This is a genomic window from Halomonas sp. KX33721, assembly GCF_001596805.1.
GTDB lineage: Bacteria > Pseudomonadota > Gammaproteobacteria > Pseudomonadales > Halomonadaceae > Vreelandella > Vreelandella aquamarina.
Window position 1 is genome coordinate 1 of sequence record NZ_LVIA01000012.1, and the last position, 112,980, is coordinate 112,980.

Consider the following 112,980-nt stretch of genomic DNA (forward strand, 5'->3'; position numbering starts at 1 on the left):
TAAAGAATCCGTTGGGGAGGAGGCTGATGCGCATTGGTCAGTTGGCGCAGTTGGTAGGGGTCGAAACACAGACGATCCGCTTCTATGAACAGCAGGGCTTGTTGCCGCCGCCTGATCGGCAGGACAACGGTTACCGTGTCTATACCGAGAAGCATGGTGAGGGGCTGGCCTTCATCCGTCGCTGCAGAATCCTGGGCCTGTCACTGGCTGAGATTCACGAACTACAGAGCTATCAGGACGACCCTCATCAGCCTTGTACCGCCGTCAACGCCTTGCTCGATGATCACATCTCTCATGTGCGGTCGCAGATAACCGCTCTGCAAGCGCTTGAGAAACAACTCGTTTCACTGAGAGCGAGTTGCAACGATGACCGGGAGGTTGAGGCGTGTGGGGTTCTTGCTGGAATTAGCGAAGGAAACATGCACCAGCAGTAGGTGAAGCATCAACCAGATAATCCGATGAGATGCCGGTCTGTCTCACTCTCATGCAAAGGTAAGATCAACCATTTAATCCGCTTACCCGATTTTTTATCACTCAGCGAGCCTGGCCCATGATGGAACTCAATCTTATTGATGCGCAGTTTATCCCTTTCGTTGTGGCAATTACGCTGCTATCGATAAGCCCAGGGGTAGACACGCTCTTGGTGATCCGTAATACAGCGCGAGGCGGGATTCGGGACGGGGTGGCCACTAGCGTAGCGATTTGCTGCGGCTTGTTTGTGCATGCCACCGTTTCTGCGTTAGGGATTTCATTCATTCTGCTGCAGTCGGCTTGGGCGTTTAATATGCTGAAGCTGGCAGGGGCGGCATATCTGATTTGGCTGGGTATCACTAGTCTGCTGGCAGCTCGCCAGGGAACACCGCTGCCGGTGAAAGGTGTTATGAAGGAGTCCATGCCAGTGCCGCTTTGGCAGCCGATCAAAGAGGGGCTTCTTTCGAATGTGCTGAATCCTAAAACCGTGATTTTCTATATGGCGTTTTTGCCGCAATTTATCGCACCCACCGACCCTGCGCTGCTGAAATCACTCTGGCTGGCAGGCGTACATTTTGTCATTGCTAATATCTGGCAGATCAGCGTGGTGCTGATGGTGGGAGGCGCCAGCAAATGGCTGGCCAGCGCGCGCTTTGCACAAACCCTGAATGCGGCCACGGGGGCGGTGCTGGTCATGTTCGGGCTGCGGCTGGCGCTGGAGCAGCGCCCGGTGTGACCGGGCGCGGGAGGGGAGCGGAGACAGGCTTAGCGTTGAACCAGCGCGCGGTCGTAGCGAACGCTCTGCTCGCTGTCGTTCAATAGCGAAACGCCTTCGCTGCTACCGCCGTTGGCCAGGCTCTCGAAGATGACCCGATAGCTCAGTACGGCCTGCACGTAATCGCGGGTTTCGCGGAAGGGGATGCTCTCCACGAACAGGTCGAACGACTCCATGCTATTAGTGCCTAACCATTGATCAACTCGGCCAGGGCCAGCGTTATAAGCGGCAGTCGCCGCTAAGCGGTTGCCCTGATAGCGTTCTAACTTGTCGCGAAGGTAAGTGCTACCCAGGCGAATATTCAGCTCAGGCTCCAGTACGCCATAAGGCCCGGGGTCGTTAAGCCCCAACTGGCGGCTCACCTGCGCGGCAGTGCCCGGCATTAACTGCATTAAGCCACGTGCACCTGCAGGAGAGAGGGCAACCGGGTTATAGGCGCTTTCTCGGCGAGTGATTGCCATCAGCAGATAAGGGTCAACGCCGGTTTGATGACCCCAAGCCAAAAAGTCATCGCGGTAAGCGGGTGGAAAGCGCCACTCCAACGCATCCCACATCTCGCCAGCAATAGTGGTTTGTACTAGCCGGGCGTGCCACTGCTGATGGGCAGCGTAGTCGGCGAGGGCACGAGCCTGGTAAGGCGATGCTTCGCGCACGGCATGCAGCCACTCGCTGTTGGCCAGGCCCTCTTCGCCAATACGCAGCAGCGCTTGCGTGCGCCGTACGGCGGGCAGTCGCGCGATATCCTCGCGGGTGGCTTCGTCGAAGTGGTGGCGCTCGTGGTTGAGTCGGTACGGCTGGCCGATTTTCTCAGCGGCGGCAAAGCCATAGAAACTACGGTCCTGGGCAGCCTGCTGGTAGCGCGCCTGAGCAGCTTCCTGATTACCCAGCTGTTCGTTGGCGCGTCCCAGCCAGTACTGCCAGCGGCTGCTCTCTTGCTGGCTGGAAGGCATTTCAGCAATCCAGTGCATCACCTCTGTCCACTGGCGGTCTGCCAAGCGCGACGTACGCGCAGCTCCAGCACGCGTTCGCTCTCTAGAGAGGGCAGCACACTATCGACCCAGCCCAGAGTGCCAGGTACATTGCGTACAAGGGCATAGAACGCCAGTTCCTCATCGATCACTTGGCGCTCTAGCGACGTTAAGTTCAAGCGCGGCGAGAGCTGCTGCCAAGCGGCGAAAGCAGTAGGCGTGTCGTCTCGGGTCAGGCGCTGCATGGCGGCTTGGTAGAAAGCCGCCGTGGCTCTGCACTCCGGGCCTAGGCAGGTGGGGGCGCTGGTGATAGCCCTGGCGTTATTGCTGACCGCGTCCACCGTGTCGAGGGCCGTTTGCCACTCGCTGCTCAGCAGTCCGCCTAGGTAGTTACTCAGGCGCGATTCGCCCGCTTGCCAAGCTAGCATCTTGCGTTCCCAGATGGCGGTCGCATCGATAGTGCCATCGGCCCGTAGGCGGTTGAAAAGGGGGTCACAGGCATCGGGCTGTGAGCTGCCTACTCGCCAAAGCGCCAAGCCCGCGCGGCGCGACTCTTCTGGGGCACGGTCGATGAGCGCCATGTAGTAGTAACACTGACGTGCCGTTCCAGCAGGCTCGCCATCGGCGACGGTGAGTAGATCGCCGTAACGTCCTGCATGACCATATTTGGCAATGGCTTGGCCGCGCATCCATTCCGATAGCGGAGAGTCGGCATGCTGTTCGATGAACTGCAGCACTTGACTGGCGGCCACGTTGGGCAACTGGTTGCGTAAGCGGTGATAGGTGACATAACCGCTGAGTATGTGTCCTTCGATGGCGCGCTCATCGATGTGTTGCCACTGCTGCTGGCGTGCGGCGTTGAGCGCATCACGCATAGCGTCATCAGTGGCTGCCCAACTCCCCGTCGGTAGGCCGATGATGGCTGCTGCGCATAGAGTGCGAAGGGTAGAACGTAATGGCGTAGCCGGCATGGCACTCCCTCTTGCTCGCTGGTAGGGTCAAAGGCGCAATAGTGAACTATACGGACAAGTGAACTATACGCACAGATAAGGTTCTGACAATCGTGACACTAAGAGGATTCGATAACGATGGCACGATTATCCGTTTGGGGATTGTTTCGTCGATTGAAAACACGCGTATGGGCCGTTAAACGTATCGCCCGTGCGCTCAAGCTATTTTTACCCATGACCCGCGATGTGCTGAAAGGAGATTTCAGGCCGATTCCCTGGTCTGCGTTTGGCACCATGGCGCTGGCGTTGGCCTACCTGGTCATGCCATTCGACCTGATCCCCGACTTTTTGGTGCTGCTAGGAGTGGTCGATGACGTATTGATCGTAGGCTGGTTACTAAACCGCGTCGATACGCAGTTGGCCGACTATCGCGCTTGGAAATCGGCTACTGAGGCAGCCACCGCTTCTTCACGCACACCTTCTTGAAATCCCTTCGCTTATCCCCATATTGAGTTCACTACCTTTTCCGCCTCTGCCTATGGGCAGAGGCGTCAAGCAACACGTGATCAATGAGGGCTAAGCGCATGACGACTGCGACCCATGAAGAAACTCTTGGCTTTCAGACGGAAGTCAAACAGCTCCTGAATCTAATGATCCACTCCCTGTACTCGAATCGGGAGATTTTTCTACGCGAGCTGATTTCCAACGCCGCTGATGCCTGTGACAAGTTACGCTATGCCGCACTCGATAACGACGCTCTATACGAAGGCGATAGCGAGCTGCGTATCGAGATCGAGCACGACCGCGACGCCAACACCATCACGCTGCGCGATAATGGTATCGGCATGAACCGCGAAGATGTGATTGCCAACTTGGGCACCATCGCGCGTTCCGGTACGGCAGAGTTTTTGAAGCAGCTCTCCGGCGAGCAGCAAAAAGACGCCAAGCTGATCGGTCAGTTCGGGGTTGGTTTCTATTCGGCCTTCATCGTGGCCGACGAAGTGGTCGTACGTACTCGTAAAGCGGGCACCGCCGCATCTGAAGGCGTCGAGTGGCGCTCCAAAGGCGAAGGCGAGTTTACTGTTGCCGACATCGAGCGTGACGCTCACGGCACGGAAATCACCCTGCATTTAAAAGACGATGCAAAAGAGTTCGCCGACGACTACCGCCTGCAAAGCTTGGTGCGCAAGTACTCTGACCACATCGAAGTGCCGGTGCGTATGCCCAAGGTCGAAACCGCCAAGGATGACGACGGTAACGAGATCGAAGGTAGCGAAGTGACGACGTGGGAAACCGTCAACGAAGCTACCGCGCTGTGGGTGCGCCCGAAGAGCGAGATCAGCGACGACGAGTATAAGGCGTTCTACAAGCACGTTGCCCACGACTTCAGTGATCCGCTTACCTGGAGTCACAACAAAGTCGAGGGTAAGCTCGAGTACACCAGCCTGCTCTACGTGCCGGGCCGCGCACCGTTCGACATGTTCGACCGTGATGGCTCGCGCGGTGTGAAGCTTTACGTGCAACGTGTCTTCATCATGGATGATGCCGAGCAGTTCCTGCCCCTCTACCTGCGTTTCATCAAGGGTGTGTTGGATACGCGCGATTTGTCGCTGAACGTCTCTCGTGAGCTGCTGCAGCAGGACCCCAAGGTCGACAAGATCAAGGGTGCCTTGACCAAGCGTGCCCTGGACATGCTCAAGAAACTGTCCAAAGATAGCGAGCAGTATCAAACGTTCTGGAACACCTTTGGCAGTGTGCTGAAAGAGGGCCCAGGTGAAGACTTCGCTAACCGCGAAAAAATCGCCGGTCTGCTGCGCTTTGCTTCCACGCATACCGACACGTCCGCCCAGGAGCATTCTCTGGCCGAATACGTCGAGCGCATGAAGGAAGGTCAGAAGAAGATCTACTACGTGGTGGCGGATAGCTTCAATGCCGCGAAGAACAGCCCGCACCTGGAGATTTTCCGCAAGAAAGGTATCGAGGTGCTGCTCCTCTCCGATCGTATCGATGAGTGGCTGATGAGCCACCTGACCGAGTTCGATGGCAAGCCTTTCGCCGACGTGGCCAAAGGCGAGCTGGACCTGGGCGATGTCGAAGACGAAGCGAGAAAAAAGCCCAGGAAGAGACTGCCAAGGCGAAAGAGGATCTCGTCAAGCGCGTCAAAGAGGCGCTGAGCGACGGTGTTCAAGAGGTGAAAATCACCCACCGCCTGACCGATTCACCCGCCTGTGTGGTACTGCCCGAGCACGAGATGGGCTACCAAATGCGCCGCATTATGGAAGCCGCAGGCCAGAAGCTGCCGGAGGTGAAGCCCATTCTGGAGCTCAACCCCAACCATGCCCTAGTGGCCCGTTTGGAAAATGCAGAGGGTGATCTATTTGGCCAGTTAGCCCACATCCTTCTGGATCAGGCGATCATTGCCGAGGGCGGCCATCTGGACGACCCGGCTGCCTACGTGAAGCGCCTCAATAGTGTGTTGACGGCTTAATGCCCTAAGCTCGCTAGTCGCGGCCCGCTTGGTTGACCAAGCGGGCCGCTTGTTTTGTTAAGATAGTGCTTATCAAAATGGGGGTTGAGGCCCACCGTTACGTAAAAGAACTCAGGACATGGCTATGGCAGAGCAGCAAAGTAACGTCGCGGTGCTGGGGGGCGGGAGTTTTGGTACCGCGCTGGCCAGTATCGCCGCCGACAATGGCGCTAACGTGCGTCAATGGTTGCGCGACGAGGCGCTGGTCGCGCAGATCAACCGAGAGCACCGCAACGGCCGCTATCTTCCCGACTATGCGATCAACCCTGCCGTCACCGCATTGACCGACTTGAAATCGGTGCTGACGGGTGCCGAACTGGTGCTGATTGCCATCCCGTCGAAAGCGTTTCGCAGCGTGGTGCAAGCGGCCAAGCCCTGGCTCTCGCCCGAACAAATCCTGGTCAGCACCACCAAAGGGATTGAGCAAGATGGCTTTTTACTGATGAGCCAAGTGCTGGAGCAGGAGACCGGCTTCCCCCATACTGGCGTCATTGCAGGGCCTAATTTGGCCTCCGAGATTGCTGACAAGCAGTTGACCGCCACGGTGATCGCCAGTGCGGATGCGCTAACGCGCACTCGAGTACAGCAAGTGCTGGGCTGTCGCTATTTCCGCGTATACGCCAGTAATGATCGTCACGGCGTGGAGCTGGGGGGCGCATTAAAGAATATTTACGCCATTGCAGCGGGCATGGCCGCGGCGCTGGGGATGGGGGAGAACACCCGCAGCATGCTGATGACCCGAGCGCTGGCCGAGATGAGCCGTTTCGCCGTTGCCCAGGGGGCCAACCCCATGACGTTTCTTGGTTTGGCAGGCGTGGGCGACCTGATCGTCACTTGCTCGTCTAACTTGTCGCGCAATTACCGCGTGGGCCATGCACTGGGTACGGGGCTGTCGTTAGAGGAAGCGGTGGCTGCGCTTGGCCAAGTGGCGGAAGGCGTCAATACCGTCAAGCTGGTCTGCGCAAAAGCGCGCGAGATGGGGGTTTATATGCCGTTGGCCGAAGGGTTGAATCGTGTGCTCTTCGATGGGGTGCCCGCACAAGAAATGGCGAGTACGCTCATGATGGGAGAGCAGAGCAGCGATGTGGAATTTATCCTGCCCCGGGAAGCGGTTCAGCAGGCGCATCGCGAGCAGGCCCACCAGGGCCAACACAACAGCGGAGGTTGCGATGAATAGCGGTATGAATAGCGTATTGATTATGCGCCATGGCGAAGCCGCCCCAGGTTTTCCAGACCACGCCCGACTGCTGACGCCCAGAGGGGAGCGCGAGGCCGAGACCATGGCCCGCTGGCTGGCATCGCGCGTTGAGCAGGGCGAGCTGACGCTGCCAATGCTCTACGCAAGCCCCTATGTGCGCGCTCAGCAAACCGCCCAGCGGATTAGCGATGCCTTGGGCGTGCCGCTTAACACGCTGTCATTTATTACCCCGGAAGACCCGCCGAGCGATGTGAGCGAGTGGTTGCTCACTCATCGTGATGACGCGCCGATTATGCTGGTCAGCCACATGCCCTTGGTGGGCGACTTGGCTGGGTTGTTGGTCGAAGGCACGCCAAGCCAGGGCGTTGGCTTCCCCACGGCGGCCATTGTCGAGCTAGAGGCTGACGTCTGGGCGGCGGGCTGCGCGCAGCTTAAGCGCTTTACCCAGCCTAGCCAGCTGTCCTAATCCTAAAACTGAGTCATAAAAATCAGCCATAAAAAAAAGCGGCTGCCGAAGCAGCCGCTTGTGGTCTATCACCGCACCTATGCGCGTTTTCTATAGCAGCGCATCCAGCTTCTCTTTCAGCAAGCCGTTGACCTGCTGCGGGTTAGCCGTGCCGCGTGATGCCTTCATCACCTGACCCACAAAGTAGCCAATCATCTTGCCACGCTTCTCGGGCTCGGAATCACGGTACTGCGCCACCTGCGCCGGACTTTCGGCAATGACTTGATCGATCATCGCTTCAATCGCGCCGGTGTCGGTCACCTGCTTTAAGCCTTTTGCCTCGATGACGGCATCCGCGCTCTCGCCCTGGCCATTCCATAGCGCTTGGAACACTTGCTTAGCGGCTTTACCGTTAATGGTGTCATCCAGCACACGTCTGATGAGTTCGCCAAGCTGTTGGGCTGACACTGGGCTATTTTGGATGCTCAGATTCTCGCGGTTCAGCGCGCCGGAAAGTTCGCCCTGTACCCAGTTGGCCGCCTGCTTGGCGTCGCCACATACCCGGTGTACTTCCTCGAAAAACTCCGCCATTTCACGACTGGCTGATAGCACGTTAGCGTCGTAAGCCGACAGGCCTAGCTCATTCTGGAAGCGGGCACGCTTATCGGCGGGCAGCTCCGGCAGTTGGTTGCGCAGGTGATCCAGGTAGGCTTGATCCAGCACCACCGGCAGCAGGTCGGGGCAGGGGAAGTAGCGGTAGTCGTTCGCCTCTTCCTTGGTGCGCATGCTGCGGGTTTCGTCGCGCTCTGGATCAAACAGGCGGGTCTCTTGCACTACTTTGCCGCCGTCTTCAATCAGTTCAATCTGACGTTCGACTTCAAACGCAATGGCGCGCTCCACAAAGCGGAACGAGTTGACGTTTTTAATTTCTGCACGAGTCCCAAACGCTTCTTGCCCTTTAGGGCGTACCGACACGTTGACGTCGCAACGCATCGAGCCTTCGGCCATGTTGCCGTCGGAAATGCCCAGATAGGTGACGATGGAGTGAATCGCTTTGAGATAGGCGGCCGCTTCTTTCGCACTGCGCATATCTGGCTCTGAAACGATCTCTAACAGCGGCGTGCCTGCCCGGTTCAAGTCGATGCCGGTCATACCGTGGAAGTCTTCGTGCAGCGACTTGCCGGCGTCCTCTTCCAGGTGGGCGTGGTGGATGCGAATCCGTTTGGTGGTGTTGTCATCCAGGGTAATCTCAACGTCGCCAGCACCCACAATGGGATGATACATCTGGCTGGTTTGGTAACCCTTGGGAAGATCCGGGTAGAAGTAGTTTTTGCGGTCAAACACCGAGACTTCAGGAATCTCAGCGTGGACGGCGAGGCCAAACTGCACGGCCATGGCGACGGCCTGCTCATTCAGTACTGGCAGGACGCCCGGCAGGCCCAAATCAACGGCGCAGGCTGGGTGTTCGGCTCGGCACCAAACGCGGTGGAGGCACCGGAAAAAATCTTAGAGCGCGTTGCGAGCTGAACGTGAACTTCCAGCCCAATCACGGTTTCCCATTGCATTAGGCGTTCTCCTCGGCAAAGGCGGGCAGTTGAAGGTGCCAGTCGGTCGCTTGTTGGAACTGGTGGGCCACGTTGAGCAGCTGCGCTTCGGCAAAGTGGGTGCCCAATATCTGTAAGCCTACCGGGCGACCGCCCGCAAAGCCTGCGGGAACGCTGATGCCAGGAATACCCGCCAGGTTAACGGCGATGGTGTAGATATCTTGCAGGTACATGGAGACCGGGTCTTTCTTCGCGCCCAGGTCGAAGGCAGGCGTGGGGGAGGCTGGGCCCATCAGTACATCGACATCTTCAAAGGCGTCGAGGAAGTCCTGGCGAATCAGGCGGCGAACCTTCTGCGCTTTGGTGTAGTAGGCGTCGAAGAAGCCTTCCGATAGCGTGTGGGTGCCGATCAGAATGCGGCGCTTCACCTCTTCACCGAAGCCTTCCGCCCGCGAGCGGGTATAGAGATCAATCAGGTCCGTAGGAGCATCGCAGCGATGGCCAAAACGCACGCCGTCAAAGCGCGACAGGTTCGAGGAAGCCTCGGCGGGGGCGATGACGTAATAAGCGGGAATCGCGTAGTGGGTATGCGGCAGGCTCACCTCGCGTACCGTGGCACCTAGCGACTCATATACTTTCACCGCTTCACGAACGGCTTTCTCTACCTCGGGGTCCAAGCCGTCGCCAAAGTACTCTTTAGGTAGGCCGATTTTGAGGCCAGAGAGCGGAGCATTCAGGGTCTCGGTGTAGTCCGGTACGCCACGGGCGACGCTGGTGGAGTCGCGCACATCATGACCGGCAATCACGTTCAGCAGGTGCGCGCAGTCTTCAGCGGTGCGCGCCATGGGGCCTGCCTGGTCGAGACTGGAGGCGTAGGCGATCATGCCGTAACGGGAAACCCGCCCGTAGGTGGGCTTCAGGCCGGTAATGCCGCAGAACGCCGCTGGCTGGCGAATAGAGCCACCGGTATCGGTACCCATGGCTGCAGGCACAAGCCCTGCTGCCACTGCCGCTGCGCTGCCGCCGGAGCTGCCGCCGGGAACGGCAGCGAGGTCCCACGGGTTTTTGACCGCGCCGTAGTGGCTGTTTTCGTTGGAGGAGCCCATGGCGAACTCGTCCATATTGGTTTTACCCAGGCTAATGGTGCCCGCAGCGCTGAGTTTCTCTACCACGGTGGCGTCGTAAGGCGCGAGAAAGTTATCGAGCATTTTGGAGCCGCAGCTGGTTTTGACGCCTTGCGTACAAAAAATATCTTTTAGCGCTAGCGGAATGCCAGTGAGTTTGCCTGCTTTGCCGTCAGCACGCGCTTTATCGGCGGCTTCGGCCTGGCTTAGCGCCTGTTCGGCGGTCACGGTAATAAAGCTATTGAGCTGACCGTCGGCTTTCTCAATGCGCTGCAAAAAGTGGGAAGTCAGCTCTCGGCTGGAGAGTTCGCCGCTGGCTAGGGCGGCGGCGAGCTGCGTTACGGTTTTATCATGCATGACCCGGAAGCTCCGTTCAGGGGCGAATAGAATAAGCGGAAACGAGCGGTGGGCGTGGGTTACTCGACCACACGCGGCACCAGATAAAGACCGTTTTCCACTGCCGGGGCACAGCGCTGGAACGTGTCGCGCTGGTTGGTTTCCGTGACTTCATCGGCGCGCAGGCGCTGGGTAGCGTCTAGCGGATGCGACAGCGGCGCGACGCCTTCGGTATCCAGGCTCTGGAGCTGGTCGACCATGTCCAGAATGCGGCTGAGATCGTCGACAAAGCCACTGGCTTGGTCATCGCTAACGGCGAGTCGGGCCAAGTGTGCGGCCCGGCGCACATGAGATTCTTCAAGCGCCATGATCGAGGTTTCCTCGCAATCGTGATGGAACATATTTCGCTTTAAGCGGTATACATACGGTCATCTTAAATTCGTCTGACGGAGCAGACGTGGAAAATAGCCGCAAAAGGTACCACATAATGGCCCTGACGGGCAGTGTTCGGCACGACTCGTGCTTGCTGCCAAGGGGTTGCGGTGATACCGTTTGCATCCGCACAGGGTTCCCGGTCTGCACTAGGTAACAACATCCATGTTCAAACGTTTGAGGGGGCTGTTTTCCAGCGATCTATCGATCGACTTGGGTACGGCCAACACACTGATTTATGTACGCGGTCGTGGCATCGTGCTCGATGAACCGTCCGTAGTCGCCATCCGCCAGTCTGGCAATATGCGCAGCGTAGCCTCGGTAGGTGCTGACGCTAAACGCATGCTCGGCCGCACGCCTGGCAACATTACGGCTATTCGCCCGATGAAAGACGGCGTTATCGCCGATTTCACCGTTACCGAGCAGATGCTTCAGCACTTTATTCGTAAAGTGCACCAGAGCACTTTCCTCACGCCAAGCCCTAGGGTTCTGGTGTGCGTACCCTGTATGTCGACTCAGGTCGAGCGTCGGGCAATTCGCGAGTCAGCAGAAGGCGCGGGTGCCCGAGAAGTATTCCTGATCGAAGAGCCGATGGCAGCCGCGATTGGTGCTGGGCTACCGGTAGAAGAAGCGCAGGGCTCGATGGTCGTGGATATCGGTGGTGGTACTACTGAAATTGCGATTATTTCGCTGAATGGCGTAGTGTACTCAGAATCGATTCGCGTAGGCGGTGACCGTTTTGATGAGGCGATCACCGCGTACGTGCGCCGCCATTACGGTAGCCTGATCGGCGAAGCCACGGCCGAGCGCATCAAGGAAGAGATCGGGTGTGCCTACCCGGGTGGCGAGCTGCGCGAGATCGACGTGCGCGGCCGTAACCTGGCGGAGGGCATCCCGCGAAGCTTCACGCTCAACTCCCACGAGATTCTCGAGGCGCTCCAGGAAACGCTGGGCTCTATCGTATCTGCCGTCAAGAGCGCGCTGGAGCAGTCGCCCCCCGAGCTTGCGTCCGACATCGCCGAACGCGGCCTGGTGCTGACCGGCGGTGGCGCGCTGCTGCGTGACCTCGACAAGCTGATCGCCGAAGAAACTGGCCTGCCGGTCATCGTGGCCGAAGATCCGCTGACCTGCGTGGCGCGTGGCGGTGGCAAGGCGCTGGAGATGATTGACCAGCATACCTTTGAGTTGCTGTCGAGCGACTGATCGCAGCGGTTTAACGCGGGGGATTGCCTATTAAACCGCTGTTCTCACACGGGCCGCTACCCGGTTACCGGCTATTCTTCTGTGTGCTGGCGGCAAGCGCGTTGATGTTTGTCGACCATCGTTTTACTCGCATGGAAGATGTGCGCGCCCAAATGACCACGATTGTCGCTCCCATCCAGTGGGTAGTCAGTGTGCCTAGTGATCTGCTGAATTGGGGCGCGCTAGCACTCGCCGACCAGCAGGCGCTGGTGGATGAAAACCGCCACTTGCGTGAGCAAATCTTGACGCTCTCTCACCGCGGGCAGCGCTTGGCTAACCTGACGGCTGAGAACGCCGAGCTACGCAACTTGCTTGGCGCTGCCGAGCGGCGCGATATTCCCTATATCACGGCGGAGCTACTCTCGCTGGATAATGACCCGTTTAGCCATCAAATGGTGGTGGATCGTGGGCACCGCAACGGTGCCTATGTCGGTCAGCCGGTGATTGATGCATCGGGTTTGGTTGGTCAGGTGGCTGCTGTTTCAGCCTACTCTAGCCGTGTGTTGCTGTTAGCCGATGCAAGCCATGCTCTACCAGTGCAGGTTAACCGCAATGGGCTGCGTTTTATTGTTCAGGGTACTGGCCGTTACGGCAGTGTGAACGTTCTCCATGTGCCGGATACGGCGGATATTCGCGAAGGTGACTTACTGACCACCTCTGGTTTGGCAGGGCGTTTTCCGCCGGGCTACCCCGTTGCGCGAGTGACCGAGGTGTATCACGACCCTGGCCAGCCATTTGCCCGGGTTGTTGCTGAACCTTCGGCTCAGCTTCAGCGTTCACGCCACTTCCTGCTGCTCTTTCCACCACCCCGCGAAGAGTTGGATGCTTCTATTTGGGATGAGTCCATGGATATTTCAGCCGATGCGCTCCATGCCGCCCAGCGGCTTGGGCAGCCAGCTTCCCCGGCCATGCAGGAGGAACGCTAATGGCGCGTGCGCCGGTAGTGCCACTGGTGGTGGTCTGGCTGAGCCTTATTTTTGCGCTCTGCTTACAGGTAATGCCCCTGGCCGATGGTTGGCAGGTTTTTCGCCCGGAGTGGATTGGGCTAATGTTGATTTATTGGTGTATGCAAGCGCCGGATCGAGTTGGGGTTTTTCACGGCTTTGTATTTGGCCTCTTGATGGATCTTATTGAGGGGACAGCGCTTGGACAGCATGCACTGATTTTTTCGATTCTTACGTTTTTAGCCGCGCTAGTGTATCCCCGTTTTCGTGCTTATTCGCTGGTACAACAGTCGGTATTGGTGCTGGTGCTGTTAGGGTTGGCTCAGCTGATAGAGCAGTGGCTAAGAACGCTGACGGGTGTTTTTTCCATACATCTCTCTTTCTTGATCCCATCGCTGGTCAGCGCATTCCTCTGGCCGTGGCTCTCCACAATGTTTAAAGCGATTGAGCGGCGAATGGCCAATGCGTGACGATAACCACACCCCCGTGCTCTGTTTGGCCTCGGCATCACCACGCCGCCAGGCACTGTTGGCCTCTATCGGTGTGCCGGTCAGTGTCTTGCCAAGCGATATTGATGAAACGCCGCTTGAGGCAGAGTCTCCCACGGCCTATGTAGAACGGCTGGCGGTGGCAAAAGCGCAGGCGGCGGTGGGCAAAACCGCGCTGCCCGTGCTGGGGTCGGATACCGCGGTGGTTATTGATAGCACCATTTTAGGTAAGCCTAATAATCAACAGCACGCGGCTGAGATGTTGAGAATGCTCTCTGGGCGCACGCATCAGGTACTCACGGCAGTAGCGGTAAGCGGGCCGCTAGGTATACTCTCCTGTTGTGTGGCCACGGACGTCACCATGCGCGAGTTAACAGCAAAAGAGATCGCCTGCTACTGGCTGACGGGCGAACCCGCCGATAAAGCGGGTGGGTATGCTATTCAAGGCTTAGCCGCCATTTTTATTGAACAAATTCAGGGCAGTCACTCTGCTGTGGTGGGGCTGCCACTATTTGAAACAACGCGCTTGCTACGCCAGCAAGGGGTTCCCGTTTGGGCGGGCCGTTATCCCTCGTAACCACCGACTCATCGCCCGCTGCGCTGGCAAGGAATAGGACATCCAATAAGGAATTTTGCATGAGCGGTGAAGTCCTCATAAATTTAACGCCAATGGAGACCCGCGTTGCGCTGGTGGAAAACGGCGTATTGCAAGAGGCGCTAATAGAGCGCTCTCGCAGGCGCGGTATCGTAGGCAATATCTACAAAGGCAAAGTGGTGCGCGTACTGCCTGGCATGCAGGCTGCCTTTGTTGATATTGGCTTAGAGCGCGCAGCGTTTATTCATGCCCATGAGGTCATGCCACCCGGTACGCCCAATGACGAGCAGCAGACCATCGGACAGCTTCTGCACGAAGGTCAGGCGCTGGTGGTGCAAGTCACCAAAGATCCTATCGGTACCAAAGGGGCGCGGCTGACTACCCATCTTTCGATTCCCTCTCGCTATCTGGTCTATATGCCTGACTCGCCTCATCACGGGGTATCGCAGCGCATTGAAGATGAGCGCGAGCGGGAGCGCTTGAAAGCGCTGCTGGATAAAAGTATCGAAGAGCAAACCATTGAGGTCACGGGTGGCTTTATCGTGCGTACGGCGGCCGAAGGCGTAGGCGATGAAGAGCTGGCCAGCGACATGTACTTCTTGCTACGTATTTGGCGCAAGGTCAGCGAGCGCAAAATCACCGCCGCCCCTCCCAACGTCATCTACGATGACTTGCCGTTGTTTATGCGCACCCTGCGGGATGTGATGCGGGATGATATCGAGAAAGTACGCATTGATTCCCGGGAGAACTTCGTCAAGCTGGTCGAGTTTGCTGAAGAGTTTATGCCCGATGCTGTTGATCGCATCGAGTACTACCCCGGCGAACGCCCCATCTTCGACCTTTATAGTGTCGAAGACGAGATTCAAAAAGCGCTAGGTCGCAAGGTGCAGCTCAAGTCCGGAGGATACTTGGTAATTGACCCCACCGAGGCCATGACTACCATCGATGTGAATACCGGTGGGTATGTGGGGCATCGTAACCTTGAAGAGACTATTTTCAAGACGAATCTGGAAGCTGCCACTGCCATTGCCCGCCAGCTCAGGCTGCGTAATTTAGGTGGCATCATCATTATCGACTTTATCGATATGGTGGATGTGGAGCACCAGCGGCAAGTGCTGCGCGTGCTGGAAAAAGCGCTTGAGCGGGACCATGCTAAAACCAAATGCACCGGGGTCACCGAACTTGGTTTAGTGCAGCTTACCCGTAAACGCACGCGGGAAAGCCTTGAACAAACACTATGCGAGGCGTGTCCCACCTGTGGTGGTCGCGGCACGTTGAAAACCCCTGAAACGGTCTGCTACGAAATCTTCCGTGAGATCCTGCGTGAAGAGCGGGCTTATAGTGCGGAAACGTATATGGTGCTGGCATCCCAGCCAGTAGTGGACAGGCTGCTTGATGAGGAGTCTGCCGCGGTCGCTGACCTGGAAACGTTTATTAATAAAACGATCCGTTTTCAGGTCGAGCAGCACTACTCCCAAGAGCAGTACGATATCGTACTGATGTAATGATGGCACCACGCTCTTTTTTTTCGTGGCTGTCTAGTAGGGGTGGCCGTTGTGCTGGGTACGCTGGCGGTACTGCTGTTAGCGCTGCGTCTCTTTGCTAGCCAAGTGGATGCATTGTCCCCCCGCTTGGAGGCGCTTTTAGAGGCACGTATTGGCGTGCCGGTGAGCATCGACCATCTAGCGCTCTCTCTGGAGCGCAACGTCCTGCACCTGGAGCTTGAAGACTTTCATGCGCAAACGCCAGATGGTCAGGCCCTGATAGGGCTTGATCGCTTGTCGCTGCGTTTGGATGTCTGGGCCACGCTGCGCCACTTAGCGCCTATCTTCAGCGATGCGCGTATGTTTGGGCTCGAATTCCATCTCTACCAGCAGCCTGACATCGCCTGGGGCTGGCCTTCACCGGCCAAACTGCCGCTGGGGGTAGCACCACAACCAGAGGTGGACCTTGAATCCTTGGATGCCTGGGCTGGACTGCTGCTGCGCCAGCGCCTCTGGGTGGATAACAGCCGCATCATGCTGCATGGCCAGCAGCAGACCGTGATGTTTCATGCACCTTCGCTGCTTTTAAATGGCGATCATCGCCGCACACGATTAGAGGGCTCCCTGAATATTGTCGAGGCACCTGATGTGCTGGCATCAGAGCTGCCCGCCATTACCATGCGTGCCGAAATGCAGCCCGGTCAGCAAGGCTTTAGGGACTTTTCTGCTGCGCTTCAGCTCGATATGCAGTTGGATCATCTGGTGGTGCTGGCGGCACTGTTTCGGCCAGATCGCATGCCTTTTCTCGAACAGGTGGGCGGTCATGTGCAGCTATGGGGGCGTTGGCAAGAAGGCGCGCTAGCTGATGCGCGGCTTGCACTAGATGTGCCCGAGCTGACGCTACGTAAAGATGTGGAGTACGCTGTGCTGCGAAACATTCAGGCCAGTGGGCAGTGGCTGCGCGACAGCGAAGGCGGTGAGGCGTGGCTAAGTGGCAATGCAGAAACCGTAGAGTGGGCCCAGCCTGAAGGCGTTGGTGATGGCCCCGCGCTGCCACACCACTGGTATCTGTCACACCAGCCGGGGCAGTGGGAGTTGCGAACCAGTGCGTTTGAGCTCGCCTCGCTAGCGGCTTGGCGGGAGTATGCGCTGTTGCCTGAGTCACTCACCCGGGTATTGCAAACGCTCTCGCCCCGAGGGCAGGTGCAGGGGCTGAGCCTGGGGCAGCGTGAGGGGCGATGGGGCGTGGATGCTGCACTTACTAATGTGGCTGTACTCCCCTGGCAGCAAGCGCCAGGAGGCGGTCCGCTGGACGCTTGGGTGCAGGCTCGCGACCTGCGTGGCCGCGTGACCTTTAATAGCGCAGGCGATAATACGCTCTATTTTCCAGAACTCTTCGATGTACCTATGCAGCTAAGTCACGCCGAAGGGGTGGTGGAGTGGGTGTATGATGGTCCTAACACCATGATTAGCGGCCGTGACCTTAATGTGGACTGGGATGGCGCCCAGATAAGCGGTGGGTTCGGCTTGATCGCGGGGCAGCAAAGCGGTCAATTTGGGTTGGATATTGCGTTTGCCGATGTAGATGCGATCTCCCGCCCGCTCTCCCAGTGGCTGCCCATGAAAGCATTTGAGCCGAAGCTGAGGGAGTGGTTGGAGAACGATATTGGTGGCTTAGTGCCGCAAGGTTCGCTGAAGCTTAGTCAGCCCCTGGGACCTGCGGCTTCATCAGATCAACTCTCGGCAACGCTCGCACTGGAGGTCACTCAAGGCCACTTGCCGATTGCGCCGGAGTGGCCGCGTTTGGAAGATGTCGAGGGGCGCTTGCTATGGCAAGGAGGAGTGCTTCAAGCTCAGGTAGAGCACGCCCAAAGCCACGGCGTTGAAGTATCCCAAGGCACGATACGTATGGAGAAAGAGCAGCCGCTTCAACTATCAGGCAGTCTTCAGAGTGATGGTGCATCCTTGCTGAACTTTGTTCAGGCCATGCCAGATATGGACACGTTACCACTTAGCGATATTACCGTTGATGGTACCATCGAAGGGGATATCGCCCTTGTATTGCCGCTGGATAACGAGGAGTCGCTCCAGCTAGAGATTAATGCGCGGCCAGCGCTATCGGCTGTGCGCTTCGCGTCACTACCAATAACCCTGCGTGATCTGGAGGGTGGGCTCAGCTGGCAGCAGGTGGGTGAGGCGCATGCGCTGTTAGGAGAGCTAAGCAGCCAGTGGCAGGGCGGTGATATTCGCGCAGAGCTGATGGCTGATCAGCGTGTTGCCTTGCAGGGCAGCGTGGAGTCGTCTGCGCTGTGGTCGTTGGCAGGGCTGCCTGCCGAGCAGGCTCGCCAAATGATGAGTGGCCGCACCCAGTGGCAGGGTGAGGTCTCTCTTGCGGCTCGTCCAGTGTTAACCTTAGAGAGCCGCCTGCTTGGCATCACCAGCGCGCTACCCGAGCCGTTTGCCAAGACTAGCGATCAACCGTGGCCATGGCAGCTACGCGCGGAGTTTGAAAGCGGGCGAGTATCGACGCAATTGGCCGATAAGGCAGCTGCGAGATTCCAAACGTTGAATAGTGGTGCACTAGCGGCCGAAGTGGTGCTCGGCAATGCAGTGCAGCGACCGAATTGGCCCAGCCAGCCTGGCTGGCGCCTTGAAGCAGGGCTCGATACGTTAGACCCCATGGCATGGCACGCTGTTCTGTCGCCGATATTGTCGGGAGGCGCCTTGGCATCTGCTTCTAGTGGCGAGAGCACGCCGCTTGAAGTACTGCTACGTGCTGGCTGTTTACGCTTTCGTGACAAGTGCTTTGGCGCTTTTAACGCCTCAGGGACACTCACCGGCCAGCGCGCAGCACTTCAGCTTAGCGGCGATATGTTGTCTGGGCGCCTAGATTACCAACCCGCCAGCGAGCGGCCGCTTGATGTTGCAATTAGCATGCTAGTCCTAGATCGTTTACTGGACCTGCCCGCCAAAGAGCATGATGCCACTGTCGCAGCCCCCGACTCTTGGGTTGATGCAATTGAAACACAGCATGTAGCCCCCGTTGCTATTCCCGACTGGCTAGCTGAACTGCCCAACGGCAGGCTACGGCTAGCGGATATTAGCGTTGGTGGCACTCGCTTTGGCCCATTAACCGCCTACTGGCAAACCGATGATCGTCGTTTTTCGCTCTCACCAGTTGGTTTAACCCTCGGACAGCTTTCTGCACGCGGCGAGTTGGTTTGGGAAGGCAATGCGGTGAATAGCCGTACACGAGCGGATATCTCCATACAGGGTGGCGATGTGGGGACGGCGCTGGAGCAGCTTAACCAACCGGTAGCCATGCGTAGCCGCACCACCGACCTTGCTGCTGAGCTTACTTGGTCGGGAGCCCCCTGGCAGCTTGATTTAAGCCGGGCTGGTGGTGAAATGAGTGCTGATATACGCGACGGCCGTTTTGTGACGCTTGAATCGACGCCTGCCCGCTTAGTGGGGTTGCTCAACTTTGATAACATTCTGCGCCGTCTACGGTTCGATTTTTCTGACCTAACCGGTCAGGGAACGGCCTTTGACCGTGTGCATGGCACTGCCGATGTAGCTGAAGGGCAGCTGTTGCTTCGTGGCCCCCTGCAAATTGATGCACCCGCCACCACGCTGACGCTAACAGGAAGTGTTAACCTCTTACAGCGTGAACTTGACCAGCGCCTAGGCGTCACACTGCCGGTTAGCCAAAGTTTACCCATCGCCGCCATTGCTGTCGGAGCGCCCATTGTGGGCGGTGCACTGTTTCTTGCCGACCAAATTTTTGGCGATGCGCTGGATCAAGCAACCACTATTTATTATCGCGTGCGAGGCCCTTGGACCTCGCCGCAAGTGACTTTAGAAGGCCCCCAATGACCGCACATAAAAGCGATATAGAGTCCGCTGTTTCCATTTTGCTAACGCCAGGTGGCCTCGATTTGAACGCTCTGGATGCTGGCCTTGGCTACGCCATGGGAGCGGGGATTGATTACGCCGACCTCTATTTTCAGCGCACCTGGCAAGAGGGTTGGGTGCTGGAAGATGGCGAAGTTAAAGAGGCCAGCTATAACATTGATGGCGGCGTTGGCGTGCGCTCGTTGGCAGGTGAGAAAACCGGGTTTGCGTACTCCAACCAAATTACCGCTGATGCACTAATGGATACAGGCCGTACCGCCTCTGGCATTGTCCGCAGCGGCAAGCAGTTGCCAGGGCAGAAAGTAATGCCAGTCAGCGCGGCGTCGTACTATGCAGGTATCGACCCACTGGCGGGCCTTTCGGCAGAAGACAAAGTGGCCATGCTGAAAGAGGCAGACCGCGTGGCCAGAGCGGCCGACCCGAGCATTAGCCAGGTCAGTGCGTCGCTGTCGGGCACCTATGAGGTGGTTTTAGTACGCGCCAGTGACGGCACCCTAGCGGCGGATATTCGCCCACTGGTGCGTTTTAACGTCAGTGTTATTGCGGCGAAAGATGGCCGCCGTGAGCGCGGCAGCGCTGGCGGCGGTGGTCGTTACTCCATGTCGCGTCTGCGGGATGAGGGCGTTGCCGAACGCTATGCCAAAGAGGCGGTGCGCCAAGCGCTGGTCAATCTTGAAGCCATTGATGCGCCAGCGGGGCAGATGCCAGTGGTGTTAGGTGCCGGTTGGCCGGGCATTCTGCTGCACGAAGCGGTAGGCCATGGCTTGGAAGGTGACTTTAACCGTAAAGGCAGTTCTGCCTTTGCAGGGCGAATGGGGCAGCGGGTTGCCGCCAAGGGAGTCACAGTGGTTGACGATGCCACTGTTGCTGATAGTCGCGGCGCGTTGAGCGTGGATGACGAAGGCACACCCGGCCAATATACGCCGCTGATTGAAGATGGCATTTTAACTGGCTATATGCAGGATAAGTTAAACGCGCGATTGATGAAGATGGCGCCTACCGGCAACGCCCGCCGCGAGTCGTTCGCTCATCTGCCGATGCCTCGTATGACCAATACGGTGATGTTGGCTGGTCAAGATGACCCTGCCGATATCATTAAAAGCGTTAAGCGGGGAATCTACGCCGTGAGTTTTGGCGGAGGGCAGGTGGATATTACCTCGGGAAAATTCGTGTTTTCGGCGAGCGAAGCCTACATGATTGAAGACGGTAAAATTACCGCGCCGGTGAAAGGTGCAACGCTGATTGGTAACGGGCCTGAGGCCATGGGCCGGGTATCGATGATTGGCCACGACATGGCGATGGATACCGGGATTGGCGTTTGCGGTAAAGAGGGCCAGGGTGTGCCGGTGGGGGTTGGCCAACCCACCCTGAAACTGGATGAGCTGACCGTGGGCGGCACGCAGTCTTCTTGAGACTCTGGTTTACAGCGCTAGCGTATCGCGCAGGTGTTTGAAAAGCTTGCGTGAGCTGGTGGGGGGCTTGCCCTGTTCGCGCTCTTTGCGGGCGTTGCGCACTAGCTGGCGCAGCGCCTGACGATCGGCGTTAGGGTAGTCTGCCATAAACAGGTCAACGGCGTCGTCGCCCTCATCCACTAGCCGGTCACGCCATTTTTCCAGGCGATGAAACGCATGATCGCGCTGCTCTTTCTCTTGTTCGATGGCATCGAAAACGCCCTGAATGGCCGTTAGATCCTCTTTGCGGATAAGTTTGCCAACGTATTGCATATGGCGACGGCGGCCTTCATGAGAGCGAATGCGAGAAGTCTCTTCAATCGCTCTCAGCATATCGTCTGATAAAGGAAAGCGCGCCCGCTCGGCAGGCTTCATGGCAATTAATGTTTCGCCAAGCGCTTGCAGAGCATGCATTTCACGCTTTAGCTGAGATTTACTCGGGCGCTCTTCTTGTTCATCGATATCGATAGGCTCGGGGCGTTGCTTCGGCATATAAGAACTCACAGATTAGATTCGTTTGCAGCATTATATCAGGCTGCGACCACAACATTGATTCGCCAATGCGATTCAGGTGAAAAGGAGGCCATATGGCACAGGCATTTGATGCAACGGCGCAGCAGGCGCAGTTGACGGAGCGCGCCACAGAGGCGCTTGCCCTGGCAAAACAGCTAGGGGCGGATGCCGCCGAAGTCGGCGCGAGCGTTGACCAAGGGTTGGGCGTTAGTGTGCGACTTGGTGAAGTGGAGACCGTTGAGCTATCTCGTGATCAGGGTATTGCGGTCACGCTCTATGTGGGAAAACGTAAAGGTAGCGCTTCCTCAACGGATGCCAGTAGTGCCTCCATTCGTGCCACGGTTGAAAAGGCGCTGGCTATTGCACGTTATACCGGGGAGGATCCCGCTGCAGGCCTCGCTGAAGCAGAGCTGATGGCGACCTATTTGCCAGACTTGAAGGTGCACTATCCGTGGGCGCTCTCAACCGATGAAGCGATTGACCTTGCCCTGCGCTGCGAACAGGCTGGCCGCGAGGTGGCAGGTATTCACCAGTCAGAAGGTGCCTCGCTCTCAAGCGGTGAGGGCGTGCGAGTATACGCCAATAGCCACGGCTTTTTGGGGACTCAAAAGGGTAGCAGTCACTCACTCTCCTGCATGCTGATTGCCCAAGATGAGCAAGGCATGCAGCGGGATTATGACTATACGTCTGCGCGTAACCCGCAGCAGCTTCGCCACCCAGAGGAGGTGGGGCGTGAGGCAGCAGCGCGAACGTTGCGGCGTCTAGGAGCGCGACGCCCCCCGACGGGAACGTTTCCTGTGCTGTTCGATCCCTCCCTTGCTAGCGGCCTTATCGGCCACCTTATGGGTGCTCTGGCGGGCGGCGCGCTTTATCGAGAAGCCTCGTTTTTATGTGATCGCTTGGGTAGCCCGCTATTCCCCGATTGGTTTGGGTTAGAAGAGCGCCCGATGGAAGTGGGAGCAACGGCTAGTTCACCGTTTGATGCGGAGGGTGTACAAACCCGTAGCAACCGGTTTATTGATCAGGGGAGGGTGGCGAGTTACATGCTCTCTGCCTACAGTGCGCGTCGTTTAGGGATGCAGTCCACGGGCAATGCGGGCGGCGCGCGCAACATGCGCTTGTTAGCGCCGTTAACGCCGCGGGAAGAGCTGTTAACACAGATGGGGCGTGGTATTTGGGTGACCGAGCTCATGGGGCAGGGCGTTAACGGCGTCACTGGCGACTATTCCCGGGGAGCAGCGGGTTTCTGGATTGAGAATGGCGAAGTACAGTACCCCATTGAGGAGTTTACTATTGCTAGTAACCTCAACAAGATGTTCGCGGGGCTAAGCGGTGTGGGAAGTGATACGGATACCCGTGGCAGTATTCACACGGGTAGCTGGCTGATTGATGCGATGACAGTGGCAGGAAGCTAGTCGACAAGTGCTGACTTGGTAAACTAGCTACTGGTCTTCGTCAAACCGTGCGTCGAACAGAGCTTCAATGGCATCTAGCGCCTGTTCGGCGTCGCTTCCTTCAGCGGCGACAGTGAGCTCGGTGCCGCAGGGGGCAGCCAGCATTAGCAGCGACATAATATTGGCGGCATCGGCTTTCTGCTGCTGCTTATAAACCACGATATTCGCGGAAAACTGCTGGCCACATTTCACCAGTTTGGTGGCCGCGCGGGCATGAAGACCACGCTGGTTGGTAAGTGTTAAGGTTCTTTTGGGCACTCTGGTTCCTTTTTGCCGAGTGGGTCTTGAAACTTAGGTCTTGAAAAACTAAGGTCTTGAAAAACTAAGGTCTTGAAAAACTTAGGTCTTGAGAAGCTTAGGCCTTAAAAGTTAGGTCCTGAAACTCAGGGCGTGCTGGCAGCGGTGGGTGTGGTAACGCATGGTACCGCTGGCTCTTCGCTCAGCGTGTATTGTAACCCCAGCTCACGGTGTCTCAACTGTACTTCTCCGGTCTGTTTAACCAGCTTTTTAGCAAGCTGTTCGGCCATATAAACAGAGCGGTGTTGCCCGCCGGTGCAGCCAATAGCCACGGTTATATAACTTCGCTGGCTATTTTGGTAAGCCGGAAGCCACTTTTCCAACCAAGCCTGAATATCATTGGTCATTGCCTCGACCATTGGGTAGCTACTTAAAAACGCCACTATATTAGCATCACGCCCTGTAAATTGGCGCAGGGTAGGGTCCCAATAAGGGTTGGGCAGGCAGCGAACATCGAAGACTAAGTCGGCATCCATGGGTACGCCGCGTTTGTAGCCAAACGACTCAAACGTCAGTGTTAGCTGATCTTTTCGCTGGTGGGCGACTTGATCAGTAATGCGGCGTCTCAGGTCATGCACGGATAAGCGCGACGTATCGATCAACAAGTCAGCGAGATCGCGAATTTCAAGCAGCGTCTCTTCTTCTTTATTGATGGCCTCTTCCAACGTCATTTCGCTATCCCGGGTAAGCGGGTGGCGACGGCGGGTGGCTGAGTAACGCTCCAAAAGAATGCGCGCATCCGTGGTCAGATAGATGACCTGAAAACGAATTTCTCGCTGGCGTAGTTCTTCCAGTAAAGCTGGGAGGCGTTCAAGCGCCGTAGGAAGGTTGCGCGCGTCAATGCTCACTGCTAAGTGAGTGCGCTCGCCTTGCTCACGTAGTTCATCAACTAATGAGCCCAGCAGCATGGCGGGTAAATTGTCGATAGCGTAGTAGCCAAGATCCTCTAGCGCTTGTAAGGCGATAGATTTACCGGACCCTGAACGGCCGCTAATGATCACCAGTTGCATAGCGTCTCTCTTGGCTTGCATGGGAGGAAATTATCGCTGCGTGCAGTGGCCACCGCCCATAAAGCCTAGGCGGCTTGTTCGCGAATCTTGGCGGTAATAAGTGCTAAGAGTTCGCGCTGACTATCGGCTTTACGTAACTGCTGACGCGTATGGGCGTCGTTCATAATAGTAGCCACTTGGCCAAGCAGTGCTAGGTGGGTGTCATCTGCCTCTTCTGGTACCAGCAGCACAAACACAAGATCCACCGGGTCGCCATCAATGGCGTCGAAGTCTACTGGCTCAGCAAGCTTTAAAAAGCCAGCAATGGGTGCGCTACAGTGAGGACTGCGAGCGTGGGGGATGGCAACCCCGTTGCCTATCCCCGTACTGCCTAGTCGCTCGCGGCCAATGAGTCGGCTAAACACCTCTTGGCTATCTAGGCTGGGTGTATTTTGGGCGATAAAGGTGCTGAAAAACTCCAGCACCCGTTTTTTGCTGCCCCCGGGAACGTCATAAAGCACGCGCTCCGGGGGGAGGATGGTTTCCAACGTCATTGAGTTAACGCACACCAGCGCCCTGGGCGCGAGCTTGTGCTTTTTCCTTATGTTTAACGAGTTGACGATCGATTTTGTCTGCTAGCGCATCAATAGCGGCATACATGTCGTTATCAAGCGCTTCGGCGTGAAGGTCTGCACCGGCAGCGTGCAGTGTGCAGGCTGCTTGCTGGCGCTCCTTCTCAACAGATAAGGTCACTTGCACCGTGGTAATGTTGTCGTAGTGGCGTTCAACGCGCTGCAGCTTTTCGTTAACGTAGTCGCGCAAGGCGTCAGTCAGTTCAACGTGATGACCAGTGATGTTTACTTGCATTGACGTGCTCCTTATCCATCGGACTGTACTTCGATTGTAACCCTTTTTACGCTATTGCAAAGCCCTTGCGTTGAGTTTGTTCATACGTACCGCTTAACTAGCGTAAACGGCGGCGCTCACTTGACGAGGGAATGCCCATTGACTCCCGATATTTTGCGACAGTACGCCGTGCAACGCTAATGCTCTCCTCTTCAAGCAGAGTCACCAAGCGGCTATCGGAGAGCGGTTTTCCTGAGGGCTCATCCTGAATCAGCTTTTTGATGCGGGCGCGAATGGCTGTGCTGGAGTGGCTGTCGCCGCCGTCTTGGCCGCTTACCTGGCTTGAGAAGAAGTACTTAAGCTCGAAAACGCCCCGCGGCGTGTGAATAAATTTCTGCGTGGTCACACGAGATATGGTGGATTCGTGCATCTCTACCGCTTCAGCAATATCCGCTAAAATCAGCGGTTTCATTGCTTCTTCGCCATGCTCCAGAAAGCCAATTTGGCGTGCAATAATTTCACGCCCAACTCGTAGCAGCGTGTCATTGCGACTCGATAAGCTTTTGATCAGCCAGCGGGCTTCTTGGAGGTGCTCTTTGAGGAACTGGTTGTCTTGGCTTTTGTCTGCGCGTTTGATCAAGCTGGCGTAGTCGGGCTGTATACGCAAGCGTGGTAGTGCTTCTGGATTGAGCTCTAAATGCCAACCTTCATTGTCGTGCCGAACGACTAGGTCGGGGGTGATGTAGCTGTCGTCGGTAACGCCATAGGTGCTCCCAGGGCGTGGGTCAAGGCTGCGAATTAAACGGATGACATCGTCAAGCTGCTCGTCATCAAGGCTTAAACGGCGCTTGAGAAGCCGCATATCGTCTTTGCCTAATGCTTCCAAAAACTGGCGAACCAGCCGTTTGGCGGGCATTAGCAGAGGGGTGTCCTCAGGTAGTGAGGCGAGTTGCAGCATCAGGCATTCACGCAGGTCTCGGGCAAAGACGCCGGTGGGCTCAAATTGCTGCAAGCGCAGCAGGGTATTTTCCACTTCCCGCTGGCTTAAGCTGTCATGGCCTTGGGCTTTTAATCCTTCCCGAATGTCATTAAGCGGCTGGGTGAGATAGCCGTTGGCATCCAGCGCATCAATCAGGCTTTCCGCGATGGCGTATTCTCGCGGGCTAAAGTCTGTCATGGCCAGTTGCCATAGCAGGTGGCCATGTAGGCTTTGTCCAGCGGCTTGGCGTTCGAAGTCGGGGCCTTCACTGTTGCCACCCAGGCTGCCTATGTCTTGATAGGTATCTGACCAGTCACTGTCGACGGAGAGTTCGTTGGGGATGCTCTCGGACCACTCAGCCTCTTGAGGCTCACTGACAGCCTGCTCGCCAAACTCATCTTCTTGCTCAAGCATGGGATTGGCATCTAGCGCTTGCTGAATTTCTTGACGAAGGTCCAGCGTCGATAGCTGAAGCAGGGCGATAGCCTGCTGCAGCTGAGGTGTCATGGTCAGCTGTGTGCCGATACGCAATTGGAGAGAAGCTTTCATGACCATCTGAGAACCACTCGTTAATCAGAAAGCTCCACCCTAGAGTGAGTTATGGCTTGGTGCAAGTGCAATAAGCATGCCACTAAAAGAAATGCTTCTGCAGGTCACTGTTTAAAGGCGGAAATCAGCGCCTAAATAGACATCTCGAACCTTCTGGTTGTTGAGGATTTCCTGGGCGTTTCCACTGGCAATGATGTGACCGTCGCCAACAATGTAGGCAATATCACAAATATCCAGCGTTTCACGAACGTTATGGTCGGTGATCAATACACCAATGTGGCGTTTCTTTAACGCTCGAATGATAGCTTTAATTTCCCCAACGGAAATCGGGTCAACCCCGGCAAAAGGTTCATCCAGCAGGATAAAGGCCGGTTCGGTGGCCAAAGAGCGGGCGATTTCAACACGGCGGCGTTCGCCCCCAGAAAGACTCATGCCTAAGTTGTCGCGTATATGAGTGATGTGAAAATCTTCAAGTAGTAACTCAAGTTGTGCTTCCCGGGCGCTTCGATCAAGCTCTTTGCGTGTCTCTAAAATGGCCATAATGTTGTCAGCCACGGAGAGCTTGCGGAAGATGGAAGCTTCCTGGGGTAGATAACCAATCCCTGCCATGGCGCGTTCATGCATAGGAGCATGAGTGAGGTCAAGGTCGTCAATGCCTACTTTGCCCGCATCCAATTTGACCAACCCCACAATCATATAAAACGAGGTGGTTTTACCTGCACCATTAGGGCCAAGTAGCCCAACCACGCTACCTTGAGTGATTTCCAGATTAATATCTTTAACCACACGGCGGCGCTTATAGCTCTTCGCTAAATGATGGGCGTAGAGCGTTTTTACTGGTGTGGGGGCTGGGGATGTTGATGCTGCCACGTGGCCACTTCCTATTGTTCGGGCTGAAGGGTCATACGAATACGCTGATTTTCACTGCCGCTAACGTCAGAGCGTGCTTGTACTACTTCTTGATCGATAAAGTACTCTAAACGTCCACCTTGGAAGTGATCTCCTTGCTGGGTCAGCTCAGCTTGGTCAATCAGCTCAACCCGGCGTTCGGAAACGTGATAAATAATCCGACGCGCCCAGCCTTCTATAGGGGTTTCTTGGTCTTCAATTTGGTTACGCAAGTAAGCACGCTCGCCCGTAGCGATGGCGCGAGACAACTCGCCAGCATTGTTACGCTGAATTTCGACACGCTCGCCGCGTAGCTGCATATTGCCTTGGCGAATGTCAACGTTACCGGTGTACACGGCTGTCCCTGCTCGTTGGTCAAGATCTAACCGGTCGGCCTCCACATGAATAGGCGCTTGGTTTTGTGCCGCTACAGGCAGTGCAATTGTGACAAGCGGCACGGCTAGGGCAAGAAGTACAGTGCGGATTAGAGCATTCATCGCGACTCCTAAGGGGAACGGGTGGCCGGCGGATGAACGCCGCGCACGTTGTTGGTTAAACGGACTTGGCTGTCATCCAGCCATACATCCATTCGGGAGGCTTCCATACGCTGAGGGGGCTGCTGCAACACTACGTGGGTGTCGCTCCAGGCATGCCGGGTGGTCCCGTCGTAGTTTAATAGTTCGCTATCAAGCTGCCACCCCTCTTCAGGCGCTAGTAGTCGCGCGGAGCCTGCCAATGTTAATGCTTGGGTTTCAGTATTGAGGGTGCCAGTGTTCGCCGTGGCGAGCCACTCACGTTGTTCGCTATCAAACAGCGTGGCACGGGGTGACAACACGTCAGTCATTGCCGTTTGCGGAGTATGCACCAGCCGTGGGGTTACCAGAGATTGCTGAATAGTGCCTGTTTCGCCAAATAGGGTAATTTCGGCATTCTCTAATACGTGCCCAGGTTCCTGGGCACGAGCTTCAGAGTCAATCTCAGTCTCCTGGGGGCCGCGAGGGTCTAGCCAAACCAGCACGCCGCCTAGGGCGATGACCATTGCCGTGATCCAGACCCGTTTTCTTACCCTAAAGCGCATTATGGCTGTCCGTGCAGATACGTATCGAGTACGGCATCCCAGTGCCCTTGGGACGTTAGGAGCGTATCGCAAATTTCACGCACAGCCCCGTGTCCGCCAAGGCGTTCAGTGATCCAGTCGGCATGGGGGTGCATGTAGTCCGGAGCATTGGGGACCGTAATACCGACACCGGAGCGCTTGATCGGAGCAAGATCAGGTAGGTCATCTCCACAGTAGGCGACCTGTTCTAAGGTGATATCAAGCCGCTGACAAAGCGCTCTCAGGGTAGTGAGTTTGTCTTCACAGCCCTGGTATACGTGAGTGATTCCTAAGGCGGCAGCGCGCTGGCTCACCATAGGTGAATCACGGCCGGTAATCAGCGCCACATGGATGCCGACACGCTTGAGTAACTTCAGGCCATGACCGTCCTGGGTGTGAAACGCTTTGATTTCGATACCGTCAGCCTGAAAATAGAGACGGCCGTCAGTAAGTACACCGTCTACATCAATCGCAAGCAGTTTTACGCGGCGAAGCCGGTCGAGTAGTGCATCAGGTAGGGCCATAAAGCCTCCATCATCCATTGCCAAAAAAGCAGTATAAAGTCGTTAAATAACGCCGCTGGCAAGCAGGTCATGCATATGCAGCGCGCCGATGGGGCGCTGCTGTTCATCAACAACAGCCAGTGCAGTGATACGGTTATCTTCCATAATGCGCACCGCTTCGGCAGCTAGTATGTCTGGACCAATGCGCTTGCCGGGGCGCGTCATTACGTCATCTACCTGAACATCGCGCAGGTCGTGGTGTTGGTCTAGCGTGCGACGCAAGTCGCCGTCGGTATAGACCCCGGCAAGACGGCCTTCGCTATCCACCACGCAGGTAAAGCCCAGCCCTTGGCGTGTTATCTCAAGTAGTGCATCGCGCAGCGGGCTGCCCAGCGCTACTTGAGGGAGCCGTGAGCCATCGTGCATTAAGTCGCTAACACGCAGTAGTAAGCGCTTACCGAGGCTGCCGCCAGGGTGAGAGAGGGCAAAGTCTTCAGCGGTAAAGCCCCGTGCTTCCAATAGAGCAACAGCAAGGGCGTCGCCTAGGGCAAGGGCGGCGGTGGTGGAGCTGGTGGGTGCTAGGTCAAGCGGGCAGGCTTCTCGTTCTACACCGCTATCCAGGTGGGCGTCTGAGTGCTGTGCAAGAGTGGAGCCTGGGCGGCCAGTCATACTGACCAGCGGTGTGCCAAGGCGCTTGAGTAGCGGAAGTAGGGCCGTTACTTCAGCGGTTTCACCGGAGTTAGAGAGTGCCAAAACCACATCGGCGCGGGTAATCATGCCCAAGTCGCCATGGCTGGCTTCACCTGGGTGAACAAAAAAGGCTGGAGTGCCTGTGCTGGCTAGGGTGGCTGCGATTTTGCCGGCGATATGACCTGACTTTCCCATGCCGGTGACTACCACGCGTCCCTGACAGGCAAGCATAAGCTGACAGGCGTGGTCAAAGTTTTCATCTAGCTTGGCTTGCAAGCCGCCAATAGCCGCTTGCTCGATTTGCAAGGTGCGCAGCGCACTTTCACGCAGTTGGCTGGGTGTAGAGAGTGGCTGGCGCATGGCATGTCTCGTTTTCATGATGTGAGTAGGTGACTAGTAAGAATAACATCTTGCAGCGGTGTTTAGCTAAAGCATGCAGCAAGTACCTGCGGTATTAGTGAGTTCTATTGACGAGTGGTTTGTACGGCAATGATTTGTGCGACTGTTACTAAGAGTAGCGTTAGGATACGATGTTCGATAATATTTCGAAAACACTGTTTTCTAAACTGCCCCGCGCCCAGTCGGTTTATACTGACGCGTTCTGGCATCAACGATGAAGGTCAATCAGCATATGACGGATGTTCCCTTCATACAGGTTGAAGATGTTTACTTTTCCCGTGGAGATAACGATATCTTCCGTGGCGTTAATATGACCATTCCGCGTGGCAAAGTCACCGCTATTATGGGGCCAAGCGGCACGGGTAAAACAACGCTATTGAAGCTCATTGGTGGCCAATTAACGCCAGACCGTGGGCGGATTTTAATTGATGGGCAGGATGTTCACCGCCTGTCACGCAAGGCGTTGTTTACGCTACGTAAGCGTATGGGAATGCTGTTTCAGAGCGGCGCGCTGTTTTCGGACTTAGATGTTTTCGAGAATGTGGCCTTCCCGCTGCGGGTGCATACTGACTTGCCCGACACCATGATTCGCGACTTAGTGTTGCTAAAGTTGCAGGCAGTAGGGTTGCGGGGGGCAAGGCATTTAACTCCCGCTGAGCTATCAGGGGGTATGGCGCGGCGGGTGGCATTAGCGCGGGCAGTCGCACTTGACCCTGAGTTAATCCTTTATGATGAGCCATTTGTAGGCCAGGATCCTATCTCTATGGGTGTGCTGGTGCAATTGATTAAGCGGCTCAATCAGGCGCTGTCGCTGACCTCGGTAGTGGTCTCCCATGATATCAAGGAAACGCTGAGTATTGCCGACTATCTCTACCTGATTGCGGATGGGCAGGTGGTGGCGCACGGCACTCCGAGCTCGCTAGAGGTGAATCAAGACCCTCGTGTCAGCCAATTTATGCACGGCGAGCCAGATGGTCCCGTGCCGTTTCACTATCCCGCAGAGACGCTCTACCGGGATATTCTCGGTCACGATTTAGCACTTAAGGCAGGGTAGATGCAGTCTAAATTTTCTCACTACACGGCGCGGGTTACCCGCCTAGGGCGTAAAGGGTGCGACGTGGTCGAGGCTTTAGGGCGCGCCACGGTGTTTCTTGCTCAGTCGGCCGTGGGAGTGCCGTCACGAGAGGGGTGGTCGCTTTGGCTGCGCCAAATGCACTTCGTGGGTGTGCTGTCTCTGGCCATCGTGCTGGTGTCGGGGCTTTTTATCGGCATGGTGCTGGCGCTACAGGGATATACCATTTTAGTAGATTTTGGTGCCGAGCAGGCATTAGGCCAAATGGTCGCGCTTTCTCTGTTGCGAGAGCTGGCACCGGTAGTTGCCGCGCTGCTGTTTGCCGGGCGGGCGGGGTCTGCTTTGACTGCTGAAATTGGCCTGATGAAAGCCACCGAACAGCTCACTAGCATGGAAATGATAGGTGTGGATCCGCTGCGTCGCGTGGTGGCTCCTAGACTTTGGGCGGGCTTCGTAGCGCTGCCTATTCTTACCGTTGGCTTTAGCGTGGTGGGTATCTGGGGCGGCTACTTAGTTGGCGTCGAGTGGCTGGGCGTGTTTGAGGGCTCTTATTGGAGCAATATGCAGGCCAGCGTGTCGTTCATCGATGATATCGGCAATGGCATGATCAAAAGCGTGGTGTTCGCGCTGGTGGTGACCTGGATTGCTGTGTTTCAGGGTTATGACCTAGTGCCAACCTCTGAGGGGATTTCGCGAGCTACCACCCGTACGGTGGTCTACTCCTCGTTAGCGGTGCTAGGGCTGGATTTCGTTTTAACCGCCGTTATGTTCGGCGGCCTTTAAGGGTGGAGTAATGTCATGAAGCGCAGCAAAACCATGGAGTTTGGCGTTGGCCTGTTTATGTTGGCTGGCATCATAGGGCTGGTATTCCTCGGCCTGAGAGTCAGCGGTTTAACGCTCTCAGCACCTTCAGATACGTTCCGCTTGGAGGCCAACTTCGCCAATATCGGTGGGTTGAAGCCGCGTGCCCGCGTCACTATGGCAGGGGTTACCGTGGGCCGGGTGGAGTCAATCGAGCTGGATACGGAGTGGTACGACGCTCGTGTCACTTTAAGCTTGGATAGTGAGCTTGAAGGCCAGCTTTCCCAGGATACCACCGCAGCCATATTAACGGCTGGCCTATTGGGCGAGCAGTACATTGGGCTAAGTGTTGGTGGGGCACCAGATGTGCTTGAGGAGGGTGACGTGATTCGTGATACGCAGTCCGCTCTGGTGCTTGAAGAACTTATTCAGCAATTTGTATCCAATATGGTCAGCAACTAGCTGCCTTTAGCTATCTTCATTTGAGAGGTTGATATGATGCATAAGGTTTTTCCTGTTTTCGTTCAGCGGCTCGCGTTGGCTGCCATGCTGTTGCTGGCACCGCTGCTGGCCCAAGCACAAACACAGTCTCCAGAAGAGATGATTCGAGACAATATCGAATCCTTTATGAGCCAAATTAATGGCAAAGAGGACTACTACGCCAATAATCTAGATGAGTTGAAGGCGCTGGTGAATGAAAGCCTCAACGAAGTAGCAGATTTTCGCTATATCGGTGCCAGTGTGATGGGCAGCTATTTCCGTAATGCCACGCCAGAGCAGCGCAGCCGTTTTGCGGATGTCTTCCGCCAGACGCTGATCGATACCTACACGCGTGGTCTGGTGACCTTCGACTACGACGAGCTGCGTGTGTTGAGCCAACAGCGTGCCCAGCGTCACGAAGATCAGGCCAGCGTCGATATGGAAGTGGTGGCCAACAATGGTCAGGTCTACCCGGTCAGCTACAGCCTGCGTCTTTCTGACGGCCAATGGCGTGTCGTGAACGTAATTGTCAACGGCATTAACCTGGGCTTGACCTTCCGTAATCAGTTCGACCAAGCCATGCGTGACAATAACCGCGATTATGATGCGGTCATCCGTGGTTGGGCGCCAGAAATAGGTGTGGACGAGCTAGAGCAGGGAGGCGACGCGTGACATCGCTGCTGTCTCGTTCAGAGGTGTCCCTAACGATTCAGGGTGATGCGCTCATGGTTGCTGGCGACCTGACAATGAATGTAGCGACTGAGGTGGCCGCTGCAGGTGTGAAATGGTTACGCAGTGCCAAGTGTTTAGAGGTCTGCTTTGACTTTGAGCAAGTCAGTAAGGCCAGCAGCGTTGCTATTAGTGTCTTATTTGAATGGCTGCGTGCTTGCCAAGCGCTGCAGATCACGGTTCGTTCGATTGTCTTGTCGGCCCCGCTCAAGCGGCTGGCCTCTTTGGCGGAGTTGGATGCGCTTACTTCCTCATCCGTTTCAGCTTGAACTGAGCGATCTTTAGAGCAGCCCACGGGCTGCTCTATTTATTGGTGGCTTGCACGGCATCGCCAAGCGTGTCGCTTTTCTTTATCATGTTCGCCTATTGGTTACTATTTCAACGACCCCAAAGGAGTTTCCTGTCTCATGCAACCCAACGAGGTAAAAGCACTGCTTGAATCCCGCATCGATGGGTGTGAGTTTCACATCCAGGGTGAAGGCTGCAATTTTCAGGTGATTGCAGTTGGTGAAGCCTTTGAAGGTCTTTCTCCAGTGAAGCGTCAACAGCTTGTATACGCAGCGCTTAGCGAGGAAATCGCTTCGGGTGCACTGCACGCTATCAGCATTAAAACGTTTACTCCGACGCAGTGGCAAACTGCGGCGGAAAACGCTCAGTAACGGCCGCTCCATGGATAAACTCATTATTACGGGCAATGGCTCGGTGGATGGCGAAGTATGGGCAAGCGGTGCGAAAAATGCCGCGCTGCCTATTCTATGCGCGAGCCTATTGGCAGATGGCCCAGTGGTTATCGGTAACCTGCCGCATTTGCAGGATATTACCACCACGCTTGAGCTGTTGGGACGAATGGGCGTTGAGCCTGTGATGGGTGAAAAACTGAGCATTCAACTGGATGGCTCTCAGGTCACTCAATGCCATGCGCCTTACGAGCTGGTGAAAAAGATGCGCGCCTCTATTCTGGTGCTGGGGCCGCTGCTGGCGCACTTTGGTAAGGCGGATGTCTCACTGCCTGGTGGTTGCGCCATTGGCTCACGCCCGGTGGATTTGCACCTGCGTGGTCTGGAAGCCATGGGGGCGGAGATCCACGTTGAAGCGGGCTATATTCGTGCCCGTGTCGACGGTCGTTTAAAAGGTGCAACGATCTTTTTTGATACCGTGACGGTGACAGGCACAGAAAATCTGCTCATGGCGGCTACGCTCGCCGACGGCAGAACGGTTCTTGAAAACGCCGCCCGTGAGCCTGAGGTGGTGGATCTGGCCGAGTGCTTGATCAAAATGGGCGCGAAGATTCATGGTCACGGCACGGACACCATCATCATTGATGGCGTTGCCTCGCTGCACGGCTGCGAGCACGATGTCATGCCCGACCGTATCGAGACGGGCACCTTCCTGGTCGCGGCGGCAATGACCGGCGGGCGGGTAAAAGTGAAGCGTACCCGGGCCGATATTCTTGAAGCGGTACTCGCTAAGTTGGAAGAGGCGGGTGCGGAGGTCGACAGCGGTGAAGATTGGATTTCGCTGGATATGCATGGCAAGCGCCCGAAGGCGGTTAATATCCGAACGGCGCCTTATCCCGCATTCCCCACCGATATGCAGGCTCAGTTCGTCGCTATGAATGCCGTTGCAGACGGGCATTCACGGGTAGTAGAGACAATCTTCGAAAACCGCTTTATGCACGTTCAAGAGCTTAACCGGATGGGCGCGAATATCGTACTGGAGGGTAACGCCGCGTTAATTAAGGGCGTTGATAAGCTTTCTGGAGCCCCGGTGATGGCAACGGACCTTCGTGCTTCGGCATCTCTGGTTATTGCGGCCATGATGGCCGAAGGAGAGACCCTGGTCGATCGCATCTACCATATTGATCGTGGCTACGAGTGTATCGAGGAAAAATTACAGCTGCTGGGGGCGAAAATTCGCCGTATCCCCGGCTAAGCCACGCGGACAACACTGGCCTTAGACCATGAGTAAGCAACTGATTTTAGCCCTTTCAAAAGGGCGTATTTTGGATGAAACGCTGCCTCTGCTGGCAGATGCGGGCATTACGCCCGCTGAAGACTTAAGTAAAAGCCGCAAGCTGCTTTTTGATACTAACTTGCCGGACGTCAAGCTGGTGATCATCCGCGCCACCGATGTGCCCACCTACGTACAATTAGGTGCCGCCGATGTGGGCATTGCAGGTAAAGACGTGCTGCTTGAGCATGGCGCGGAAGGCCTTTATGAGCCGCTAGATCTAGAGATTGCTCGCTGCAAGCTGATGACTGCGGGTGTTACCGGGCAGCCCCCTGCCAAAGCACGCCGCCGCGTGGCGACCAAGTTCGTCAACGTAGCGCGTCGCTACTACGCCGAGCAGGGGATCCAGGCAGAGGTCATCAAGCTCTACGGGGCGATGGAGCTGGCTCCGCTCATGAACTTGGCCGATGAGATCGTTGATATCGTCGACACTGGCAATACGCTTCGCGCTAACGGTATGGAACCCCGTGAGCTCATTGCCCATATCAGCACGCGTTTGGTGGTCAACAAAGCGGCCATGACCATGAAGCACGACCGTATTAAGCCGCTGCTAGCGCGCCTGGAAAGTGCCGTAAAAAAGCGTCAGACGCAGCCTATCGAATGACACGAGGTTCATCATGAGCGATACAACCACAGCCACTATTGCCCGCCTCTCGACCAGTGAAGCGGCTTTCCATCAGCGCCTCAATGCGCTGTTGGATTGGGAGGGCGTGTCTGATAAAGCGGTCCAGGCTCGTGTTGAGGAAATCTTGGCAGACGTTAAGCAACGCGGTGATCAGGCGGTCATTGAGGCAACCAACCGCTTTGACCGTTTATCGGTCGAATCGATGGCGCAATTGCGCCTAATGCCAGAGCAATTAAAGAAGGCGTATGATGGTTTGCCTGCCGAGCAGCGTGATGCCCTGGCAATGGCTGCCGAGCGTATTAAGCGCTACCACGAGCGGCAAAAACCGACCTCTTGGCAGTATGAAGAAGCCGATGGCACGGTGTTAGGCCAAAAAGTGACACCGCTTGATCGTGCAGGCATCTATGTTCCAGGCGGTAAGGCGGCTTATCCGTCGTCCGTACTGATGAATGCCATTCCTGCCCACGTGGCAGGTGTGCGTGAAATCGTCATGGTGGTACCTACCCCTGATGGTGTGTTGAATGATCTGGTATTGGCGGCGGCGCACCTAGCGGGCGTGGACTACGTGTTCACTATTGGTGGCGCCCAGGCCGTTGCCGCGCTTGCCTACGGTACGCAAAGCGTTCCTCGGGTCGATAAAATTGTGGGACCCGGCAACATCTACGTGGCCACTGCCAAGCGGGCCGTGTTCGGCCAGGTCGGCATCGATATGATTGCCGGGCCCTCCGAGATTATGGTGGTGTCGGATGGGCAAACCGACCCGGATTGGATCGCCATGGACCTCTTCTCTCAGGCGGAGCATGACGAAGATGCCCAGGCGATTTTGGTGAGCTGGGATGCCGCGCATTTGGACGCCGTGGCGGCTTCCATCGAGCGGTTGCTGCCAACGCTAGAGCGCGAAAAGATTGCCCGCGCATCCCTGAACCGTCGCGGCGCACTGATTCTGTGTACAGATCAGGCCGAAGCGGTTGAGATGATTAACCGTATCGCTCCTGAGCATCTTGAATTGTCGGTTGCTGAGCCTGAGGCATGGCTAGACGATATCCGCCATGCGGGCGCTATCTTTATGGGGCGCCACACGTCGGAAGCCCTGGGGGATTACTGCGCGGGGCCGAACCATGTGCTGCCGACATCCGGCACGGCGCGATTCTCATCACCGCTCGGGGTGTACGACTTCCAGAAACGTTCTTCCATTATCCACTGTTCCCCTGAAGGGGCGTCTGAGCTGGGTAAAGTCGCTTCGGTGTTGGCCCGTGGGGAGTACCTCACTGCCCATGCTCGCTCTGCCGAGTATCGGGTTCGCGATTAACGGGCAGTGTGTTTAGTGTAGCAGGGCGGCTTTAAGAGCCGCTCTGCCTGTCGGCTGATGTTGCGTTGGTCGGCACCGGGCGCTCGCCTACCTCCAGCGTCATCTCCATGCGCTCGCCGCCGCGGACAATCGTCAGAGGCAGTGACGTGCCGGGAGGAATAGATGCAATGTCACTCATAGTAGCGCGTGCATCTAAAATGACCTGGCCATCAATAGAGAGCAGTACATCCCCCGGTTGTAAGCCTGCCTGTGCGGCAGGTCCGCCGCTTACCACGCCTGCTACGATCACGCCTTGTGGGGTGCGTAGCCCAAACGAGGCTGCGAGCTCTCGCGAAAGCGCCTGAGCCTCAATGCCCAGCCAGCCGCGAATTACGCGACCGCGAGTCACCAGCTCATTGAGTATGCTGTGGGCAAGGTTGGCGGGAATTGCGAAGCCGATACCTTGAGAGCCGCCTGAACGTGAGAAAATTGCCGTATTAATTCCCACTAGAGCGCCATCAGGATTAACTAGTGCGCCGCCTGAGTTGCCGGGGTTAATGGCCGCATCGGTCTGAATAAAATCCTCATATGCATTAAGCCCTAAATGGCTGCGCCCTGTGGCGCTAATAATGCCCATAGTGACGGTTTGGCCAACGCCGAAGGGGTTGCCAATTGCCAGTGCCACATCGCCGACGGCGACCTGTTCTGAGTCGGCAAGCTCAATCACCGGTAGACTTTCAAGATCAATGCGCAGCACTGCTAAGTCGCTTTCTGGGTCTGTACCAATCACTTCGGCCAGCGTTTCACGCCCATCGCGCAGGGCAACCTGGATTTGATCCGCGCCATTAATCACATGATGGTTAGTCAGTACATAGCCATCCTTGCTGACAATGACGCCAGATCCCAAGCTGGAGAGCATCCGTTGATGGGTTGTGGCATCGTCGCCGCTGAAGAACTGCCGGAAGAAGGGGTCTGACATCAGTGGGTGCTGGTCGCGCTCTACAATCCGGGATGAATAGATGTTCACCACCGCAGGCGCTGCTTGGTTAACTGCATCGGAGTAGCTAGCCGGGCCCTGGTTGCGGGCAAGAGGTTCTGCTTGGCGAATGTCGGGCGCAGGTCGGTTAGTGCTCTGCTCGTTGCTGGTAGTGGGTACCAGTGCCGGGGGTGTTTCCACCGCTGCGGGCGGAGTCTGTCGAAACGGGTTTGGCAACTGCTCTGGGAACGCGAGCAGTAGCACGGCAGCTAGCAAGAGCCCCGTGGTAATGGGCCATAAATAGGGCAGCACAGAACGGTGCATGCGAGGATTCCTCAGCGGGTGGCAGTCTAAATAGTCGCGAGGTTCGCGATAATGCGGAGCGAGTTTTACAATGGCGTTATGGTAACACTGAATGCCGCTGTGCCTCACGGTGGCTGTTTAAACTGTTAAGGAGTGAGTGTGAATCATCGCGATCAACTTGTCGCCGCTTGTGACCATCAGCTGCGAGCCGAGCAATTTAAGGACTTTACGGTTAATGGGTTGCAAGTTGAAGGGCGTGATACCGTCAAGCGAGTGATGTCAGGAGTGACGGCGTGCCAGGCGCTGTTAGATGAGGCGGTAGCATGGCAGGCTGACATGGTGTTGGTGCATCACGGTTATTTTTGGAAAAACGAGCCAGTGCCTATTACAGGAATGAAACAGCGCCGCATTAAAACGTTGCTCGCCAATGATATAAGCCTTCTTGCCTATCATTTGCCATTAGATGCCCATGTGGAGATGGGCAACAATGCTCAGTTAGCTAAGCGGCTCGGTTGGAAAGTAGAAGGCTGTTTGGATGGGGAGCTGGGGGAAGGGCTGCTCTGGTCGGGGCGTTTGGTTGCGCCCCAAAGTATTGGTGAGCTTGCTGAGCAAATAAGCACCACGCTTCAGCGGTCTCCTCTTGTTGTGGAAGCGCCGTTTGCTGAGCAGCCTATAGAGCGAATCGCATGGTGTACGGGCGGAGCACAGGATATGATCACCGCTGCCTACGAAGCAGGGGCGCAGGTGTTTGTGTCTGGAGAAATATCTGAGCGTACCACGCATTTGGCGCGTGAAATGGGGATTCACTATATTGCGGCGGGCCACCACGCCACTGAGCGTTATGGTGTCCAAGCGCTTGGTGAGTGGCTAGGCAGTGAGTTCGGTGTGGAGCATCGTTTTGTGGATATTGATAATCCTGCCTAGCTCAAGGGCGCAGGGCACCTGTCGCTCATTGATCGGGTGCCCTGCTGGCGATACGCGGCAGTAATGGCGGCGTTTGCCTTAGTAGCGGGGAGGTTGTGCTGCTGTACCTTCAGTAGGTTGGTGGCTCTCTTTTAAGCCAAAATCTTCTGACAGCGTACCGTTTTTGCCCGCTGCGTAGTCTCTAGGCATTGCCACGTTGCTGTCGTTTTCAGTGTCGCTTGTGGTGGTGCTGGATGACGGCTTAACGCTGGATAGTTTCCACTGAGTTGCTTCGTTCTCTACCTGTTGCTCAAGCTGATCAGCTTCGTGGCGAATGTTTTCTAAGCGCTGCTGAATGCTCGTTAAGTGGCTGCTCATGCCCTTCTTTAGTTCAGCGATTTGGTGTTCACGTTCAAGCAGTGTCTGCTTGAGTGAAGCGGCATCCCGCGCACCTTTGCTGAAAAGTCGATAGCACACTAAGCCGATGATAAAGCCGATGATAAAGCCGACGATTAATCCAATGATTGCAAAAGTGAATGGCGAGCTTGCTTCCACAGTCTTCTCCCTAAGTAATGCGCGCCACTGAACACAGGGCGTGGCTTTTAAAAACAGCCCCATTATAGGCGCGTCTAAGTCGGTTGGGTCAATCCGCTCATGCGCTTAGCGTTTAAGCGGCGTATAATTAGCCCCATTTTATTGAGCAAGCTTTATCTGGCGGGCGGTGGCGCGTCGAGGATACGGCTTGGACAATGCGTTGCGGGAGCACATTAATGGCATCAGTATCTGCACGTCAGGCGTCTGATCAAACGCGCCGGCCAACGCCGCTTGAGCGTTATCAAGAAGACCTCAAGCGTAGCGATTTCCAATATGACTCTGCCCAAGAACAAGCAGTGAAGCATCTGCAGCGCCTCTATGATGAGTTGGTGTCAGCGCCGACCACGGTGCCCAAAGCGATAGTCGCCAGTAAAGGCATCAAGGCCAAAATGGCAGGCTTGCTGGGTAAGAAAAATGAACCGGCCAAACCCCCAGTACCGCAGGTGAAAGGGCTCTATTTTTGGGGTGGCGTGGGGCGTGGAAAAACTTACTTAGTCGATACCTTTTATGAAGCACTGCCGTTTCCCGAGAAGATGCGCACGCATTTCCACCGCTTTATGCAGCGGGTGCACAACGAGCTGACACGCTATAAGGGCGAGAAAAATCCGCTTACGCTCATCGCCGGTAAATTTGCGGCAGAGGCGAGGGTAATCTGCTTTGATGAGTTTTTTGTTAAAGACATTACCGACGCGATGATTCTGGCCAATTTGCTGGAAGCACTGTTTGAGCGTGGTGTTGTGCTGGTGGCGACGTCGAATATTGTACCCAATGACCTCTATAAAGACGGCTTGCAGCGTGCACGATTTGTGCCTGCTATTGAGTTGCTGAACCGTCACTGTGAGGTGGTCAACGTTGATTCAGGGGTCGACTACCGCTTGCGTGCTCTTGAGCGTGCAGAAATTTTCCATGCGCCTTTAGATGACGCTGCCGAGCAGGAATTGGCACGCAGCTTCAGAGAAATTGCCGGACAGTCGGGTGAGGAGGGCGCGCCGCTGGAGGTGAATCACCGAGTGCTGAAAACTCGCCGCTTGCATGATGATGTGGTGTGGTTTGAGTTTGCCGAGCTGTGCGATGGCCCTCGTAGCCAAAATGACTATATCGAGCTTGCTCGGGAGTTTCACACAGTGTTGGTAGCCAACGTCCCGCGAATGGATGGTAAAACGGATGATCAGGCGCGGCGCTTTATCAACATGGTGGATGAGTTTTATGACCGTGGCGTAAAGCTGTTGATGTCCGCTGAAGTGCCGGTGGAGTCGCTGTATAACGACGGTAAGCTCACATTTGAGTTTCAGCGTACTCTGTCGCGGCTCCAGGAGATGCAGTCTCGCGAGTACTTGGCGCTGGCTCATAAACCCTAGTGCCTGCGCATGCATCAAAAAAAATAGCTACGGCACTTAACTTGGGCACATGCTTACTGTAGAATGCCGCCTCGCTACACGTTGCTGGCTAAAATCAGCAACCAAAAAAAAATAGGGATGGTGCTTCACCGCTTGGCGGTGTGAGTCACCCAACACACTTAATCTGGTGATTTCATCCATGAAGACGTTCAGTGCTAAGCCGCAGTCCGTCCAGCGCGACTGGTACATTGTCGACGCTACGGACAAAACGCTCGGTCGTCTGGCAACCGAGATTGCTCGCCGCCTGCGTGGTAAGCATAAGCCCGAATTTACCCCTCACGTTGATACCGGCGACTACATCGTCGTGATCAATGCAGAGAAAGTCCAAGTAACCGGTAACAAGGCGAAGGCTAAAACCTACTACCGCCACACAGGTTACCCGGGCGGTCTGCGCTCCATGACATTCGACAAAATGCTCGACCACGCTCCCGAGCGTATCATCGAGTCTGCCGTTAAAGGCATGCTGCCGAAAGGTCCGTTGGGTCGCGCCATGTACTCCAAGTTAAAAGTGTACGCCGGTGCCGAGCATCCGCATGCTGCCCAGCAGCCGCTTGAACTGAACATCTGAGGAAATCTTCGCCATGACACAGCAGTATTACGGTACCGGGCGCCGCAAGACTTCCACCGCTCGTGTGTTCCTGAAGCCGGGTTCCGGCAAAATTACCGTCAACAACCGTGAGCTTGACCAGTACTTCGGTCGTGTTACCGGTCGCATGGTTGTTCGTCAGCCGTTAGAGTTGACTGAAACCCTAAACCAGTTCGACGTCTACGTTACCGTTGAAGGCGGCGGCGGCTCTTCACAGGCTGGCGCTATTCGTCACGGCATCACGCGTGCCCTGATGAACTACAACGAAGACCTGCGTCCTACGCTGCGTGCCGCTGGTTACGTTACCCGCGATGCTCGTCAGGTTGAGCGTAAGAAAGTCGGTCTGCGTAAAGCACGTCGTCGTCCGCAGTTCTCCAAGCGTTAATTTTACGCTATGTGGCAAACACGCCCAGGTCAAAGACCTGGGCGTTTTTTTATTGGAGTATCAAAAAATTATAACGCTCGTACCACCATGGTCCGGGGCGGTTGTTCTTGTGCAGAGCGCTTTGTTTTTTTAACATAGACTGTATTTGATATTCGTCGTCGCAAGACGCCTTTGCGACGGAACGGGTAAGCTGATGGGAGAAACCAGAAATGGCAGATAACGGCGTAAACAAAGGCCGGCGCCGTTTCCTCGTAGGCGCCACCTCCGTTGTGGGGGCGGTGGGCGCTGTCGGGGTTGCGGTCCCCTTTGTGGCATCTTGGCAGCCTAGTGCCAAGGCAAGAGCGGCAGGCGCGCCGGTTCAAGCGGATATTTCCAAGCTTGAGCCAGGTCAGCGTATAACCGTCGAGTGGCGTGGTCGCCCGATTTGGATCATTAATCGTACGCCTGAGATGATCGAACGGACCGAAGCGCTAGGGGCTGACAGCTTGGCGGATCCAGAGTCCGAAGTGCCACAGCAGCCTGCCTATATCCAGGGTGGTCTGCGCTCGATCAAGCCTGAGATTGGTGTCTTGATCGGCATCTGTACCCATTTGGGCTGTTCTCCCTTGTATCGGCCCGAGCCGGATGCGGAAGGGGTGGGTGTCGATAACTGGCCGGGTGGTTTCTTCTGCCCATGCCACGGCTCTCGTTTTGACTTGGCCGGTCGCGTCTTTAGCAACGTTCCTGCGCCGACGAACCTTGAAGTGCCCCCCTATCGCTTTGAAAGCGATGACATCATCGTGATCGGCGAAGATGAGGAGAGTGCCTAATGGCTAATCCAAATAAGGCGAAGGCCGAGAGTGGCATCATGCGCTGGGTGGACGACCGATTCCCCGCCACGCAAATGATGCAAGACCATCTGACGAAGTACTACGCGCCGAAGAACTTCAACTTCTTCTATATATTTGGCGTGTTGGCGCTGCTGGTGCTGGTCAACCAAATCCTGACCGGCGTTTGGTTGACCATGAGTTTCAATCCCTCTGCCGAAGGTGCGTTTGCCTCCGTCGAGTACATCATGCGTGATGTCGAGTGGGGCTGGTTGATTCGCTACATGCATACGACGGGGGCATCCGCCTTCTTCGTGGTCATCTATCTGCATATGTTCCGCGGGTTGCTTTATGGTTCCTACAAAGCGCCACGTGAGCTGGTGTGGATTTTTGGTATGGCCATCTATCTTCTGCTGATGGCCGAAGCCTTCATGGGCTATCTGCTTCCATGGGGTCAGATGTCTTACTGGGGGGCGCAGGTCATTATCTCGCTGTTCTCGGCCATCCCGGGTATTGGCCCTGATCTAGCGCAGTGGGTGCGCGGTGATTTCCTAATTTCAGGCATCACGTTGAACCGTTTCTTTGCGCTTCACGTCGTTGCGTTGCCCATCGTGATTTTGGCATTAGTCGTGCTTCACATCATTGCTCTGCATGAAGTGGGTTCTAACAACCCTGATGGTATCGAAATCAAGCAGAAGAAAGACGAGACCGGCAAGCCGCTCGACGGCATCGCTTTCCACCCGTACTACACCGTGAAGGACTTGGTTGGTATTGCGGTGTTCTTGTTTGTCTTCAGTGTCGTGGTGTTCTACTTCCCGGAAGGGGGGGGCTACTTCATCGAGCGGCCGAACTTTGAACCGGCTAACCCGCTGAAAACGCCTGACCACATTGCACCGGTTTGGTACTTCACGCCGTTCTACGCCATTCTGCGTGCGATTACCTTCTCGCTGTTTGGTCTTGACGCTAAGTTCTTGGGTGTCGTCTGCATGGGTGCGGCCATCGCGGTGTTGTTCGTGCTGCCGTGGCTCGACCGTAGCCCGGTGCGCTCGATGCGCTACAAAGGCTGGATGTCCAAAGTTATGCTGCTGCTGTTCTGCATCAGCTTTGTAATTCTTGGTATTCTAGGTGTGCTGCCGTCCACAACAGGTCGCACCATCTTGGCGCAAGTGTGTACAGCCATTTACTTCGCCTTCTTCCTGCTGATGCCGCTCTACACCAAGCTGGAGAAGACTAAACCCGTTCCGGAAAGGGTGACTGGCTAATGAAAAAGCAACTATTAGCACTGCTCTTCGCAATCGTGCCGGTAACCGCGATGGCGGCTGGTGGCGCAAGTGTGCCTCACAGCATGGAGCCTGACCTACAGGATCAGGCGTCTCTGCAAAATGGCATGAAGCTCTATGTTAATTACTGCATGGGCTGTCACTCGCTTGAGCACCAGCGCTTTGCGCGCGCGGCTGATGATCTGGGTATCCCCCAGGATCTGGTAGAAGAGAACTTAATCTTCTCCTCAGACTTAGCGTTCAACGACCAGATGCACATTGCGATGGATCGTGGCGATGCAGAGTCTTGGTTTGGCGCTCCGCCGCCCGACCTGACGCTGGAAGCGCGCCTACGTGGCACTGACTGGATCTACTCCTACCTGTTGGGCTTTTACAAAGACCCGAGTCGTCCCACTGGTGTGAATAACACCGTGTTCGATTTGGTGGCGATGCCTAACGTGCTGGAGCCTCTCCAAGGCGTTCAGGAGTTGGTGTGTGCCGAAACCGATCAGCCGGTGGCGGGGCAGTCTCCCGACCCGCTATCAGGTAAGTATCAGTCTTGTGATGTGCTGCAAGTGACTCAGCCAGGGGCGATGGAGCCAGCCGAGTTCGAGGAAGCGGTATATGACCTGACCAACTTCCTGGCCTACGTGGGTGAGCCTTCCAAGCTGCAGGCGCAAGCCCTGGCACCTAAAGTACTTATCTTTATCTTTATTTTTGGTGTGATTGCTTACCTACTCAAGCGTGAGTACTGGCGAGACGTCCACTAATCAGTAAAGTAGGATAGGCGGTTCAGGCGCACGGCGAAAGCCGTGCGCCTTTTGTTTGCGGCGTGATTATGTATCGTTGGCTACCTTCCCATAAGAGGGTGCTGGCATGTTATTATCGAGAATTGTTTTGATGCGAGGATGCTTTCATGGGTGTTGTGGCCAAGCGGTCGTCAATGATCTTTTACTCGGGTAGTGATGATCATTTCAGTCATCGAGTGCGCATTGTTCTGGCTGAAAAAGGAGTAGCGGTCGACATCGTCGATGTCGCTGAGGAGCAGCCGCCTGAAGAGTTAGCAGACCTCAATCCGTACAACAGCGTTCCGACGCTGCTGGATCGTGACTTGGTGCTTTATGAATCCAAGGTAATGATGGAATATCTGGATGAGCGTTTTCCTCATCCGCCCTTGCTGCCGGTCTATCCTGTAGCGCGTGCTCAAAGCCGTCTGTGGATGCATCGCATTGAGCGCGAATGGTGCCCGATGTTAGAGCAGATTCGCACCGGTGGTAAGAAAGAGGCCGATAAGGCACGTAAAGAGCTGCGTGAAAGTCTCATTGGCATTTCGCCCATCTTTGAAGATATGCCTTACTTCATGAGTGAAGAGTTTACGCTGGTAGATTGCTGTTTGGCACCGATCCTGTGGCGTTTACCTGAGCTGAATATTGAGTTGCCCGAGAAGCAAGTGAAGCCGCTGTTAGGTTACATGTCGCGGGTATTTGAGCGCGAAGCGTTTAAAGAATCTTTGAATGAGCGTGAAAAAGAGATGCGCGCTTGAGTTCATTCGGCCTCTTAGCTCTGTGGGCAAGAGGCCATATTTGTTAGGAGGAGGGAGTCTTATGAAATCGAGCCGTCCCTATCTCGCCCGAGCCCTCTATGAGTGGCTGTTAGACAATGAATTAACGCCCTACCTCGTGGTTGACGCCACGCAGCCTGGGGTGGAAGTACCAAGGCAATTTGTTCAGAATGGGCAAATTGTGCTCAATGTAGCGCCGACGGCGGTGCGTGACCTGTTTATGGAAAATCAGGCGATTGGTTTTAATGCTCGATTTGGTGGCCAGCCTATGCAGGTGATGATCCCAACGCCTGCGCTTATCGCCATCTACGCCCGTGAGAATGGTGCGGGTATGGTGTTCGGTCACGAGCCTGAGCTTGATGCTGCTGGGTTTGAAGAGCAGGATGATGAAGCTGGAGAAGCAGGCACTGACACAGAATCGGCAAAGCCTGAGCTGACACTCACTGAGCCAACCTCTGAGCAAGCGTCCAGCCAGTCGTCTGATAAGGCGTCTGGCGATGGCAAGCCCAAGAAAAAACCGACGCTTCGCGTTGTGAAGTAATCAGTCAGATAGCAGTCTCGGTAGCCAAATACAAAACAGCCTCGCCAACTATTTGGCGAGGCTGTTTTCTAGCATCTAGGTGTTAGTCAAGGTAGTCAAAAACCTTAACAATGCGTTGTACGCCACCCACGGAGGAGGCTGCATTCACAATGCGGTCTGCCTCTTCCCGAGTCACCATGCCCATTAAATAGACACTGGCGTTTTCCGTGGTGACCTTCAGTTTGGAAGAGTCAATGCGGTCATTCGTTGCCAGGTAGCTTATGACATTGGTGGTCAGCCACGTATCTGTTAGCCGCTGGGTGGCGGGCAGGTTGGCGGCGACGGTAAGCTCATTATGAACTTTGTCCACGCCGCGTAAGTTCGATGCAACGTTACCCGCCATGTTTTTCAGCTCTTCGCTTGGTACCTGTCCAACTAGCAGCAGCGTTCCGTTATAGCTGTGGGCGCGAATGCGTGCATCGCCTAGGCGGGCATCGGCACGAGCTAGCGCGCGCGCTACTTCGCGTTCAATCGTGGCGTCGACAGCTTCTACGTCATTGCTACGCTGGCCGTAGTTAGAGGGGTTTGAGGCGCTATTGTTGGCGCAACCGCTTAGTGCTATCACGCCGCAGAGCGTGGCAGCCAATAGTGTTTTGGATGAAAAGTGCAGGGCCATGAGGATGACTCCTTGATCAGTAATTATTCGCAAGGCGTGCGCTATTACTCAGCGCCACCAAACAGCTGTTCGTCAATTAAATCACAAAGGCAGTGAATAACGAGTAAATGAACTTCTTGGATGCGTGCGGTAGAGGTGGCGGGAACACGGATCTCGCAGTCGTCTTGCCCCAGTAAAGAGGCCATATTACCGCCGTCACGCCCGGTTAGTGCGACTACGGTCATGTCGCGGTCGTGAGCCGCTTGGATCGCTTGTACAACGTTAGCGGAGTTGCCGCTAGTTGAAATAGCCAGCAGTACGTCGCCTGGCTGGCCCAGTGCGCGAATTTGCTTGGAGAACACCTCATTATAGCTATAGTCATTAGCAATAGATGTCAGGGTCGAGGTGTCGGTAGTTAGTGCTAAAGCAGGCAGGCTAGGGCGCTCACGCTCAAAACGGTTCAGTAACTCAGAAGAAAAATGCTGACTGTCACCGGCGCTGCCGCCGTTACCACACGCAAGAATTTTCCCTTCATTAACCAGACACTGCACCATCATTTGGCTGGCGACTTCAATAAAAGGAGGCAGTACTTCGCTGGCATAGGTTTTGGTATCAATGCTGGCATTGAAATGGCTGAGTATGCGGGATTGAAAGTCCATCAGGGCTTCCTAGTTAAGAGTATTAATAAGCGTCAAAAGCCGCTTGCTCCCAATGAAACTCGAGAGTGGGCGGTGTGCCTGTAATGGCTAGGATATCAAAGCGGCAGGGGCAAGAGAGGTTATGTCGCGCAATATAGAGCGATGCCGCACGAATTAAACGACGCCGCTTCTGCGCGTTCACCATTTCCAAGGGGTGCCCATGGCGCGTCGTAGCGCGATGTTTGACCTCGACAAAGACCAAAATATCCTGGTCATACATCACAAGATCAAGCTCTCCGCCTTTTACATGGTGATTGTTGGTGACCAGGCGAAGGCCGTGCTGCTGCAGCCATTGAGCGGCTAACCGCTCAATGGCTGCACCTCGATAACGGGCAGTTTGGGGATTATTGCTCATTACCCAGTAGGCCAGGAATTAAAATGGGTGACGGTGTGCCATTTTGAAACTTGGCCCAGGGCAGTTCGCGGTGGATGCGGCCATCATTTGATAGCGATAACGTCCCAGTGCTGCCGTTTAAACCGTTTAGGCTGGACAGGTCCGACATCCGTTTAGCAAGTTCATAAGCATCAACACCCATAGCCATCAAGCGGAACATCGAGGCATCTGCCTCATCGCGCAACTGCTGGTAGGTAGGGTAAAAAGGTAGTACCTCTTCTCCGCCTACTGCAGCATCTGGAATTTGCCAGGGAATGTCCATGAACATCACATCGTTCAGATCCTGATCCAAGCGCGTTTGCAGCCGGCCTTCATGTAGGTGCGAGGTGGCGTAGATGGGCAGGTCAGGAGCGTAGTAATAATCCAGCGTGGGCGGCACCTGGCGTGCGTAATCGGGAAGCGCTAGTAGGAAGAGGGCGTCAATGTTGCCAAGGCGGGCGCGCTCGCCGCTAACATTCAGCGCGGTTTGCACAGCGTTGGAAACTGGGCTGCTCGGATTGTAGCGCACTGCATTCGTCACCTCGCCACCCAGGCGCTGAAACTCGTTCCAGAAGGCTTCACCAACTCGGCGGCCCCAGTCATTATCCGGCACCATCACCGACATTTGGCGCTGGCCATCCTGATAAGCACGGCGCGCTGCCTGCCGGGCTTCACCTTCTGCAGATAAGCCGTACTGCAGTAGACGTTGTGCTTGGTTGTTGGCACCGCTGCCATAGTTCAGCGCTAGTGTAGGCAGGGGTACGCTGTCACGCTGCTCAAGCTGAGACACCTGATCCTTATCGAGCGGGCCAATCATTAGCTGGGCATTCATTTGCTGAGCGCGGCTATACAGTTCGTCGAGCGAGTACTGGGCAGCATCGATAAAACTTAACTGAACGCCGTCAGCACTAATCTCGTTATGGCGGCGTATGGCGGTGGCAAGTGTATTGGCAACGCTGCTTAGCGGGCCAGATTCCGGTAGTGCAACCACAATACGGCGAATTTCGGTGCCCTCAAGTTCAGGTAAGGTGACTTGAACTTGCCCCGGCTGCTGATCAAGCGTTTGCTGTGCCCACTGTTGGCGCTCAGCAAGGGTTTGCTGCTGATTTGCCTGCATAGGTAGCTCATCGTCCAAGACTTGTGTTGCGCGCAACACGGCGCGTGGGTCGTTTAACCCGCGAGCAAGCTCTGAAAATAGCATGGCCCAGCGCACGCGATCGGCGTCGTTAAGCAGCGTTTCATCAATGCTGCTGGCGGTATCAAAGGCGTTTTCACGCTGGCCCTGGCGGGCCAAAATATTGGCGGCTTCCAGACGTGTGCGAGCGGCCTGCTCTGGGGCTTGCTGTTCGGCTTGACTGAGCAAGCGGCCGGCATCCTGGTCGGGTACTCGGTCAACCACGCTCGGCGGTTGCATGGCGCACCCGGTGATGAGAAGTGCCATGAAGGCAGTGGCCAACAGGCCACGAAGTGACTGTTTCATGTATCCTTCCTTAGTTTCCATTTGCGCTGTCGCGGTCTATCAGCAGGTTAGCGTGGTTTTCCATAAGCATAGCGCACCGTCAGGGCAAACCATTAACAAATCGGGAGTCACGATGACACACCAACATCCGGGTACATTGTACGTGGTTGCCACGCCAATTGGGAATTTGGACGACTTAACGCCGCGTGCTGCTCGGGTATTAGCCGATGTATCGCGTATTGCGGCGGAAGATACGCGACATAGCGCGCGGCTGCTTGCCCACTTAGGGGTGAATACGCCGATGATATCGCTGCATGAGCACAATGAAGCCCAGCGGGTCGATACGCTCGATGGTTATTTATCAGCTGGTGAAAGTATTGCACTGATCAGTGATGCCGGTACGCCGCTGATTTGCGATCCCGGTTTCGTGCTGGTGCGGGAACTACGCGCCAGAGGGCGCCACATTGTTCCGCTGCCTGGGCCGTGCGCGCTGGTCACCGCGCTTTCTGGAGCGGGGCTGCCCACCGACCGCTTTACGTTTGGGGGCTTTCTGCCTGCCAAGCCCAGCGCTCGCCGCCAAGCGTTGGAGAAGTGGCAGAGCCGTGAAGAAACGTTGGTATTTTACGAGTCGCCCCACCGCATTGTGCATACGCTTGAGGCGCTATGTGAGCAAATGCCTGAGCGCACGGTGGTGCTGGCACGAGAGTTGACCAAAACCTTTGAAACATTTCTTCAGGGATCACCGGCAGCGCTTCGTGATCAGCTCGCTGAAGATCCTAACCAGAGCCGGGGTGAGTTTGTAATAATTATTTCTGGTGCCCCTCCGGCGGTGCAGGGAGATGAGCAGTCGATAGAGGCCAATGAGCTGTTAGCTGCCCTGCTGGCAGAGGGGGTGGGTGTCAAACAGGGGGCCTCGATTGCGGCCAGAATGCTGGGTGGCCGTAAGCAGGAGTGGTACGCCCGGTTGCAGGCAATGAAAGGTCAGCATTGAGGCGAGCGCAGGGCGCTGGTATGCTTGCCGCCGGAGTTGGCCAGACAGTCGCCGCTAATACCCTTTAAAAGGTGTTGGGGGAGGAAAGTCCGGGCTCCATAGGGCAGAGTGCCAGGTAACGCCTGGGCGGCGTAAGCCGACGGAAAGTGCAGCAGAGAGTAGACCGCCTAAGTCCCTGAAATAAACCTCAGGGGCCGGTAAGGGTGAAAGGGTGCGGTAAGAGCGCACCGCGCGCCTGGCAACAGTGCGTGGCATGGTAAACCCCACTCGGAGCAAGACCAAATAGGGACCCAATGGCGTGGCCCGCGCTGGGTCCGGGTAGGTTGCTTGAGCGCTGCGGTGACGCAGCGCCTAGAGGAATGACTGTCCACGACAGAACCCGGCTTATCGGCCGACTCCCCATTTCCATGAAAGGCGTGCCAAGCACGCCTTCCCAAATTATGTGTGAGAGTAACATGCCTTCTGCTGACGCTGATCAGGTCACCCGTTTTCGTCATACCAGCGTTTTATTGGAAGGAGCGGTAGATGCACTGGTCCATGATTCTGAAGGTATCTACCTAGATGGTACCTTTGGCCGTGGCGGTCACTCCCGGTTAATTCTTTCGCGCTTAAGCGAGCAGGGTCGCTTGTTGGCCATGGATCGCGACCCTCAGGCCATTGCCGCCGCTGCTGAGATAGAAGACTCCCGTTTCCACATTACTCAGCGTGAATTTGCTCACTTGGCTGAATTTGCCAAAGAGCAGGGGCTCTACGGCAAACTCTCTGGTGTTTTGCTGGATGTGGGCGTCTCATCCCCGCAGCTTGATGATCCTGTGCGCGGTTTTAGCTTTATGCGCAACGGCCCGCTAGATATGCGCATGGATCCCACGCAAGGGGAAAGTGCCGCCGAGTTTTTGGCGCGAGCCAGTGAAGCCGATATTGCCAACGTCTTTAAAACCTACGGTGAGGAGCGCTACGCCAAGCGCCTAGCTAACGCCGTGGTGAAACGACGCGTGGAGAAGCCTTTTACCCACACGGTGGATTTGGCGGAGGTGCTGAAAGCCGCCCACCCAGCATGGGAAAAAGGTCGGCACCCGGCGACCAAAGCGTTTCAGGGGCTGCGTATTTATCTTAATGGGGAACTTGATCAGCTGGATGCCGCCTTAGAGGCAGCGCTTGAAGCGCTAGCGCCGGGCGGTCATCTAGTGGTCATCAGCTTTCACTCCTTGGAAGATCGCCGTGTGAAGCGGTTTATCCGCCATCATGTGCGCGGTGACACCCACTTGCCACGGGGTGTGCCCATTCGTGATGATCAGTTGAATCGTCGCCTTGAAGCATTGGGCAAAGGCAGTCGCCCGAGCGACGAGGAAGTGGATGCTAACCCCCGCGCGCGTAGTGCCGTTATGCGGGCGGCCCGTAAGCGAGGCTAACAATGAGCATTGAGCGGCTAGAGCATTGGGCTTCCACGCTGAGGGCGGAGTGGCCGTTTAAACTGCGCCTTCGCCTGTGGCCCATCACCATGATTGTGCTGTTTTTTGCCTGTTTATTGACTGGCTTAGCAGTAGTGACCACCACCCATATGACGCGGGTACAGTTTGCTGAGCTTCAGCGGTTAGAGCAGGAAGAAAACCAGCTCCAGACCGAGTGGGGCCAACTGCTGTTGGAAGAGGGGGCTTGGGCAACGCCAGCCCGCATTGAACAAATTGCCACGGAACGGCTAGAGATGCGTATTCCTGACGTAAATGATGTCGAGGTGATTCGGCCATGAAGCGTGAAGGTCGGGGAGGGAAGTCCCGCCAATATCCTATTGCGCCGCCGCTTGCTGGTGGGCGCTTTTTCTTTATTTTGTTAGCAGTTGGTCTCGCCTCTGCCATTTTGATTGGGCGAATTACACTGCTACAGGTGATTGATCGCCCATTTTTGCAGAGCCAGGGTGATGCCCGCACGCTGCGCCATGAAGCTATTCCTGCTCACCGCGGAATGATCACTGACCGTAACGGCGAGCCACTGGCAATATCCACGCCGGTCGTGACGCTTTGGGCGAACCCTCAAGAGTTGCCTACAGACGCCATCCAGCGTGTCATGCTGGCGCAGGCGCTGGGGATGTCACTGGATGACTTCGAGTCCCGGGTGGCGCGCTACAGTAGCCGCGAATTCATGTATTTGCGCCGACAGATGACCCCAGACGCTGCGCAGCGCATCCTCGATCTGCGCACGCCGGGTGTCTATCCACAGCGTGAATACAAGCGCTACTACCCGGCTGGAGAGGTGGCGGCCCAAATACTCGGCGTCACCAACGTAGACGACGTCGGTCAGGAGGGCTTAGAGCTCGCTTATCAGCCCTACCTAGCGGGTCACCCGGGGCAGCGTCGTGTCATCAAAGACCGGCGCGGTCGGCTGGTGCGAGAGCTGGGCGTGATTCGTGAAGCGCAGCCAGGCGGAGAGCTGACCCTGGCGATTGATCAGCGTATCCAGTACATGGCATATCGAGAATTGCGCGCTGCAGTGGCTGAACATCAAGCAGATGGTGGTGTTTTGGTCATGATGGATGCCCGTACAGGTGAAGTCCTGGCAATGGCCAATCTGCCGTCTTACAACCCCAATAACCGAGCGGGCTTAGATCCTCGTGGTTTGCGTAATCAAGCGCTAGTGGATGTATTCGAGCCTGGTTCGGTCATGAAGCCGTTAGCCATGGCAGCGGTGCTTGAAAGCGGTATTGTTGGCCGTGATGCTGTGGTAGATACATCGCCTGGATGGATGAGGCTTGATCAATTTACGATCCGAGACTTCCGTAACTACGGTGAACTGGATCTCGCGGGTATTCTTGAAAAATCTTCTAACATTGGCATGTCTCGCTTGGCTCTGCAGCTAAGCGATACGGCTATTTGGGAGAAGTATAATCAGCTCGGCCTGGGGCAAAGCCCCGGAACAGGCTTCCCAGGGGAGTCTACGGGCAATCTACCGGCTCGGATTCGGTGGTCTAGAAGTGAGCGAGCAGCCCTCTCTTATGGGTATGGTTTATCGGTAACGGCCGTTCAGCTAGCCAGTGCTTATACTGCGTTGGCTAATAATGGTGAACGCTTACCCCCTTCGCTGTTAAGGTTGTCAGAGCCGCCCCAAGGTATCCCGGCCATTGAGCCGAGTGTTGCCAACGACTTACTAGAAATCTTAGAAACCTCGGTTGGCGCCTATACAGGTGGGCGACGTGCTCGTGTAGAAGGGTATCGCGTTGGCGGAAAAACCGGCACTGTGCGTAAAACGGGCCAGCAAGGCTACGCCAATGATGCCTATCGCAGCGTCTTTGCGGGTATTGCGCCCATTTCGGACCCGCGTATCGTGACGGTGGTGATGATTGACCATCCCAAAGCAGGCGAATTTTATGGTGGAGCGGTGGCAGCGCCGGTGTTCTCTAGTGTCACCGGTAATGCGTTGCGGCTACTGGATGTGCCGCCTGACTACGAGGTCGAATAGTGTTTAAGGAGATGGCATGACCATATGCCCAGACCAGTTATGGAAAGCGTTGCACCACGTCTGGCCCAGCGCCAAGCTGCCAGCATTGCCTGACCTGCCTCAGCAGCTCAGTTTAAGAACGGATTCTCGCGCCCTGGCCGCTGGAGACGTGTTCGTGGCCGTGCCTGGTAGTCAGCGCGATGGACGCGAATATATCGAACAAGCGCTGGCCAAGGGTGCCTCGCTGGTGCTGGCTCACACCAAGGATAGCGACATAGGGCTAGAGGAACGGGTGTTATTTCTCCCCCATCTTTCGCTACGCCTAGGCGAATTAGGTCGAGCGCTATTTGATGTTCCTCGTGGTCTGGAGGTCATTGCTGTTACGGGAACGAACGGCAAAAGTTCGGTGACTCACTATGTGGCCGAGCTAAGTGAGCAGTTAGGCACCCAAGCGGGTGTGATTGGGACGCTGGGCGTGGGTCGGCCAGGTAAGCTGCTTGAGAGCGGTCTAACCACGCCAGGCCCGTTGGCACTGCAAGCAACACTGGGTGAGCTAGCGCGTCAGGGCGTTAAGCGCGTTGCGCTTGAAGCCTCTTCTCATGCGTTAGATCAGCAGCGTTTGGACGCAGTCGATGTCAACGTCGCGGTCTTCACCAATCTGACGCGAGATCATTTGGATTATCACGGCAGTATGGCGGCTTACGCGGCCGCTAAAGCCAAGCTGTTTAGACGCACCGAGCTATCTCTTGCGGTGGTCAATGGTGATGATCCTCTCGCTAAGTTGATGCTGGCGGGCTGCGATAGCGATGTACGCGTACTAGCGACAGGTACCGATGAGGCAGTGACGCTGCGCGTTCTAGATTGGCAGCCCCATGCCCTTGGGCAGCAGGCGCTGATAGCCACCCCAGAAGGCGAAAAAGTCCTGCAGCTAGGGCTCGTGGGGCGTTTCAACCTGGATAATGTACTACTTGCCATGGCCGTACTTTACGGATTAGGTGAGCCGCTGGATGCGATCTTTGAAGCAGCAGCAGTGCTTTCTCCTGTGCCGGGGCGCATGGCCTGCTACGGTGGTGATAACGCCCCTAGCGTGGTGGTAGATTATGCCCACACGCCAGATGCACTGCAGAGTGCGTTGGGTGCTTTGCGTGCCCATTTGGGCAGTCAAGGCAAGCTATGGTGCCTGTTTGGCTGCGGCGGTGAGCGGGATACAGGGAAGCGCGCTGAAATGGCGAAAGTAGCAGAGCAACTGGCTGATCACGTGGTCGTCACCGATGACAACCCACGCAGTGAGTCTGCCGAGCAGATTCGTCAGCAAATCCACGCAGGCTTTGCCGGTAGTGTGCCAGTAGATGATAGAGGTGACCGCCGACAAGCCATTCTTTACGCGGTTCATCAAGCCGCTCCTGACGATGTAATTCTCGTTGCAGGAAAAGGTCATGAAACCTATCAAGAGATAGACGGAGTTCGCCACCCTTATCAAGATGTCGAGCAGGTGCTCCACGCCCTTGCCACACGGGGAACCCCCTAATGTGGGCGTTGGTAGAAGTAGCCGCCGCCCTTGGCTGCGATATCTCGGCTGAGAGCGCCAACTTGCCCATTTCAGCGGTAGTGACCGACACGCGTAAAATTGTGCCGGGCTGTCTATTTATCGCGCTAAAAGGGCCGCGCTTTGATGGCCATGAGTTTGTAGAGCATGCCAAAGAGCAAGGGGCCGCAGCAGCCCTGGTAGAGCGTGAGGTGGATAGCGCTCTACCTCAGTTGGTGTGCGCCGATACGCGGTTAGGACTTGGGCTGGTCGCGCGGGCTTGGCGTCAGCGCTTTATCCTGCCGCTGGTGGCGGTGACGGGTAATAGCGGTAAAACCACGGTAAAAGAAATGACTGCTGCGCTGTTAGCACCGCTAGGTTGCGTGCTGGCGACAGCAGGCAACTTGAATAACGATATTGGTGCGCCGTTAACCCTGCTGCGCTTATCGAGCGAACATCAAGCGGGCGTTATTGAGCTAGGCGCTAATCATTTAGGCGAGATCGCCTGGACTAGCCAGCTCACTGCACCGCAGGTCGCTATTATCACTAACGTGACTGGCGCTCATGTGGGCGAGTTTGGCGGCATGGGCCAAATTGCTCAGGCGAAGAGTGAAATTTTCTCGGGTCTTAGCGGTCATGGTACTGCCGTCATTAATAGGGATGACCGCTACTACGCTTTTTGGGCCGCCTGTGCTGCCCCTCGGCAAATTGTAAGCTATGGCTTACATGACGATGCGGACGTTCACGCGAGGGCACTTTCCTGCGACCCCCAGGGGCGGTATGCTTTCACGCTTGTTGCGCACGGCCAAATCATGGGTGAAGTGCAGTTGCCGCTTATCGGCAAACATAATGTCAGTAATGCCCTGGCCGCATCGGCAGCAGCGCTAGCGCTAGGAGTAACGCCAGAGCACGTCGTGACAGGATTAAGCTGTTTAACCTCGCTTTCGGGGCGGCTAAGCGTGGTGCCGGGGTTACGCAATGCAACGTTGTTGGATGACACTTACAATGCAAATCCAGGGGCGGTTAAAGCTGCCTTGGACGCGCTCGCGAGCTTCCCAGCGCCACGCTGGTGTGCACTCGGGGCAATAGGTGAGTTGGGTAGTGAGTCCCAAGCTTTACATGCAGAGATTGGCCGCTACGCCGCGTCGTTAGGCATCGATACGTTATTAACGTTTGGCGAGGCGGCGCGCGCGGCTTCAAGTGCCTTTGGTCGCGGGCAACACTTTGACGATCACGAGACGCTTGTGCGTCATGTTCTTAATACTCTTCCGCCTAACACCACTCTGCTGGTGAAAGGGTCACGTAGTGCAGGCATGGAAACGGTCATTGCTGCGCTGCGTGCGGATGAAACAAGGTAAGCGCCGTTCATGTTACTTCACTTGGCGAATTTTTTAGCTCAATTCCAAACTGCGTTTCAGGTGTTCAATTATTTGACGCTGCGCGTCATTCTCGCCGCGCTCACCGCGCTGATGCTGTGCCTTTGGCTGGGGCCCTGGGTGATACGTCGCCTGGTCGAAGGGCAGATTGGCCAGGCCGTTCGCGACGACGGCCCACAGTCGCATCTTTCCAAAGCAGGTACGCCGACCATGGGCGGCGCCATGATCCTGCTGGCGATTGCGATCAGCACCTTGCTGTGGGGTGACCTGACCAACTATTACGTCTGGATCGTGCTGCTGGTGACGCTGGGCTTTGGCGCCATCGGGTGGGTCGACGATTATCGTAAAGTGGTTGAAAAGAACCCACGAGGCCTGCCTGCACGTTGGAAATATTTCTGGCAGTCGGTGGTCGGCCTGGGAGCCGCCATCATTCTGTACGCCACGGCCACCACGCCCGCCGAAACCAGTCTGCTCATTCCGCTGTTCAAGGACGTTGCGCTGTCGTTGGGCTTGTTCTACATCGTATTGAGCTACTTCGTCATCGTCGGCAGCTCCAACGCCGTCAACCTTACCGACGGTTTGGATGGCTTGGCGATTATGCCCACTGTGCTGGTGGCGATGGGGCTCTCTGTATTTGCTTATGCCAGCGGTAATGCGGTGTTTGCCAACTACCTGCATATCCCTTTTATCCACGGCACCGGCGAGTTAGCAGTATTTTGTGCCACCATCGCGGGTGCCGGTCTTGGCTTTTTATGGTTTAACACCTATCCCGCCCAGGTATTTATGGGCGACGTAGGTGCCCTTGCCCTAGGGGCTGCGTTAGGGGTAGTCGCGGTCATTGTCCGTCAAGAGATCGTGCTCTTTATCATGGGCGGTATTTTTGTACTGGAAACCGTCTCGGTGATCCTCCAGGTAGGCTCCTACAAACTAACTGGACGCCGCATCTTCCGCATGGCACCGCTACATCACCACTACGAGCTGAAAGGGTGGCCAGAGCCGCGGGTTATCGTGCGCTTCTGGATTATTACCGTGGTACTTGTGCTGCTAGGCTTGGCCACGCTCAAAGTTCGTTAATCAAAGAAACAGTAGGCGGCGCACAGGCCGCCTTTGGCGTATGGCAGAAGGAGCCACATGGTGCAGGTACCAAACGGATTTACGGTAGTCGTTGGGCTAGGGCTCTCTGGTCAGGCGATTTGCCGCCACCTTACCCAGCTGGGTAGGCCGTTTATGGTGGCTGACACCCGTGAAGCGCCGCCAGGGGTGGAGGCTTTTCGCCAAACGTACCCGGATGTTCAGGTGCATTGTGGCTCTCTGGCTGCTGTAGATTTTTGTCAGGCCTACGAGGTCGTGATTAGCCCAGGTGTAGATCCTCGCACGGCTGGTTTGGAGGGGCTGCTTGAGCGCCATAACCCTGCCACTGGCGAGCCCATGCTGGTAGGCGAAATCGCGCTGTTCAAACGTGCCGTGAAAGCACCCATTGCGGCCATTACGGGCTCCAATGCTAAGTCCACAGTGACGACGCTACTTGGCGAGATGGCTGCCGCATCTGGCATTAATGCCGCCGTGGGCGGCAATCTAGGTACACCCGCGCTTGATCTTCTGGCGCAACAGCCAGACGCCGACCTATACATCCTAGAGCTATCCAGCTTTCAGTTGGAAACCACGCCCTCTTTAGGCGCGGCCTCGGCGGCCTTCTTAAATCTCTGCGATGACCATCTAGATCGCCACGGCGATCTAGAGGGCTACCGACAGGCCAAGCAGCGTATTTTTATCGGCGCAGAGCACGCCGTGGTGAATGCTGACGATCCGCAAACATGGCCGGATCAGCCGCTAGAGCATATCGAGCACTTTGGGGTGCATACTCCCCGTGATGCTGCGTGGGGACTGGTCGAGCAACAGGGCCATTGGTGGCTAATGCAGGGCAAAACGCCATGGCTGTTGGCCGATGAACTGCGTATAACTGGGCAGCATAATTACGCCAATGCGTTAGCGGCGCTGGCGATGGGGCGCGCACTAGGCTTTGATAAAGCCAGTATGTGCGATGCCCTAAAAGCGTTTGTAGGCTTGCCGCACCGCAGTGAAACCATTGCCGAGCTAAACGGCGTTCGCTGGGTCAATGATTCCAAAGGTACCAATGTGGGCGCTACGCTGGCTGCCATCAACGGGATTGGCACCACCCTGCAAGGAAAGCTGCTTCTTTTGGCAGGCGGCGTTGGTAAGGGTGCGGATTTTTCTCCGTTGCTGCGCCGCTAGCGAATAGCGCTCGCACTGCTATTGTGTTTGGGGCCGATGCGCCGCGCCTTGCCGAAGCGCTTAATGAGGCGATTCCGGTTGAGCGTGTAGAACACTTAACGCAAGCCATGGAGGTTGCTTTCGCCATGGCCAAACCCGGTGATTGCGTGCTGCTGTCACCCGCCTGTGCCAGTTTGGATCAATTCGCCAACTATCAGGCACGAGGTGACGCCTTTCGTCACTGGGTTGAGCACAAACGCAGCGAGTTGACGCCATGAGCGATGAATCTCTCAGTAGAGTACAGCGCCTGCGCGCTGCCTTAACGACCCAGCACCTGCCTTGTGATATCTGGCTGATTGTTGCGGTGGTGGCGTTGGCGGGGCTTGGCTGGATTATGGTCAGCTCTGCGTCGGTGGGGCTGCTGGAAAACAGCTACCACTACTCCCGTCAGCACGGCATCTTTCTATTATTAGCTATTGTTGCCTGCCTCTTTATGTTATGCGTGCCTTTGGAGCTGTGGCGGCAGAACGCAGCGCTTATTCTACTCGTCAGCATTTTTATGCTGGTGGTGGTGCTAGTTATTGGCCAAGAGGTGAACGGCAGTAAGCGTTGGATTTCACTGCCTGGGCCGCTGCCGAGTTTGCAGGTGTCGGAACTGGCGAAAGTGGGCCTTATTTTTTACATGGCGGCATTTATGTCGCGCTTTACCTACGAGCTGCGGCGGCAGGCGTTTACCATGTGGCGGCCATTGGCCGTGCTTGCCGTGCCCGCGAGCCTGCTGTTCTTAGCTCCAGATTTCGGTGGCATGGTGGTTTACGCCGTGTGTGTCATTGGCATGTTAATGATGAGTGGCGCCTCGCTGACCTTACTGCTCGGCAGTGGAAGCGTGCTGGGGGTTGGGGCGGTGATGATGGTAGTAATGGAGCCCTACCGCTTGGCCCGCTGGACAAGCTTTCTTGACCCCTGGGCCGATCAATTTGCCACCGGCTATCAGTTAACCCAGGCGTTGATTGCGTTTGGTCGTGGGCATGTAACAGGTACCGGTCTTGGCAATAGCGTTCAAAAGCTTCACTACCTGCCGGAAGCCCACACCGACTTTATTTTTGCCGTAGTGGCCGAAGAGCTAGGGATGATTGGTGCCATTTTAGTGGTGCTACTGTTTACTCTATTTATTGTACGCGCCATGTGGGTCGGCCGCCGCGCGGAGCTGGCAGGGCATCTGTTTGGCGCCTACGTTAGCTACGGCATTGGATTTATTGTGGCGGCTCAGGCGTTCATTAACATGGCCGTAAGCTCTGGGTTGCTGCCCACAAAAGGGCTTACTCTGCCGCTAATCAGCTATGGCGGCTCAAGTCTGTTAGTGACGGGCATGATGATTGGGCTACTGCTGCGTGTGGATGCTGAGACTCGGCACCGCCCCCGGCGTACGCCCACCCCCTACCGAGCACGCCGAGAACCGCGTTTATCGTAATTATTCAAGGAGTCGTTTGTGGCGACGAACTCGCGTCGACGGATATTGATTATGGCCGGGGGAACCGGTGGGCACGTTATTCCTGCGCTCTCTTTGGCGCATGCTTTACAGGCCAAGGGTGTCGACGTTGAATGGCTGGGAAGCTCGCGTGGTATCGAAAATCGGCTAGTGCCTAATGCTGGTATTATGCTACACACGATTGCCATTGAAGGGCTGAGGGGCAAAGGGCTGGCAGGCTGGTGCAAAGCGCCCATCAATCTTTCCCGAGCGGTGATGCAGGCGCGACGCATCATTAAACGCTTTAAACCTGATGTTGTGGTCGGCCTGGGGGGCTTTGCCAGTGGCCCGGGTGGGCTGGCGGCGCGGCTGTCGGGTGTGCCGCTGGTCATTCATGAACAGAATGCCGTCGCAGGCCTCACTAATAAAGTGCTTTCGCGCTTGGCGACGCGTACTTACGCCGCCTTTGAGGATGCGTTTGGCAGTCGTGCAGTAGTTATTGGTAACCCCGTGCGTGAAGAGATTGCGGCGCTAGGCGAGAGCCCTAAGCAGGTGGCTGAGATGTCTAATAGGCCGCTTAGGCTGCTGGTTGTGGGTGGCTCGCTCGGTGCTGTAGCACTAAATGAGCGCCTGCCGCCAGCGCTTGCCGCGCTACCACCAGAGCGGCGCCCGGATGTGCGCCATCAAGCCGGTAAAGAGCGCGACGTAGCCACCGCCCAGGCATATACAGAACTTGGCATTGTGGCCGATGTTAGCCCCTTTATCGATGATATGGCGGCCGCCTACTCATGGGCGGATCTTGTGGTTTGCCGCGCTGGTGCGTTAACGGTTGCCGAGTTGGCTGCAGCGGCAAAGCCTGCGCTGTTAGTGCCATTTCCATTTGCAGTAGATGACCATCAGCGAGTCAATGCTGATGTGCTGGTGAAGGCGGGAGCGGCTCAGTGTGTCATCCAATCAGCCCTCACGCCTGAGCGCTTAACTCAATTATTAGACGAATTACTTCATCCCGACAGGCTGGCGGAAATGGCGTCTAAAGCGCGCCAAGCCGCTTATTTAGATGCCACCGCGCGTCTTGCAGCAGGCTGTTTGGGATTAGTGAAGCAAGGAGAAACTGCGTGACCGATTCAGTGACTAACATGTCGCCGCAGGGGGCTCGCCCAACTGGCCCCGGTATGCGTCGTATTAAGCGGCTGCATTTTGTAGGTATCGGTGGTGCAGGCATGTGCGGTATTGCCGAAGTATTAGCCAACCAGGGCTACCAAGTTAGCGGTAGCGACATGAAAGCCTCCGCCGTGGTTGAGCGGCTGCGCCAGTGCGGAGTAAGCGTGGCCATTGGTCATGCTGAAGAGCATGTGCAGGGGGCCGATGTGGTTGTTGTCTCCAGCGCAATCGATGAAACCAACCCTGAAATACGCTGGGCACATGAGCACCGCGTGCCGGTAGTGCGCCGTGCCGAAATGCTGGCAGAACTGATGCGCTTCCGTCACGGTATTGCCGTCGCGGGGACTCACGGTAAAACAACCACCACTAGCTTGACAGCAACACTATTGGCCGAGGGTGGCCTGGACCCTACTTTTGTGATTGGCGGAAAACTGACGAGTGCAGGCGCCAATGCTCGTTTAGGTGAAGGTGATTACTTAGTCGCTGAAGCTGATGAATCCGATGCCTCGTTCCTTCACCTTCAGCCCATGGTATCGATTGTTACCAATATCGATGCTGACCACATGGCGACTTATGGCGGCGATTTTGAGCGCCTGAAAAGCACTTTCATCGAATTTTTGCACAATCTACCGTTTTATGGTCTTGCGGTGCTGTGTATTGACGATCCTCATGTGCGTGGGCTGTGTGACCAAGTTAAACGTCAGTTTGTCACTTACGGCTTTGATGAAGATGCCGACTACCGCATCGTTGATTTTTCTCAACAGGCGGGAGAAGTCTCGTTTACCGCTCTGCGCCCTGGTGATGCGGCACCGCTGGCCATTCGGCTCGCTATGCCGGGTCGTCATAACGCCCTCAATGCGATGGCGGCTATCGTTGTGGCCACTGACGCAGGCGTAAGTGATGATGCGATCCAGCGTGGGCTAACTGGGTTCGCCGGGGTAGGGCGACGCTTTCAAGTGCATGGACACTTTCCAGCACCTTCCGGCGGTGGCGATATCATGCTAGTGGATGACTACGGTCACCATCCTCGTGAAGTCGATATGGTAATCCAGGCAGTGCGAGCAGGTTGGCCTGATCGACGCCTTGTGATGCTTTACCAACCCCACCGTTACAGCCGTACGCGGGATCTTTTTGAGGATTTTGTGCGTGTGCTTTCTCAGGTGGATACCCTGGTGCTACTGGATGTATACAGCGCAGGTGAGGCCGTGCTGCCGGGAGCCGAAGGGAAAACGCTGGCGGGCTCTATTCGACAGCGTGGTGAAGTCGATCCGCTGTTTGTCGAGCACAAGCAGGAGCTGCCTGCCTTGTTGAATAATGTGCTACGGCCTGGAGATATTTTGATTACTCAAGGGGCCGGCGACGTTGGCGGTATTTCGCTGCGCCTTGCTCAGGCAAAACTTGAGATGGATGAGGTGGCGCTATGAACAGCGGGCAAACCGGTTCTCTAGACCGCGTCGTAGTGGTTTACGGTGGCACATCGGCTGAGCGGGATGTTTCCCTGAAAAGCGGCGCCGCTATTCTTGCCGCTTTAAAACGTCAAGGTGTGGATGCGCTCGGCTACGACCCTAAAGAGGGTGGTCTAGCAGGGCTTGAGCGTCTGGCGCCTAGCGCCGTGTTTGTGGCGCTACATGGGCGTGGTGGAGAAGACGGCACGTTTCAGGGCGCGTTAGAGCTGCTCGGCGTGCCCTATACCGGCAGCGGCGTACTGGCATCTGCATTGGGCATGGATAAACAGCGCACTAAACAGGTGTGGCAGGCCGTTGGCTTGCCTACCCCTGAAAGCATCATGCTAAGTGAAAACGCTGATTGGGCGGCCGTAGTAAACCAGCTTGGGCTGCCTATGATGGTCAAGCCAGTCCATGAAGGCTCCACCTTGGGCATCAGTATTGTCAAAAGCCGGGATGAATTAAAAGCCGCCTACACGGCTGCCGCAAAGTTTGATGCGCGGGTAATGGCTGAGCGGTTTATTATCGGGGATGAATACACGGTCGCGCTCCTGGGTGATGACGTGCTGCCCGCTATTCGCGTTGAAGTGCCGGGTGGATTCTATGACTACGAAGCCAAGTACATTGCTAACACCACGCAGTACCATCTGCCCTGTGGTTTGTCTGAGCAGGATGAGCAAGCGCTGGCAGCACTATGTAAAGAGGCCTTTTTAGCGGTAGGTGGCGAAGGGTGGGGGCGTATTGATGTAATGCGTGACGCAGCTGGTAAGTGTTGGCTGATAGAGGTTAACACCGTGCCCGGCATGACTGACCACAGCCTAGTGCCGCAGGCAGCCGCCTACGCCGGGATCGACTTTGATCAGTTGGTCATGCGTATTTTACAGACCGCCGTTCAGCCGAGCATGCCGTAATGAGTAGCTGGGCAATAGGAGCGTTATGAAAAAACGCAACGCATGGCTGGGCGTTGTGCTGCTGGCGCTGCTACTAGGTGCGGGCGGCCGTGCACTGTGGCTATGGCTTGATCGTCCCATTGAGCGCGTGTCGATTCGTGGCGAATGGGAGTACGTTAGTGCTGATTACCTGCGTACGCAGTTAGCGCCGCTTGTGCAGGATGCAACGTGGCTATCGGCAGATCTAGGCGAGCTACGCCAGCGTGCGCTACGTATTGGCTGGCTGAATGAAGTGCGAATTTCCCGCGAGTGGCCTAACGCTTTGGTGTTTGAGCTAGTGGAGCAGGTGCCTGTAGCGCGTTGGAACGATGATTTCCTGCTTAATCCTGAAGGAGAGCCGTTTGCATTTGCGCCGTTAGATGCACCTGAAGGGTTGCCCGACCTCTCAGGGCCAGCGGGCAACAGTGAAGAGGTGTTGGCGTATTATCAGCGGTTGACTCCCCATTTTGCCAGTTTGTCGCTATCGCTTTCTCAGCTACGCTTAGAGCCTCGCGGTGCTTGGCGCTTACAGCTGGGAGACGGGGCCTGGGTCATGCTAGGTAGACGTCAGCATGGAGAGCGTTTGGCAAGGTTATCTGCTTCTTGGCAGCGCGAGCTTGCAAGCTTTAGTGAGCATATCCGCTATATTGATTTACGCTATCCTAATGGTGTTGCGGTGGCTTGGCATGGTGAAACGGATTTTCAAGAGCGTGAACAGCAAGAGGTCAATGAGTAACCGCTCGTGGCAATGTGCAAAAAGTAGGTAAATGTGAGTGGTTGCCAACGCCGAAAAACCTATGAATGGGGTTTAAATTGCTATCCAGTCCAATTATCGTGGGTGTGCGCTAGTCGTATTACGACTATTGTTTCTATACTATGTCCCTAGCGGTGATGTGGATGAGTTTTATTATCCTGTCAGCGGTTAGCTTGGTTAGATAGTGTTCTAGTTAAAGTTATTAAACGCAAATTGGTTATTGCGTTGGTGTTTTAATGCCAATTGGCAATACCTACCCTATTAAAATGACGGCAAGGAGATTTACCGACTCATGGCAGGCTCACCCAACGCATCCAATATGGTTGTCGGGCTGGACATCGGAACGTCCAAGGTCGTCGCGATAGTCGGTCAACCCACCGATGATGGGGGGATTGAGATTGCCGGTATCGGTTCCCACCCCTCGCGCGGTATGAAGCGCGGCGTTGTGATTAATATTGAGTCAACGGTTCTGTCCATTCAGCGTGCGGTGGAAGAAGCCGAACTGATGGCAGGATGCGACATCCACTCGGTTTATGTGGGCGTGGCGGGCAGCCATATTAGCTCCATGAATTCCGACGGCGTTGTCGCGATTAAGGAGCGTGAAGTAACACCTTCAGACATTGAACGGGTGATCGACTCGGCCCGCGCACGAGCGATTTCAGAAGGCCAGCGAGTGTTACATGTATTACCTCAAGAGTTTTCCATTGATACCCAAGGCGGCATCCGTGAGCCGCTGGGGATGTCAGGGGTAAGACTTGAAGCACAAGTGCACTTAGTAACGGCGGCCCAGAATGCTGTGCAAAACATTGAAAAGTGTGTACGGCGCTGCGGTTTAGATGTGGATGCCATTATTTTGGAACAGTTGGCCTCTAGTATGGCTGTGCTGACTGAAGATGAGCGTGAGCTCGGGGTATGTATGGTGGATATCGGTGGTGGTACCACCGATATGGCGATTTTCACAGAAGGTGCCATTCGCCATACAGCGGTGATCCCCATTGCAGGTGACCAAGTCACCAATGACATCGCGATGGCACTGCGAACGCCGACCCAGCACGCTGAAGAAATCAAGGTGAAATACGCTTGCGCATTAACCCAGCTTGCTGCAAGCGATGAGATGATTAAAGTGCCTAGCGTGGGTGATCGCCCAGCCAGAGATCTATCGCGTCAGGCGCTAGCGGAAGTGGTCGAACCTCGTTACGAGGAACTCTTTACGTTAGTAAGAGACGAATTACGTCGCAGTGGCTATGAAGATATGGTGGCTGCGGGTGTGGTGCTCACCGGCGGCACCTCGCGCATGGAAGGTGTAAGCGAACTGGCGGAAGAAATTTTCCATATGCCGGTTCGTATTGCCTGCCCGCAAAATGTCAGAGGCTTGGCAGATGTGGTTCGCAACCCTATCTATGCGACGGGCGTTGGTTTACTGCATTATGCACTGCAGGAAACTCGTCATGGGCAAGGCCTAGAAAGCCACGGGGGAGTCGTTGCGGCCCATAAAGGACGTAATGAGTTAGCCCGGCGTGATATCAAGGATGGCCATTCGGCGCTGGCAAGAATCAAAGGCTGGTTCAAAGGAAATTTCTGATAGGGCCGCAAGCGCGGTTCAGGAGACGGGGCTTATGTTCGAATTGGTAGATAACGCACCCTCGAGCAGTGCGGTCATCAAAGTAGTCGGTGTTGGCGGCGGCGGCGGTAATGCTGTCAACCACATGGTCGAGAGCAATATCGAAGGCGTTGAATTTATCTGCGCCAATACGGATGCTCAGGCACTTAAACGTGTATCCGCAAAAACGGTGCTGCAGCTAGGTGGCGAAATCACCAAGGGTCTTGGTGCTGGCGCTAACCCAGAGGTGGGTCGTCAAGCCGCGTTGGAAGATCGCGAGCGCATTGCTGAGCTGTTAAACGGCGCTGATATGGTCTTTATTACTGCCGGTATGGGTGGTGGTACAGGCACGGGCGGCGCCCCGGTGGTAGCTCAGGTGGCTAAGGAGTTGGGTATTCTGACTGTTGCGGTCGTTACGCGTCCGTTCCCGTTTGAAGGGCCCAAGCGTATGCGCGCTGCGGAAGAGGGCATGAAAGAGCTCTCTGAGCACGTTGATTCCTTGATCACTATTCCCAATGAAAAGCTGCTATCGGTGCTGGGCAAGAATGCCACGCTATTGACGGCTTTTAGCGCAGCTAACGATGTGCTTCTAGGTGCGGTACAGGGCATCGCAGAGCTGATCACCAGCCCAGGTATCATCAACGTCGACTTTGCTGACGTACGCACCGTGATGTCCGAAATGGGCATGGCGATGATGGGTACAGGCGGCGCGACGGGTGAGAACCGTGCCCGTGAGGCGGCAGAAAAAGCCATCCGCAGCCCGCTGCTGGAAGATATCGATCTACATGGCGCTCGCGGTATCCTGGTCAATATCACGGCTGGGCCGGATCTCTCCATTGGTGAATTCAACGATGTGGGGGCGACGGTACAAGAGTTCGCCTCTCAAGAAGCGACGATTGTGGTCGGTACTTCAATCGATATGGAAATGTCCGACGAGCTGCGTGTGACGGTAGTGGCAGCAGGGCTAGATGGCAGCAAGTCAAAAGCAGCGGCTCGCGAACCTGCGCGTCGCTCTGCGGCAGATACCTCCTCTTCCGACTACCGCAAGCTGCAGCAGCCCACGGTCATGCGTCAGCAGGCCGCTGCACGCGCAGAAGCGCCGGAAGCAGCGCCAAAGCCGCGTCCAGAAAAACGTCGTTCAGCGGATGCTGATGACTATCTCGATATCCCCGCATTTTTGCGCCGCCAGGCGGATTAAACCGCGCTATCAGGCTCATTGAGGCAGCAAACGAGAGTTTTATTGGTTAAAACGCTCGTTTGCTGTTAAAGTGAACACTGTTTGATAACTTTCTTTCCCCCTGCGGACTGTGTAGCGTTAGGCTACGAGCCGCCGTCATCAGAGCTTGACCACTACCCATGATCAGACAACGCACATTACAAAACGTCATCCGCGCCACTGGAGTGGGTCTGCACTCTGGCAAAAAAGTCCACATGGCTTTGCGCCCGGCGCCGGCCAACACCGGCATTGTGTTTGTCAGAACCGATCTGGACCCAGTGGTACACGTGCCTGCCCGTGCCGAATTGGTGGAAGACACCATGCTATGCACAGCGCTCTGCCATGAAGGCGTTAAAGTCGCGACCGTTGAGCACTTGATGTCAGCCTTTGCCGGTTTGGGGATTGATAACGCCTACGTCGATATCAGTGCGCCCGAAGTGCCAATTATGGACGGCAGTGCCAGCCCCTTTGTGTTTCTGATTCAGTCAGCGGGCATTTTAGAGCAGGAGGCAGCGAAGAAATTTATCCGCATTAAGCGTCGGGTTAGCGTTACCGATGGTGATAAAGAGGCTACCTTTTTGCCTCACCAAGGCTTCAAGGTGTCATTTGCTATCGACTTCGACCACCCGGTCTTTGAACAGCAGAAGCAAACGGCGCTGATCGATTTCTCAACCACATCGTTCGTGAAAGAAGTCTCTCGTGCACGAACCTTCGGTTTTATGCGCGATTTAGAGTACCTTCGCTCGAACAATCTGGCGCTGGGCGGTAGCTTAGAAAACGCCATTGTGGTGGATGACTACCGTATTGTGAACGAAGGCGGCCTGCGCTACGAAGACGAATTCGTCAAACATAAAGTGCTAGACGCCATTGGTGACCTTTATCAGCTTGGTTACAGCCTGATTGGCGAGTTCCGAGGTGTTAAATCCGGCCATGCGCTGAATAACCAGCTTTGCCGGGAGCTGATGGCGCAGCCCGATTCGTATGAAATCGTTACGTTTGAAGAAGAGAAAGCAGTGGCGCCTATTTCCTATGCCGCTCCTGTCATGGCGTAATGAGGCATAAGGCAAAATGTTGGGGGAGTTGAGTTGATATAACGAAACGGCCCCCCACTTTATAAAGCATCGCTAAGGCGGTGCTTTATGCGTTTAAGGGGTCGCGTTGCTAAGGTTTTGGTTCTGTAGATGTAGAGCGCGCGTGAGAAGCAAGCCGCTCCAGAGCGTTTTTTAACGCGGGGTTGTCGGTGTCTTTGGCGCATTCGGCCAGGGTTTTGCCCGCATCATCTGACAGTGTGCGCGTGTAACGCTTAGGTGACTCGATCGGGCGCACTGGACGAACTTTGAGCGTAAACCCTGTCACGCCTTCAAAGCCCGGTAATTGGTGAAGCAGTGACAGTAGCTGCGACTGCTCGTAGCGTAGCCACGTTAACCAGCTGGCTTGTCCGCTGATCAGCGTAAGGCGTCCGTTGCTGAAGCCGCCGACGAAAATGTGCTCGCGCATCTCTTCAGGCAAATGGGCGCGAAGGTGGCGTTGCGCTTGATCAATTAAGCGTGATTGGCGCATTAGCTGTCCAACGCCGCCAGACTTGGTCAGCAGTTGGGCAATGGGCTGTGCGCGAGAACGCTTAACCTTTATACTCATCAACTTAATTCCTAGGGTGTTGCTAGTGACGTCGTACTGGCGAATACAAACAGCGCCTGTGATTGACCGCCAATGAAAAGAGCCTAACACGCTCGGGAGCCAGTCCACAGCATGTCATCAACGTCAGAGATAGTATCTGCTTCGCCAAGGCGTCAACGACGCTATGGCTTAGCGCGTTGGTGGCTGGCTGGCCTGTTGGTGAGCTGCTTATTGCCCGCTAGTTTACACCCTTCAGATGCATTGAGAAGCAGTGGCCGCAATGTCTGCATCTGCTTTTGGATGCCTGCGATGCTACGGGCTCAATCGCACTGGATTGCCAAGAAGCGCCGTGCGCTTCGTCGCTGGGCTAGTCGCCAAACGCGCCGATTGCCCAGCGTTTGCAGCCGTCCTCTATTACTACCGCTGATCACGCTTCGACTTGTTGCTGCCAGCGATGTAGTGACCCCTCGTGGCCCGCCCGCCGAACAACGCATTGGTTAACATTACGCCTATTTGCCTTATATAAGGGCGCACCTGGATGGGTCGCTCACGATGATCTGGAAATTTCATGATTAATAACTTGTTACGTAAAGTGGTCGGCTCTAAAAACGACCGTGAAGTAAAGCGCATGTATAAAAGCGTGCAGAGCGTTAATGCGTTAGAAGAGACCCTGGCGGGCCTAAGCGATGCGGAACTTCAAGCGAAAACCACTGAGCTGCGTCAGCGGTTAGACGATGGGGCGACGCTGGATAGCCTGCTTCCAGAAGCCTTTGCTGTCGTTCGTGAGTCCAGTAAGCGAGTAATGGGCATGCGCCACTTTGATGTGCAGATGATCGGTGGTATGACCCTGCACCGTGGCCGTATCGCGGAAATGAAAACCGGTGAAGGTAAAACCCTAGTCGCCACGCTGTCAGTCTACTTGAACGCATTGACCCGTAAAGGCGTTCACGTGGTAACGGTGAATGACTACCTCGCCCGCCGTGATGCGGAATGGATGCGCCCGCTTTATGAATTCTTAGGGCTAACGGTAGGCGTTATCTTTGCAGGGCAGACCGGCGAAGAGAAGCGCTATGCTTATCAGTGCGACATTACCTACGGCACCAACAACGAGTTTGGCTTTGACTATCTTCGCGACAACATGGCGTTTTCGCTGGAAGATAAAGTTCAACGCGGCCTGCACTACGCGATTGTGGACGAAGTCGACTCCATCCTAATTGATGAAGCACGTACGCCGTTGATTATCTCCGGCGCGGTAGACGAGAACACCGACCTCTACGGCATCGTGAACCGCCTCGCCCAACAGCTCGAGCAGGGTGAAGTCTCCGAAGATGACGAAGCACCGGTGAGCGGCGATTTCGTGCTCGACGAAAAGCAGAAGCAGGTGGAGCTGACCGAACAGGGTCACAATAAAGTCGAAGAGCTCATGCGGGCCGAAGGGCTGCTGGGTGAGGGCGAATCGCTCTACGCAGCGCAAAACCTCAACCTGCTACAGCATATGCACTCGGCGCTGCGCGCTCTCCATCTCTATCATCCGGACGTTGATTACATCGTTGCCGAAGGGCAGGTGGTGATTGTCGACGAGCACACCGGCCGTACCATGCCGGGGCGCCGTTGGTCTGAAGGTCTGCACCAGGCCGTGGAAGCTAAAGAGGGCGTTACGGTTCAGCGTGAAAGCCAAACGCTGGCGTCTACCACCTTCCAGAACTACTTCCGTCTGTATGAAAAGCTATCGGGCATGACGGGCACGGCGGATACCGAAGCCTTCGAATTCCGTCAGATTTACGGTCTTGATGTGATCGTCATTCCCACCAACCGCCCGCTGGCGCGTAAAGATCTCAACGACCTTGTGTACCTGAGCGCGGAAGAGAAGTACGAAGCCATCATCAAAGACGTGAAAACAGAGACCGAAGCGGGCCGCCCAGTGCTGGTGGGTACCGCCTCTATCGAAACGTCTGAGTATCTGGCGCGCCTAATGCGTGAGGCAGGGCTTAAATTCAACGTCCTAAACGCCAAGCAGCACCAAAGTGAGGCAGAAATTATTGCTCAAGCTGGCCGGCCCGGTGCGATTACCATCGCTACCAACATGGCGGGTCGCGGTACTGACATTATGTTGGGCGGTAACTGGGAAGCCGAAGCCGCGAAGCTGCAAAACCCTAGCCAAGCACAAATTGATGCGCTAAAAGCCGAATGGCAAAAGCGCCACGACGCGGTGCTGGAAGCTGGTGGCTTGCACGTGGTGGGCTCTGAGCGCCACGAATCCCGCCGCATCGATAACCAGCTTCGTGGCCGTGCAGGCCGCCAGGGCGATCCGGGTTCCACACGCTTCTTCCTCTCTTTGGAAGATAGCCTGATGCGCTTATTTGGCTCCGACCGAGTGAAGCGCTTAATGCAGGCGCTGGGCCTTGAGCGTGGTGAAGCCATTGAACACAAAATGGTTTCTAATGCGGTAGAGCGCGCTCAAAAGAAAGTGGAAGGGCGTAACTTCGATATTCGCAAGCAGCTGCTTGAGTACGACGACGTAGCCAACGACCAGCGCCGCGTGATTTACGAGCAGCGTAACGAAATTCTAGCGTCTGACGATGTCTCCGCCGCGGTGGTGGGTATTCGTGAAGAGGTGATGGAAGACGCGATTAGCGAGTACGTGCCGCCCCAGAGCCTGGCTGAGCAGTGGGACCTGCCCGGCTTGGAAGCCCACTTGAAAACCGAGTTCAATCTCGTCGCGCCAGTGACGCAGTGGGCCGAGGAAGACGAGCGCTTTAGCGAAGAGAAGCTGCGTGAACGTCTGCAAACCATGCACCGCGAGGCCTATGAGGCTAAAATCGAGTCCGCAGGTGCGGCATTGATTCGCCGCTTCGAGAAGCAGGTGATGCTCCAAGTGCTGGATACCCGCTGGAAAGAGCACCTGCAGTCCATGGACCACTTGCGTCGCGGTATCCACCTGCGTGGTTATGCACAGAAGAACCCCAAGCAGGAGTACAAGCGCGAATCCTTCGAGCTGTTCCAACATCTGCTGACCAATATCAAAGCCGATGTCACGCGTATTCTCAGCCACGTTCAGGTGCGTCAGCCAGAAGAAGTGGATGCCCTAGAGCAGAAACGCCGTGAAGAGCTTGCTCGTGAAAAAGCGACAGCCGCCAGCCTCCACGATGCGCCTGATGCCGGTACTAGCGAGACAGCGCCCGGGGTTGATGGCCGTCCGCTGCGCCGGGAAAACCCGAAAGTTGGCCGCAACGACCCCTGTGTGTGTGGCTCGGGTAAAAAATATAAGCAGTGCTGCGGCAAATTAAGCTAATCACGTATGGCGTAAGCGAACGTAGAGGAGAGAAACATGGCGGTGGGAAACCTTCCCTTTCCGGAATTGCCACCCCTCAGTGGGGTGCGCCTGGGCACTGCAATGGCGGGCATTAAGAAGCCGGATCGCCGTGATATGGTGGTGATTGAGCTACCTGAGACTGCCACTGTGGCGGGTGTTTTCACCCGCAATGCGTTCTGTGCTGCTCCGGTAGTGGTTGCCAAGCAGCATCTTGAGCAGTGCGCCAGTAGCGGCCTTGCGCCTCGTTATTGGTTAATTAATACCGGTAATGCCAATGCGGGGACGGGTGAGGCTGGCTTGCAAGATGCTTATGCCAGCTGTGCTGCTGTCGCTGAGCAGGCAGGTGTTGAGCAGGCTCAGGCGCTGCCGTTCTCTACGGGCGTGATTGGCGAGCCGCTGCCAATGGCTCGTCTGCTGGCGGGCTTGCCGGGCGCGTTTGATACGCTGGCCGGCTCAAGTCAAGCGTGGCAGCAGGCAGGTGAAGGTATTCTAACCACCGACACCCGCGCAAAGGGAGCCACGGTGACCGTTGATATTGGCGATCAGCAGGTCACCATCAACGGGATTACCAAAGGTTCGGGCATGATTAAACCCAACATGGCCACCATGTTGGGGTTTGTAGTCACCGATGCGGCGATTGAGCAGTCCTTGCTCGCCACGCTGCTGCGAGAAACGGTGGATCGCTCGTTCAACTGCATCACTGTGGATAGCGATACCTCTACTAACGATGCCTGCATGTTAGCGGCGACCGGCACGGGCGCGCGTATCGAAAGCGACGAGCACATTACCGTTTTCCGTAACGCTCTGCAGCGGGTGATGACCGAACTCGCCCAGGCGATTATTCGCGATGGCGAAGGGGCGACCAAATTCGTCACACTGCAGGTGAATGAGGCCAGCACTCGCCAAGAGGCGCTGGATGTGGCGTTTACCGTAGCTCACTCGCCTCTAGTAAAAACCGCGCTCTACGCCTCGGATGCCAACTGGGGGCGTATTTTGGCGGCGGTGGGTCGAGCGCCGGTTGAGGCGTTTGATGTTAGCCGGGTCGTGATTGACTTAGGCGATGTGCGCCTAGTGGAGAACGGTGGCCGCGCCGGTAGCTATACCGAAGCGGCTGGCAGTGCCGTCATGGCCGAGGAAGAGATCACAATTCGCATTAATTTGGGGCGTGGTGACGAGTCCGCTACCGTGTGGACCTCGGATCTCTCCCATGACTATGTGTCCATCAACGCGGATTACCGCAGCTAAGGCTGCGGCAACGTGCTAACGCAGCGAGATAGCGCCGTGCAATATAAAGGCGGCGCGCACAAAGTGGATAAGACGTAATGAGTGTAATGGTAAAACGACGGGTTCATGTCGCGGCAGCTGCGATGATCAGCGCCGATCAAAAGCACGTGCTGATCGCGCGCCGGCCTTCCAACGTCGATCACGGCGGTCTTTGGGAGTTTCCCGGTGGCAAGCTAGCCCCTTATGAAACTGGGCTGGAAGGCCTTAAACGTGAGTTGCATGAAGAGTTAGGCGTTGAGATTGTTCGTGCCCAACCGCTCATTCGCGTTCACCATGAGTATCCTGATAAGCACATTCTGCTCGATGTGTGGCAGGTGCATGAGTTTGCTGGCGAACCGTTTGGTCGTGAAGGCCAGGCGGTGCGCTGGGTGCCGATGAATGAGTTGGTGAACTACCCGTTCCCAGCGGCGAACCTGCCCATTCTGCGTGCGGTGATGCTACCCACCGAGTACTTGATTACCGGTGAAGAGCCTGACGATGAGCGCTTCGCGTCGCTGCTGGAGCGCGCTCTGCGCGAAGACAGCATTCGCCTTGTGCAACTGCGTGCCAAAAGCTTAGATGACGCGGCCTATGTTGCCCGTGCTGAGCGAGCGCTCAAGCTTTGCCGTGAATACGGTGCGAAGTTGCTGCTCAACGGTGAGCCAACGCTGCTGGATCGGGTCGATGCGGATGGTATTCATCTGACCAGTGCGCGCTTAATGCAGCTGGACCGACGCCCGATTGCGGAAAACAAGTGGCTGTCCGCCTCCACGCATGATCAAAAGCAGCTCTCCCAAGCGGCAGTGCTGGGCTGTGATTTTGTCACGCTTTCTCCGCTGCGCACCACGCCATCACACCCGGAAGTGGCTCCGATGGGCTGGCACGACTTCCAACAGCTGGTGGAACGTGCCGGTATGCCGGTATTCGCGCTGGGCGGTATGACCCGCTTTGACGCCAACCACGCTCGCGCGGTGGGTGCTCAGGGTATTGCGTCGATTCGCGACTTCTGGAAATAAATTTCTGGATATAAGCGATGTCGGCTTGGTACTTATAGAAAAGCGCTGATAGCAAAACGCCTGCTCTGGTAACAGAGCAGGCGTTTTTGATTTTCAGATGCTCGAATAAGCTTAATCGCGGTAGCGGCGGGTTAGGTCGCCATAAGCGTCGACACGGCGATCGCGCAGGTAGGGCCAAATACGGCGGGTGTTTTCGCTACGCGCCATATCCAGGCTCACGACCAACTGCTCAGTCTCTTCACCGGCATGGGCTAGTAGCTCACCTTGTGGGCCGCAAATAAAGCTACCGCCCCAAAACGCGATACCATCACCCACGCCGGAGTGGTCGGCCTCAAAGCCTACGCGGTTTGCCACCAAGACGGGCAGGCCATTCGCGACGCCGTGGGCGCGCTGAATCAGCGTCCAGGCATCTTTCTGGCGGTTTTTTTCCGCGTCGTCGTCATTAGGATCCCAGCCAATAGCGGTGGGGTAGAGCAGTAGCTCAGCACCCGCCAGCGCCATTAAGCGGGCGGCTTCCGGGTACCACTGGTCCCAGCACACCAGAATGCCTAACCGACCCACTGAGGTGTCAATCGGCGTAAAGCCCTCTTTGCGTGCGTCGTCGGCGTCGCCAGGGGTGAAGTAAAACTTCTCATAGAACCCTGGGTCATCTGGAATATGCATCTTGCGGTACTGGCCAACCCGCCCTTTGGCGCGGTCGTACACCACGGCGGTGTTGTGGTAGAGCCCCGCCGCGCGCTTTTCAAACAGCGAGCCCACCAGCACGATATCCAGCTCTTTTGCCAGTGCCGCCAATCGCTGTCCCGTCGGGCCATCCAGCGGTTCGGCGAGATCAAACAGTGCCGGGTCTTCATATTGACAGAAGTAGTGGGTGGCGTGCAGCTCTTGTAATAGTACGAGCTGTGCCCCTTGGCTGGCTGCTCTGCGAATGCCCGCCTCGCTTTCGGCCAGGCTGAGCGCTTTATCGGGCCATGCGGCTTGTTGAATCACCGCCACGTTAAGTGTCTGGGACATGCTGCCCTCCTTAAGAGTGAGTGGTCGCAGGCACAAGCGTACCTTTGGGTAGCTGCATGGTTAAACAGTGCAGGCTGCCGTGCTGACGAATCACGCTGATGCACTCAATGGGGATCAGCGTATGTTCTGGAAAAGCGACGGCCAGCGCCTGCAGTGCGGTAACATCCGCTGGGTCGCCATAGGTAGGCACCAGCACCGCATCGTTGATAATCAAAAAGTTCGCATAGGTGGCCGGTAGGCGATGCCCATCTTCCGGGTCAAAACAGGCCTGGGGCCAGGGTAGCGGAATAAGCTGGTAGGGCTCTCCGTTACGCTGACGGAAGGCTTTTAACTCCTGCTCCATTGCCTGCAGGGCCGTGTAGTGCGGGTCAGTGGGGTCGTCACAACGCACATAGGCAATGGTCGAGGGGTTACAAAAGCGTGCCAACGTATCCACATGGCTGTCCGTGTCGTCGCCTTCTAAATGCCCATTGGCTAGCCACAGCACGCGGTCTACGCCAAAGTCATCTGCCAAAAGCGCTTCAACGTCTTCTCGAGAGAGCGACGGATTGCGGTTTGGGTTGAGCAGGCACGCTTCCGTGGTGAGCAGCGTGCCTTCGCCGTCAGTCTCGATAGCCCCACCTTCTAACACCATCTCCCGAGAAGAGACTGGGCAGGCCCATAAGCCCGCATCGGCTAGCCACTGGGTTAGCTGATTGTCCCGCTCAGCAGGGAATTTACCGCCCCAGCCGGTAAAGGTGTAATCCAGCAGCAGCGGCTGGTTATCTTCGTCCAATACCGTGATCGGTCCATGATCTCGCGCCCAGGTATCGTCGGTGGGTGCGACAATCAGCAGCAGCTGATGTTTGGGGATGCCGTAGGCATCGAACGTGGCGGTCAGGCGCTGATGGGTCGCCTCGTCTGGCACGCTGATGATCACGCGCTGATAGCGCGCCGTGGCAAGCACAATGTGCTCAAGCGTTGCTTCGATACGCGACAGCATATAAGCCCAGTCGCCGTCTGGACGGGGCCAGGTGAGCTGTAGGCCATCTTGAGGGTGCCATTCGGGCAATAAGCGGTGAGTCTTGGTAGCCAACGTAAAAGGTGCTCTCACTAGTCAGAATAAGCTTACCCGGTGGGCAAGAGGGTCGGGCGCAATTTAGGGGGTTGCTCCTCAACTTGCAAGCGATACCGTTATAAAGGGAACGGCCTTGGAGAGGGCGACTCTAAGGCTGCGTTTGCACATGCAGCCATGTTAAAAAAACCGTACCATGGACGCCCATTATTAAGGAATGTAGCCATGCTTGATCGTTTGCCTTTTCTGGTGGGGCTGCGCTATGTGCGCGCTAAACGCCGGAACCACTTTATTTCGTTTATCTCCTTAACGTCGATGCTGGGGCTGATGCTAGGGGTGGCGGTACTGATTCTTGTACTGTCGGTTATGAACGGATTTGATCACGAGCTGCGCACGCGCATTTTAGGCATGGTGCCCCACACCAAAATTGAGTCCCAGGAAGGACTGGTAGAGTGGGAGGCGTTGGCAGAGCAATTAGTACAGCGCGATCGAGTGATTGGTGTGGCCCCTTACGTTGAGCAGCAGGGTATGTTCTCCGCTGGCGGCCGCAACCAAGGCGCGATGGTCAACGGCATTCATCCGGATTGGGAAGACCAGGTCTCTATTATTGGCGAGCACATGCGCCAGGGTGAGTTGGCCGACCTTGTGCCCGGTGAGTGGAATGTTGTGCTGGGTTCGATGCTCGCCCGCAGGCTAGGCGTTGGCGTGGGTGACCGCGTGACGCTGCTGGTGCCCGAGGCATCGATTACTCCGGCAGGCGTTTTCCCCCGACTGAAGCGGTTTACCGTCAGCGGTATTTTCAGCGTAGGTGCCGATCTAGACGCCAATTTGGCCTACGCCAATATTGAAGATATGCAAACGCTGGCACGTATGGGCGATGCGGTTGGTGGTTTGCGCCTAGAGCTAGACGACCTGTTTATCGCCGGTAGCGAAACTCAGGCCATTGTGAACGAGTTGGGCCCAGGCTACAGCGGCTCCGACTGGACGTTCTCCCATGGCAATCTCTTCCAAGCTATTCAGATGGAAAAACGCATGATCGCGCTGCTGTTGACCGTGATTATTGCGGTTGCCGCGTTCAATATTGTGTCGACGCTAGTGATGGTGGTGACGGATAAGCGTGCGGACATTGCCATTTTACGCACCATTGGTGCCACGCCAGGCTCCATTATGGGTATTTTCATTGTGCAGGGACTAGCGATTGGCCTGATCGGCATTGCGGTAGGGGTTACCGTGGGCATTCTGCTGGCGCTCACCATTTCCGATTTGATTGGCTGGTTTGAAACGGCGTTTGGTATTCAATTCCTGGATGCGGGGGTTTACTTCATCAGCGACCTGCCGTCGCGTCTGGAATGGAGCGATGTGCGTGACATCGTGCTGGCCGCGTTTGGCCTGACGTTCCTCTCCACGCTCTATCCCGCCTGGCGAGCTGCTCGCGTTCAGCCTGCTGATGTACTGCGCTATGAATAAGGATGCCCCGATGACGTCAACACCCTCTAACGCCGTCATGCTGGAGTGCCGTGGGCTCACCCGCATTTACAGCGAAGGCCCTCAGGATCTCACCGTACTGGATCAGCTTGAACTGACCGTCCGTGCCGGTGAACGCGTTGCGATTGTAGGAAGTTCGGGTTCAGGCAAGACCACGCTGTTAAACCTGTTGGGCGGCCTAGACCGCCCGAGCAATGGCAGCGTCGTGATTGGCGGTGAGGCACTTTCGGGCCTGAATGAAGCCGCGCTGGGCCGCTTCCGCAATCAATATATTGGTTTTGTTTATCAGTTCCACCATTTGCTGGCGGAATTTACGGCGGTGGAGAATGCTGCGCTGCCGCTGATTATTCGCGGCCAGTCTAAAAAAGTGGCTGAACAGCGCGCTATGCAGATCCTAGAGCGGGTGGGGATGAAAGCGCGTGCCGACCATAAGCCGGGTGAGCTATCGGGCGGTGAGCGCCAGCGAGTGGCGATTGCCCGGGCGCTAGTGACCGACCCCAGCCTCGTATTAATGGATGAGCCGACCGGAAACCTGGATCAAACTACCGCAGCGTCTATTCTGGCGCTGATGGATGAGCTGGCCAAAGAGAGCGCCTGTGCATTTGTGATTGTGACTCACGATGTGGGCTTGGCTGCCCATCAAGACCGTGTCATGAAGCTGGATGGGGGGCGCTTGGTCGCTCAGGCATAGCGATGCGCTAGTTTAGTCGTCAAACTCTGATTCGATGCGAGCCCTGCGCCGCCGTCTTTTAAGGCGGCGGCGCTTCCAGTTATGGGAGACGTGCCAGCGCCAGATAAGGCGAATGCCAATGTTAGCGACGACCGCAAGCACAATCGCAGTAATCAGAGAGCCCAGTAGCAGCGGTGGCAAGATGTCGTGCATCTGCTCAGCTATCCAGCGGGTTGAGATGCGGGAAGGGGCCTCCCGCGCGGGCGCCCCAAGCAAAAAAGTGCCTATTCGATAATTCACATAAAAAATCAGCGGCATGGTAAGTGGGTTGGTGACCCACACAAGCCCTACCGAAAGTGCCAAATTGCAACGACTTAGCCGCGCACCCAGAGCCGCCACCACCATCTGAAAGGGGATGGGTAGCATCGCGCAAAACAGCCCGACGCTAAACGCGTTCGCAACGCTGCGTCGAGTTAGTAGCCATAAGCCCGGATCCGCAATCAGCGGTGCCATAAAGCGCAACGAACGCTGGCGCCTTAGCGTATCGGGTTTTGGCATGTAGCGCTGCAGGAAACGGCGCGGCATGTCAGGTACTCTTACTTTAGATCGTTTCTATTATCCATATAGCGTAGGGCTTCGGCTACGGCGTGCGCAGTAATGGTTGAGCACCAGGGAGGGGCGGATGGGGCAGGGCATTGCAATGCCCGCGGCATTAGCAGCGCTTGGCGGTAGCCTGTTGGCTTGGTGGGCCGGTGGGCAGGGCGGTACATGGCTGCTGCCACTGGTCCTCATGATGGCGGGGCTAAGCGTTGGCGTATGGCGGCCACGGGCCCTAGTATGGTTGCTCTTAGGCGGGTCCGTTGCCTTTAGTATTCAGCAGGAGTGGGTGCGTCGGCTGCCCGTTGGGCTGAGCGGGCAGGATATAGCGGTGCATGCCAAAGTGACCGCTGTACAGCAGCAGTCAGGGGTTCAGCGGTTGCGATTGAGTATCGAGCGCTGCACAGCCCCTGCCCATCTTCCCCGTTGTGATCAATTAAACAGCGTTCGGGTGAGCGCTTACGACCATGAGCATGAGTATGTGGTTGGCGAGCGCTGGCAAATGACGCTGCGCTTACGGCCGCCCTATGGCTTTATCAACCCCAATACTTTTGATTATGAGCAGTGGTTATGGCGTGAAGGCATCCACGCTACTGGATATATTCGCCCCGATCCTGCGCCGCAGCGGCTTACGCACGCTTCTCCTCGGCTGCGCCAATTGGCATCCGACTTTCTAGCACAGCTGCCTTTAGAGGCACGTACCCAACGCTGGCTGGCCGCATTGACGCTTGGCGATAGCGAAAAGCTTAACCAAGATGACTGGGCGCTGTTAAACGCTACGGGTACCACGCACCTCGTGGTGATCTCGGGCCTGCATGTGGGGCTGGTGGCGTCATTCGTGCTGCTGCTAGGGCGTTATGCTGCGCGTGTCGTTTCGCCTACCAACTGGCGGCTGCGCACTTGGCCCTGGTGGCTTGCTGGCGCGGCCGCCGTTGGCTACGCCGTGTTGGCCGGGTTGGCGCCACCGGCAATGCGCGCGATGATTATGACGTTGCTGGGGTTGTGGGTTCTAAGTGGCCGCCATGCACCGGGGCCCTGGCAAGCTTGGTGGCTTGCACTGGCACTGGTGCTGATAGTTGACCCGCTAGCACTTTGGCGGCCTGGGTTGTGGCTCTCGTTTATGGCGGTAGGGTGGCTGATTATTATCTGGCAGGGTCGGTCCAGGCCGCGCGGTGTAAAAGGCTGGTGCTGGGCACTGCTGCGTTCTCAACTGTTATTGGCCCCTTTAATGGCCGCAGCGGTGTTGTTTGCCTTTGGGCGTGTAGCCCCTACGGCCCCTTTGATCAACTTAGTGGCGGTGCCATGGGTCAGCTCGGTCATGGTGCCTACCGCGCTACTCGGCTGGCTGCTGTCACCCCTTCCGTTTGTTGGTCTAGTGCCCTGGTGGGTGTTTGAGCAAGCCTTAGCGGTATTTCATCAGCTGTTGGTTGTCGCTGTGGAAGCCGCACCGCTCTGGCAGCCTCCCGCGCATTTGGCCTATCCATTGGCGGGGAGCTTGGTGCTGCTGTCGCTGTGCTGGGGCTTGCCCGCCGTGCCGCGTTGGTTACGCGTGGGTGCGGCGGTACTCTTGGTGACAATTCCCTGGTGGCCGAGAGAGCAGGCGATTCCGCCGGGGCAGCTTCACGTGACGGTTTACGATGTGGGCCAAGGGCAGTTAATAGAGCTGCGCAGTGCCAATTTTCGGCTGCTCTATGATACGGGGCCACGTTTTCGCAGTGGCTTTATGCCCCTGCAAAGCCTATGGCCCCCAGGTCAAGATTTTGACCAAGTAATGGTCAGTCACGCGGATACTGACCACGCCGGAGGCGTAGATGCGCTACTAGCGGATCACCAAGTAGCGCAGTGGTGGGCGCCAGCAGGGGAGTCGCTATCTATCCCAAGCCAGCGCTGCGAGCAGGGGCAACGCTGGCAGCGTGACGGTATTACGTATCGAATACTCTGGCCACCGAGCGGTGAGAACACTCTATCCTCTAATGATCGCTCTTGTGTGTTAGCAGTGTATGCGGGTGAACATAGCCTGCTGATCACCGGTGACGTAGGGAACCAAGTGGAGCGACAGCTTCTACCGCAGCTGAATGGCAACGTGAGTGTATTGGTGGCGGGCCACCACGGCAGCGGCACCAGCTCGGGTGTTCAGTTTGTGCGCGAGACGCAGCCACATCACGTGGTTTTCAGCGCTGGGCGAGACAATGCGTTCCGCCACCCTGCCGACGACGTTGTGCGGCGCTTTCGGCAGCAGCATAGCTGCCTATGGAACACCGCCCAGGACGGCGCGCTTAAATTTACGCTGATACCACAGCAGCCAGTCACCTTTCAGCCACTGCGGGCCTTGGCAGGTGGCCATAAGCGGTGTTGAAGCGCGCCACCATCAGGTAGAATCGCCCACACTGCACACTACTGCTGGGAGCGCGTGTGACTGATTCAGGTTGGATGCTATATAAACGGTTATTGGGTTACGTTAAGCCACACTGGCGTGCGTTTGCGCTGGCGGTGGTGGGTTTTGTGATTTACGCAGCTTCAAGTACCGCGCTGGCGGAAATGATGAAGCGGCTGATTGATGGGATTCAAAACCCAGACGCCGATTTTCGGTTTTTCCTGCCGCTGTTTGTAGTGCTCATGTTTGCCTCTCGCGGGCTGGGCACTTTTCTGAGCACCTACTTTATGGCCTACGTGGGGCGCTATGTGATTCATACGCTGCGCTGCGATGTGTTTGCCCACTTGCTTCACCTGCCGGGTCGTTTTTTTCGATCAGCACTCCAGCGGCCACTTGGTATCAAGGGTCACTTACCACGTTGAGCAGGTAGCGGGTGCAGCGACCAATGCGGTGACGATCATCCTGCGTGAGGGGTTGTTTGTCGTGGGGCTGGTAGGCTATCTATTCTGGACCAACTGGATGCTAACGCTGCTGTTTTTGGGTGTTACTCCGATTATTGCCGGTGTGGTGAGCTATGTGAGCAAGCGCTTTCGGCGTATCTCCAAGCGTATTCAACACTCCATGGGCGATGTGACTCATGTGGCTTCTGAGGCGCTTTCGGGCTATCGCGTGGTACGTACCCACGGCGCAGAAGCGTACGAGAAACAGCGTTTTGAGCGCGTGAGTGAAGAGAACCGTCGCCAGAGTATGAAAGAGGCCATGACCCGAGCGGTTAGTTCGCCTGTCGTGCTCATGCTGGTGGCGATCTCTATGGCGCTGCTAGTGTGGCTGGCCATGGCGCCCTCGCTGATGGAAAACATGACGCCGGGGGAGTTTGTCGCCTTTATCACCGCCGCTGCCCTGATGATTAAGCCGGTGCGCCAGCTCACCGAGATTAACAGCGAGATTCAGAAGGGCATCGCAGCGGCCTCTGAGCTGTTTGGCCTGTTAGACCTCACCCCTGAACAGGATGAAGGCTCTCTCATTCCCAGCAAGCTAACGGGCAATGTGGTGATTGAGAACGTCAGCTTCCGCTATGGTGACGACCAGCCCAGCGTACTGCACAACGTGAATCTTAACGTTGCTCCCGGCGAGCTGGTGGCTATTGTGGGCCGCTCGGGCAGCGGTAAATCAACGCTCGTCAGCCTGCTGCCGCGCTTCTATCGCCCCAGTGAAGGGCAGATTTTGATTGATGGCGTGAATGCCGATGAGTACGCCTTAGGGCCGCTGCGCCAGAATATTGCCCTGGTGTCCCAGCAGGTCACCCTGTTTAACGCCTCCATTGCTGACAATATTGCTTACGGCGTGGCTGACCCAGACCCGGCCGCCATTAAGGCGGCTGCCGAGGCAGCCTACGCCAGCGAGTTTATTGAAAAGCTGCCAGAAAGTTACGCCACGGTCGTCGGCGAGAATGGGGTGATGCTCTCGGGTGGGCAGCGCCAGCGGCTCGCCATCGCCCGGGCCATTTTTAAAGATGCGCCCATTCTGATTCTGGATGAAGCGACCTCCGCACTGGATACCGAGTCAGAGCGCTATATCCAAAAAGCGTTGGAGCACGTGTGTGAAGGGCGCACCACCCTGGTCATAGCTCACCGACTCTCCACCATTGAGCGTGCCGACCGCATTCTAGTGATGGATCAAGGGCGGATTATTGAGCAGGGTACCCATCAGGCGCTGCTTGAAAAAGGTGGGGCCTACGCCGCGCTGCACCAGCTTCAGTTTCAGGAGAGTGAATGAGTCTTGCTCAGCGCTGGATAAAGGCTGCCTATGGCGGCAGTAACTGGCTAGTACCGCTCTATCCGTTGGGTGATTTATACCGTTATCTTATGGGGCGGCGAGCACAGTGTTACCGCGAGGGAAATAAACCAGTTTGGCAAGCACCGGTGCCGGTGATCGTGGTGGGCAATATTACGTTAGGCGGTACGGGTAAGTCACCGCTTGTGGCCTGGCTTAGCCGTTGGCTGGTACAGCAGGGATTTTTACCCGGTATCGTCACCCGCGGCTATGGCGGTAAAGCGCCGCACTATCCTCTGTTAGTAACGCCTTCTACAGACCCAGCGCATAGCGGTGATGAACCACTGATGCTGGCACAGCAAACCGGAGTACCGGTGGTGGCGGACCCGCAGCGAGCGCGGGGTGCTGAAAGGTTGGTGCAACAGGGCTGCGATGTACTGATTAGCGATGACGGCTTGCAGCACTTGGCCTTAGGGCGCGATATTGAACTGGTGGTTATCGATGGTGCTCGTGGGCTAGGCAATCAGCGCTGCCTGCCCGCTGGGCCTTTAAGAGAGGCGCCCGGGCGACTTGCAAGTGTGGACGCTGTGATTGTCAACGGAGCGCTACAACGCCCGCTGGAAATATCTAGTGTGGCTATGCAGCTGGTACCTCAGCGCTGGCGCCAGCTGCCTACTGGGCAGCACTATCCGTTGCAGCCGCTGCCATTTGCGCTGCCGGTGCATGGGCTGGCAGGTATTGGCAACCCTCAGCGTTTTTTCAATACGCTACGGGAGTTAGGCGTGGAAGGGGAGATGCATCCCCTGGCAGACCACCAGCCATTTGATGAACACACGTTTCAATTTATGCCGCCACGACCAATCATTATGACGGCGAAAGACGCCGTAAAGTGTCAGGCGTTTGCACCGTCTGATAGCTGGGTATTAGAGGTGGAGGCGCAGCTTCCACAAGCATTTGAGGACTGGCTGGCAAACAGGCTGTCCGTACTGACACAAAGGGGATGCACCGATGGATAAGGAACTATTGGCAATGCTGGTTTGCCCGCTCTGCAACGGCAAACTGAAGTATGATCGTGACGCCCAAGAGCTTTGCTGCCACTACGACGGTTTAGCCTATCCCATACAGGATGGCATTCCTGTCATGCTGCCTGAAGAGGCACGGCAAATGGGTGCTGATGAAAAGTTACCTACCTCGCCTGGCCGCACCGGAGAGGCGTGATGTCTGATGTTACGCCGCAATTTATTGCCGTTGTCCCCGCTCGTTTTGGCTCCTCTCGCTTGCCGGGCAAACCGCTATTAGAGATCGCCGGTGAGCCCATGGTGGCCCATGTGTGGCGGCGAGCCTGTCAAAGCCAGGCCAACCGCGTAGTGGTGGCGACAGACGACACGCGGATTCGCGATGCCATGCTGCCCTATGGGGCTGACGTAGTGATGACTCGCGATGACCACCCCTCGGGCACTGACCGGCTCGCCGAGGTCTCCGACCATCTAGGCCTAAGTGATGACACACTGGTCGTGAATGTGCAGGGGGATGAGCCGCTGATTCCTCCGGCACTTATTGATCAGGTCGCACTGCGCCTGGCGGATGACCCCGAGGCGGCGATTGCCACCCTAGCCGAGCCGATTGCGGATGTTGATACGCTGTTTAATCCTAACGTGGTGAAAGTCGTGCGGTCGCTACAGGGGCGGGCGCTCTACTTCTCGCGAGCGCCGATTCCCTGGGACCGCGAGCACTTTAAAGCGCAGCCAAGCCTACTAGAAACCGATGCTTGGCTGCGCCATATTGGGATCTACGCCTACCGAGCGAGTTTCTTAGCCGCCTATCGGGATCTAGCGCCCTCCAGCCTGGAGCAGTTGGAGCAGTTGGAGCAGCTTCGGGCACTACAGCATGGCTACGCTATTCAAGTGGCGCTGGCGAGCGCGATAAACCCCGCCGGAGTCGATACGGAAGAGGATTTGGCGCGGGTAAGGTCGCTGTTGTCTGCCGAGCGTGAAGGAGGCATTTCATGACGCGTGTTCTCTTTGTTTGCCTGGGCAATATTTGCCGTTCACCAACCGCGGAGGGCGTTTTTCAGCAGGCGCTCGACCGTGCAGGGTTAAGCAAACGCGTGGAAATCGACTCCTGCGGTGTTGGCAGTTGGCATGTTGGCAAAGCGCCCGATCCCCGTGCCCAGGCAGCTGCGCTGCGTCGTGGTATCGATATTAGCCATCTGCGCGCCCGTCAGTTAAAAGCGAGTGACTTCCTGGAATTCGACTACGTGCTGGGCATGGACAGCGATAACCTGGCGGCGATGCAGGCGCTAAAACCGGCCGACAGCCAGGCTAAGGTAGGGCTGTTGTTGGAGTATGCAGGACTCGCGAATACCGATGTTCCTGATCCTTATTACGGCGGAGAAGCGGGCTTTGAGCAGGTATTGGATATGATTGAGCAAGCCAGTACCGGACTGATTGCAGAGCTGACCTGTGGGCGCTGATAGCTTGGATGGGGCATCCGTCTGGGTGGACCTCACTACAGCCAATACGCTTCGCCTACCTTGCCAAGCGGCGCGCTACATTGCACCGACAACGCTCTCTAGCCTGCAGGCTGCCTTGTATAGCGCGCGTATTCATCAGTGGCCAATTACCCTGCTAGGCGGTGGCAGTAATGTGCTGCTGCCACCAACGCTTCACGGTATGGCGCTTCGCCCGGCACTTCGCCATTGGTGGCTGGAGCGCAGTGGTGATGACGTCACCGCCTATGTGGGTGCCGGTGTGAGCTGGCATGCCTTGGTAATGGCATTGGCGACGCATGGCTTGTGGGGGGTTGAAAATTTAGCGTTGATCCCTGGCGATTGCGGCGCTGCACCGGTACAAAATATTGGTGCTTATGGTGTCGAGCTCAGCGATGTGTTGAAAGCAGTCCAGGTTGCCGAGTTGGCCACTGGCGAGATGTACTGGTTGAACGCTGATGCGTGCCAGTTTGGCTATCGCGACAGTATTTTCAAGCGAGCACTAGCGGGTAAGGTAGTGATCACCCAACTTGCGCTGCGGCTGTCCGCCACGCCGAGGCCCGTGCTGGGTTATGGCGATTTGGCGGCTCGCGTGTCGGAGTCACCGACCCCTTTGTCCGTGGCTCAAGCGGTCTGTGCGATTCGCCAGGAAAAATTGCCTGACCCAGCTGTGCTAGCGAATGCGGGCAGTTTCTTCAAGAATCCGCTAGTGAGCAATGAGCATACGCATCGGCTGTTGAAGGAGTATCCAGACATGCCGTATTTTCCTCAGCCCAATAACCAAACTAAGCTGGCAGCAGGCTGGCTGATTGACCAGTGCGGCTTAAAGGGGCAGCGCCTGGGAGCATTTGGCGTCCATGAGCGCCAAGCGTTAGTGCTGGTGCACTTTGGGGGAGGGGATCGCCCAGGACTGCTGAGTTTTGCAGACACTATTGCTCAGACCGTGTTTGATCGGTTTGGTGTATTGCTAGAGCTAGAACCGCGGGTGATCTAACGTCTGCTTATCTTTACCACCCATAAAAAACCCCGCCGAAGCGGGGTTTTTTGTTGCGAGCACTTACTCTTGCGAGTTTTGCTGTGCCTGCTGCTTGCGTAGTTCGCGCGGGTCGTTATGGGCACGACGGCGACGACGCGGTTTTGGCGCCTCTTCATCAGCTGTCGGGGCCTCGCTAACGGGATCTGCCGCTGGCGCATTGTCGGCGGGTTGCGCTGACACGTTCTCTTGCTCTTCTGGAGCAGGGGCCGCTTCCATCTTGGTGGCCGTCTCGTCGTGAGCTTCAGCAGCTGGCTGCTCGCTCGCTTCTGTTGAAGGCTCTTGATCCGCCGCCGGTGAAGGCGCTTTCGCGGTTGAGGGCTCTTCACTGACTGTTGGTGCTGCAGCTTCTTCATCCGTAGAAGCCGCTGCTTCGGCGTTGGCAACCGGAGTGTCTTTAACGCTATCCTGCTCAGCAGTCTCATTCGCTACTGTCTGAGTCTGAGGCTCTTCCGTGGGCACTGTGCTTTCAGCAGCAGCTTCTGCTGTACTTGCTTCTGCAGCTGCGTCATTCGCTTTCGGCTCGCGCTCTGCGACGTGCTCGGCAGCGGTTTGCGGCGCTTCCGTGGCCTCTTGGGCTGCGGTTTCTTGAGCCACCGGCGGCTGTTCTGCTTTGAGGTCGTCAGTTTGAGCATCGGCGGCCTTGGTCTCGTCAGCGTTTGGCGCGCTCAAGGCTGCTGCATCGCTGCTGTCAGCCGCTGGTGTGCTGGTGGCTTCGTGCTGCACTGACTCAGGCTGAGCCTGACGGCGCTGGCGCGTCGACTTGCGCGCTTTGGCGGCGCTGTTGGCCGGGCGCTCAGCAGTTGTGCTGTCATCCGCTGCCGCTTGAGCCTGCTCAGCGCTATCGTCTTTTTCGCTGCTTACTTGCTCAGTTGCTGGCTTGTCAGCCGGTGTTGGCGATGCTTCCGTGTTGTTGTCAGGCGCGCTAGCGGCTTCAGATGTCGCTGTGGCTGCCGGGGCTTCTTGGGGCTGAGGCGCCTGCTCCGCTTCTGCCTGCAGCTTCAGCTGTTCTGCTTCCGCTTGAGGGTTTAGCGCCTGCTTGCGCGAACGATGACGCGGATTGTTACGCGTACGCTTCGGCTTGCCGTCGTCTTGCTTGCTGTCGTCAGCCTGGGCCGTAGGCGTGCGTTCATCGCTTTTGGGCTTGGCATCACGTGGCTTGTCACGACGGTTATCCGGCTGGACGGCAGGCTTGGCTGCCTCCTCTTTAGGAGCGTCCTTGTTTACGGGCTCTTTCTGATGCGTGTTTTTCGCGCTCTCTTGGGCTTTGGCATCGTCCTGCTGCGGATGACGACGACGGTTGCGGGTGCGGCTGGGGCCGCTGCGCTGCTCGTTTTTGGCCGTGGTATCGCTACGCTGCTCTTGCTTGGGCGAGCTGTCGCTGCGCTCCTGAGCAGGTTTGGAGCGGCGTTCACTGCGTTGCGGGCGGCTACTCTTCGGCTGTTCGGTCTGCTTACTTGGTGCCTGGGCTTCCTGAGCTGGCTGCTGGCTGCCGTCATCGCCGCCCAGCAGTTTAGCAAAGCCGCGGATAAAGCGGCCAAGCACGCTGGGCTGTTCAGCAGTAGCGGCGGGTGCAGGGGTGGCTGCAGCCGCTTTAGCAGGCGTTTCTTCTGTTTGCAGCGATGCCGGTGCTGGGGCGTTGTGTACTACGCTCTTAACGGCCGCTTCGGCCCGCTGTGCAGGCGGTGCAAAGCTAGGGTCAGGTTCTTTGCCAACATCGGTGTCGGTAGACAGCTCGAAGCTGGAGAGCGTATGGCTCTCGTCTTCGTCCAAATGGTCATCCCGCAGGCGCTGAACATCGTAGTGCGGAGTATCCATTTCTGGGCTGGGTAGCAGCACCACGCGAACGCCTTGGCGAGACTCGATATCTGCCAGTACGCTGCGCTTTTCATTTAGCAGGTAAGTGGCCACCGGTACCGGCAAGATGGCGCGAATCTGCGCGCTGCGCTCTTTCATTGCCTCTTCTTCAATCAGGCGCATGATCGAGAGCGATAGTGAACGCACGTCGCGGATGGTGCCTTGGCCGTTACAGCGTGGGCACACTACGCCGCTTGTTTCGCCCAGGGAGGGGCGTAGGCGCTGGCGCGACATTTCCATTAAGCCAAAGCGTGAAATGCGCCCAATTTGTACCCGAGCACGATCTAGCTTCAGAGCATCGCGCATGCGGTTTTCGACTTCACGCTGGTTGCGCGCAGGGCCCATGTCGATGAAGTCGATCACGACCAAGCCGCCAATATCTCGCAAGCGAAGCTGACGGGCAATTTCGTCGGCCGCTTCGGAATTGGTTTGCAGCGCTGTTTCTTCGATATCGCTGCCCCGCGTAGCACGCGCGGAGTTGATGTCGATGGACACCAGAGCTTCAGTGTGGTCGATTACAATCGAGCCACCAGAGGGCAGTTTTACTTCCCGCTGGTAAGCGGTTTCAATTTGCGACTCAATCTGGAAGCGAGAGAAGAGGGGGACCTCATCTGCGTACAGCTTAATTTTCTGCTGGTAAGAGGGCATCACTTGGCGGATAAATGCCAGCGCCTCGGCGTGAATCTCGGGGCTGTCGATCAGTACCTCGCCGATATCCTGACGAAGGTAGTCGCGCATGGCGCGAATGATGACGTTGGATTCACGGTAGATTAAGAACGGTGCAGAACGCTTACCGGCTTCTGTGGTGATGGACTCCCATACCTGAACGAGATAATCCAAGTCCCACTGAAGCTCTTCTGGGCTACGGCCAATACCTGCGGTGCGAACAATGAGGCCCATTTTGTCGGGCACAGTAAGTTGGCCCATGGCGTCTTTTAACTGGCTGCGATCATCCCCTTCAATACGGCGCGAAATACCGCCCGCACGAGGATTGTTGGGCATCAAGACGAGGAAGCGACCTGCCAAGCTAATAAAGGTGGTCAGCGCTGCCCCTTTGTTGCCGCGCTCCTCTTTATCGACCTGAACAATGACTTCTTGGCCTTCTTTGAGCACTTCTTTAATGCTCGGACGGCCAGAGACGTCTTTGACAAAATATTCGCGGGAGATTTCTTTCAGCGGAAGGAAGCCGTGGCGCTCAGCGCCAAAGTCAACAAAGGCAGCTTCGAGCGAGGGTTCTACACGGGTGATTTTACCCCGATAAATATTGGCTTTTTTCTGTTCCCGAGCGCCAGATTCAATATCTAAATCATACAGGCGCTGTCCATCTACCAGTGCGACCCGCAGCTCTTCGGGCTGGGTCGCGTTAATTAGCATCCGTTTCATGTTGTCTCACGTAGCATGGCGTGCCGAAGCGCTTTTAAAGGCTAGCGTCGGCGAATCGCTGGGTGCTGCGTGCTTGTGCTCGGCGCATGGTTATGCTGACGCATTAAGCCGGGAAGGCAGTTTTGCCGACCCGGCCGAAAGGGCGTTGAGTACGTGGCGGCGGCAGAACATGTTTCGGTGGCTGTCACGTCCATCCGGCTCTGCTGACACCGCCCACACCTGGCATTCATCGATTCACCAACGCCGGTATCGGCACAGCGTTGATCTTTGCGCCCCAGAATTGGCAGTGCCTTGTGACGAAAAGGGGCTGCCACTCTGAAGCGTAACGTTTATTTAGTGACGGGCCTGCCGTTGCTGGCATGACCTGACGCTCTCTGTCGTTACCCATTTACTTAACGGCAGAGTTACTACATTTCAATACGTGATAAGCAGGTAGTGCGTACACTGATCCATGCTTTTTCGCTCTGACCTGCGTGTTTGTCGGGCAGGTGCGAAGGCAAAACGTGGGCAATCATTCGCCATACAAGGATTATATAAGCGGGCCACGTTCGGCCCGGCCACGTTGGCCGATGAGCGCTTTGGAATATAACAGTAAAGACAACCACCAGCAATTGACGCAATGCCGGTAGGTCTACGTTAGAATGCCGTTTTTAGCCTGACGTTAAAGAATGTCACCAGGAGTGCGCGGCAATGTCCGAAGGGCGTGAAGTACAGTGGGTGGATATCGCCCCGGAACAAGCGGGTCAGCGAATCGATAATTTTTTAATGACCCGGCTAAAAGGTGCACCTCGTGCATTGATCTACCGCATCGTGCGTAAAGGTGAGGTTCGGGTCAATAAGAAACGGGTAAAAGTGGATTATCGCCTGCAAGCGGGCGATTTAGTACGTGTTCCGCCACTGCGCCTAGCGCCTAAAGAGGCGGTGAAAGAGGTGAGCGATAATCTGCGCGACCTGCTTGTCGGCAGCGTCATTATGGAAGGGCCCGACTGGATGGTGCTGAATAAGCCGTCAGGCTTAGCAGTCCATGGTGGCAGTGGCGTTAAGATTGGTCTCATCGAGGCGTTGCGCCAAGTGCGGGACGACCTAACGTTCCTGGAGTTAGTGCACCGCCTGGATCGTGATACCTCAGGTTGTTTGCTGCTCGCCAAGTCTCGCGATGCGCTGGTAACCCTTAATGAGGCGTTGAAAAAGCACGGCATGGATAAGCGCTACTTGGCGCTGGTGGCCGGGCGCTGGCCGGCCCGTAAAACTTATGAAAGTGCTCGGTTGGACCGTTTTGATGCAGGTAACGGCGAACGGCGCGTGCGGGTAGATCCCAACGGTAAAGTGTCGCGCACCCACTTCTCTGTAGTGGAAACCTTTGAAAAGGTCACGTTAATTGAGGCTGAGCCCGTTACGGGGCGCACACACCAGATTCGTGTGCACGCAGCCCATGCTGGCCATGCGCTGCTGGGGGATGATAAGTACGCTACTCGTGAGAGCGGCTTGTTAACCAAGCAGCTGGGGTTGGGGCGACTTTTCCTCCATGCACGCTCGTTAACATTCCCCGAGCCTGGCAACGGTAGGCCGGTGACGGTAAAAGCGCCGCTTCCGGAGGCGCTTGAAGAGACGCTCAAGCGCGCACGTCAATAAAAGAGAACTGTTATGCGCTATGAGCTAATTATTTTCGATTGGGACGGCACGCTCATGGATTCTGTGCCGAAGATTGTTTCCTGTATGCAAGCAGCAGCGGCAGACGCTGAATGGGGTGAGCTTGAAGTCAGCGCCATTGAAGACATTATTGGGCTGGGTCTTCCTGAGGCGATTGCCAAACTCTGCCCAGGCATTGAGCCAGAGCAGGCGGAGCGCTTGCGCCAGCGCTATTCCCATCACTTTGTTCATGGTGACACTACGCCTATGCCCTTTTTTGATGGGGTTGAAGCGCAGTTGGCAAGGCTGAGAGAGCGGCCCCAGCAGCGGCTTGCGGTGGCGACGGGTAAGAGCCGTCGTGGGCTTGATCGGGTTTTTAATGAAACAGGTAGCGGGGGGCTGTTCCACACTAGCCGGACTGCTGACGAAACGCGCTCTAAGCCCCACCCGCAAATGCTGCTAGAGATTTTGGCTGAGCTTCAGGTTCCAGCAGAGCGAGCGGTAATGGTGGGCGATACTGAGTATGATCTTGAAATGGCGCGTGCTATCGGTATGGATCGGGTGGGCGTAACTTACGGAGTGCATACTCCCGCTCGGCTAGCCGCTAGCCAGCCGGTGTGGGTCGCTGAAGACGTGCCGTCGCTATTTGACTGGCTGCGTCATGCATAAGGGCGTCCTTAAACGAAGAGTAGGAGCTGACGATGAGTGATGAGCAGCAGCGCGGTGGTGACAGTGAAGAGGCTTCTCAAGGTGAAGATCAGCGTGGTGTTCATGATCGCTGGACCCAGGGGCCGGATGTCTCCACCAAGGCACAAGAGTCTCCGTTGCCAGGTGGGCAGGATGACGATGCGGAAATACTCAGAGAGCGTCAGCGCCTAGCGCAGCTTGAAATGATGGATCGCTGGATTGGTGGCGTCTTGACCGAGCAGCGTAGAACACGCCGTTGGAAGCTGTTTTTTCGGCTGATGCTGCTGGCGCTAGTGCTGGTATCACTCACGGTTACGTTATATCGCGTGTTTTTAGCCGAGCCGTCAGCCGCGGTGCCTGCGCAGCAACATCTTGCATTGGTGGAAGTGCATGGCGTGATCGCCAACGATTCGCCCGCTAATGCTGAGCGTATTATTCAAGGGTTAAACCGGGCTTGGGAGAGTCAAAGCGCGTCGGCAGTGGTGCTGCATATTGATAGCCCTGGTGGAAGCCCAGTGCAGTCGCAGCGTATTTACTCGGAGGTTATGCGGCTGCGTGAGCAGGGAGATAAGCCGATTATTGCCGTGATCGAGGATATCGGTGCCAGCGGGGCGTACTATATTGCCGCTGCGGCGGATGAGATAGTGGCATCTCCCGCCAGCTTGGTGGGCTCCATTGGGGTGATCTATGCCGGTTTTGGCTTTCAAGAAGCTATTGATGAGCTGGGCGTCGAGCGGCGGGTGATGACTGCAGGCGAGAACAAGGCGTTTTTTAGATCCATTCCAGCCCTTGGATGAGGAGGTGGCTCGTTTCTGGCAGAGCGTGCTCACTCAAACTCATGAGCAGTTCATCAATGATGTACAGGCTGGGCGTGGTGATCGTTTGAGTGATAGCCCGGAGATCTTTTCCGGGCTGATCTGGAGCGGTGAGCAGGCGCTTGGCTTGGGGCTGGTCGATGAGTTGGCAAGCCTTGAACAGGTGGCGCGTGCTCAGGTGGGTGAGGCATCATGGGAGAACTATACGCCCCGCCTGGATCCCTTTGAGCGCCTAACGCGGCGTTTTACCCAGGCCGCAGCGGAAGTGCTTGGCTTGCACAGTAGTCATGCGCCTATAAAGTTTCAGGCGCAGTAGCATTAGGCATCGCCAAGCGGGTTCATGCCTGCTTGGCGAAGCATGTCGCACAAGGCAATCAGCGGCAGACCGATCAGCGCATTGGGGTCACGCCCCTCTAAGCGCTCAAACAGAGCAATGCCTAAGCCTTCCATGCGAAAACTGCCGGCGCTATCCAGTGGCTGCTCTATTGCTACGTAGCGCTCAATCTCCCGCTCGCTCAGCGTGCGGAACACCACGTCAAACGGTTCGATATGGACCTGATGGCGCTGGTGGCGCGTGTCTAATAAGGCCAGGCCAGTTAAAAAAGTGACTCGTTGGCCTGAGAAGCGGGCTAAGTGAGCGCAGGCCCGCTCCGTAGTATGGGGTTTGCCGAGAATATCCCCTTCAAACAGAGCAATCTGATCAGAACCAATAATGCAGTGATTGGGGAAACGTTCCACGACGGTATTAGCCTTGCTCAATGCTAGGCGGTGAACGAGTGCCTTTGGTGACTCGTCTGGAAGTGGCGTTTCGTCAATATCGGGCGAGTAGCATTGGTAGGGCAGGTGTAGCCTGTCCAGCAGCGCTTGGCGGAAGCGCGAGCTGGAGGCGAGCACAAGAGGGGCGTTTTGCGTTTGCGGCACTATCGTCTCCTTGTGGCCTGAATGGCGCAATATGTACTGGCAATGAGTGTAGCGAAAGCCCAGCGGCATGCCTATTGACGCTGTTTTCATCGATAAACCGATAAGAATTATGCCATGAGCTTTGACACCAGGAGGGCGAGTGCCTATCATTGCGCGCCTATGTTGACCTCACAACTCCCCAGCCGGGTTGAGCCTTATAAGCTTGCAGCCCGCCGCGAACGACTTGAAGGCTTAGTGGCGCTGAATAAGCTGCCCCGCCTCGCTGAAGAAGCGGGTGACCAAACCGGCGACTGTCACGTCGTGCTTGGGTTTGGTGTAGATGCCCAAGGCCGTCGCGAAATTCGTGGCCATTTGCAAGCGACCCTGGCGCTGCCTTGTCGCCGCTGTATGGTGCCGCTTAGCCAAGACGTTTCCAGTGACTTCCTGCTTGGAATGATTACCGACGAAGCCTTGGCGGCCGAGCTGCCTGCCAGTCATGAGCCGGTGCTGGTGGAAAATGAACAGCTGGACTTGCTGACGGTAGTTGAGGATGAATTAATCCTCAGCCTGCCGCAGGTGGTCTATCACGATGAGACCGAATGCCATGTCTCGGCGGAGCAGCTGGTCAGCAAGACCGAAGGCGCGGCGGATGAATCCGCTTCAGCCAAGAATCCTTTCGCGGTGCTCAATGCTTTGAAAAGCAGTGGCGCTTTGAAAGGCAAAAAGTAAGCATCACTTACCCTATATACCTTGGAGTAAACACCCATGGCAGTTCAACAGAACCGTAAAACTCGTTCCAAGCGCGGCATGCGTCGTAGCCACGATGCGTTGAGCGCACCGACTCTGTCCCAGGACAAAGAAACCGGTACCACTCACCTGCGTCACCACGTTTCTCCGGATGGTTTCTACCGTGGTCGTAAGGTAGTTGAGGTTTAATCCTTAACTCTCTAACGAGTGGCGAAACAGAGTGGGTGCATTGCGCCTAGCGATTGATGTCATGGGGGGTGACCAAGGCCCTCGTGTCATCATAGAAGGCTCTGCAAGGGCAGTGATTGAACGTCCTGACCTAGAGCTCGCTCTGTTTGGCCCGCGTCAGCGTGTTGTCGCTGAGCTTTCGCGCTTGCCGCAGCCCTTGGCTGCGGCAGCGTCACGTTTAGTCGTCTGCGATGCGCCTGATACTGTGTCACAAGATGCTTCTGCTGCCTGGGCGTTACGCTCTGGGGGTAAGACCAGCATGGTGCATATGTTGCGTTATGTGGCACAAGGTTATGCCGCAGCGGGTGTTAGTGCAGGAAACACAGGTGCACTAGTAGCGCTTGCAAGGCGTGAGCTTGGTATGCTGCCAGACTTTTCCAGGCCTGCTATCAGTACGGCGATTCCTGCACGGGGTGGTCGTCGCTGTTATTTGCTGGATTTAGGTGCAAATGTGGATTCGCCCGCATCACGGCTAGTGGATTTTGCCATGATGGGTGCGGCAATGGCGCAATGTATGGATGGTATTAATTGCCCTCGAGTCGCGCTATTGAATGTTGGCGCGGAAGCGACCAAGGGCAGTGCGACGGTGCGAGAGGCTGACCGGCTGCTGCGTGAGCGCGCTACCACATTAAGTTTTGCTTATCAGGGGTATGCCGAAGGTGGTGACATCTTCCAGGGCGATATTGATGTCATGGTCTGCGATGGCTTTGTTGGTAACGTGGTGCTCAAGGCGAGCGAAGGTTTGACCCGTATGCTGGTGGAGCGTGTGCAGATGGCGTTTGAGTCACGCCTATGCGGGCGCTTAGCAAGTTTACTGGCCAAACCTGTGCTGAAGCGGCTAAAGCAGGAGCTTGACCCCGTTCGTTATAATGGCGCAAGCCTACTTGGGTTAAAACGTATTGTGGTGAAAAGCCATGGTGGCGCCCGTGCAGATGGGTTCTACTATGCTATTCAGCGAGCGCTGCAGGAAGTAGAACATGACTTGCCTACTCAGCTTGCCAAACACTGGGCTTAGCTCAGTGGGCAGATGAGTGGGTTACAGCAATGCGTTGCACGACTTTTGCGGGTTATCGGCGGCAGTAGGATGTGCCAACAGCCGTTTTATAACGGGGCCGATAGCCACGCCTATCGCTCAACTGAGCAAATGCCTACAAGAGCAAAGGTGAACGACATGTCTCAACCCCTTGCCCTCATTTTTCCCGGGCAAGGCTCTCAGCAGCTTGGAATGCTGCGAGAGCTAGCCGAGCGCTACAGTGTGGTGGGAACGACATTTGAGGAAGCGTCTGACGCGCTGGGCTACGATTTATGGAAAGTAGTCCAAGAAGGGCCGGAAGAAGCGTTGAATTCCACGGCTTGCACGCAGCCTGCGCTGCTGACATCAAGCGTTGCCATCTGGCGCGTCTGGCAGGAGTTGGAAGGCCCTCGCCCCAGCGTGATGGCGGGCCATAGCCTGGGTGAGTATAGCGCTATGGTCTGTGCGGGTGTGATGGGCTTTGCAGAGGGTGTCCAACTGGTGCGCCTGCGCGGAGAGGCAATGCAAGAAGCAGTACCTGCTGGTGAAGGCGGAATGGCCGCCATTCTTGGGCTTGATGACAGCGCGGTGGAAGCCGCTTGCACAAGCGCTGCCCAGGGTGATGTCGTTTCTGCAGTTAACTATAACTCCCCGGGTCAGGTCGTCATTGCTGGTAGCAAAGCAGCCGTTGAGCGTGCCATTGTTGCTTGCCAAGAAGCGGGCGCTAAGCGTGCACTTGCCCTCCCTGTGTCTGTTCCTTCTCACTGCGCGCTGATGCGACCTGCTGCTGAGCGTCTTGCCGAAGCGATGCAGGCGATTGAGCTACGTGCCCCTCGCTATACTGTTATTCAGAACGTCGATGCCCAGGCACATGCAGATGTTGATACGCTGCGCACTCGTTTAATTGAGCAGCTCTACCAGCCGGTGCGTTGGTCCTCCTGCGTAGAAGCAATGTCTGAGCAAGGTGCTAATGTCTTCATTGAGTGTGGCCCAGGCAAAGTGCTGACAGGTCTTAATAAACGTATTGTGCGCGGTGCCAAGGGGCTAGCGGTGAATGACCCCGATAGCTTGGATGCAGCGCTTGAGCTTGCGCGAGAAACATTAGCAGGTAGTGCGTGATAAACGGCTATTTTCAGCTACCCTTGCATAGTTCAGTGGAAGGAAACGTGTTATGACGCAAGAAAAACGAGTTGCCTTGGTGACCGGTGCGAGCCGCGGCATTGGTCGCGCTATCGCCCATGAACTGGGCCGCCAAGGGCGTATTGTCATCGGCACAGCGACCAGCAAATCTGGCGCAGAAAAAATCGATGCCGACCTGAAAGCTAACGGGGTTGAAGGCGCTGGTATGTGCCTGAACGTGACGGACCAAGCGAGCATTGATGAGGTCCTGAAAACCATTGGCGAGCGTTTTGGCGCCCCGACTATTTTGGTTAACAATGCGGGTATCACTCGTGATAACCTCCTGATGCGGATGAAAGAGGAGGAGTGGGATTCCGTCATGGATACCAACCTCAAATCTGTATATCGCGTCAGCAAAGCGTGTCTTCGTGGCATGACCAAGGCGCGTTTCGGGCGGATTGTATCGATCAGCTCTGTAGTGGCAACCATGGGCAACCTGGGCCAAACTAACTACGCTGCTGCTAAGGCAGGTATGGAAGGCTTTAGCCGGGCGTTGGCGCGAGAGGTTGCTTCCCGTGCCATTACCGTAAACGCCGTTGCGCCTGGTTTTATCGCCACCGACATGACCGAAGCGCTGCCTGAAGCCCAGCATGAAATGCTGCTAAGGCAGATTCCGCTGGCACGCTTAGGTGGGCCGGAAGAGATCGCCGCAGCGGTTGGCTTTTTAACCAGCGATGCCGCAGGCTATATCACTGGTGAAACGCTGCACGTGAACGGCGGTATGAATATGCGTTGATGGCCTTAGGCTTGGCGGTTGCGTCAACTTAAGGGCGTCTATAAACTACCCCGCAGCTTTTGGCTTGCGGTTTCCAAATAGCTGGTTATCTCTAACAGCTAATGTGAACGACTGGAGTACGTTGATGAGTACTATTGAAGAGCGCGTTAAGAAAGTTGTGGCAGAGCGCCTGAACGTTAAAGAAGAAGACATCCAGAATAGCTCTTCTTTCACTGAAGACTTGGGTGCCGACTCTCTGGACACCGTTGAACTGGTGATGGCTTTGGAAGAGGAGTTCGATACTGAAATTCCTGACGAAGAAGCTGAAAAAATCACCACGGTTCAAGAAGCCATCGACTACGTAAACGCCCACCAGTAAGGGCGCGGTCGATGCTGTGAACCAGGGTGGGGTGCTCACCCATCCGTCTTAAAAAAGCCGTCCTGATATGGGGCGGCTTTTTTGCTTTACGCTCACAATGAATATAACGTTCAATCTCCGTTATACTAGTCACCAAACTTCTGCAGCAAATGACCCAGATGGGTCGTGTCACCATGGATGCCTGGAGGAAACTGATGGCGCGAAGAAGGGTAGTGGTAACTGGGTTAGGCCTGGTGACCCCAGTGGGCAATAGTGTCAATGAGTCGTGGGCGAACATTGTCGCCGGTAAAAGCGGCATAGCGCCTATTGAGCACTTTGATACCAGTGGCTTCAATACGCGGTTTGGCGGTTCGGTAAAGAATTTTGATATCAGCCCTTACCTGAACCCCAAAGACGCTCGCAAAATGGATCTGTTCATTCAGTACGGTATGGCTGCCGGTACTCAGGCGATACAGGATTCAGGGATAGAGTGCACAGAGGAGAATGCTGAGCGAATCGGCGTAGCGATTGGCTCTGGAATTGGCGGGCTGCCAATGATTGAGCATAACCATAATGCGCTCAATAAAGGCGGTGCACGTCGGGTATCACCGTTTTTTGTGCCTGGTTCTATTATCAATATGATTTCCGGCAACATGGCGATCCAGCACGGCTTTAAAGGGCCGAATATTGCGATTACCACGGCTTGCACCACCGGTACCCATAATATTGGCTACAGCGCGCGCACCATCGCCTACGGCGATGCGGATGTCATGATTTGTGGCGGCGCAGAAATGGCCACCACACCATTAGGTTTGGGTGGCTTCTCTGCCGCGCGCGCGCTCTCAACGCGCAACGAAGACCCGCAAGCAGCGAGCCGTCCTTGGGATGCCGACCGCGATGGCTTTGTGTTGTCTGATGGTGCAGGGGTGCTAGTGCTAGAAGAGTACGAGCATGCGAAAGCCCGTGGCGCCACTATCTACGCGGAGCTGGCTGGCTTTGGTATGAGTGATGACGCCTACCATATGACCGCTCCGCCCGAGGATGGTCGCGGTGCCGCACTCTCCATGCGCAATGCGATTAAAGATGCCGCTATTGATCCGGCAGACGTGCAGTATATCAACGCCCATGGCACATCAACTGCTGCCGGCGATTTGGCTGAAAGTCGCGCTATTGAAAAAGTGTTGGGCAGTGCGGCCCAGCAGGTGGCCGTTAGCTCAACCAAGTCGATGATTGGCCACCTATTGGGTGCCGCCGGTGCAGTAGAGGCGGTATTCAGCATTCTAGCAATCCGTGACCAGGTCGCCCCGCCCACCATCAACCTGGATAACCCCCAGGAGGGCTGCAACCTCGACTACGTACCCCATACCGCGCGGGATATGCGTATTGATATCGCGCTCTCCAACTCGTTCGGGTTTGGTGGCACTAACGGCTCCCTGCTGTTCAAAAAGGTATAACTCTTTATGCCCATGCCCCAGGTGCCATTTGATGACCGCGGGCTAGCGTATGGCGACGGTGTATTTGAAACAGTGCTGCTGCGCGATGGGGTGCCCGTACTTTGGGATTATCACCTCGCGCGCTTGGAAGAGGGCTGTCGGCGCTTGAATATCCCGTTGCCTACCTCTCAACAGCTGGCGCAGGTGTGGCAGTCGCCCCCTGCGGCAGCGCTGGAAGTACTTAAACTAATATTGACACGCGGAAGCGGTGGCCGAGGCTACGCGCTGCCTGATCCTCCTGAGCCCAGGCTGATCTTTCGGCGAACGCCTTTTGTTACCAACGGGCAGCGGTGGCAACACGGTGTCTGCGTACGTTTGTGCCATCTTCGTTTAGGGCATCAACCGCTGCTTGCGGGCATCAAACACCTTAACCGTTTGGAGAATGTGCTAGCTCGCCAGGAGTGGCAAGAGAGCCATATTGCCGAAGGCCTGTTAGCGGACCAATCAGGCGAAATGGTGGAAGCAACCAGTATGAACCTCTTCTGGTCAACGGAAGGGCGTCTTTTGACCCCTCGGGTAAACCGCTGCGGCGTGGCAGGTACTCTGCGCGCTGCGCTATTGGCTAACGGCGTTATTGAAGAAGAGGGGCTGACAGTCTCGGAACTACCACAGGTTGAGCGCCTTTGGGTGGGTAATTCGGTACAGGGCGTGTGGCCTGTGTGTGAATTGCTTGATACGCAGGGCGGCTTGATCGCGACTTGGCCTGTGTTAGCAGGGCCAGACCCACTGCAGGGTGAGGCTCACCGCCTGCTGGGCTATCCCAGTGTGTTTCCCGCATCAGAATCCAAATAAATAGATTGAGGTGTCAACGTGAAACGGTTACTTACCGTCTTGGGAGTATTGGTTGTGCTGGCCGTTGCCGCTGCGCTCGGCGGTTATGCTTATTGGCAGCAGCGTCTAGCGGCGCCAATTGCGGTAGAGGAACCCACCCTATATCAAGTGCCTGCCGGAGCTGGTTTTAATCAAGTCATTCGCGATTTAGAGGCGCAAGGAGTGCTTGAGGATGCCTGGGCATTTAAGCTACTGGCGCGGATAGACCCAGAGCAGATGCCAAGTCTACGGGTTGGCGAGTACCGCCTCACACCGGGGATGAGTGGGCGAGAGGTGATGGCCCTGTTGGGCAGTAATAACGTGGTGACTTATTCGCTGACCGTGCCTGAAGGATGGACCTTTCGCCAAATGCGTGCGCTGCTAAATAGTGCGCCGAAGCTTGAACACCGTACGGCAGACATGAGTGACGAAGAAGTCATGACGCTGCTGGACCGTGAGGGCACCTTTCCTGAAGGTTGGTTCTTCCCCGATACCTACCGCTATCATCTGGGCATGAGCGATGTCGATATTTTGAGCCAAGCGTTAAATCGGATGGAGCGCATTTTGGAGCAAGTGTGGGCGGAACGGGATGACGATTTAACCATTGAAACGCCCTATGAAGCGCTAATTATGGCATCGCTGATTGAGCGGGAAACCGGGGCGCCTGAAGAGCGCAGAGAGATTGCTGGAGTATTTAAGCGCCGGATGGAGCGTGGCATGCGTCTGCAAACAGACCCCACGGTAATATACGGCATGGGCGAGCGCTATGATGGCCGCATCACACGGGCAGACCTACGTGAAGCCACCCCTTACAATACTTATGTGATTGACGGCATGCCGCCGACGCCGATTGCCATGCCAGGGCGAGCCTCATTGGAGGCGGCGGTGAAGCCGCTACCCGGCGAAACGCTCTATTTTGTGTCCCGAGGTGACGGCACGCATCACTTCTCGCGCACATTACGCGAGCATAACAATGCCGTGAATCGCTATATTCGAAACCGTTAAATAGCTAAACACTGAACATGTCGATGGCGTATCTATTGAGTAAGGGGCAGCAATGAGCAAGCGCGGACGCTTCATCACCCTAGAAGGCGGTGAGGGAGTCGGTAAGTCTACCAATATGGCGTTTGTCGAAGCATGGCTAACGGCCCAGGGAATGGAAGTGGTGCGAACCCGTGAGCCGGGCGGCACCCCCCGCGCAGAAGCAATTCGTGAGCTGCTGCTTGACCCTGCCCCCCAAGAGCCGCTGAGCGTTGATGCCGAGCTGTTACTGGTCTTTGCGGCCCGTGCACAGCATCTAGCGGAAAAAATCCTGCCAGCGTTGGCACGAGGTGCCTGGGTAGTATGTGACCGTTTTACCGATGCCACCTTTGCCTATCAAGGCGGCGGGCGCGGGATCAACCCCGCACGCATTGCGCAGTTAGAGCAATTTGTACAGCAAGGCCTTGCCCCTGATCTCACTCTGCTGCTGGATATGTCGCCCGAAGCTGCCAAAGAGCGGTTAGAGGGCCGCCTACGCGACTTAAATACCCAGCGTGACCGGTTTGAGCAAGAGCAGGCGGATTTCTTTATGGCGGTACGCCGAGCTTATTTGGATCGCGCGGCCGCTTCGCCTGAGCGCTTTGCGGTGATTGATGCAGCTCAGCCGCTAGAGATGGTTCAAGCGGCGCTAAGCCACGTATTGGAAGAACGGGTTGCCCAATGGCAATAACTGGCGTATTGCCCTGGCATCAGGCCACTTGGCAGCAGCTGGTGCGCCTTGCCAACAGCGGGCGCATGCCCCATGCCTTGCTGATTAGCGGTGCCCACGGGGTTGGCAAGCAGCAGTTGGCAGAAGCGTTGATCGCTAGAACGCTATGTGCCCAGCCCGGCGAGCAGGCTTGCGGGCAGTGTCACAGCTGCGCCATGTTGGCCTCTGGCTATCACCCTGATCTACTGCGGGTGTCTCCAGAAGAGGGCAAGCGCCAAATCCGCATTGACCCCGTTCGCGAAGTGAATCGGTTTGTCTCGCAAACGGCGCAGCAGGGTGGCTACCGAGTGATTGTGATCTCACCTGCTGAAGCCATGAATATTGCCGCCGCCAACGCGCTGTTGAAAAGCCTGGAAGAACCCGGCGATAAAACGTTGTTTATCCTACTTTCAGATGTGCCCTCCCGCACGCTGCCAACGATTCGTTCGCGCTGCCAGCAGTGGCCCCTAGCAAGCGTGCCCTTTGATGACTGTAAAGGGTGGCTGACCCAGCAGCTGGGTGGCGATGAAGCTCACTTCTGGTGGCAAGTGTCAGGCGGCCTTCCCCTGTTAGCGGTTGAGCTGGCCGCTCCCGATGAACGGGCGCTGCGCCACCAGATTCACGACTGTTTCGAACAGTTAGTGCGCGGGGCAGAGCCTGTTTCAGAGGCGGCGAGGCTGGATCGCCAAGCGATTGATGCGATCTTATGGTACGGTATTGCTTGGCTTGAAGACTTGATTCGTCTGGGGCTATCGGGCGAGCAGAGCGTGCTACACAACCCTGATTTAACGCCGCTTTATCGCCAGGCGGTGAAAAATGGCCGCGTACAGGACTGGTTCCGGCTATTAGATTACGCCAGAGAGCAGCGCCGCTTGCTGGCCGTTGGAGCAAACCCGAATCCACAGCTGGTGCTTGAAGCTTGGCTGGTGCGCTGGTCTGCGCTGCTGCGCTCCTGACAATCTAATGCAATGAGGTCGTGATGGCTGCTCAAAAAGCACTCTCTTTAACGATACCCGACGTGCCCACGCTGCTATCTGCCTACATGCCGTTTTTGGATCGAGGCGGTATTTTTGTGCCTACCAAAACGTTGTATAGCCTCGGGCAACCCGTTGTACTGCTGCTAACGCTGCCAGGGGTGAGCGAGCGACTCTCCGTCACCGGTCAGGTGATTTGGATCTCACCAGAAGGTGTTAGTGGCCGAAGACTGTCAGGCATTGGCGTGCACTTTAGTCAGCAAGATTACTCTGTGCGTGACCGTATCGAGACCCTGTTAGCCGGGCAGCTTGATAAAGCGCCTCCCTCGTTTACGCTCTAAGCTAGCCACCTCCTATTTACTTCCAAAGAGCACTGCATGTTTGTCGATTCTCACTGTCATCTAGACCGTTTATCGGAGCATACACATGGCGGCGATGTGGCCGCCACGTTGGATGCTGCCCGTGCTGCCAACGTTAGCCAGTTTTTAGCCATCTCTACGACGTTAGAAGAGCTGCCGGGCTTGGCCGCCATTGCCAGAGCACATCACGATGTGGCTATTTCTGCGGGCCTTCACCCGCTCCACCAAGCGCCAAATGAGCCGACGGTGGACGATATCGTAGAGGCTGCTGAACAGTATGGAGCGGTAGCGATTGGTGAGACAGGGCTGGATTATCACTACCAGGAGAGCGTGCCTGTCAGCGTTCAGCATGAGCGATTCAAGCGGCATCTCATCGCTGCGAATGAGCTAGAGTTGCCGGTCATCATTCATACCCGCGAGGCCAAAGAGGATACGCTGGCGCTGCTGCGTGAATACAGCAATCCTCAGGTGGGTGGCGTCATCCACTGCTTTACTGAAGACCTGGACATGGCGCGGGAGGCGGTTCGGCTTGGATTCTATATTTCTCTTTCCGGCATTATTACGTTTCGTAATGCGGCATCGCTCAGAACACTGGCACGTCAGCTTCCGCTGGATCGGCTGTTAATTGAAACCGACAGCCCTTATTTGGCCCCTGTCCCTTATCGCGGTAAGCCCAATGAGCCTGCCTGGGTCGTTGAAGTCGCGGAGTGTATTGCGCGTGAACGAGGCATCAGCGTGGATGAAGTTGCCATGCAAACGACCGTTAATTTTTACCATCTGTTCCGCGCTGCGGCACCAGACGCGCCTGCCCATGTCAAAGAGGCCTTGGCACAGTCTGGGCTTGTGGTGTAACACGCGGTGACAACCACTGGAGGTCGGTGATGAGTATTGATCGACTATTGCAGCAGTCAGAAGGCTCAGCATCTATTCCCCCTGTTGATACCTGGCAGCCCGCGCTATCAGGAGAAATGGATATCCTGATTCAGGAGGATGGCTCCTGGCTGCATGAAGGGCAGCCGTTTGCTCGTCCTGCGATTGCCAAGCTGCTCTCCAGCCTGCTGCGTCTGGATGCCGATGGATACTGCCTGGTCACTCCCGTGGAGCGCTGGCGCATTGCCGTAGTGGACCGCCCCTTTGTCGTGGTCGAAGCGGATTTCCACGATGATGCCTGGTGGCTAAAGACTCAATTTGACGATGTAGTACGTCTGGATGCCGAGCACCCCATGAGGTTGACTGCTTCTCCCAGCGGCGAGATGGCGCCCGAATGTGCTATCCGGTTCGGTTTAGCGGCTCGACTGCACCGCAACGTGTTCTATCGCTTGGTAGAGCAGGCGCGCGTGCAAGAAAATTCGTCAGGCCAGAGCGAGTGTCAGCTCTATAGTGCGGGAAGCTGGCACCTGCTTGGCCAGTGGAGCGATAGCGTGCCAAGTGAGGCGCCGTGAAGTTAACCGCCGAGCAGCAAGCTGTTGTTCACCATAGGGAAGGGCATGCGCGTGTAGCCGCCGTGGCGGGCGCAGGTAAAACCACGACCATGGCTGCCCGAGTGCTCCACCTGTTAGGCAGTGGCGTTTCTCCCAAGCGAATGCTGGTGCTGATGTTTAACCGCTCAGCGAAAGATGACTTCCAGCGTCGCCTAGCCAGCATGGCCTCAGCAGGCCAGCCGTTGCCCGACGTTCGTACTTTTCACTCCCTAGGCCACCGGCTGACCCAAAGCCTGTGCCGCTGGGGAGCGCTCGCCCCCAGGCGGCTACTCTCTGCTGAATGGCAAATGGAGCGCTTGCTTCGTCAAGCTAGCCTGAATGTGCTTGCCGGCCAGGTAGATCGTCGCGACGCTGCGCTGGAAGGTGATCGGCTAGAGGCGTTGGCACATTTTTGTGGCCTAGTGAAGGCCGAAATGCTGCCTGCGGCGACGCTTTATGAGCGCCTTAATTACGAGCCGGATACCGACTATTTCCCTACGGCCTTCGAAGAAGCCGAGCGACTACTGCACGCTGAAGGCGTCATGACCTATGCGGACCTGCTCTACCGCCCACTGCAGGCCCTGGAAGCGGACGCCACGCTCCGCAAGCGGGTCGAAGGTTTCTTGGATCATGTGATTGTTGATGAGTACCAGGATATCAATACGGTTCAGCAGCGGCTGCTGGCCGTGCTTGCTGGGCCGAGTGCGAATGTGATGGCTGTGGGCGATGCTAACCAGTGTATTTATGAGTGGCGCGGTGCTCGTCCAGACACGATGCTGGAGAACTTTACCGCCACCTTCGGCAAAGCCACCGACTATCCGCTCTCCATGACCTTTCGCCACGGGCATGCCTTGGCGCTGACGGCTAACCACGCCATCATGGCCAATCAGCGTCGGCCCGATCAGCTCTGCTTGGCCGAAGCAGGTAATCCCGATACTCGCATAACCGTAGGTCAAGGAAGCCGACTGTTACTGGATGCCTTGATGGACTGGCAGGCCCAGGGGAGGGCGCTCAGTGATGCTAGCCTGCTAGTGCGAAGCTGGGCGCTCTCGGTGCCTTTCCAGCTTGCCTTGCTGCAGGCGGGTATCCCCTTTCGTCTGCTGCGAGAAGATCGCTTCGTGTTCCGCTTGCCCCTGGTGCAGGCGTTGGCAGGTTATCTGAAACTCTCCAGGCGTCCAGAACTGCTTCACGACCCAGAGCAGTTGCTGCTGCTGTTATCTCAGCCAACCCCCTTTGTCGCCCGTGAACGCCTGCAGCGTCTGGCTTACCAGTTAGCGACAACCCAGCAGTGGCCGGAGCGGCACGAGCCCGTTCTGGCAGCGCTAAAACCGTTACAGCGGCGCACGCTAAAAAAACGCTGGGAGCTACTGTGTGAGCTGCCCAAACTTAACGTATGGCCCCCGGCCAAATTGCTCGGCCATGTGGTAGAGGCGATTGACGCTGAAAAAACGCTGAAACGTGCCGCCGCTAGACGCGATAAAGGAGAGGAGGACGTGCGTTTGCTCGACGTGCTGATTGAGCAGGCTGAGAGCGTACAAGATCCAGATGCCTTCATTGAGCTACTTGAGCGTCCGGTGGAGAATCAGGCTGGCGGCGTGCTGGTCAGTACCGTGCACGGTGCCAAGGGTCTCGAGTGGCCGCTAGTGGCCGTTGCAGGCGTTAATGAAGAAGACTTTCCCCACTATAGCCGCGATAACCCGCTGAATGATGAGCGCTTAGAGGAGGAGCGGCGGCTGTTTTATGTGGCCATCACGCGTGCCAAGGAGCAGTTGCTGGTTCTTCACGACGGAGGTGCACATCGGCCAAGCCGTTTTATTGCCGAAAGTGCCTGGCAGGATGGTATGCGTGTCGCCGCTTGTTTAGCCAATCAGCAGGCGCCAGATACGCCGTTAGAAGTGCAATCCCCTAGCTTAGTGGCCCGTTACTTGGAAAGAGTAGGGCGCGCCGACATTGCCTTAGCCGCACCACAGGTGAAGGAGTCTTCAGCTGGTTACCAAGCGGGTAGCCACTACTACCCCGGTCAGCGCTTGCTGCACGCAGTGTTTGGAGAAGGCGAAGTGGCGGCAGTAGAGGGTAATCCGTCCGACCCGGTGATTGATGTGCGGTTTGTGCAAGCCGGGCGACGTCGTCTCATCGCCCGCCGTGCACCTATTGAGGTGATGGAGCCTCCGGTGCAGCCAGCGTAGCTAGCCGCACCGTCGCTATCCCTGTTAGTTACCTATTTGGTCTGTTACATATTTGGATAGTTCGGGCCGCCACCGCCTTCAGGGGCTACCCAGGTAATATTCTGGGCGGGGTCTTTGATATCGCAGGTTTTGCAGTGCACGCAGTTCTGGAAGTTAATCTGGAAGCGTGGCTTGCCCTGATCATCCTCAACCACCTCATACACCCCTGCCGGGCAGTAGCGCTGAGCGGGTTCAGCATACTTGGGCAGGTTGTCACGAATCGGCAGCTCTGGGTCTGCAAGCCGCAGGTGGCAAGGCTGATCCTCTTCATGGTTCGTATTAGATAAAAACACCGAGGTGGATTTATCGAACGATAGCTTGCCGTCCGGTTTCGGGTAGTTGATTTTCTCGAACTCAGCGGCAGGCTTTAGCGCGCCGTGGTCGGTCGTGGTGTCATGAACGTTGGGGAGCTTATTGCCCAGCAACTGGTTCACAAAGTTATAGGCGCCACCGCCAACCGTGCCATATTTGTGAATGGCAGGGCCGAAGCTCGCGCTCTCTTTTAGCTCCTGATAGGCCCAGCTGGCTTCCCACTTGCTGGTAAAGTTGGCAAGCTCTTGCCCGCCTTCATCGCCGCCTTTGATCGCTTCAAATACACTTTCTGCCGCCACCATGCCAGACTTCATCGCCGTATGCAGGCCTTTAATCTTGGCAAAGTTCAGGGTGCCCGCATCACAACCAATCAACAGGCCGCCGGGGAAGGTCATTTTCGGCAGGCAGTTGAACCCTCCTTTGGCAATGGCCCGTGCGCCGTAAGCTACCCGTTTGCCGCCTTCCAGGTACTGGCTGAGCACCGGGTGGTGTTTCATGCGCTGAAATTCATCGAACGGGGAAAGCCACGGGTTCTGGTAACCGAGGTCCATAATCAGGCCCACTACCACCTGCTGGTTTTCCGCGTGGTAGAGGAACCAACCGCCGTGGGTGTTGCTGTCTAGTGGCCAGCCGGAGCCGTGAACTACCAAGCCGGGTTCGTGCTTCTCGGCGGGCACATCCCACAGTTCTTTCAAGCCGATGCCGTAATGCTGCGGGTCGCGTCCAGCATTCAGTGAGAAGTCATTGATCAGTCGCTTGCCTAGGTGGCCCCGTGCGCCCTCTGCAAACAGCGTGTACTTAGCGCGCAGCTCCATGCCGGGCATATAGCCATCCTTGGGGGTGCCATCGGCACCTACGCCCATATCGCCAATCAGGATGCCGCGCACCACATTATCTTCAATGATGACTTCCTGAGCAGCAAAACCAGGAAATATTTCAGCGCCCAGCGATTCCGCCTGCTCGGCCAGCCAGCGGCACAGGTTGCCTGCGCTAATCACGTAGCGAGTTAAATCGCCGCCGGTGTTATGCATGCTTTTCGGCACCAGCGCATTAGGAATTTTTTGCGCTTTTTCGGCGTCTTTTAATAGATACACATCATCGCGAACGGCTGGTGTATTAAGGGGAGCATCGCGCTCCTCCCAGTCGGGGAAAAGCTCAGCCAATGCGCGCGGCTCGAATACTGCGCCGGAAAGAATGTGGGCGCCTACCTCAGAGCCTTTTTCGACGACACAGACGGTGAGTTCTTGCTCGGCCTCGTTGGCTTGCTGCATTAAGCGGCAGGCGGCGGCAAGCCCTGATGGGCCTGCGCCGACGATGACAACGTCAAAGTCCATTACATCGCGTTCAACGTTTTCCACCCGGTTTCTCCTTATTCTCATAAGCGCCATCTGTATCTAGCTAGCGAATGGGCACTAGCTTATGAAAAGATGGCCTTAATTTAAAACGGTCGTTTGCTTCTGGTTGTCTCCCATGATAGGCATAATACCCGTGTCAGGTCACCCCTACGATGGCAAAAGCACACTTTATAAGTGTCGGTACGAATAGCGATACCGGCGGGCTACGACCAAGGCCGCACGAAGAGAAAGTTGTTGCTGGTGGGTAGGCTGTGGCAAATTGATAGGGTTTTTCATTTGCTAGCCTATCAAACGCTTGCATGAATTTTGAGCGCAGCCACTAGGTGGCGGCGCCTAGTCAGGTTAACGGCTTCTATCACGAGCCAAGCGAGGAACCTATGAAAGTACTCGTCGCGGTGAAACGCGTCATCGACTACAACGTCAAAATCCGCGTCAAAGCGGACCACTCTGATGTAGACCTTACCAACGTCAAAATGGCCATGAACCCCTTCTGCGAAATTGCCGTGGAAGAGGCGGTGCGCCTGAAAGAGAAGGGCGTGGCCACCGAGGTCGTGGCCGTGACCGTGGGCCCCAAGGCCGCCCAAGAGCAGCTGCGCACCGCGCTGGCGCTGGGGGCTGACCGCGCCATCCACATTGAAACCGACGAACGCGCCGAATCGCTGGCGGTGGCCAAACTGCTGGCCAAAGTGGTAGACGAAGAGCAGCCCGGCCTCGTCATCCTCGGCAAGCAGGCCATCGACACCGACAACAACCAGACCGGCCAGATGCTCGCTGCGCTGACCAATCTGCCGCAAGGCACCTTCGCCTCAGAAGTCGCGGTAGATGGTGACAAGGTCAACGTGACCCGTGAAATCGACGGCGGCCTGCAAACCGTCGCGCTGACACTCCCGGCCATCGTCACCACTGACCTGCGCCTCAACGAGCCGCGCTACGCCAAGCTGCCGGACATCATGAAGGCCAAGAAAAAGCCGCTGGATGTCAAAACCCCCGCTGACTACGGCGTGGAAGTGGCTTCCAAGGTCACGCTGCTCAAAGTGGAATCCCCCGCCGAGCGCAAAGGCGGTATCAAAGTCGCCTCGGTGGATGAGCTGATCGACAAACTGAAAAACGAAGCCAAAGTGATCTAAGGTCGGCGTGACGTTGATCGACATGCTTTGAAAGGAGTGAATTCTATGAGCATTCTGGTACTTGCCGACCTGCATGAAGGTCAGTTGGCCAGCGCCACCGCCCACGTCGTGGCAGCGGCCCAAGCCATTGGTGGCGATATCGATGTGCTGGTCGCTGGTGAAGGCGTCCAGGCCGCCGCTGACGCGGCAGCCAAACTCGATGGCGTGCGTAAAGTACGCGTGGCAGATAACGCCGTCTACGCCCATCAGCTGGCCGAGCCCATGGGTGCGCTGCTGGTAGAGCTGGCAGGTGATTACACCCACGTACTGGCCAGCGCCTCCACCACCGGTAAAAACGTCCTGCCACGCTTGGCGGCCCTGAAAGATGTCAGCCAGCTGTCGGATGTGATTGGCGTCGAAAGCGCCGATACTTTCCTGCGCCCGATTTATGCCGGTAACGCCATCGCCACGGTCAAAAGTGACGACGCGCTGAAAGTCATTACCGTGCGCACCACCGCGTTCGATGCGGTGGGCCAGGGCGGCAGCGCAGCCGTGGAAGCGGTAGCGTTCGCAGCTGACAACAGCCAATCCAGCTTTGTCAAAGAAGAGCTGGCCCAGAGCGACCGCCCGGAACTCGGCGGTGCCAAGGTCGTCATCTCCGGTGGCCGTGGCATGGGTAACGGCGAGAACTTCAAGCTGCTGGACGGCATTGCCGACAAGCTGGGCGCGGCCATTGGCGCTTCGCGTGCGGCGGTCGATGCGGGCTTTGTTCCTAACGACATGCAGGTGGGCCAGACCGGTAAGATCGTCGCGCCTGAGCTTTATATTGCGGTGGGTATTTCAGGTGCGATTCAGCACTTGGCGGGCATGAAAGACTCCAAGGTGATCGTCGCCATCAACAAAGACGACGAAGCTCCGATCTTTCAGGTCGCCGACTATGGCCTAGTGGGGGATCTGTTCGAGATTCTGCCAGAGCTGGAAAGCAAGCTGTAAGTCATTGAACTTGCTGCCTGTCAAAAGCCGACTTCGCCAGAAGTCGGCTTTTTTATTGTGGGCGGGTTCGATAAACTGACAATAGTTGACTAAGGTGCTGGGACAAAGATTTGCCGCCGATGGTAAAAAAAATTGCCGGGGCGGTGGTTGAAAAGGGTGGAGTAAGACCACACCTAATGTAGTGAACGCAACAGAAGCCACTCAAGGAGAAGATAGCATGGCACATACCCTTCCTGAACTGCCGTACGCTTACGATGCTCTCGAGCCGAACATCGACGCGATGACGATGGAAATTCACCACTCTCGCCACCACAACACCTACGTCACCAACCTGAACGGTGCGCTGGAAGGTACTGGTCTAGAAGATGTTCCGGTGGAAGAGCTGGTGGCGAACTTGGATCGCGTACCCGAAGAGAAGCGCCAAGCTGTTATCAACAACGGTGGCGGCCACGCTAATCACTCCATGTTTTGGCAAATGATGTCACCCAACGGTGGCGGACAGCCGCATGGCGACGTGGCTAAAGCCATCGACGCAGAGCTGGGCGGTTTTGATGCGTTCAAAGACGCCTTCAAAAAAGCCGCGCTGGGCCGTTTCGGCAGCGGCTGGGCGTGGTTGTCCGTCACGCCTGAGAAAAAGCTGGTCGTCGAAAATACCCTCAACCAAGATAGCCCGTTGATGCACGGCAACACGCCCGTACTCGGTCTGGATGTTTGGGAGCACGCTTACTACCTGAAGTTCCAGAACAAGCGTCCAGACTACGTGGATGCTTTCTTCAACGTGGTGAACTGGGAAGATGTCGAGCGCCGTTACCAAGCCGCCATCGCCTAATACTCACGCCCTGTGAGGGCGGTGTCAGCTACTGACACCGCTGGAAAACCGCTCCCTATCAGGGAGCGGTTTTTTTTTGTGGTGCGCCAGGCATGGCGCGCAGCGCCAATTAGGCGCTATCCGGTCCGCCGTGGTGGTTGGCCGGATGACTTGGGGGTGAAAGTCCCCTACGGACCCTGATAGCGGGAACCGTTAGCTGAACAGCAAGGGTGTTCGTCGTGAGGCGGAATCTGAAGGAAGCTGTAGGCAAACTCCTGGCCCGACGAACAGGAACCGCATATGAGGCAGCCACATCTGGGCGAGAGGGCCATGAAACTCGAAGCCCAATAGCTATCCAGAAGATGTGGAAGTAGATGCGGCGGGTAGATGGGAGGAAGGTCGCGCGTCTTACCCTGGGAGGCCTGTTCGCCTGCCACTGGCTACCGACACC

104 protein-coding genes, 1 other RNA gene and 6 pseudogenes are annotated in these 112,980 nt (G+C 56.3%); 83 read left to right on the forward strand and 28 right to left on the reverse strand.

What is annotated here, in order from left to right; genetic code table 11:
* Positions 1-26 precede the first annotated feature (26 nt).
* Both cadR and A3220_RS04135 read left to right on the forward strand, forming a co-directional pair.
* The gene (cadR, locus tag A3220_RS04130) at positions 27-434 is read left to right on the forward strand and encodes a Cd(II)/Pb(II)-responsive transcriptional regulator (protein WP_004364961.1); all 408 of its coding nucleotides are present in this window, start codon (positions 27-29) and stop codon (positions 432-434) included.
* A gap of 116 nt (positions 435-550) precedes the next feature.
* Entirely contained in the window at positions 551-1,207 is a 657-nt protein-coding gene (locus A3220_RS04135) for a LysE family translocator (RefSeq protein WP_044629929.1), read from the forward strand.
* A 29-nt stretch (positions 1,208-1,236) separates the two neighbouring features.
* Here the strand turns inward: A3220_RS04135 and A3220_RS04140 are convergent.
* Positions 1,237-3,185 (reverse strand): annotated as a pseudogene (locus A3220_RS04140) (transglycosylase SLT domain-containing protein).
* 117 nt (positions 3,186-3,302) lie between these two features.
* On the opposite strand from A3220_RS04140, the gene A3220_RS04145 reads away from it, so the two are divergent.
* The 4 genes and pseudogenes from A3220_RS04145 to sixA all read left to right on the forward strand — a co-directional run bounded on the left by A3220_RS04145 (position 3,303) and on the right by sixA (position 7,355).
* Positions 3,303-3,650: a YkvA family protein gene (locus tag A3220_RS04145; RefSeq protein ID WP_044629931.1), complete on the forward strand. Its 348-nt coding sequence runs from the start codon at positions 3,303-3,305 to the stop codon at positions 3,648-3,650.
* A gap of 98 nt (positions 3,651-3,748) precedes the next feature.
* Positions 3,749-5,652, forward strand: a pseudogene (htpG, locus tag A3220_RS04150) (molecular chaperone HtpG).
* A gap of 124 nt (positions 5,653-5,776) precedes the next feature.
* On the forward strand, positions 5,777-6,868 hold the full coding sequence (locus A3220_RS04155) for an NAD(P)H-dependent glycerol-3-phosphate dehydrogenase (RefSeq protein WP_044629970.1): 1,092 nt from the start codon (positions 5,777-5,779) through the stop codon (positions 6,866-6,868).
* Positions 6,861-7,355, forward strand: a complete 495-nt coding sequence (sixA, locus tag A3220_RS04160) for a phosphohistidine phosphatase SixA (RefSeq protein ID WP_240312644.1) — start codon at positions 6,861-6,863, stop codon at positions 7,353-7,355. Before A3220_RS04155 ends, sixA begins: the two co-directional genes overlap by 8 nt.
* A gap of 90 nt (positions 7,356-7,445) precedes the next feature.
* Here sixA and gatB read toward each other — a convergent pair.
* The 3 genes and pseudogenes from gatB to gatC all read right to left on the reverse strand — a co-directional run bounded on the left by gatB (position 7,446) and on the right by gatC (position 10,706).
* A pseudogene (gene gatB / locus A3220_RS04165) lies at positions 7,446-8,899 on the reverse strand (Asp-tRNA(Asn)/Glu-tRNA(Gln) amidotransferase subunit GatB).
* On the reverse strand, positions 8,899-10,359 hold the full coding sequence (gene gatA, locus A3220_RS04170; RefSeq protein ID WP_044629934.1) for an Asp-tRNA(Asn)/Glu-tRNA(Gln) amidotransferase subunit GatA: 1,461 nt from the start codon (positions 10,357-10,359) through the stop codon (positions 8,899-8,901). Before gatA ends, gatB begins: the two are co-directional and overlap by 1 nt.
* A gap of 59 nt (positions 10,360-10,418) precedes the next feature.
* Complete coding sequence (gene gatC, locus A3220_RS04175) at positions 10,419-10,706, reverse strand: Asp-tRNA(Asn)/Glu-tRNA(Gln) amidotransferase subunit GatC (RefSeq protein WP_054641298.1); 288 nt, start codon at positions 10,704-10,706, stop codon at positions 10,419-10,421.
* A 229-nt stretch (positions 10,707-10,935) separates the two neighbouring features.
* On the opposite strand from gatC, the gene A3220_RS04180 reads away from it, so the two are divergent.
* Genes A3220_RS04180 through tldD form a run of 7 tightly spaced genes read left to right on the forward strand, consistent with a single transcriptional unit; the run spans position 10,936 to position 20,850 of the window.
* Positions 10,936-11,973 carry a rod shape-determining protein gene (locus tag A3220_RS04180; protein ID WP_016913467.1) on the forward strand — a complete coding sequence of 346 codons (1,038 nt, stop codon included), beginning with the start codon at positions 10,936-10,938 and terminating at the stop codon, positions 11,971-11,973.
* Between the two features lie 23 nt (positions 11,974-11,996).
* The gene (gene mreC, locus A3220_RS04185; RefSeq protein ID WP_044629935.1) at positions 11,997-12,938 is read left to right on the forward strand and encodes a rod shape-determining protein MreC; all 942 of its coding nucleotides are present in this window, start codon (positions 11,997-11,999) and stop codon (positions 12,936-12,938) included.
* On the forward strand, positions 12,938-13,426 hold the full coding sequence (gene mreD, locus A3220_RS04190; RefSeq protein WP_044629936.1) for a rod shape-determining protein MreD: 489 nt from the start codon (positions 12,938-12,940) through the stop codon (positions 13,424-13,426). The genes mreC and mreD overlap by 1 nt, the downstream gene beginning before the upstream one ends.
* Positions 13,419-14,021 carry a Maf family protein gene (locus A3220_RS04195; protein ID WP_044629937.1) on the forward strand — a complete coding sequence of 201 codons (603 nt, stop codon included), beginning with the start codon at positions 13,419-13,421 and terminating at the stop codon, positions 14,019-14,021. Before mreD ends, A3220_RS04195 begins: the two co-directional genes overlap by 8 nt.
* Positions 14,022-14,080: 59 nt before the next feature.
* Positions 14,081-15,544, forward strand: coding sequence for a ribonuclease G (gene rng / locus A3220_RS04200; protein ID WP_044629938.1), 1,464 nt, complete (start codon positions 14,081-14,083; stop codon positions 15,542-15,544).
* 51 nt (positions 15,545-15,595) lie between these two features.
* Complete coding sequence (locus A3220_RS04205; protein WP_252860415.1) at positions 15,596-19,399, forward strand: AsmA-like C-terminal region-containing protein; 3,804 nt, start codon at positions 15,596-15,598, stop codon at positions 19,397-19,399.
* Positions 19,396-20,850: a metalloprotease TldD gene (gene tldD / locus A3220_RS04210; RefSeq protein ID WP_062373372.1), complete on the forward strand. Its 1,455-nt coding sequence runs from the start codon at positions 19,396-19,398 to the stop codon at positions 20,848-20,850. Before A3220_RS04205 ends, tldD begins: the two co-directional genes overlap by 4 nt.
* A gap of 9 nt (positions 20,851-20,859) precedes the next feature.
* Here the strand turns inward: tldD and yjgA are convergent, their stop codons facing one another.
* Positions 20,860-21,381, reverse strand: coding sequence for a ribosome biogenesis factor YjgA (yjgA, locus tag A3220_RS04215; RefSeq protein WP_044629941.1), 522 nt, complete (start codon positions 21,379-21,381; stop codon positions 20,860-20,862).
* Between the two features lie 95 nt (positions 21,382-21,476).
* Here yjgA and pmbA point away from each other — a divergent pair, with 95 nt between their 5' ends.
* Positions 21,477-22,817 (forward strand): metalloprotease PmbA, encoded by a 1,341-nt coding sequence (gene pmbA, locus A3220_RS04220; protein WP_058577873.1) that lies wholly within the window; start codon positions 21,477-21,479, stop codon positions 22,815-22,817.
* Between the two features lie 27 nt (positions 22,818-22,844).
* On the opposite strand, the gene A3220_RS04225 is transcribed toward pmbA, so the two are convergent.
* The 10 genes from A3220_RS04225 to A3220_RS04270 all read right to left on the reverse strand — a co-directional run bounded on the left by A3220_RS04225 (position 22,845) and on the right by A3220_RS04270 (position 30,053).
* Entirely contained in the window at positions 22,845-23,114 is a 270-nt protein-coding gene (locus A3220_RS04225) for an HPr family phosphocarrier protein (protein WP_044629943.1), read from the reverse strand.
* A gap of 125 nt (positions 23,115-23,239) precedes the next feature.
* Positions 23,240-24,163 (reverse strand): RNase adapter RapZ, encoded by a 924-nt coding sequence (gene rapZ, locus A3220_RS04230; protein ID WP_044629944.1) that lies wholly within the window; start codon positions 24,161-24,163, stop codon positions 23,240-23,242.
* Between the two features lie 65 nt (positions 24,164-24,228).
* Positions 24,229-24,696 carry a PTS IIA-like nitrogen regulatory protein PtsN gene (gene ptsN, locus A3220_RS04235; RefSeq protein ID WP_044629945.1) on the reverse strand — a complete coding sequence of 156 codons (468 nt, stop codon included), beginning with the start codon at positions 24,694-24,696 and terminating at the stop codon, positions 24,229-24,231.
* 4 nt (positions 24,697-24,700) lie between these two features.
* A complete protein-coding gene (raiA, locus tag A3220_RS04240) occupies positions 24,701-25,009 on the reverse strand; it encodes a ribosome-associated translation inhibitor RaiA (RefSeq protein WP_044629946.1) in 309 nt (102 codons plus the stop codon).
* A 97-nt stretch (positions 25,010-25,106) separates the two neighbouring features.
* Entirely contained in the window at positions 25,107-26,522 is a 1,416-nt protein-coding gene (locus tag A3220_RS04245) for an RNA polymerase factor sigma-54 (protein ID WP_062373375.1), read from the reverse strand.
* A gap of 105 nt (positions 26,523-26,627) precedes the next feature.
* A complete protein-coding gene (gene lptB / locus A3220_RS04250; RefSeq protein WP_058577875.1) occupies positions 26,628-27,386 on the reverse strand; it encodes an LPS export ABC transporter ATP-binding protein in 759 nt (252 codons plus the stop codon).
* An 11-nt stretch (positions 27,387-27,397) separates the two neighbouring features.
* The gene (gene lptA / locus A3220_RS04255; protein WP_062373377.1) at positions 27,398-27,901 is read right to left on the reverse strand and encodes a lipopolysaccharide transport periplasmic protein LptA; all 504 of its coding nucleotides are present in this window, start codon (positions 27,899-27,901) and stop codon (positions 27,398-27,400) included.
* Positions 27,902-27,909: 8 nt separating this feature from the next.
* Positions 27,910-28,482, reverse strand: coding sequence for an LPS export ABC transporter periplasmic protein LptC (gene lptC, locus A3220_RS04260; RefSeq protein ID WP_044629950.1), 573 nt, complete (start codon positions 28,480-28,482; stop codon positions 27,910-27,912).
* Positions 28,482-29,024 carry an HAD hydrolase family protein gene (locus A3220_RS04265; RefSeq protein WP_044629951.1) on the reverse strand — a complete coding sequence of 181 codons (543 nt, stop codon included), beginning with the start codon at positions 29,022-29,024 and terminating at the stop codon, positions 28,482-28,484. The genes lptC and A3220_RS04265 overlap by 1 nt, the downstream gene beginning before the upstream one ends.
* Before the next feature lie 42 nt (positions 29,025-29,066).
* Complete coding sequence (locus tag A3220_RS04270) at positions 29,067-30,053, reverse strand: KpsF/GutQ family sugar-phosphate isomerase (RefSeq protein ID WP_062373381.1); 987 nt, start codon at positions 30,051-30,053, stop codon at positions 29,067-29,069.
* Positions 30,054-30,324: 271 nt separating this feature from the next.
* Between A3220_RS04270 and A3220_RS04275 the strand changes: the two genes are divergently transcribed.
* The 9 genes from A3220_RS04275 (at position 30,325) to hisD (ending at position 37,118) form a co-directional block, all read left to right on the forward strand.
* Entirely contained in the window at positions 30,325-31,146 is an 822-nt protein-coding gene (locus A3220_RS04275; protein WP_062373478.1) for an ATP-binding cassette domain-containing protein, read from the forward strand.
* Complete coding sequence (gene mlaE / locus A3220_RS04280; RefSeq protein ID WP_044629953.1) at positions 31,147-31,947, forward strand: lipid asymmetry maintenance ABC transporter permease subunit MlaE; 801 nt, start codon at positions 31,147-31,149, stop codon at positions 31,945-31,947.
* 15 nt (positions 31,948-31,962) lie between these two features.
* On the forward strand, positions 31,963-32,427 hold the full coding sequence (gene mlaD / locus A3220_RS04285; protein WP_062373384.1) for an outer membrane lipid asymmetry maintenance protein MlaD: 465 nt from the start codon (positions 31,963-31,965) through the stop codon (positions 32,425-32,427).
* Positions 32,428-32,463: 36 nt separating this feature from the next.
* Entirely contained in the window at positions 32,464-33,117 is a 654-nt protein-coding gene (locus A3220_RS04290) for an ABC transporter substrate-binding protein (RefSeq protein ID WP_062373481.1), read from the forward strand.
* Complete coding sequence (locus A3220_RS04295) at positions 33,114-33,443, forward strand: STAS domain-containing protein (protein WP_044629956.1); 330 nt, start codon at positions 33,114-33,116, stop codon at positions 33,441-33,443. Before A3220_RS04290 ends, A3220_RS04295 begins: the two co-directional genes overlap by 4 nt.
* Before the next feature lie 138 nt (positions 33,444-33,581).
* Positions 33,582-33,833: a BolA family protein gene (locus A3220_RS04300; RefSeq protein ID WP_044629957.1), complete on the forward strand. Its 252-nt coding sequence runs from the start codon at positions 33,582-33,584 to the stop codon at positions 33,831-33,833.
* 10 nt (positions 33,834-33,843) lie between these two features.
* Positions 33,844-35,106 (forward strand): UDP-N-acetylglucosamine 1-carboxyvinyltransferase, encoded by a 1,263-nt coding sequence (gene murA, locus A3220_RS04305; RefSeq protein ID WP_062373387.1) that lies wholly within the window; start codon positions 33,844-33,846, stop codon positions 35,104-35,106.
* A 28-nt stretch (positions 35,107-35,134) separates the two neighbouring features.
* On the forward strand, positions 35,135-35,788 hold the full coding sequence (gene hisG, locus A3220_RS04310) for an ATP phosphoribosyltransferase (RefSeq protein ID WP_054641296.1): 654 nt from the start codon (positions 35,135-35,137) through the stop codon (positions 35,786-35,788).
* A gap of 13 nt (positions 35,789-35,801) precedes the next feature.
* Positions 35,802-37,118: a histidinol dehydrogenase gene (gene hisD / locus A3220_RS04315; protein ID WP_044629960.1), complete on the forward strand. Its 1,317-nt coding sequence runs from the start codon at positions 35,802-35,804 to the stop codon at positions 37,116-37,118.
* Positions 37,119-37,149: 31 nt separating this feature from the next.
* Here hisD and A3220_RS04320 read toward each other — a convergent pair whose 3' ends face one another.
* On the reverse strand, positions 37,150-38,397 hold the full coding sequence (locus A3220_RS04320) for a Do family serine endopeptidase (protein WP_058577877.1): 1,248 nt from the start codon (positions 38,395-38,397) through the stop codon (positions 37,150-37,152).
* Positions 38,398-38,535: 138 nt separating this feature from the next.
* Between A3220_RS04320 and A3220_RS04325 the strand changes: the two genes are divergently transcribed.
* Positions 38,536-39,300 carry a Nif3-like dinuclear metal center hexameric protein gene (locus A3220_RS04325; RefSeq protein ID WP_062373390.1) on the forward strand — a complete coding sequence of 255 codons (765 nt, stop codon included), beginning with the start codon at positions 38,536-38,538 and terminating at the stop codon, positions 39,298-39,300.
* A 78-nt stretch (positions 39,301-39,378) separates the two neighbouring features.
* On the opposite strand, the gene A3220_RS04330 is transcribed toward A3220_RS04325, so the two are convergent.
* Positions 39,379-39,834 carry a DUF1043 family protein gene (locus A3220_RS04330; protein WP_044629963.1) on the reverse strand — a complete coding sequence of 152 codons (456 nt, stop codon included), beginning with the start codon at positions 39,832-39,834 and terminating at the stop codon, positions 39,379-39,381.
* Positions 39,835-40,049: 215 nt separating this feature from the next.
* Between A3220_RS04330 and zapE the strand changes: the two genes are divergently transcribed.
* The 8 genes from zapE (at position 40,050) to A3220_RS04370 (ending at position 46,408) form a co-directional block, all read left to right on the forward strand.
* On the forward strand, positions 40,050-41,231 hold the full coding sequence (gene zapE, locus A3220_RS04335) for a cell division protein ZapE (RefSeq protein ID WP_062373393.1): 1,182 nt from the start codon (positions 40,050-40,052) through the stop codon (positions 41,229-41,231).
* Positions 41,232-41,409: 178 nt separating this feature from the next.
* A complete protein-coding gene (gene rplM / locus A3220_RS04340; protein WP_044629965.1) occupies positions 41,410-41,838 on the forward strand; it encodes a 50S ribosomal protein L13 in 429 nt (142 codons plus the stop codon).
* A gap of 13 nt (positions 41,839-41,851) precedes the next feature.
* Complete coding sequence (gene rpsI, locus A3220_RS04345; protein ID WP_044629966.1) at positions 41,852-42,241, forward strand: 30S ribosomal protein S9; 390 nt, start codon at positions 41,852-41,854, stop codon at positions 42,239-42,241.
* Positions 42,242-42,450: 209 nt separating this feature from the next.
* Positions 42,451-43,050 carry a ubiquinol-cytochrome c reductase iron-sulfur subunit gene (gene petA / locus A3220_RS04350; RefSeq protein ID WP_062373395.1) on the forward strand — a complete coding sequence of 200 codons (600 nt, stop codon included), beginning with the start codon at positions 42,451-42,453 and terminating at the stop codon, positions 43,048-43,050.
* Positions 43,050-44,309, forward strand: a complete 1,260-nt coding sequence (locus A3220_RS04355) for a cytochrome bc complex cytochrome b subunit (RefSeq protein ID WP_044629968.1) — start codon at positions 43,050-43,052, stop codon at positions 44,307-44,309. The genes petA and A3220_RS04355 overlap by 1 nt, the downstream gene beginning before the upstream one ends.
* The gene (locus A3220_RS04360; protein WP_044629969.1) at positions 44,309-45,076 is read left to right on the forward strand and encodes a cytochrome c1; all 768 of its coding nucleotides are present in this window, start codon (positions 44,309-44,311) and stop codon (positions 45,074-45,076) included. Before A3220_RS04355 ends, A3220_RS04360 begins: the two co-directional genes overlap by 1 nt.
* Before the next feature lie 146 nt (positions 45,077-45,222).
* A complete protein-coding gene (gene sspA / locus A3220_RS04365) occupies positions 45,223-45,849 on the forward strand; it encodes a stringent starvation protein SspA (RefSeq protein ID WP_044629174.1) in 627 nt (208 codons plus the stop codon).
* Positions 45,850-45,910: 61 nt separating this feature from the next.
* The gene (locus A3220_RS04370; protein WP_062373398.1) at positions 45,911-46,408 is read left to right on the forward strand and encodes a ClpXP protease specificity-enhancing factor; all 498 of its coding nucleotides are present in this window, start codon (positions 45,911-45,913) and stop codon (positions 46,406-46,408) included.
* 82 nt (positions 46,409-46,490) lie between these two features.
* Here A3220_RS04370 and A3220_RS04375 read toward each other — a convergent pair whose 3' ends face one another.
* From A3220_RS04375 to A3220_RS04390, 4 genes are read right to left on the reverse strand one after another with little or no spacing between them, the layout of a single operon-like run.
* Positions 46,491-47,063, reverse strand: a complete 573-nt coding sequence (locus A3220_RS04375) for a BON domain-containing protein (RefSeq protein WP_054641050.1) — start codon at positions 47,061-47,063, stop codon at positions 46,491-46,493.
* Between the two features lie 44 nt (positions 47,064-47,107).
* Entirely contained in the window at positions 47,108-47,701 is a 594-nt protein-coding gene (locus tag A3220_RS04380) for a phosphoheptose isomerase (RefSeq protein WP_054641051.1), read from the reverse strand.
* A gap of 22 nt (positions 47,702-47,723) precedes the next feature.
* Positions 47,724-48,095, reverse strand: a complete 372-nt coding sequence (locus A3220_RS04385; RefSeq protein ID WP_044629178.1) for a YraN family protein — start codon at positions 48,093-48,095, stop codon at positions 47,724-47,726.
* Complete coding sequence (locus A3220_RS04390; protein WP_044629179.1) at positions 48,085-49,593, reverse strand: penicillin-binding protein activator; 1,509 nt, start codon at positions 49,591-49,593, stop codon at positions 48,085-48,087. Before A3220_RS04390 ends, A3220_RS04385 begins: the two co-directional genes overlap by 11 nt.
* Positions 49,594-49,705: 112 nt before the next feature.
* Between A3220_RS04390 and rsmI the strand changes: the two genes are divergently transcribed.
* From rsmI to lpxC, 17 genes and pseudogenes are all read left to right on the forward strand, one after another.
* Positions 49,706-50,563: a 16S rRNA (cytidine(1402)-2'-O)-methyltransferase gene (rsmI, locus tag A3220_RS04395; RefSeq protein WP_062373401.1), complete on the forward strand. Its 858-nt coding sequence runs from the start codon at positions 49,706-49,708 to the stop codon at positions 50,561-50,563.
* A gap of 32 nt (positions 50,564-50,595) precedes the next feature.
* An RNA gene (rnpB, locus tag A3220_RS04400) (RNase P RNA component class A) lies at positions 50,596-50,966 on the forward strand.
* A 52-nt stretch (positions 50,967-51,018) separates the two neighbouring features.
* Positions 51,019-51,972, forward strand: a complete 954-nt coding sequence (rsmH, locus tag A3220_RS04405) for a 16S rRNA (cytosine(1402)-N(4))-methyltransferase RsmH (RefSeq protein ID WP_062373403.1) — start codon at positions 51,019-51,021, stop codon at positions 51,970-51,972.
* Between the two features lie 2 nt (positions 51,973-51,974).
* Positions 51,975-52,310: a cell division protein FtsL gene (gene ftsL / locus A3220_RS04410; RefSeq protein ID WP_044629182.1), complete on the forward strand. Its 336-nt coding sequence runs from the start codon at positions 51,975-51,977 to the stop codon at positions 52,308-52,310.
* A complete protein-coding gene (locus A3220_RS04415; RefSeq protein WP_062373406.1) occupies positions 52,307-54,013 on the forward strand; it encodes a penicillin-binding transpeptidase domain-containing protein in 1,707 nt (568 codons plus the stop codon). The genes ftsL and A3220_RS04415 overlap by 4 nt, the downstream gene beginning before the upstream one ends.
* 16 nt (positions 54,014-54,029) lie before the next feature.
* The gene (locus A3220_RS04420; protein ID WP_062373408.1) at positions 54,030-55,520 is read left to right on the forward strand and encodes a UDP-N-acetylmuramoyl-L-alanyl-D-glutamate--2,6-diaminopimelate ligase; all 1,491 of its coding nucleotides are present in this window, start codon (positions 54,030-54,032) and stop codon (positions 55,518-55,520) included.
* A complete protein-coding gene (gene murF, locus A3220_RS04425) occupies positions 55,520-56,875 on the forward strand; it encodes a UDP-N-acetylmuramoyl-tripeptide--D-alanyl-D-alanine ligase (protein WP_062373411.1) in 1,356 nt (451 codons plus the stop codon). The genes A3220_RS04420 and murF overlap by 1 nt, the downstream gene beginning before the upstream one ends.
* A 9-nt stretch (positions 56,876-56,884) precedes the next feature.
* Complete coding sequence (mraY, locus tag A3220_RS04430; protein ID WP_044629186.1) at positions 56,885-57,967, forward strand: phospho-N-acetylmuramoyl-pentapeptide-transferase; 1,083 nt, start codon at positions 56,885-56,887, stop codon at positions 57,965-57,967.
* Between the two features lie 57 nt (positions 57,968-58,024).
* Positions 58,025-59,403 (forward strand): annotated as a pseudogene (gene murD / locus A3220_RS04435) (UDP-N-acetylmuramoyl-L-alanine--D-glutamate ligase).
* Positions 59,400-60,596, forward strand: coding sequence for a putative lipid II flippase FtsW (gene ftsW / locus A3220_RS04440; protein ID WP_062373413.1), 1,197 nt, complete (start codon positions 59,400-59,402; stop codon positions 60,594-60,596). Before murD ends, ftsW begins: the two are co-directional and overlap by 4 nt.
* 18 nt (positions 60,597-60,614) lie before the next feature.
* A complete protein-coding gene (gene murG / locus A3220_RS04445; RefSeq protein WP_084812747.1) occupies positions 60,615-61,712 on the forward strand; it encodes an undecaprenyldiphospho-muramoylpentapeptide beta-N-acetylglucosaminyltransferase in 1,098 nt (365 codons plus the stop codon).
* Between the two features lie 17 nt (positions 61,713-61,729).
* Complete coding sequence (gene murC / locus A3220_RS04450; RefSeq protein WP_128082401.1) at positions 61,730-63,178, forward strand: UDP-N-acetylmuramate--L-alanine ligase; 1,449 nt, start codon at positions 61,730-61,732, stop codon at positions 63,176-63,178.
* Positions 63,175-64,110, forward strand: a complete 936-nt coding sequence (locus tag A3220_RS04455; protein ID WP_062373419.1) for a D-alanine--D-alanine ligase — start codon at positions 63,175-63,177, stop codon at positions 64,108-64,110. Before murC ends, A3220_RS04455 begins: the two co-directional genes overlap by 4 nt.
* Positions 64,111-64,135: 25 nt before the next feature.
* Entirely contained in the window at positions 64,136-64,864 is a 729-nt protein-coding gene (locus A3220_RS04460; protein ID WP_062360042.1) for a cell division protein FtsQ/DivIB, read from the forward strand.
* 310 nt (positions 64,865-65,174) lie between these two features.
* The gene (gene ftsA / locus A3220_RS04465) at positions 65,175-66,464 is read left to right on the forward strand and encodes a cell division protein FtsA (protein WP_062360043.1); all 1,290 of its coding nucleotides are present in this window, start codon (positions 65,175-65,177) and stop codon (positions 66,462-66,464) included.
* Between the two features lie 34 nt (positions 66,465-66,498).
* Positions 66,499-67,680 carry a cell division protein FtsZ gene (ftsZ, locus tag A3220_RS04470; protein ID WP_044629193.1) on the forward strand — a complete coding sequence of 394 codons (1,182 nt, stop codon included), beginning with the start codon at positions 66,499-66,501 and terminating at the stop codon, positions 67,678-67,680.
* Between the two features lie 158 nt (positions 67,681-67,838).
* Positions 67,839-68,750, forward strand: a complete 912-nt coding sequence (gene lpxC, locus A3220_RS04475) for a UDP-3-O-acyl-N-acetylglucosamine deacetylase (protein WP_054641053.1) — start codon at positions 67,839-67,841, stop codon at positions 68,748-68,750.
* Between the two features lie 109 nt (positions 68,751-68,859).
* Here the strand turns inward: lpxC and A3220_RS04480 are convergent, their stop codons facing one another.
* Complete coding sequence (locus tag A3220_RS04480; RefSeq protein ID WP_044629195.1) at positions 68,860-69,336, reverse strand: DciA family protein; 477 nt, start codon at positions 69,334-69,336, stop codon at positions 68,860-68,862.
* Between the two features lie 288 nt (positions 69,337-69,624).
* Between A3220_RS04480 and A3220_RS17790 the strand changes: the two genes are divergently transcribed.
* The 4 genes from A3220_RS17790 to A3220_RS04495 all read left to right on the forward strand — a co-directional run bounded on the left by A3220_RS17790 (position 69,625) and on the right by A3220_RS04495 (position 74,907).
* The gene (locus tag A3220_RS17790) at positions 69,625-69,816 is read left to right on the forward strand and encodes a hypothetical protein (protein WP_232068247.1); all 192 of its coding nucleotides are present in this window, start codon (positions 69,625-69,627) and stop codon (positions 69,814-69,816) included.
* 67 nt (positions 69,817-69,883) lie between these two features.
* Positions 69,884-72,607, forward strand: coding sequence for a preprotein translocase subunit SecA (gene secA / locus A3220_RS04485; RefSeq protein ID WP_062373422.1), 2,724 nt, complete (start codon positions 69,884-69,886; stop codon positions 72,605-72,607).
* A gap of 36 nt (positions 72,608-72,643) precedes the next feature.
* Entirely contained in the window at positions 72,644-73,873 is a 1,230-nt protein-coding gene (gene argJ, locus A3220_RS04490; RefSeq protein ID WP_062373425.1) for a bifunctional glutamate N-acetyltransferase/amino-acid acetyltransferase ArgJ, read from the forward strand.
* Positions 73,874-73,950: 77 nt separating this feature from the next.
* Complete coding sequence (locus A3220_RS04495; RefSeq protein ID WP_174524459.1) at positions 73,951-74,907, forward strand: Nudix family hydrolase; 957 nt, start codon at positions 73,951-73,953, stop codon at positions 74,905-74,907.
* 111 nt (positions 74,908-75,018) lie between these two features.
* On the opposite strand, the gene A3220_RS04500 is transcribed toward A3220_RS04495, so the two are convergent.
* Both A3220_RS04500 and A3220_RS04505 read right to left on the reverse strand, forming a co-directional pair.
* Complete coding sequence (locus A3220_RS04500) at positions 75,019-75,921, reverse strand: carbon-nitrogen hydrolase (RefSeq protein ID WP_062373428.1); 903 nt, start codon at positions 75,919-75,921, stop codon at positions 75,019-75,021.
* A 10-nt stretch (positions 75,922-75,931) separates the two neighbouring features.
* Complete coding sequence (locus A3220_RS04505; RefSeq protein ID WP_074210473.1) at positions 75,932-76,996, reverse strand: agmatine deiminase family protein; 1,065 nt, start codon at positions 76,994-76,996, stop codon at positions 75,932-75,934.
* A 204-nt stretch (positions 76,997-77,200) separates the two neighbouring features.
* Here A3220_RS04505 and A3220_RS04510 point away from each other — a divergent pair, with 204 nt between their 5' ends.
* A complete protein-coding gene (locus A3220_RS04510; RefSeq protein WP_044629201.1) occupies positions 77,201-78,442 on the forward strand; it encodes a lipoprotein-releasing ABC transporter permease subunit in 1,242 nt (413 codons plus the stop codon).
* Between the two features lie 10 nt (positions 78,443-78,452).
* Positions 78,453-79,151 (forward strand): ATP-binding cassette domain-containing protein, encoded by a 699-nt coding sequence (locus A3220_RS04515; protein WP_044629202.1) that lies wholly within the window; start codon positions 78,453-78,455, stop codon positions 79,149-79,151.
* Positions 79,152-79,163: 12 nt separating this feature from the next.
* On the opposite strand, the gene A3220_RS04520 is transcribed toward A3220_RS04515, so the two are convergent.
* A complete protein-coding gene (locus A3220_RS04520) occupies positions 79,164-79,715 on the reverse strand; it encodes a DUF2062 domain-containing protein (RefSeq protein WP_058577888.1) in 552 nt (183 codons plus the stop codon).
* Positions 79,716-79,812: 97 nt separating this feature from the next.
* Here A3220_RS04520 and A3220_RS04525 point away from each other — a divergent pair, with 97 nt between their 5' ends.
* The 7 genes and pseudogenes from A3220_RS04525 to murB all read left to right on the forward strand — a co-directional run bounded on the left by A3220_RS04525 (position 79,813) and on the right by murB (position 87,356).
* A complete protein-coding gene (locus A3220_RS04525; RefSeq protein ID WP_062373433.1) occupies positions 79,813-82,083 on the forward strand; it encodes a DNA internalization-related competence protein ComEC/Rec2 in 2,271 nt (756 codons plus the stop codon).
* A 56-nt stretch (positions 82,084-82,139) separates the two neighbouring features.
* Positions 82,140-83,877: pseudogene (gene msbA / locus A3220_RS04530) on the forward strand (lipid A export permease/ATP-binding protein MsbA).
* Positions 83,874-84,890: a tetraacyldisaccharide 4'-kinase gene (gene lpxK, locus A3220_RS04535; protein WP_062373435.1), complete on the forward strand. Its 1,017-nt coding sequence runs from the start codon at positions 83,874-83,876 to the stop codon at positions 84,888-84,890. The pseudogene msbA and the gene lpxK overlap by 4 nt, the downstream one beginning before the upstream one ends.
* On the forward strand, positions 84,883-85,092 hold the full coding sequence (locus tag A3220_RS04540) for a Trm112 family protein (RefSeq protein WP_054641055.1): 210 nt from the start codon (positions 84,883-84,885) through the stop codon (positions 85,090-85,092). The genes lpxK and A3220_RS04540 overlap by 8 nt, the downstream gene beginning before the upstream one ends.
* Positions 85,092-85,883, forward strand: a complete 792-nt coding sequence (gene kdsB, locus A3220_RS04545) for a 3-deoxy-manno-octulosonate cytidylyltransferase (RefSeq protein ID WP_044629208.1) — start codon at positions 85,092-85,094, stop codon at positions 85,881-85,883. The genes A3220_RS04540 and kdsB overlap by 1 nt, the downstream gene beginning before the upstream one ends.
* Positions 85,880-86,347, forward strand: coding sequence for a low molecular weight protein-tyrosine-phosphatase (locus A3220_RS04550; RefSeq protein ID WP_044629209.1), 468 nt, complete (start codon positions 85,880-85,882; stop codon positions 86,345-86,347). Before kdsB ends, A3220_RS04550 begins: the two co-directional genes overlap by 4 nt.
* Positions 86,348-86,372: 25 nt before the next feature.
* Positions 86,373-87,356 carry a UDP-N-acetylmuramate dehydrogenase gene (gene murB / locus A3220_RS04555; protein ID WP_228219230.1) on the forward strand — a complete coding sequence of 328 codons (984 nt, stop codon included), beginning with the start codon at positions 86,373-86,375 and terminating at the stop codon, positions 87,354-87,356.
* Between the two features lie 63 nt (positions 87,357-87,419).
* Here murB and rne read toward each other — a convergent pair whose 3' ends face one another.
* Positions 87,420-90,635, reverse strand: a complete 3,216-nt coding sequence (gene rne / locus A3220_RS04560) for a ribonuclease E (RefSeq protein ID WP_062373438.1) — start codon at positions 90,633-90,635, stop codon at positions 87,420-87,422.
* A gap of 690 nt (positions 90,636-91,325) precedes the next feature.
* Between rne and A3220_RS04565 the strand changes: the two genes are divergently transcribed.
* The 3 genes and pseudogenes from A3220_RS04565 (at position 91,326) to sppA (ending at position 94,082) form a co-directional block, all read left to right on the forward strand.
* Complete coding sequence (locus tag A3220_RS04565; RefSeq protein ID WP_054645061.1) at positions 91,326-92,267, forward strand: RluA family pseudouridine synthase; 942 nt, start codon at positions 91,326-91,328, stop codon at positions 92,265-92,267.
* Positions 92,268-92,279: 12 nt separating this feature from the next.
* The gene (locus A3220_RS04570; protein ID WP_054641056.1) at positions 92,280-92,933 is read left to right on the forward strand and encodes an HAD-IA family hydrolase; all 654 of its coding nucleotides are present in this window, start codon (positions 92,280-92,282) and stop codon (positions 92,931-92,933) included.
* 32 nt (positions 92,934-92,965) lie between these two features.
* Positions 92,966-94,082 (forward strand): annotated as a pseudogene (gene sppA, locus A3220_RS04575) (signal peptide peptidase SppA).
* 2 nt (positions 94,083-94,084) lie between these two features.
* Here sppA and A3220_RS04580 read toward each other — a convergent pair.
* A complete protein-coding gene (locus A3220_RS04580; protein ID WP_062373441.1) occupies positions 94,085-94,687 on the reverse strand; it encodes a nucleoside triphosphate pyrophosphatase in 603 nt (200 codons plus the stop codon).
* A 159-nt stretch (positions 94,688-94,846) separates the two neighbouring features.
* Between A3220_RS04580 and A3220_RS04585 the strand changes: the two genes are divergently transcribed.
* From A3220_RS04585 to A3220_RS04655, 15 genes are all read left to right on the forward strand, one after another.
* Positions 94,847-95,395, forward strand: coding sequence for a YceD family protein (locus tag A3220_RS04585; RefSeq protein WP_044629215.1), 549 nt, complete (start codon positions 94,847-94,849; stop codon positions 95,393-95,395).
* 36 nt (positions 95,396-95,431) lie between these two features.
* Positions 95,432-95,602 carry a 50S ribosomal protein L32 gene (rpmF, locus tag A3220_RS04590; RefSeq protein WP_009099300.1) on the forward strand — a complete coding sequence of 57 codons (171 nt, stop codon included), beginning with the start codon at positions 95,432-95,434 and terminating at the stop codon, positions 95,600-95,602.
* A 40-nt stretch (positions 95,603-95,642) separates the two neighbouring features.
* Positions 95,643-96,656 carry a phosphate acyltransferase PlsX gene (gene plsX / locus A3220_RS04595; RefSeq protein ID WP_062373486.1) on the forward strand — a complete coding sequence of 338 codons (1,014 nt, stop codon included), beginning with the start codon at positions 95,643-95,645 and terminating at the stop codon, positions 96,654-96,656.
* Positions 96,657-96,812: 156 nt separating this feature from the next.
* Positions 96,813-97,772 (forward strand): ACP S-malonyltransferase, encoded by a 960-nt coding sequence (gene fabD / locus A3220_RS04600; protein WP_054645062.1) that lies wholly within the window; start codon positions 96,813-96,815, stop codon positions 97,770-97,772.
* A 52-nt stretch (positions 97,773-97,824) separates the two neighbouring features.
* The gene (gene fabG, locus A3220_RS04605) at positions 97,825-98,568 is read left to right on the forward strand and encodes a 3-oxoacyl-ACP reductase FabG (protein WP_062373444.1); all 744 of its coding nucleotides are present in this window, start codon (positions 97,825-97,827) and stop codon (positions 98,566-98,568) included.
* Positions 98,569-98,692: 124 nt separating this feature from the next.
* Positions 98,693-98,926, forward strand: a complete 234-nt coding sequence (gene acpP, locus A3220_RS04610) for an acyl carrier protein (protein ID WP_008956801.1) — start codon at positions 98,693-98,695, stop codon at positions 98,924-98,926.
* 194 nt (positions 98,927-99,120) lie between these two features.
* Positions 99,121-100,359 (forward strand): beta-ketoacyl-ACP synthase II, encoded by a 1,239-nt coding sequence (gene fabF / locus A3220_RS04615; protein ID WP_062373448.1) that lies wholly within the window; start codon positions 99,121-99,123, stop codon positions 100,357-100,359.
* Positions 100,360-100,365: 6 nt separating this feature from the next.
* Complete coding sequence (gene pabC / locus A3220_RS04620) at positions 100,366-101,190, forward strand: aminodeoxychorismate lyase (RefSeq protein WP_062373452.1); 825 nt, start codon at positions 100,366-100,368, stop codon at positions 101,188-101,190.
* 18 nt (positions 101,191-101,208) lie between these two features.
* Entirely contained in the window at positions 101,209-102,213 is a 1,005-nt protein-coding gene (mltG, locus tag A3220_RS04625; RefSeq protein ID WP_062373456.1) for an endolytic transglycosylase MltG, read from the forward strand.
* Between the two features lie 52 nt (positions 102,214-102,265).
* Entirely contained in the window at positions 102,266-102,919 is a 654-nt protein-coding gene (gene tmk, locus A3220_RS04630; protein WP_062373459.1) for a dTMP kinase, read from the forward strand.
* Positions 102,910-103,893 (forward strand): DNA polymerase III subunit delta', encoded by a 984-nt coding sequence (locus A3220_RS04635; RefSeq protein WP_044629222.1) that lies wholly within the window; start codon positions 102,910-102,912, stop codon positions 103,891-103,893. The genes tmk and A3220_RS04635 overlap by 10 nt, the downstream gene beginning before the upstream one ends.
* A gap of 23 nt (positions 103,894-103,916) precedes the next feature.
* Entirely contained in the window at positions 103,917-104,252 is a 336-nt protein-coding gene (locus A3220_RS04640; RefSeq protein ID WP_062373461.1) for a PilZ domain-containing protein, read from the forward strand.
* A 36-nt stretch (positions 104,253-104,288) separates the two neighbouring features.
* Positions 104,289-105,122: a TatD family hydrolase gene (locus tag A3220_RS04645; protein WP_058577896.1), complete on the forward strand. Its 834-nt coding sequence runs from the start codon at positions 104,289-104,291 to the stop codon at positions 105,120-105,122.
* 29 nt (positions 105,123-105,151) lie between these two features.
* Positions 105,152-105,712: a DUF1285 domain-containing protein gene (locus A3220_RS04650; RefSeq protein WP_062373464.1), complete on the forward strand. Its 561-nt coding sequence runs from the start codon at positions 105,152-105,154 to the stop codon at positions 105,710-105,712.
* Positions 105,709-107,916, forward strand: coding sequence for an ATP-dependent helicase (locus tag A3220_RS04655; protein WP_062373467.1), 2,208 nt, complete (start codon positions 105,709-105,711; stop codon positions 107,914-107,916). The genes A3220_RS04650 and A3220_RS04655 overlap by 4 nt, the downstream gene beginning before the upstream one ends.
* Before the next feature lie 44 nt (positions 107,917-107,960).
* Here A3220_RS04655 and A3220_RS04660 read toward each other — a convergent pair whose 3' ends face one another.
* Positions 107,961-109,625: an electron transfer flavoprotein-ubiquinone oxidoreductase gene (locus A3220_RS04660; protein ID WP_062373471.1), complete on the reverse strand. Its 1,665-nt coding sequence runs from the start codon at positions 109,623-109,625 to the stop codon at positions 107,961-107,963.
* A 374-nt stretch (positions 109,626-109,999) separates the two neighbouring features.
* Here A3220_RS04660 and A3220_RS04665 point away from each other — a divergent pair, with 374 nt between their 5' ends.
* The 3 genes from A3220_RS04665 (at position 110,000) to A3220_RS04675 (ending at position 112,550) form a co-directional block, all read left to right on the forward strand.
* A complete protein-coding gene (locus A3220_RS04665; RefSeq protein ID WP_062373473.1) occupies positions 110,000-110,749 on the forward strand; it encodes an electron transfer flavoprotein subunit beta/FixA family protein in 750 nt (249 codons plus the stop codon).
* A gap of 45 nt (positions 110,750-110,794) precedes the next feature.
* A complete protein-coding gene (locus A3220_RS04670) occupies positions 110,795-111,721 on the forward strand; it encodes an FAD-binding protein (RefSeq protein ID WP_062373476.1) in 927 nt (308 codons plus the stop codon).
* 217 nt (positions 111,722-111,938) lie between these two features.
* Positions 111,939-112,550, forward strand: a complete 612-nt coding sequence (locus A3220_RS04675; protein ID WP_044630796.1) for a superoxide dismutase — start codon at positions 111,939-111,941, stop codon at positions 112,548-112,550.
* The last annotated feature ends 430 nt before the right edge of the window (positions 112,551-112,980 follow it).

Excerpts from the sequence above, each read along its gene's own strand:
- murA (WP_062373387.1), top strand. The coding sequence starts at position 33,844 with ATGGATAAACTCATTATTACGGGCAATGGCTCGGTGGATGGCGAAGTA.
- pabC (WP_062373452.1), top strand. The coding sequence starts at position 100,366 with ATGCCCATGCCCCAGGTGCCATTTGATGACCGCGGGCTAGCGTATGGC.
- cadR (WP_004364961.1), top strand. The coding sequence starts at position 27 with ATGCGCATTGGTCAGTTGGCGCAGTTGGTAGGGGTCGAAACACAGACG.
- A3220_RS04565 (WP_054645061.1), top strand. The coding sequence starts at position 91,326 with ATGTCCGAAGGGCGTGAAGTACAGTGGGTGGATATCGCCCCGGAACAA.
- acpP (WP_008956801.1), top strand. The coding sequence starts at position 98,693 with ATGAGTACTATTGAAGAGCGCGTTAAGAAAGTTGTGGCAGAGCGCCTG.
- A3220_RS04275 (WP_062373478.1), top strand. The coding sequence starts at position 30,325 with ATGACGGATGTTCCCTTCATACAGGTTGAAGATGTTTACTTTTCCCGT.
- A3220_RS04525 (WP_062373433.1), top strand. The coding sequence starts at position 79,813 with ATGGGGCAGGGCATTGCAATGCCCGCGGCATTAGCAGCGCTTGGCGGT.
- A3220_RS04540 (WP_054641055.1), top strand. The coding sequence starts at position 84,883 with ATGGATAAGGAACTATTGGCAATGCTGGTTTGCCCGCTCTGCAACGGC.
- A3220_RS04360 (WP_044629969.1), top strand. The coding sequence starts at position 44,309 with ATGAAAAAGCAACTATTAGCACTGCTCTTCGCAATCGTGCCGGTAACC.
- A3220_RS04585 (WP_044629215.1), top strand. The coding sequence starts at position 94,847 with ATGTTGACCTCACAACTCCCCAGCCGGGTTGAGCCTTATAAGCTTGCA.
- A3220_RS04265 (WP_044629951.1), bottom strand. The coding sequence starts at position 29,024 with ATGGCCCTACCTGATGCACTACTCGACCGGCTTCGCCGCGTAAAACTG.
- fabF (WP_062373448.1), top strand. The coding sequence starts at position 99,121 with ATGGCGCGAAGAAGGGTAGTGGTAACTGGGTTAGGCCTGGTGACCCCA.
- mlaE (WP_044629953.1), top strand. The coding sequence starts at position 31,147 with ATGCAGTCTAAATTTTCTCACTACACGGCGCGGGTTACCCGCCTAGGG.
- zapE (WP_062373393.1), top strand. The coding sequence starts at position 40,050 with ATGGCATCAGTATCTGCACGTCAGGCGTCTGATCAAACGCGCCGGCCA.
- gatA (WP_044629934.1), bottom strand. The coding sequence starts at position 10,359 with ATGCATGATAAAACCGTAACGCAGCTCGCCGCCGCCCTAGCCAGCGGC.
- secA (WP_062373422.1), top strand. The coding sequence starts at position 69,884 with ATGATTAATAACTTGTTACGTAAAGTGGTCGGCTCTAAAAACGACCGT.
- mlaD (WP_062373384.1), top strand. The coding sequence starts at position 31,963 with ATGAAGCGCAGCAAAACCATGGAGTTTGGCGTTGGCCTGTTTATGTTG.
- tmk (WP_062373459.1), top strand. The coding sequence starts at position 102,266 with ATGAGCAAGCGCGGACGCTTCATCACCCTAGAAGGCGGTGAGGGAGTC.
- A3220_RS04665 (WP_062373473.1), top strand. The coding sequence starts at position 110,000 with ATGAAAGTACTCGTCGCGGTGAAACGCGTCATCGACTACAACGTCAAA.
- mraY (WP_044629186.1), top strand. The coding sequence starts at position 56,885 with ATGTTACTTCACTTGGCGAATTTTTTAGCTCAATTCCAAACTGCGTTT.
- gatC (WP_054641298.1), bottom strand. The coding sequence starts at position 10,706 with ATGGCGCTTGAAGAATCTCATGTGCGCCGGGCCGCACACTTGGCCCGA.
- rapZ (WP_044629944.1), bottom strand. The coding sequence starts at position 24,163 with ATGCAACTGGTGATCATTAGCGGCCGTTCAGGGTCCGGTAAATCTATC.
- rpmF (WP_009099300.1), top strand. The coding sequence starts at position 95,432 with ATGGCAGTTCAACAGAACCGTAAAACTCGTTCCAAGCGCGGCATGCGT.
- ftsW (WP_062373413.1), top strand. The coding sequence starts at position 59,400 with ATGAGCGATGAATCTCTCAGTAGAGTACAGCGCCTGCGCGCTGCCTTA.
- lptA (WP_062373377.1), bottom strand. The coding sequence starts at position 27,901 with ATGAATGCTCTAATCCGCACTGTACTTCTTGCCCTAGCCGTGCCGCTT.
- rng (WP_044629938.1), top strand. The coding sequence starts at position 14,081 with ATGAGCGGTGAAGTCCTCATAAATTTAACGCCAATGGAGACCCGCGTT.
- A3220_RS04415 (WP_062373406.1), top strand. The coding sequence starts at position 52,307 with ATGAAGCGTGAAGGTCGGGGAGGGAAGTCCCGCCAATATCCTATTGCG.
- ftsA (WP_062360043.1), top strand. The coding sequence starts at position 65,175 with ATGGCAGGCTCACCCAACGCATCCAATATGGTTGTCGGGCTGGACATC.
- lpxK (WP_062373435.1), top strand. The coding sequence starts at position 83,874 with ATGAGTCTTGCTCAGCGCTGGATAAAGGCTGCCTATGGCGGCAGTAAC.
- A3220_RS04290 (WP_062373481.1), top strand. The coding sequence starts at position 32,464 with ATGCATAAGGTTTTTCCTGTTTTCGTTCAGCGGCTCGCGTTGGCTGCC.
- A3220_RS04180 (WP_016913467.1), top strand. The coding sequence starts at position 10,936 with ATGTTCAAACGTTTGAGGGGGCTGTTTTCCAGCGATCTATCGATCGAC.
- ftsL (WP_044629182.1), top strand. The coding sequence starts at position 51,975 with ATGAGCATTGAGCGGCTAGAGCATTGGGCTTCCACGCTGAGGGCGGAG.
- A3220_RS04520 (WP_058577888.1), bottom strand. The coding sequence starts at position 79,715 with ATGCCGCGCCGTTTCCTGCAGCGCTACATGCCAAAACCCGATACGCTA.
- A3220_RS04550 (WP_044629209.1), top strand. The coding sequence starts at position 85,880 with ATGACGCGTGTTCTCTTTGTTTGCCTGGGCAATATTTGCCGTTCACCA.
- A3220_RS04245 (WP_062373375.1), bottom strand. The coding sequence starts at position 26,522 with ATGGTCATGAAAGCTTCTCTCCAATTGCGTATCGGCACACAGCTGACC.
- A3220_RS04370 (WP_062373398.1), top strand. The coding sequence starts at position 45,911 with ATGAAATCGAGCCGTCCCTATCTCGCCCGAGCCCTCTATGAGTGGCTG.
- A3220_RS04300 (WP_044629957.1), top strand. The coding sequence starts at position 33,582 with ATGCAACCCAACGAGGTAAAAGCACTGCTTGAATCCCGCATCGATGGG.
- hisG (WP_054641296.1), top strand. The coding sequence starts at position 35,135 with ATGAGTAAGCAACTGATTTTAGCCCTTTCAAAAGGGCGTATTTTGGAT.
- A3220_RS04460 (WP_062360042.1), top strand. The coding sequence starts at position 64,136 with ATGAAAAAACGCAACGCATGGCTGGGCGTTGTGCTGCTGGCGCTGCTA.
- A3220_RS04270 (WP_062373381.1), bottom strand. The coding sequence starts at position 30,053 with ATGCGCCAGCCACTCTCTACACCCAGCCAACTGCGTGAAAGTGCGCTG.
- rsmI (WP_062373401.1), top strand. The coding sequence starts at position 49,706 with ATGACACACCAACATCCGGGTACATTGTACGTGGTTGCCACGCCAATT.
- A3220_RS04570 (WP_054641056.1), top strand. The coding sequence starts at position 92,280 with ATGCGCTATGAGCTAATTATTTTCGATTGGGACGGCACGCTCATGGAT.
- A3220_RS04145 (WP_044629931.1), top strand. The coding sequence starts at position 3,303 with ATGGCACGATTATCCGTTTGGGGATTGTTTCGTCGATTGAAAACACGC.
- A3220_RS04320 (WP_058577877.1), bottom strand. The coding sequence starts at position 38,397 with ATGCACCGTTCTGTGCTGCCCTATTTATGGCCCATTACCACGGGGCTC.
- argJ (WP_062373425.1), top strand. The coding sequence starts at position 72,644 with ATGGCGGTGGGAAACCTTCCCTTTCCGGAATTGCCACCCCTCAGTGGG.
- A3220_RS17790 (WP_232068247.1), top strand. The coding sequence starts at position 69,625 with ATGCTACGGGCTCAATCGCACTGGATTGCCAAGAAGCGCCGTGCGCTT.
- rne (WP_062373438.1), bottom strand. The coding sequence starts at position 90,635 with ATGAAACGGATGCTAATTAACGCGACCCAGCCCGAAGAGCTGCGGGTC.
- raiA (WP_044629946.1), bottom strand. The coding sequence starts at position 25,009 with ATGCAAGTAAACATCACTGGTCATCACGTTGAACTGACTGACGCCTTG.
- rsmH (WP_062373403.1), top strand. The coding sequence starts at position 51,019 with ATGCCTTCTGCTGACGCTGATCAGGTCACCCGTTTTCGTCATACCAGC.
- A3220_RS04155 (WP_044629970.1), top strand. The coding sequence starts at position 5,777 with ATGGCAGAGCAGCAAAGTAACGTCGCGGTGCTGGGGGGCGGGAGTTTT.
- pmbA (WP_058577873.1), top strand. The coding sequence starts at position 21,477 with ATGGCACAGGCATTTGATGCAACGGCGCAGCAGGCGCAGTTGACGGAG.
- A3220_RS04455 (WP_062373419.1), top strand. The coding sequence starts at position 63,175 with ATGAACAGCGGGCAAACCGGTTCTCTAGACCGCGTCGTAGTGGTTTAC.
- A3220_RS04385 (WP_044629178.1), bottom strand. The coding sequence starts at position 48,095 with ATGAGCAATAATCCCCAAACTGCCCGTTATCGAGGTGCAGCCATTGAG.
- sixA (WP_240312644.1), top strand. The coding sequence starts at position 6,861 with ATGAATAGCGGTATGAATAGCGTATTGATTATGCGCCATGGCGAAGCC.
- murF (WP_062373411.1), top strand. The coding sequence starts at position 55,520 with ATGTGGGCGTTGGTAGAAGTAGCCGCCGCCCTTGGCTGCGATATCTCG.
- sspA (WP_044629174.1), top strand. The coding sequence starts at position 45,223 with ATGGGTGTTGTGGCCAAGCGGTCGTCAATGATCTTTTACTCGGGTAGT.
- A3220_RS04500 (WP_062373428.1), bottom strand. The coding sequence starts at position 75,921 with ATGTCCCAGACACTTAACGTGGCGGTGATTCAACAAGCCGCATGGCCC.
- petA (WP_062373395.1), top strand. The coding sequence starts at position 42,451 with ATGGCAGATAACGGCGTAAACAAAGGCCGGCGCCGTTTCCTCGTAGGC.
- murC (WP_128082401.1), top strand. The coding sequence starts at position 61,730 with ATGTCGCCGCAGGGGGCTCGCCCAACTGGCCCCGGTATGCGTCGTATT.
- fabG (WP_062373444.1), top strand. The coding sequence starts at position 97,825 with ATGACGCAAGAAAAACGAGTTGCCTTGGTGACCGGTGCGAGCCGCGGC.
- A3220_RS04355 (WP_044629968.1), top strand. The coding sequence starts at position 43,050 with ATGGCTAATCCAAATAAGGCGAAGGCCGAGAGTGGCATCATGCGCTGG.
- A3220_RS04640 (WP_062373461.1), top strand. The coding sequence starts at position 103,917 with ATGGCTGCTCAAAAAGCACTCTCTTTAACGATACCCGACGTGCCCACG.
- lptC (WP_044629950.1), bottom strand. The coding sequence starts at position 28,482 with ATGCGCTTTAGGGTAAGAAAACGGGTCTGGATCACGGCAATGGTCATC.
- rplM (WP_044629965.1), top strand. The coding sequence starts at position 41,410 with ATGAAGACGTTCAGTGCTAAGCCGCAGTCCGTCCAGCGCGACTGGTAC.
- ptsN (WP_044629945.1), bottom strand. The coding sequence starts at position 24,696 with ATGACGTTGGAAACCATCCTCCCCCCGGAGCGCGTGCTTTATGACGTT.
- A3220_RS04135 (WP_044629929.1), top strand. The coding sequence starts at position 551 with ATGATGGAACTCAATCTTATTGATGCGCAGTTTATCCCTTTCGTTGTG.
- A3220_RS04195 (WP_044629937.1), top strand. The coding sequence starts at position 13,419 with ATGCGTGACGATAACCACACCCCCGTGCTCTGTTTGGCCTCGGCATCA.
- A3220_RS04480 (WP_044629195.1), bottom strand. The coding sequence starts at position 69,336 with ATGAGTATAAAGGTTAAGCGTTCTCGCGCACAGCCCATTGCCCAACTG.
- A3220_RS04670 (WP_062373476.1), top strand. The coding sequence starts at position 110,795 with ATGAGCATTCTGGTACTTGCCGACCTGCATGAAGGTCAGTTGGCCAGC.
- rpsI (WP_044629966.1), top strand. The coding sequence starts at position 41,852 with ATGACACAGCAGTATTACGGTACCGGGCGCCGCAAGACTTCCACCGCT.
- A3220_RS04420 (WP_062373408.1), top strand. The coding sequence starts at position 54,030 with ATGACCATATGCCCAGACCAGTTATGGAAAGCGTTGCACCACGTCTGG.
- A3220_RS04515 (WP_044629202.1), top strand. The coding sequence starts at position 78,453 with ATGACGTCAACACCCTCTAACGCCGTCATGCTGGAGTGCCGTGGGCTC.
- mreD (WP_044629936.1), top strand. The coding sequence starts at position 12,938 with ATGGCGCGTGCGCCGGTAGTGCCACTGGTGGTGGTCTGGCTGAGCCTT.
- A3220_RS04650 (WP_062373464.1), top strand. The coding sequence starts at position 105,152 with ATGAGTATTGATCGACTATTGCAGCAGTCAGAAGGCTCAGCATCTATT.
- A3220_RS04375 (WP_054641050.1), bottom strand. The coding sequence starts at position 47,063 with ATGGCCCTGCACTTTTCATCCAAAACACTATTGGCTGCCACGCTCTGC.
- A3220_RS04390 (WP_044629179.1), bottom strand. The coding sequence starts at position 49,593 with ATGAAACAGTCACTTCGTGGCCTGTTGGCCACTGCCTTCATGGCACTT.
- hisD (WP_044629960.1), top strand. The coding sequence starts at position 35,802 with ATGAGCGATACAACCACAGCCACTATTGCCCGCCTCTCGACCAGTGAA.
- A3220_RS04675 (WP_044630796.1), top strand. The coding sequence starts at position 111,939 with ATGGCACATACCCTTCCTGAACTGCCGTACGCTTACGATGCTCTCGAG.
- fabD (WP_054645062.1), top strand. The coding sequence starts at position 96,813 with ATGTCTCAACCCCTTGCCCTCATTTTTCCCGGGCAAGGCTCTCAGCAG.
- lpxC (WP_054641053.1), top strand. The coding sequence starts at position 67,839 with ATGATCAGACAACGCACATTACAAAACGTCATCCGCGCCACTGGAGTG.
- ftsZ (WP_044629193.1), top strand. The coding sequence starts at position 66,499 with ATGTTCGAATTGGTAGATAACGCACCCTCGAGCAGTGCGGTCATCAAA.
- A3220_RS04380 (WP_054641051.1), bottom strand. The coding sequence starts at position 47,701 with ATGGACTTTCAATCCCGCATACTCAGCCATTTCAATGCCAGCATTGAT.
- A3220_RS04635 (WP_044629222.1), top strand. The coding sequence starts at position 102,910 with ATGGCAATAACTGGCGTATTGCCCTGGCATCAGGCCACTTGGCAGCAG.
- yjgA (WP_044629941.1), bottom strand. The coding sequence starts at position 21,381 with ATGCCGAAGCAACGCCCCGAGCCTATCGATATCGATGAACAAGAAGAG.
- kdsB (WP_044629208.1), top strand. The coding sequence starts at position 85,092 with ATGTCTGATGTTACGCCGCAATTTATTGCCGTTGTCCCCGCTCGTTTT.
- tldD (WP_062373372.1), top strand. The coding sequence starts at position 19,396 with ATGACCGCACATAAAAGCGATATAGAGTCCGCTGTTTCCATTTTGCTA.
- A3220_RS04645 (WP_058577896.1), top strand. The coding sequence starts at position 104,289 with ATGTTTGTCGATTCTCACTGTCATCTAGACCGTTTATCGGAGCATACA.
- A3220_RS04510 (WP_044629201.1), top strand. The coding sequence starts at position 77,201 with ATGCTTGATCGTTTGCCTTTTCTGGTGGGGCTGCGCTATGTGCGCGCT.
- A3220_RS04495 (WP_174524459.1), top strand. The coding sequence starts at position 73,951 with ATGAGTGTAATGGTAAAACGACGGGTTCATGTCGCGGCAGCTGCGATG.